Here is a 95,812-nt window from a genome sequence, read left to right as displayed (position 1 = left end):
CAGGGCGACGCGAACGACGTCGTCGCGGAACTCGCGGGGATAGCGCTTGGACATGGGGACATCCTCTCAGCGGTGCTGGTCAGCACCACGGGTGGGTGTCACCTATCCGTGCAGCAGTCCCACACCATCCTGGACGCCGAGGCCTACCTGCTCGCCCGCACCCAGACCGCGACCGCCGCCCATCTGACCGACGTCGACGCCGCCCGTCTGGTCGCTGCCGCGTCCTCTGCGCAGCTGACCGAGAAGGGCTTCGCTCTGGCCGAGGATCAGGAGCGCGTCGCACGCGCCGTGCTCGCCGACCCGGCCGGCCTCTCGGCGATCGTGGGGCCTGCCGGCACGGGCAAGACCACGACGATGCGCGCAGTGCGATCAGCGTGGGAGGCGATTCACGGCCCGGGCTCGGTCGTCGGCGTGACCACCTCCGCGCAGGCTGCCGCCGTGCTCGCGGCCGAGACCGGCGTGGAGACCACCACGATCGCCAAGCGCCTGCACGAGACCGCCGGGCCCGGCGCCGAGCAGCGCGCGACGTTCATCGCCGAGATGCACCAGGTCCTCGCCGACGAGACCCGCCCCCACCTGCACGCCGGCGCCCGGCGCGGGCTGGCTAAGGCCCTGGCCCGTGCCGAGTCCTGGCAGCTGACCCGCGGCCAGCTCCTCATCGTGGATGAGGCGTCCATGTCCGGCACGCACGCACTGGCCGAGCTCGCACGGCAAGCCGAGAACGCGGGAGCCAAGGTGCTGCTCGTCGGTGACCCCGCCCAGCTCGACGCCGTCGACGCCGGCGGCGTCCTGGGCTGGCTCGAACGCCGCGGGGCGACCGTTGCGCTGGACTCGGTGTGGCGCTTCGACGGGGCCGACAACAAGGACTGGGAACCCACCTCCTCCCTCGCACTGCGCGCCGGGAACATCGACGTCATCGACACCTACCTCGCACACGACCGCATCAAGGCCGGCAGCGACGAGAACATTCTGGAGGCCGCCTACGCCGCCGCCCGCGACGACCAGGCCGCTGGACGCTCCACGATCCTCATCGCCGCAACCAACGCCGCCGTCTCAGACCTCAACCAGTGCTTCACCCTCGACCGACGCGCCACAGGCGAGGTCGACATCACCCAGCTCGCTACCCTGCGCGCCGGCGCCGACGGCGGCGTGGGCGACCAGGTCCTCTACCGCAAGGTCGACCGCACCCTGCTCGACTCCCGCGGCGACTTCATCCGCAACGGCACCCCGCTACGCATCACCCGCATCACCCGCACCAAGGTCCACGCCCAGCGCACCGACACCGAAGACGGCACCAGCTTCGTCATCCCCCGCGCGAACCTCGCCGAGCACGGCGAGCTCGGCTACGCCATCACCGCCCACCGCGCCCAAGGCACCACCGTCGACGTCGGCCACGTCGTCGTGCCCTCCGACACCTCCATGACCCGCGAGACGTACTACGTCGCCATGACTCGAGGCCGCAAGGCCAACACCACCTGGGTCGGCCAGCAAGACCCCGAGCCCGACCGCGAACGCCTCCTCGCCGCTGCCGACCTCGACACCTGGCGCTCCACGCTGGAACGCATCATCGCCACCTCGGGGGCCGAGCTCACCGCCCACGAGACCTCAGAGCGCTGGACCAGCGAGCACCACTCCCTCTCGCGCCTGCACGCCGAACGAGACCTCCTGCTGTCCCTAGCCGCCGACGAACGCGTCGAACGGGGACGTGCGGCGCTCATCGAGCGCATCGCGGCCGCGATGCCCGCCACCGACGCGGCTGCGGTCACCTCTTCACCGAGACTGGGTGCTCTCAGGGTCGTCGTCGACCGGCTCACCGACGCTGGCGTCGACGTCGAGGCGCTTCTGTCCCAGTTCGGGGCCGACGGACTCGAGCACATGCGCGACGCCGCCGCCGTCCTGGCCGCGCGCCTGCGCAAGTACGCCCACGTCGCCGGCATAGACCTCACGACCGACGTCGCGCTCGAGGATCTCGTACGGCCAGTTCGCGCTCAGGACCAGGGCCTCGACGAGGTCCTGACGATCAACGCCGAACACATCGCCGAACGCACCCGCGTCCTGGTCGAAGCCGCGGCGACGACACCGTGGGCGCGCTACGTCGACCCGAACCTGCCGGGCCGCGAGCAGCTGCTCGCGGGAATCGCCGTCTACCGCGACCGCTATGACGTCGAGCACCCCTCACCGCTCGGACCTCGGCCAGTCAGTGAGGGGCTCGTCGACTGGCGGCGTGGAGCCACCTCGCGGACACGGTGTCCGTGAACGAAGCCTTGACACTAGGCGCCACGACCGATGGACCCGAGTCCTCACCAGGCGCACTTACCACGAACAGCATTATCTATTCCGAGTTGAGTGACGCACAACAATAGAGCCCGCCACGAGGCGACCATCGATATGGGGCCTCGACCCCTGATAGTCGAGGCACCGGTGGTTTCATGTCTCCCGCGTCAACCAGCTGGCAGGGTCTCTGTACTTTCGAAGTTGACGAAGGCCAGGCCAGTTCGGGAGGCGCCAACATGGGCAAGTCAGTTCCAGGCGAGCGCTTCGCGTTGAAAGACGTGACTGTCGTCGTGCCAGTAGCCGTCTACGCTCTTTACGAACTGGAAGCCGTCCGGCTCGTCGCCAGCGCTAACCGGGCAGCGCACGCTGCTGAGCCAGGACTACGCCTCCGTCAAACAGTTCTCCGATCTGCTCAAAAGAGCCACCGTAGAACACATGCCACCGCCCGGAATCCGTCGCGGACCGCCTTCGGATGGCATACTCACCGACCCTTAAGGCAACACGCCCAACCGACGGCGAAATATCGAGGACGTGGTCAGAGTGAGTCGGCTCAAAAACCTCTTCCGGCATATCGTCAACATCCGAAAGCAAAACCCAATGTGCCACATCAAGTCGGGCAATCGCAATAACCTGCGCGTCGTTTAGGAGAACTCTTCGATCGACTTGAACAAGCTCGCCGGGCCGGATCGCCCGGCGACGGCGCCCTAGCGGGCCCCTGGGGGCCACTACCTCGCCCCCTTGATGTTGTTGCACCTCGCGCACAGCGGCCGGGCATTGAACGATGAGTTGTTACCCCCACGGGACTTCGCAACAATATGGTCCACCTCTAGCTGGGACATATCCTTTTTGACTCCCTTAACGCTTTTTGACGGCTTGGTCATGACGCGCCCGCACGAGGAGCACGACTTCCCCACCGACCTCTGAGCCCACTTCTTAGTTGCAGCACTGAAGCCACTCTTCGCATGGCGACCATATCTCGCGGACGTTCGGAGGGTGTTGGTGAAGGCAGCATGCCGCACCACCATGCTGCCAGCCCGCGCCACCCGCGCCGCGAGGAGCGCACCACCCGCCGCGGACACCACAACTGCGGCCACCGTGAGCGCAATGTCCCACTTGTACTTCCACAGGAACCGGCCTGCGCGCCGGCGCCGACGCCGGCGTGGGCGACCAGGTCCTCTACCGCAAGGTTGACCGCACTCTGCTCGACTCCCGCGGGGACTTCATCCGCAACGGCACCCCGCTACGCATCACCTCCATCACCCGCACCAAGGTCCACGCCCAACGCACCGACACCGAAGACGGCGCCACATTCGTCATCCCCCGCGCGAACCTCGCCGAGCACGGCGAACTCGGCTACGCCATCACCGCCCACCGCGCCCAGGGCACCACCGTCGACATCGGCCACGTCGTCGTACCCTCCGACACCTCCATGACCCGCGAGACCTACTACGTCGCCATAACCCGCGGCCGCAAGGCCAACACCACCTGGGTCGGTCAGCAAGACCCCGAGCCCGACCGCGAACGTCTCCTCGCTGCTGCCGACCTCGACACCTGGCGCTCCACGCTGGAACGCATCATCTCCACCTCGGGGGCCGAGCTCACCGCCCACGAGACCTCAGAGCGCTGGACGAGCGAGCACCACTCGCTCTCGCGCCTGCACGCCGAGCGGGACCTGCTGCTGTCCCTGGCCGCTGGCGAACGCGTCGAACGGGGACGCGCGGCGCTCATCGAGCGCATCACGGCCGCGATGCCAGCCACCGACGCGGCTGCCGTCACCTCTTCACCGAGACTGGGTGCTCTCGGGGTCGTCGTCGACCGGCTCACCGACGCTGACGTCGACGTCGACGAGCTCCTGACCCAGTTCGGCGCCGACGGACTCGAGCACATGCGAGACGCTGCCGCCGTCCTGGCCGCGCGCCTGCGCAAGTACGCCCACCTCACCGGCATCGACCTGACGACCGACGTCGAGCTCGAGGATCTCATCCGGCCTGTGCGCGCCCAGGACCAAGGTCTCGACGATGCCCTGGCGATCAACGCCGAACACATCACCGAACGAACCCGCGTCCTTGTCGAAGCCGCGGCGACGACCCCGTGGGCGGGTCACATCGACCCGCACCTGCCGGGCCGCGAGCAACTGCTCGCGGCGATCGCCGTCTACCGCGACCGCTACGACGTCGAGCACCCCTCTCCGCTCGCGCCTCGACCTGCCGAGGCCGAAGCGACACGCCTCGCGACCTGGACCGATCTGGCCCGCGCGCCGAGCGCTGAGCGCCCGTCCGCGACATCCGCGCCGTTCGGCGCCCTCCACAAGCAGGTCTCAGCAAGCGACGTCGGACCGCATGAGCCCGGCTCCCAGGGCCTGTAGGTAGGTCAACGCGTGGCCGTTCCCTCGGACCTCCAACCGTGTCCGCGGCGGTGTCAAGGCGTCGAGGGAACGCCGGCCCGCAGGAGCTCGGGGAACTTCTGCCGCGGCGTGAAGAGCCCCAACGACGCCCGCGGCCGGTCGCCCCGCTCGTCAGCGATCATCGTCAGGTAGGCCTGGTTGCTGGTGATGTACGTTCCCTTGGGCAGGCACTCGCGAATTAAGCCGTTACTGTTCTCATTCGTCCCCCGGTCCCACGGCGAGTGTGGATGGGCGAAGTCAAACGGCAGGTTCGCCGCGACCGTCAGCCGCGCATGCTCGGCCATCTCCGAGCCCTGATCCCACGTCAGCGACGTGCGCATCACCTCGGGGAAGACGCCCAGTTGCTCGCTGAGCACATCGGCTAGTGCGGGTGCCTTCTTGCCCTCGGACAGGCCGCAGATGATCGTGAATCGCGTGGTGCGCTCCACCAGCGTCGCCGCCGCGGACGTGCCGTGCGCGCCGATGATGAGGTCACCCTCCCAAGCCCCTGGGGTACGCCGGTCGGCAACGTCGGCGGGGCGGTCGTCGATGGAGATCATCCCCACGATCGGCGCACCGCGCTCACCCACCTGCTTGCGCGGGGCGCGGCGGGTGCGCTTGGAGCGCAACATAACCCCGTGGCGGGCGAGCTCGCCCTGGGCAGGGCGTAGATGAAGCGGTAGATCGTCTCGGCCGAGACCTGCCCACCGCCGGCAGGTGTGGAGTGAGCCATGGTGGCCACAGTGGGCTCGGACGCTTCCAGACGCAAGCGACCCGCGATCTGCCGCGGGTGCGGGAACGCTTGAGGCCCCCAGGGATCCGGGCGCGCAGGACGGGGTCGGACTCGATCTTGCCGTCCTGAGCGCGCCCACGTCGCTGCTCGGCTTGGGCGTCGGCATAGACCATCTTGTAGAGGCCGGCCTTGGTGCGGTTGCGCTTGATCTCCCGGGAGGTGACCGACGGGGAACGGTCCAGGTGCGCAGCGATGTGCCGCACGCCCCAGCCAGCCTTGAGGCCGGTCGAGATCTCAGCGCGGTCCGAGGCTCTAATCTGGCGTCGTGGTCTCACATCGGATCCTGTCGGAGACCTGCAGTGTTGCTACGACGACATGACACTGCCGCCATCAAGCTCAGAGAGCTTCACTGTCGGGGTCGCAGACATCGAAGATCTTCCCCAGTTCATGTTTTAGCTCCTGCCCGCTGAACACCCTTCCCTCGAGCGACGCCAGACGTCGAACGGCCTCGACAAACACCTCCTCGTCGCTGAGTTCCCGACAGGAGAGAGCATTTCTGGAAGGACTTGGGTGGCCCTCGGAACAGACTTCGAAAGAAGTCCCTAGCCAGAGTGGAATAGGGTGCCGACGTCGGGGCATTCGCCAGACACCTAGGCCAGCCCCCCACCCGCGACCACGGCCCGTAATCGTGCGGTCTACAATCGTGATACCGAAGCGGGTCTTCCACCGAGCGCCAGCTTTGCCGAAGGACTCTGCATCCGGTTCTCGGAACTCCTCCATCTCTGCTACCGAAACCACCGCAAGGTCAGCTCCACGAAACATCGACTTGCGATCAGCGGACATCTAGGTGCCCGTTGTATGTTCGATTTGGATAGTTCCAACGCCCAGAGGGCTTGCTTCTGGTCTCAAAGTTCGCCACCTTTCGCCCCGACTCCTTCACCATTGGCGGCCGGTACCGGCGCAGCCCGTCTCGACTGACAGTTCCAACTTTACCCGACTTTGCCCCACTCCCGACGAACTTCGCCCCGGCGCGATTCGCTACCTTCGCAGAAACAGGCTGGAACCTTCGCAAGCTTTGGCCTCGTCGTGCCACGTTCGAGATCCTCGTGGCAGGAGCGGCTCTGGCGGCGACCTTCGATCCAACAGCAACCGCGACGCGTGCAACGCCAACAGCAACGGCCCCGCACGATGCAGGGAACGAGATGCACGCAGCCGCACCAACCAGTACGACCGCTGACGTAATCGCGATTGCTTTCCAGTTCCACGCATTGCCGTCGAGGTCGAGCTTGTTGATCGGATCGTTCGGATACCCATACACGCTCTCGTTGCCACCGACCACTGGGTCGACAGAGGTGAACAAGCCCGTGACCGAGTTGAACAGGCGCACCCCCATAAGCAAAAGGCCCGAGGGATCCGAGGCCCGTTCCTTTCCACCCAGCCATCCGTAGTCCAGCGCCCCGGCCTTCACCCCAGCGCCAGCGCGGTTGCCGTACTCGTCATAGACCGCCAGGCCCGAACCGTCCCCCGGCAGAGCGGTCCGCACACCGCCGACGTCGCTCAGCGTGAGCGTGGCCACGACCGAGCCGATCGGGTCGGCGATCCCCACCGACGTCAGCGTCGCTTCCTCGGAGTCTACCTGCGTGTAAAGCATGTCGCCGGCGATCGCACCCGCATACGAGCTCGTGCGCGTCACCCCATCAGACATCTCACGGGCCCCGGTCGGGTTGTCAGAGGTGTCGGAGTACACCCGCGTCACCACGCTCGCAGCCCCGCCCGTGGTGGTGGTCACCGAGCGACGTGCCAGCGCGTCCAGGTCGAACGTCGTCGACGTTCCCCCTGTGGTGATCGACCTTGCGAGGTCGTCGTCGAAGTAGGCGATCTCGATGTCCGACCCACCCGGCGCATCCACCGCTGGCACCAGCGTCTGACGGCCCAGCGCGTCATACACGTAGGAGCCCTGGCCCGTCCCGGCGTTCTGGACGCGGTCGGCCTTGTCATAGCTCCACGACCGCACCACGTCGCTGCCGCCCGCGCACTTACCATCACCCACGTTCGTGCTGAGGTTCGTGCGGTGGCCCGCGGCGTCGAAGGTGTAATTCCGGCTCGTGCAGACGCCTGCGGCGGTGTCCTTGACCTGGGTGAGACGGCCCGGACGGTCATACCTGTAGGACTGCACGCGCCCGTTCCCGTCGGGCGAGGGACCGTTCATCTTCGAGATGCGCCCCTGCGAGTCACGGTCCAAGGTCCAGCTGTAGGCTTCCACGCCGTTGATCGCGTAGAACAGTGCGGTTTCCTGGCCGGTGCGGTCATACGTGCTCGTCTGCACGAGGCCGCCCGGCATCTTCTGGGTCAGCAGGTCCCCGACGTTCGAGTACGTCGCACTGAACGACCCCACGCCCGCCACGGTCTGACCCACCAGACGACCGGTGTAGGGCTCGTAGGTGTTGGTCGTCGCGCGGCCCAGCGTGTCGGTGAACGACGCCACACGCCCCGCGGCGTCATACGTCGTGCTCGCCGACGCCGAACCCGTCACCGAGTCCGCATAGGCGATCTGGCGACCCCACCCGTCGAAGGTCTCACTCACCTTCGCGATCACACTGGCGCCGTCGACTGTCGCGGTCTCCGTCTTCAGGCCCGTGGCCGGGTGGTAGGTGTACCGGGTCGCAGGCCGCGCCGTCGAGCCCGTCAGCCCTGACGCCGTCGTTGCGACCTGCGTCTCGCGACCAGCGTTGTCGAAGGTCGTCGTCGTGGTACGCGTGGCGCCCCCAGCCTTCTCGACCGTCTTCGCGCTCGCCATGTAGTGGCTGTACTCGGTGAGCGTCTCGGCCTTCTTCGCCGTTCCCGCAGCAGATCGCGTCAAGCACTCCATGCCCGCCCAGGCCGGCTTGGCCCCGCAGCGCGCGTCGGTGAAGTCCCCGGCGCTCTGAGCGTCGGCGGTGTAGTAGAGCGTGCGGGTCGTGCGGTCATCGGTGCCGTCCGAGGTGGGCTCACGCACCTCCAGCGTGCGACCGAGCGCGTCGAACCGCGTGCGGGTCACCAGGTCGGGCGCGTCAGGGTCCACCGTCGTCTGAGACGTGGCTGCCCCCAGCACCCAGCCCGAGGTCTCCCCTGTCACGCTCGCCCCGTCGATCGGGTCATACCCCGTCCGGGTCCGGGAGATCTCCACGGCGCCGGTCACATCGACCGTCCCGGCCGGGTCGGTCGTGCCGGCACTGGCAGGCACGAGGTAGGTGACTTGCTCGGTCGCAAGGTTCCACGCCAGCCCGGTCTTGTGGTTGATGCCGGAGTTCGGCGCGCCCGCGTCGAACGTCGTGCGCGTGTGCAACCGGCCCAGCTGCACCGTGCCGTCAGGACCCGTGTACTCGACCGCAGGCGCCCACGTGTCCGTGACACGTGCCCCCGCCGGCACCAGCACCGTGCCCGCAGGCACGACAGCGCCCACGGCCGGAGTGATCGCGGTGGCCGCCTTGATCTCCGCGTTGAACCGCGTCAGCGTCGCAAAGGAGTCGACCAGCGGAGTCCGCCCAGCGGCGCGCTCGGCAAGGATCGCTGCGATCCCGCGCTCGTCGAGCTCATGGATCACCCGGCCCCCGGAGTCGTACCGGGTCGCGGTGAGGTTCCAGGAGCTCCCACCCCAGTCGGCGGTGTTGAGGACGTAGCCGCTGGCGTCGGTGTACTGGTACGAGCCGTAGCGGCCATTCGTCCCGCTGAGGGCCTGGGCGTTGAGGCTCGCCGGGGCGTCCTGCCCCAGGACGACGAACGCCGCAGTGGGCGCGCCTGGCTGCTCCCAGCGCGCCACCGACGTCGCCGAGACATCCGCGCCTGTGCTGAGCGGCACGAAGTACCCGAACGATGCCAGCCGCGCCGCCGCCACGCCCGTCCCAGCGGCCCGGTCAACCTTTGTGAGAGCGTCCGTCAGGGCCATCCCGCCCGAGGTGAGGTTCGCGTAGGTGAACGTGTAGGGCGCGAGACCCGCCGGCGTCAGGGACGCCAGCTGCGGCACGCCCGCCTTGGTAAGGCCGCCGTAGGCATAGGACGTCGACAGACCCGCGCGCGGGTCGGTCACCTTGACCAGGCGCTTTGCCGAGTCGTACGCATAGGTCGCCACGACCGTCGTGCGCATCGCCGAGGTCTGCGGGTCGAAGGCGGTGTAGGAGACCTGGGAGACCTGACCGGCGACCTGCGTGCCCGTCGTGGTGGTCGCATAGGTGATCGTCAGCACCCGGCACCCGGGCTGCTCCGCACCAGCCGCGCACGTGATCGCCGACCCGCTGCGGGCTGGCACAGGCGCAACGATCCGGGTGATCCTGCCTGCGCCGTCGCGTCCGAACGTCGTCGCCGAGGCGTTGCCAGGCTCCTGGACGGACTCCACGACCCACGTCTCAACCGCTGTGCGCACCCACGTCGTCCGAGTCCCGTCAGCCTCGGTCAGCACCAGCCGGTAGGTCGTCCCCGAGACCGAGACGTCAAGGGTCGTCTCTGTGCCAGCCGTGTCCACGTCCAGCGGGACATAGCGGCCCGTGCGAGGAGCACCCGCCTGCTTGCCTGCGGGGTGAGCGAAGAGGAGCGCGTTGAACTCCTCGTCCACCAGCGCGAACGTGCCGTCAAAGGCCGTGGAGTCCTCCACGTCATAGGTCGCCGCGCCACCGGCCGCGCCGTCGAAGGACGCCGTCCACCCCGGTCCGAAGGGACTAGGGAGGCTGGCAGCGTTGTCGAAGGACGCATACGTGCGCGACACCGTCAGCTCCGACCCGAACCCCGGCACCGACACGTCGGTGGCCGAGGTGAGCATCTCCCCCGTCCACAGCGCCACCTGCCCCGGTCCCGCCTCCGCGACCGGGAAGCCGTTGCCGAAGGCGTGCGGCACGTAGAACAGCCGCCGCGCATCGGTGTACTTCGTACCTGCCCCCGCCTGGGAGTAGGTGAAGTACACCTGCATCTCGAGTGTCGTGTGCAGACGCTCACGACCCATCCAGACCGCCACCGCATGCGCGTCTACGTTCTGCGCGACGCGCACAGTGGTGCCCGAGACCGTCGAGGGCAGGACAGCCGGTGTCCCCCACGTCTGCGACCCGGCGTCGATATTGCGCCACCGGATGTAGGCGGTCACCGTCGTCCCGGGAGCCGGGGCCGGAGCCATGGCCTCCACCCGCACCGACGACGTCGCCTTGACACCCGCCGCGCCCGGCACCGTGATCGAGGGCTTGCCCGTACCGAACGTGAACGTCGCCGGCGCCGAGACCTTCCCTACACGATCCACCGAGGTCACCGTGACCGTGTGCCCGCCCACCGCAAGCGGGCTCCACGCATGGGTCACCGGGCCCGAGCTCGTCGAGGCCAGCGACGTCTCCGCACCACCGTCACGTCGGACGATGTACCGCACCACGTTGTTCGCCGTCCCACCGGTGTACGTGAACGTGCTCGAGGTCAGCGCCGCGTCGTTCCAGCCCCCGTTGCTCAGGCCCGTGGCGCTGATCGTCGGGGCGGGAGGTGCGACCGTGTCGAGCCCGAGCGCGCGCGTGCCTGACCAGCCAGACGCCTTGCCGTGCGCGTTGATCGTGCGCGCCCGCACCGTGTACGTCGTCCCACCGGTCGCAGGAAGCGAGGTCGTCGGCGTGCACGACGCCGCCGCCCCTGAGGCCACCTGCCCGGTCGTGCACGAGGCAGCGACGGTCGTCCCAGACAGGATCTGCATCTCATACTTCACGGCGTCGGTGTAGGCGTCCTTGCCCGAGGTCGTCAGCGTCGGACGCTGGTTGCTCGTCCATCCGGCCGTTCCCGTGCTCACGAACGTCGGAATACCTGGGGCGGGCGGCGTCTTGGTGTACGTGATCGCCAGCTTCGGCCCGCGCGAGTGCAGGTTGCACGCCGATGCGCTCGGGTCTTCGTTCCACGAGCAGTACCGCTTGGAGAACAGCTCGTTGCCGATGTTCTCCGTGGGCACGTTGAGGACGAGCCCGAAGTTCTTCGCAGGGTTGGCCTGCCAGTACTTCACCATCGCCGTCAGCGGCACGTTGACGAAGCCGTTGGAGGACGTGCATGTTCCCCCGCCTCGGTTGTCGGTGAAGTACGTCGAGGTCCCCGTGTCCGTCTTGGCCGTGGGACGGTTCGACCACGTGTCGCTCACGCTGAACGCAGTCCCCAGAGGGTGCACGTTCGTCCGGCGCGCGATGCAGGAGTTCGCCTCGAACTGGAACAGCTGCATCGTCGCCGAGAGGATCTCGGCTCCCGCAGGCAGCCGCGTGGTGTCACCGATCTCCCAGCCGATGTAGGTGCGGGCTTCCGCCGCCGTCGCGCTCGTGTTGCCGACAACGAGCTGGGAGTCAGTGGACTTCGAGCCGGTGCCCGAACGCATCCACGTGTCCCCACGACCCGTCATCGAGGAGATGTCCGGGTCGATGACCACCGGATACACCGTCGCCGGGTCGGTGAGGAACCCCTCGGGGACGCCCAGGCGCAGCTTATGGCTGCGCACTGCTCGCTTGGCTCCCGCCACGCGCTCGGTCCGCGTGGTCGCCTTCGACAGCTCCGGGCTCAGCTCGACGACCTCGGAGGCCTCCGTCCCCGCACCGCCAGCCTCACCTGCGTCGTCCCACGCCACCAGCTCAGCAGTCTGCCCCAGCACCTCACCAGCCTCGTCCAGCAGCGCCACGCCACCCTCGCGCTCGACGAGCGTCCCACCACGCGCCTCCAGACCCAGGACAACCTCGTCCACAGGCTCGGTCGGCGCCTCGTTAAGACGCAGGCGCACGTTCATCCCCGTGCGGGTGGCCGTCACCAGCAGGTCCGAGGTCTCGTCGACCTTGTAGACCGCAGTCGGCCCCTCCAGCACCGGCTCACCCAGGTCCCCGCCCGGCCACGTCACTGCCAGCAACGCGTCCTCGGCGACTTCGGTGCGACCCAGCTCACCGGGCGCCCCGCCACCGATCTCGACCGGGGTGGCGCTCACGCGTGGGGAGATCGTGCCGTCGCTGCCCGTCTCCAGGGTCAGGTCGATCTCCTGCCAGGTGCCGTCGCCGTCCTGGACCTGCACAGGCAGGCCGAAGTCCTCCACCGTCCAGGTGCCCTCAGGGTTCGCGAACCGCTTGGAGGACTCCGTCCGCGACGAGAGATCCTCCACACGCGAGCCCTGCAGCTTGGCCGCAAGCACCGCGGTCAGCGCGTCCGCAGCCTCGCTCGTCGCACCAGCCGAGGTCACCTTCACCGGGACAGCCGCGGCAGGCGCGGCCACCGCCACAGCCGGCACCAACTGACCGGCAACCGCGAGCGACCCGACCGCAGCCACCGCCGCACACGACGCCGACCAGCCACGACGACCCAGCACACCAGAAGAACGCACCATTGCGCCATCCCCGCTTCGCCGACCCCCGCCGGCCCCTGTGGACGCGCCCACATCGGACGCTGAGAGGAGAATAGGGCCTACCGCCAGATTCACAAAAACACATGAAAGACCCGGTGGCCACCAGTTCTATGACGGCGGCCCCGATCGCCTACGAACCGGCTGCGTTCCACGCCGATAGCGCTGCAAAGGTGCCAAGGGCTGCACGTCGAGCGCGCTATGAAGGCGTCAATTGTTGGCGTCCTTGTCCGCAGAAGCAGAGAACCCCCGCCCTCGAGGTGAGGGCGGGGGTTCTGACCTGCTCCCGCGACTGGACTTGAACCAGTGACCGTCCGATTAACAGTCGGATGCTCTGCCAACTGAGCTACGCGGGATCGCGTGGCCTGCCGCAGCGGGCCGAGAAAAACTATAGCAGCGTTACAGCGGGAGTCCGACCGCGCTTCGCACCCGCGCCTCCGTGGCCTGCACCACAGCTCTGGTCGCGGGGTCGGTCAGGTCGAGATACCCGTCGCCGAGCACTTCTGAGAACAGCTCGTCGTTCTCGTCTCGACGGATCGCGACCCGCACCGTTCCCCCGCCGGGGACCTCGGCGGTCTCGCGGTGGACGACGCTCGCCACCACTCGCTCGCGGAGCGTGCGCGCGAACGCCTGGGGCGCACGGTCGACGAGGTGCAGGCGCGTCGGCGTCGTGCCGTCCGCCCAGCTGATCGTCATGACGTTGGCCTGAGCGTCAACTGCCGCATGGTCGACGTCGCACCAGCGGCGGACGAGCGGCGCGTCCTCGCGCTCGATGATGACGTGGTGCGCGGTCGCGAGCGCCCATCGCACGGGAAGGTCCTCGATGCGCACGTTCTCGCGCGGCTCTGCACCGCCCAGGAGGAGCTCGACCCGCGTGCCGGCCACGGCCTTCTCCCCGACGGTACGGCGTGCAAGATCGAGCTGCGTTGCGGGGATCGAGGTGCGAAAGAGAGCCATGCCCCCACGGTAGCCCGCCTCACGCGACCGCATCGCACGCGGCGGCGGGCGGCCTCACCGTTCGTAACCCCGATCTCGGCCCGACGGGATGCGGCACGCGCACGCACGTGAGCATCGAGTGGGGCATCTGGGGCTTGAACCCAGGACCGACGGATTATGAGTCCGCTGCTCTGACCGACTGAGCTAATGCCCCCGGGCCGTTGGCCCCGTGACAATCTACAGCCGACACCGCGTTCGTCGAAGTTGCACCGGGCACTCGCAGGGCCCCCCGCACCGCTCGGCTACGTCACGCTGCCGGTCTCACCCGGCTGTGGTCTCACGCAGGAGACGCCGTTGCTGCTCGAGCCGTAGCAGCTCGGCGAAGGCCGCCTGGTAGGCCTCGGGCTCGCGTTCTGCGTCAGTGCGTTGCAGCACGGACCTTTGGTCTGCGATACGCCGAGTCACCTGCATGTCGACGAGCGCGTGCACGACACCACGCACGTAGTCCGCGACCGCGCTCTCACGGTCCTCAGGAAGCGGTGAGACGGCGAGTTCGCCGACGAGCCCCGCAACCGGGCCAGCAGACTCGTCGACGACGGTGGCGACCCACCGCGCAGGGTCAACCGCGCCGACAGAGCGGACTCCGCCAGCGGCTCGGATCGCCTCGTGGACGGCACGCCACGCGGGAACGGAGAAGGCATCGGATCCGAGGTCGTCAAAGACGTCAGGCGTTGACCCAGGGTGCTGCAGCACCGCTTCGAGCACCTGACGCTCAAGGCGCGCGACGGGGTCGCGTCGGTCCGGGACCGTGAAGCCGCCCGGGACGGCGTCAGCGACCACGGCGCCCTGCGGCACGTCGTCGGGCGCGGCGTGCCGGGCCTGGCCCTGGGCGCGTTCGGCCGAGGACACGGCGCGGCGCACGTCGTCAGCCTCCATGCCGAGCCACCCTGCAAGCTGCCGTGCGTACTCCGCCCGCAGCGCACGGTCGCGGATGCCTGCGACGACGGGCGCTGAGGCACGCAGCGCAGCGATGCGCCCCTCGGCGTGGCTGAGGTTGTGCGCGCGCAGCGTCGACCGTACGACGAACTCGAACAGGGGTTCGCGCGAGTCGATGAGCGCACGGACCGCCTCCGGACCGCGCGCGAGGCGCAGGTCGCACGGGTCCATGCCGTGAGGCTCGACCGCGACGAAGGTTTGCGCGTAGAAGCGCTGGTCCTCGTTGAAGGCACGCAGCGCCGCCTTCTGGCCGGCTGCGTCGCCGTCGAACGTGAAGATGATCTCGCCACCCGTGGACCCTCCCCCAGCCAGCTGGACGCCGGCGCCGGACGACGTGTCGCCGACGAGTCGGCGCACGACGCGCACGTGGTCCGTCCCGAAAGCCGTACCGCACGTCGCGATCGCCTGGCCGATGCCTGAGAGGTGGGCCGCCATGACGTCCGTGTACCCCTCGACGACGACGACGCGCTTGGTTCGCGCGATCTCACGCTTGGCGAGGTCGAGACCGTAGAGCACGTTCGACTTCTTGTAGAGAACCGTCTCGGGCGTGTTGAGGTACTTCGGGCCCTGGTCCTCCTCGAGCAGGCGCCGTGCACCGAACCCGATGACCTCGCCCGTGACATCGCGGATGGGCCAGATGAGGCGGCCGCGAAAGCGGTCGTACACGCCGCGGTTGCCCTGGGAGACCAGGCCTGCCGCAAGGAGCTCGGCCTCGGTGAAGCCGCGTCCGCGCAGGTGGGTGAGGAGCGTGCTCCACCCCTCGGGGGCGAAGCCGACGCCGAACTGCTCGGCGATCGTCCGGTCGAAGGACCGCTGGGCGAGGAAGTCGCGTGCCGGGCCTGCCCCGGGGGTGAAGAGCTGTTCGGCGAAGAACTGAGCCGCCGTGCGGTTGGCCTCGACGAGCCGCTGGCGCCGGCCGCTCTCCTCGGGACGCCGCTGCGCGCCGCCCTCTTCGTAGCGGAGCGTGATGCCCGCGCGTCCCGCGAGGTACTCGACCGCTTCGGTGAAGCCGAGCCCGTCGATCTTCTGGACGAAGCTGATGACGTCCCCGCCCTCGCCGCAACCGAAGCAGTGCCAGCGCCCCACCTGGGGTCGCACGTGGAACGACGGGGTGCGCTCGTCGTGGAAGGGGCACAAGCCCTTCTGAGAGCCGACGCCAGCGGGTTTGAGGGTGACGTACGAGCCGACGACCTCTTCGATCCGTGCGCGGTCGCGAACGGCGTCGACGTCCTCGCGCTTGATCAACCCGGCCACATACGGAGTCTAGTGCTCGCGCGTCAGCCGCCGTGGCCGTGCCGGTCGCGTTCGCCTCAGAAGGACGGCCCGACGAGCCGCGCGTGCCACTTGGCTGCCGAGACATCGGTGAGCGATGCGACCTGGTCAATGACGACGCGCAGCCGCGCACCGTCGTCGGCCGCATCGTGCCAGTCGAGCGCGAACGTCGGCTCGAGCGCTGTCGGTGCCCGGTCGACGAGCACGTCGACGAGCTGGCGCAGCACCTGGCGCTGAGCCATGTAGAGCGGCTCCGACTCGCGGGGCGCCATGACGTAGGCGACGGCCACACCCTTGAGCACCTGGATCTCGGCCGCGGTCGCCTCGGGCACCACGAGGCTCGCCGCATACCGCGTGAGCGGTCCGTCCCCGTAGCGTTCGCGCGTGGCGTCGTGCGCCGCCCCACAGAAGCGCCCGATGAGCTGGCTCGTGGAGTCCTTGAGCCGGGCGAGCGAGCGACGCGATCCGTCAAAGTCGCTCGGCCAGAGGCCGTCCTTGGCGAGACGCCCCATCGCGGCGTCGAGCTCGTCGGCGGCAAAGCGGTCGCCGTACCAGGTGGTGACCGCGTCGATGACGCGGCCGCGCTCGGCGTCCTGGGTCATGAGGGTGAGGTCAAGCTTGCCGCCGACGATCGCGTCCTCGACGTCGTGAACCGAGTAGCTGATGTCGTCAGCCAGGTCCATGACCTGCGCTTCGAGGCACTTGACGCCGGCGGGGGCACCCTCGCGCAACCAGTCGAACACCGGCTGGTCGTCGGGGTAGACGCCAAACTTGTGCGTGAGCCGGCCCTGCGGCCCCTCCCAGAGACGCCAGGGGTACTTGACGGACGCATCGAGGCTCGCGCGTGTGAGGTTGAGACCCACGGACGAGCCGTCGGCGTCGGCCGCCTTGGGCTCGAGGCGGGTGAGCAGCCGCAGCGTCTGCGCGTTGCCCTCGAAACCACCGATGTCCTTGGCGACCTCGGCGAGCTCGCGCTCACCGTTGTGGCCGAAGGGCGGGTGCCCGAGGTCGTGCGCGAGGCACGCCGAGTCGACGACGTCCGGGTCGCAGCCCAGCTGCTTGCCAATCTCGCGTCCGACCTGCGCGACCTCGAGCGTGTGCGTGAGCCGCGTGCGGATGAAGTCGTCGCTCGACGGGCCGAGGACCTGTGTCTTGGCGCCGAGCCTGCGCAACGCAGAGGAATGCACGAGGCGCGCCCGGTCCCGCTCGAACGGGGTGCGGGCCTTCGACTTGGGGGGCTCGGCGGCGCGCCGCGCAACGTCAGCGACGCCGTAACCGGGGATCTCGGGGTCGAAGGGCACGAGCCCCACCTTAGTCGAGGGTCCGCGGCATCCCCCACGAGTGCCCGCCCTCAGCTCCCGGCACGACCGATCCGCCAGATGCCGATGTGTGGGCCGTCGCCCGTCACCCAGGCTCCCTCGGGACTAGACGTGAGGTCATGCCCGCCGTAGAGCGTCACAGCGTCCGTCGCGTCGAGCGGGAGGGCCCCGCCCTCCCACGGCGCGCGCGCAGCAACGACGAGGATCGTCTCGTCGCGCGTCTCACGCACGTAGCCGAGGGCATCGCCTGCGACGAGCACCCAGCGCAGCGAACCCTCACGCAGCGCACGGTGCGTGTGGCGCAGCGCCGCGAGCCGCCGGTAGACGTCGTGCGTGTGCTCGTCGCGTCGTTCCGGCTCGTCCCACGGCATCGCCACACGGCCGTGCTCACCGTTCGTTCCCGTGAGCCCGAGCTCGTCACCCGCGTAGACGACGGGCACGCCGAGGTAGGTGAAGAGCACGCCTGCGGCAACCTCGTGGAGCTCACGCGAGCCGACGAGCGTGCGGATGCGCGGCGTGTCGTGCGAGCCGAGCATGTTCCACTGCCGTTCGAGGACCCCCCACGGCACGCCGCCGTCGAAGTCGCGCATCTCAGCAACGACGTCGACCCCGGACCGGCGAGGCACGGGCACACCGCGCATCCCCTGGTAGGAGACATCGTGGCCCTGAGCCGACAGCCACGACCACAGCGGGTTCGAGAATGCTGTGTAGTTCATGTTCGCGTGCCACGTGTCGCCCGCGAGGTCGCCGCGGGCGTCGTGGAAGTGTTCCGCGATGAGCGCACCGTCGGGGTTGACCTGCTCGATCGTGGCGCGCACCGTCTGCGCCACGTCGTGGTTGAGGTCGAGCGTCCCGTAGCGGCCGGTCATGTTGGCGACGTCGATGCGCCAGCCGTCGAGCGCATACGGCGCCTGGAGCCATCTGCCGACGACGGAGTCTGGCCCCTCGATCATGCGGGCACGCAACTCGTCCGAGCGGAAGTCGAGCTTCGGCAGGTGTGAGTGCCCGATCCAACCGACGTATCCCGCACCCGCGTCCGGAGCGCCAGGCGGGGTCCACAGGTAGAAGTCGCGCTCGGCGGAGGACTCCTCGGCCTGGGCGGTGCGGAACCACTCGTGGCTGGCGCCGGTGTGGTTGGTCGTCAGGTCTCCCATGAGACGCAAGCCCTGCCCGTGCACGGCCGCCGAGAGACGCGCGTAGGCCTCGTTCCCTCCGAGGAGAGGGTCGACATGGTCGAAGGTCGCAGCGTCGTAGCGGTGGCACGTGCGCCCCGGGAAGACGGGCGTGAGGTAGACCGTCGTCACACCGAGGTCGCGCACGTGATCGAGATGCTCGACGATTCCGTCGAGGTCGCCACCGTAGTACTGCAACCCGGTCTCGCGGCCCTCGCGGATGGGCTCTGCGCCCCACTGCGCAGCGATGGCCCACTCGGGCAGCTCGCGCTCATCGGCGCGGGCCGAGCGCGCGAAGCGGTCGGGGAAGATCTGGTAGACGACGGCGTCCCGCAGCCACGTCGGGCCGGGCGCGTGCGTCGAGATCCGGAAGTCGTGGGCGTCCATGACGCCACGGTCATGGACGCCGGCTGCGTTGAGCCATGCCACCGCGCCCGGTCGCACGAGGGCGAACCGGTAGTGGGTGACCTCGTGATGGACGAGGACGTCGGCCTCGTACCACGCGTCGCGCGCGTCCTCGTCGACGAGGACGGCCTGCCGCGTCCGTGGCTCCGCGTCCTGAACCGTGCGCAGCCACACCTCGGTGACCCCGGACGTGCGAGGGACCCGCACCCGTACGGGGACCGAGTCCCCGATGCGGTACGGGCCCTGCGCGGTGTAGAGCTCTGAGCCGTCGTGGTGAGGCAGGGCGCGCACGGCGCGCCCTGCCTGGCCGACGGACCCGTGGGGTCCGACACTCATCCCTTGACCGACCCCGCAGTGAGTCCGGAGACGATGTACTTCTGCAGGAACATGAAGAGGATGATCACCGGGACTGCCGCCACGACTGCGCCAGCGGCGAACTGTGCCCAGGGCGTGACGAGCGGGCGCGTCGCCCACTGGTAGAGGCCGACCGCGATCGTGTAGTTCTCTTCCTTCGTCATGAGGACCTTGGCGATGATGAAGTCGCCGTAGGTGCCGACGAACGACAGCAGGCCGACGACCGTGAGGATCGGGGCGACGAGCCGCAGGATGATCGTCCAGAAGATCTGTGCGTGGCTGGCGCCGTCGATCTTGGCGGCCTCGTCGAGCTCGCGGGGCACCGTGTTGAAGAACCCGTACATGAGGAACGCGTTCGAGCCGAGCGCGCCACCGAGGTAGATCGCGATGAGCCCGAGGTGGCTGTTCTCGCCGAGGAACGGGTAGACCTCGCCGAGCGACCGGATGAGCAGGAAGATCGCGACGAACGCGAGCATCTGCGGGAACATCTGGACGATGAGCAGGGCGGTCAGTCCGCCGCGACGCCCCGCGAAGCGGAAGCGCGAGAACGCATACGCGGCGGCCGATCCCATGAGGACCGTCCCGATCGCGGTGACGCCACAGATGATGATCGAGTTCAGCGCCCAGCGCGGGAACTGCGACTCGGAGAACAGGAAGCTGTACGTGCTCACGTCGAACGCGGTGAACAGCCCCTGATCACCGACGCCGTTGATCGACGCGCGCGGGCCCTTGAGAGACATCGACGCGGCGAAGAGGATCGGCAGCAGGCAGATCGGGATCATGAGGATGCCGACGAGGTGCCGCCAGCCGAACTCGCGCATCCATCGGACGAACTGTTCGCCCCGTGAGAGCGTCGCCACGGGCGCGAGGCCCGACCCGGGCTCGGAGGTCATGGGGAACTGCTGTGTGGTGGCCATGTCAGTTGATCTCCTCGAGCTGACGGGTCCGGCGGAATCCGATGTAGGAGATGACGCCGACGATGAGGAAGATGACGATCGACATCGCCGAAGCGAGGCCGTAGTCCTTCGTGCCTCCGGCCTCGACGGCGATCTTGTAGACCATCGAGATGAGAATGTCGGTGTGGCCGAGGTTGAACTCGTTGCCGACGAACTTCGGACCACCCGCTGTGAGCATGTAGATGAGCGAGAAGTTGTTGAAGTTGAAGGCGAAGCTCGCGATGAGCAGCGGCGTCACAGCGACGAGGAGCAAGGGAAGCGTGAGGCTGCGGAATGAACGGACGGGGCCAGCGCCATCAATCGTCGCGGCCTCGTAGATGTCCGAGGGGATCGCCTGGAGCGCGCCCGTCGAGATGAGGAACATGTACGGGAAGCCGAGCCACAGGTTGACGAGGATGATCGAGATCTTCGCAAGCCATGGATCGCCCAGCCACTCGATCCCCGCTCCCCCGAGGAGCACCTGGTTGATGTAGCCAAAGCTCGTGTTGAGCATGCCGGCCCAGATGAGTGCGGACAGGAAGCCCGGGAACGCATACGGGAGGATGAGCACCGCGCGGTACCAGCCGCGGGAGCGCATCTTCATGTTGTTGAAGGTGACGGCGAGCAGGAGACCCGCCGCGAACGTCGTGAGCACCGAGAGGAAGCCGAAGGCGAACGTCCACACGAACGTGCGCAGGAACGGTCCGGCGAGCTTGCCGTCGGTGACCATGCGCACGAAGTTCTCGCCGCCGACGGTCACCCGCCAGCCAGGCTGCAGCTCGGTTCCGTCGGGCGCGACGAAGGAGCCGCGGTCGCTCTCGGTGTAGACGACCCCGGTCTCGACGTTGGTCATCGTGCGCGCGGCGTCGTCGTAGTCGAGAGCTGAGATGTTCCGCAGCGCGGTCGAACCGTTCTGGGTCCGCAGCGAGCCGTCGGCCGCGTCCTCAGACCACGGGACGCGGATCTTCGTGACGTCCTCGCTCAGGCCGAGGAGCTCGGCGAACGAGAGTGCCTTGTAGCCAGGGAGCGACTCGATCCGGGCGCCCGCACCCTCGCCGACGACGACAGCGTCGTCAGCAGGAGCCATCGCTGACTCGGCGGAGCCGACCTTGGCGACGCCACCATCGACAATGCCGAGGTAGATGGAGCCGTCACGCTCGAGGACCGTGAGCGGGTACGTCGGAGAGTCGGGCATCTGCCGCTCGTTGTACTCCTGGATTCGCTCGATCGCCTGGTCACGCGTGATCGAGTGCGCCGTGCCGTAGTTCGTGAAGGCCACGTAGGCGGTGTACGCCATGACGAAGACCTGGAAGACGAGCAGGAAGATGAGGCCGGGCACCAAGTACTTGCCCGGGACAGTGCGGCGCGAGAAGTAGACCCAGTTGACGACGACGAGGATCGCGATCGTCCCCGCGAGGACGCCCCACGACTGCGCCGAGACCGCATTCATGATGCCGAACACGCAGAACGCGTTGACGAGCATCATGAGGAGGAGCTTGATGAAGAAGCCCGCGGACAGGTCGCGCGCATGGTGTGGCGCCGCGGGGAGCACGGTGGGCTCCGCGGGGCTCGTCCCTGTTGCCTCTGTGGGTGAGGCCAGGTTCCGATCGGACATCTCTTCCTCCATGGGTGCCCACTGCGTCGCGGGCGCGGTTCTCATGCTTGCGCAGACACCGCCGACGCACCACCTTGGAGGCAGTGCGTCGACTCAGCCTGACTGCGGCCCGCCGGCACAAGGTGCCGACGGGCCGCAGGTTGGGTCAGAAGAGACCGTTGACCGTCTCAGCGAGGTCGGCCCAGAGCTTTGCGGGCTCCTTCGCCTTACCGTCGATGATCTGGATCTGCGTCGAGCCCATGGAGCCCCACACCGCGTCCATCTCCTTGAAGCCAGGCTGCGGGACGGCGTTGACGCCGGCAGCCGCGAAGCCCTTGAGGACCTCGTTGTCAACCGCACCGGCGGAGACCGTGTTCACGGGGATACGGCCACCCTCCTTGTAAAGCTGCGTCTGCACGTCGCTCGTGGCGAGGTAGGACGCGAAGGCGTTGGCCGCAAGCGCGTTCTTCGACGTCGCGTTGACGAAGAAGCCCTGGAAGCCAGCGAACGGACGCGAGATGTCGCCGCCAGCGGACGGGACGGGGAGGACCGAGACGTCCATGCCGGACTCGACGAAGCGGCCTTCGCCGCCCACGACGTTCCACGGACCGGTGATGATGTACGGCGTCTTGCCCTCGCGGAACGCGGACGCCGCAACCTCACCGTTGATGTCGCCGGAGAGCCAGCCAGCGCCGTTCTTGCCCTGGGCGGAGAGCCACTCGACGAACGCGGTGCCCTTCTCGCCGCCGAAGCCGGCCTCGGTCTTGTACGTGCCGTCAGCGTTCTGGGCGAAGAACGAGATGCCGAACGACGTCATGAGCGGGTACAGGTGGTAGGAGTCACCGTTCTTCGCGTCCTGCTGGACGACGATCGGGTAGTCCTTCTTGAGCTCGTCGTTCTGCTTGAGGAGCTCCGCGAACGTCTCGGGCGTCTCCTTGACGATCTCGTTGTTGCGGATGAGCGCAATGTTCTCGACCGCGTACGGCACGCCGTAGAGGGCGCCGGAGTCGGTGAAGGCGGCCTTGCCACCGTCGGACAGCTCTGCAGCTGCGTCACCGAGCTGGATCGGAGCGACGAGGCCGTTGGCCACGAGCTCGCCGGTCCAGTCGTTCGCGCCGACGACGACGTCCGGGCCACCCTCCTGGGAGCCCTGGGCGATGAAGTCCGTCTTGATGTCGCCGAAGGCCTTCTGCGTGAGGTTGACCTTGACGCCGAACTCGGCCTCGAAGTCCGCAGCAACACCCTTGAGGTCCTTGATGCGCTCTTCGTCAACCCAGAGCGAAAGCTCGCCGGAGAGCTTCGGGGCCTCGGTCGTGGTGGCCTTCGGCGCGGGGGTCGTGGGCGTCTCCGCAGCCTTGTCGCCAGCGCAAGCGGTGAGGGTCAGTCCGAGGCCGAGGGCCGCGGCAACCATGGGGATGCTCCGTCGCATCTGATTATTCTCCCGTTTCTGTGCATCTTTGCGGCCACCTGCGTGAGCAAGTTCCGCCCTGATGGGACTGACGCTAGACGCCAGGGTGTACGGGATGCAAGCCGTTGCGGTAACTTTCATGCAACGGTTGCCGCGTTCACCCATCCTGGGGGACCTCCGGACGGCCGGAGGTCCTAGAAGCGTCCCGTACGGCAGCCGCAGAAGAGCGCGCGTGGGACGACACGGACGAGGACATGGCAAGGAGGCCCTCTTGTCCCGTACCCTGCACACCGTGCGCACCCGACTCACTGACCTCGCCCAGCAGGCAGGCGTGAGCACCGCCACGGTCTCCCGCGTCCTCAACGGGAAGGCCGGCGTCTCGAGCGAGACGCGTCAAGCGGTGCTCGCGGCTCTCGACCTGCTCGGCTACGAGCGCCCCGAGAAGCTCCGTGGTCATTCCGCGGGACTCGTCGGACTCATCGTCCCCGAGCTCACCAACCCGATCTTCCCCGCGTTCGCGCAAGCGATCGAGTCGCGACTCTCGGAGCACGGGTACACGCCACTCCTGTGCACCCAGTCCCCCGGCGGCACGACCGAGGACGAGTACATCGAGATGCTCCTCGAGCACGGCGTCGCGGGCATCGTGTTCGTCTCTGGCCTCCACGCCGACACGTCGGCAAGTCGTGAGCGCTACCACCGTCTGCGCGAGCGCGGCGTTCCCCTCGTCATGGTCAACGGCTTCGCCGAGGGCGTCGACGCGTCGTTCATCTCGAACGACGACGTCACGTCCATGGAGCTGGCCGTCCGCCATCTCGTCTCGCTCGGCCACCGCTCGATCGGCCTGGCCATCGGCCAGGAGCGTTACGTGCCGGTGCATCGCAAGCGCGAGGGCTTCGCCGCCGCGCTCGAGCGTCACCTCGGTATCGAAGAGGTGACCCCCCATGTCGCCACCTCGCTCTTCACTGTCGAGGGTGGCGCGGCCGCTGCAGGCGAGCTCATCGACTCAGGCCACACGGGCATCGTGTGCGGCTCGGACCTCATGGCGCTCGGGGCCACACGCGCCGTGCGTGCACGCGGTCTGCGGACGCCGCGGGACGTCTCGGTCATCGGCTTCGACGACTCCCCCCTCATCGCCTTCACCGAGCCGCCGCTCACGACGATCCGGCAGCCGGTCACGGCCATGGGTGCGGCCGCCGTCACCTCGCTCATCGCTCAGATCACGGGAGAGACGGTGTCTCGCTCGGAGATCCTCTTCCACCCCGAGCTCGTCGTCCGGGAGTCCACCGGCGTCGCACCCCAAGGCGAGTGACGCAGGGCGTCCGCGGCGCACGCCGCGGGCAACTCCTCCCAGCGACGTGTCTCGTGCGCGTGGGACGTGACGGGAGCCGAGCGGTTCATCTGGGACTTGCAGCAACTCCCGGCACGCGGGTTAGTCTCTAAGTCCGTTCGAATCGATTCGAACCGGCCCGCCGAGCCCCGGAGCGTCCACCCGTGACCCTTTCAGCTTCGTCGCCCACGTGCGCGACGACCCTTGTTCACGCCGCCCGACCCCACGGAGAGTGGTGGCGTCAGGCCGTCATCTACCAGGTCTATCCCCGGTCGTTCGCCGACAGCAACGGCGACGGCATGGGTGACCTCGCCGGCATCACGCGTCGCCTCGACCACCTCGCGGCGCTCGGCGTCGATGCCCTGTGGCTCTCGCCCTTCTACCGCTCACCACAGGCCGACGGCGGCTACGACGTCACCGACTACCGCGACGTCGACCCGCTCTTCGGAACCCTGGACGACTTCGACGCCCTCCGCACCCGCGCGACCGAGCTCGGGCTGCGCCTCATCGTCGACCTCGTGCCCAACCACACCTCCGACCAGCACGTCTGGTTCCAGGAAGCACTGCGCGCCGGAGCCGGCTCCGCCGCACGCGACCGCTACCTCTTCCGCGAGGGCCGCGACGGCGGCGAGACGCCGCCCAACAACTGGACCTCGATCTTCGGCGGTCCCGCCTGGACGCGCGTCGACCAGCGCCCCGACGCGTCCGAGCTCGGCCTCACCGGCGACCGCCAGTGGTACCTCCACCTCTTCGACACGAGCCAGCCCGACCTCGACTGGACGCGCCAAGAGGTCCACGACGAGCTCCGCTCGGTGCTGCGCTTCTGGCTCGACCGTGGAGTCGACGGCTTCCGCGTCGACGTCGCCCACGGGCTCGTCAAGAAGCCCGGCCTTCCCGACTGGGACTGGTCGACCGCGATGGTCACGGGATCTGACGGGGCGGCGGCGCAGCAGACGAGCCTCTCACCGATGTTCGACCAGCCCGGCGTGCACGACATCTACCGCGAGTGGAACGCCGTCCTCGCCGAGTACGACGGTGACCGCGCCCTCGTCGCCGAGGCCTGGGTCGAGCCCCTGTCCTCGCTCGCCGACTACGTTCGTCCCGACGAGATGCAGCAGGCGTTCAACTTCCCCTACCTCACGACCGAGTGGGACGCCACGGCTCTGCGCGCGACGATCACCGAGTCGTTCCAGGTCTACGACGCTGTGGGCGCCCCGTGCACGTGGGTGCTCTCGAACCACGACGTCATCCGTCACGCCTCCCGGCTCGCGCTGCCCGCAGGGCACCGCCCCAACGGCATTCGCGCGCACGACGCGCAGCCCGACGCGGAGCTCGGGCTTCGTCGCGCTCGCGCTGCGACGCTGCAGATGCTCGCCCTGCCCGGGTCGGCATACCTCTACCAGGGCGAGGAGCTCGGGCTCCCCGAGCACACGACCCTCGAGGACACGCTGCGTCAGGACCCGACGTGGTTCCGCACGGGTCAGCAGGAGGCAGGTCGCGACGGCTGCCGCATCCCGCTGCCGTGGGAGGCCGACGCGCCCGGGCTCGGCTTCGGCCCATCGGGCGCGACGTGGCTGCCGCAGCCCGAGTCCTACCGCGCCCTGGCCGCCGACGCCCAAGCGGGCGTGGCCGGCTCGACGCTCGAGCTGTACCACTCGGCGCTCGCGATCCGTGCCGAGCGACACCTCGGCGACGGTGCGTTCGCCTGGGTCGACGCCCATGCCGACGACGCGAACGTCCTCGCGTTCTGCACCGACGACCTCCTCGTCATCACGAACTTCGGGGCCGAGCCCGTGGCTCTTCCCCGCGGCTACGAGGTCGTCGTCGCGAGCGGACCGCTCGCCGCAGGCGGCGTGCCCGTCGACACAACGGTGTGGGCGGTGCCCGCGGCGTAGGGACTGGCGTACCACGCCGGCTCAGACATGAACGGAGGGCGGTGGCCACCGGCCACCGCCCTCTCGCCCTGCCGCGCGAGCGCGCGTGTCCGTCCACGACACGCGCGCAACCCACGCGGCGGATCTTGGGCCTCAGGTCACCCTGCGTGACCTTCAGCATGCACAGCCACAAAACCCCTGGCAGGAACCGTAGCAGTCACTGTGCCCCCTGCTGCGACCTCGATCGTAGCGCCTCCGCACCCCTTCGTGCTGACCGGACCTGCGGACACATCGCAATATGTCCCCGGTGCGAGGGTCGTGGTCCACGTGCCGACGACAGCCTCGTCGTCCCGGTTGACGATGATCATCCCGAGCTTCCCTCGCGAGAACGCCAGGACGTCCGAGGCCGAGTCGTCGACCGCCGTGAGCCCGGCTCCGTCCGTGACGGAACGCCATTGGAGCATGCCCTGGACGCCCGGCCAGCGCTGCTCGCACGTCCATGCGCCGACCTCGAGCTCTGAACCCGGGCCGACGCCCTCGGTGCACGAGGCGTCGAGGACGCGACCGTCCGGGTCCTGCGCCGGGCCCGCGTCACGGTCCTCGAACGTGTAGCCCGAGTAGAGCACGGGCGTGCCGTAGGCCCCAGCGAGCATGAGCACGTTGGCCAGGAGGTACTCGTCGTCCTGCGCCATGAGGGTCTCGCCGTTGCGTTCCGTGTCGTGGTTGGTCACGAAGACCACCGCCGACTCCGACTCGAGCATGCCCCGCTCCCCGAGCGTGAGCGCCTGCCGGAATGTCGATCCTCCGAGGAGCCCGACGAGCTCGCGTCCGTAGCCGAACTCGAAGACCGCACCGTTGTCGACATACTGCTCGGGCGTCACGGGCTCGCCACCACCTCGGATGACCTCCTGCCAGACGACCGCGTCAGCCGGAAGATCCGCGAGGATGGCCGCGATGTCGGCCGGAGGCATGTGCTTGGCTGCGTCGACGCGCACGCCTGCCACACCGAGGTCGACGAGGTCGGCGAGGTAGGCGGCGAGCGCCGTGCGCACGCGCTCGGTCTCGGTCGCGAGGTCCGCGAGGTTGACGAGCTCGCACCCTTGGACCTCGTCGGCGTTCTTGTAGTTCTGGATGTCGCCGTCGAGGGCGTCGCAGTGGTGGAAGTCGCCCTCGGCGTCCGAGAAGAGGCCCGGGTATTCGTAGTGCTCGTAGTCCGAGCCGGCCCAGCCTGTCCCGGGGTCGTTCTGACCCGCCATGTGGTTGAGGACCGCGTCGGCGACGATGCCGACGCCCGCGTCGTCGCACGTCGCCACCATGTCGGCGAACTGCTCACGCGTGCCGAGCCGCGACTCGATCTCATGGCTGACGGGCTGGTAGGAGGTCCACCACTGCGCTCCGACGATGTGCTCCTGGGGCGGCGAGGTGAGCACCCAGCTGATGCCGCGGGGGCCGAGGACGTCGGTGCACTCGCGCGCGATCGAGTCCCACGTCCACTGGAACATCTGGATGCCGACGCCCGGGAGCGGGCCGGCGTCCGGGCCGGCTGACGTCGCCACGGAGGTGTCAGGCGCCGCGGCATCCGTGAGCGAGGCCGTTCCGTCGGGGGCCGCGGTGCCGCCTGAGCACGCCGCGAGCATGGCTGCGACGGCTGCTACACCGGCGAGACGGAAGGTCGTGCGTGCGGTTCTCATGGGGCTCCCTCGTCGACAATGACGTCGCAAGCATACAGAAACTTGCAGAGCCTCGCGGGACCGCCACGACGTCGCGTCAGCCTCCCGAGACCGCGAGCTCCGCCTCGAGAAGACGGGCGCGGAAGTCGTCATCGAGCTCGCGCGAGTCAAGCCAGCCCTCGGGCAGGTGCGGGGTCTTCGGGGTGCCCTGACGCCCCCGCGTGCCCTCCGCGGCCTCGCCCGGGTAGGGCGCGTCAAGATCAAGCGCGTCGAGCAGCGTCCGCAGCTCAGCGAGCGACGACACCATCGCGAGCGCGCGGCGCGCGTCGCCACCGACCGCATAGCCCTTGAGGTACCACGCCATGTGCTTGCGCAGCTCCCGCGTGCCACGGCCCTCGTCACCGAACTCCTCGACCATGAGCTCGCCGTGCCGCATGATCGTCTCGGCGACCATGGCCAGCCCCGGACGCAGGCGGTCCGGACGGCCCGCGAAGGCTGCCGCGAGGTCGTGGAAGAGCCACGGCCGCCCCTGACATCCCCGTCCGACGACGACCCCGTCGCAGCCCGTCGTCCGCACCATCTCCAGGGCGTCCTCGGCCGACCAGATGTCCCCGTTGCCCAGCACCGGGATGCTCCGCACCGTGCGCTTGAGCTCGGCGATCGCGGACCAGTCCGCGCGGCCCGAGTAGTGCTCTGCGGCCGTACGCGCGTGCAACGCGACCGACGCGACGCCGAGGCCCTCGGCGAGAAGCCCCGCCTCAAGGTACGTCTCGTGATCGGCGTCGATCCCCTTGCGCATCTTGATCGTCACCGGAACGCCATAGGGAGCGGCGGCCTCGACGGCCGCGCCGACGATGCTCGTGAACAGCTCGCGCTTCCACGGGAGCGCAGCCCCGCCACCCTTGCGCGTCACCTTGGGGACGGGACACCCGAAGTTGAGGTCGACGTGATCGGCACGGTCCTCGCCGGCGATGATGCGCACGGCTGCAGCGACGGTCGCCGGGTCGACACCGTAGACCTGCGCCGAGCGCACCGCCTCGTCGGGCTCGAACGTGACGATCCGCAGCGACTCCTCGTTGCGCGCGACGAGCGCGCGCGACGTCACCATCTCCGCGACGTACAGCCCCGCGCCATGCTCGCGGCACAGGCGTCGGAACGCGCTGTTCGTCACGCCCGCCATGGGCGCCAGGACGACGGGCGTCTCAACCGTGTGAGGCCCGATCTGCAAAGGCGGCAGGACGGCGCCACCCGGCCCGGCGGTCACGGCCGCGCCCTCGGCGCGGAGGGGCGGCGCGGTGGTCGAGGTCGTCGCGGTCATGGCATCCATCATCCCATCGTGCCTCGCGGGCCTCGACGTGGCGTCCGCCACGCGGGGAACGGTGACGTCCGGGAGCGCTCGCGCACCCCGGAACGGCCGAGGGGCCGACGGTATGTCGCCGTCGGCCCCTCGGTCCGTGTCTCAGGCGCCGAGAAGACGCGCCGCGAGGAACGCTTCGACCTGGTCGAGCGCGACGCGCTCCTGCTCCATCGAGTCACGGTGGCGGATCGTCACGGCGTGGTCCTCGAGCGTGTCGAAGTCGACCGTGATGCAGAAGGGCGTGCCGATCTCGTCCTGGCGACGGTAGCGACGGCCGATCGCACCCGCGTCGTCGAAGTCGACGTTCCAGTGCTTGCGCAAGCGGGTCGCGAGGTCACGCGCCTTGGGCGAGAGGTCCGCGTTGCGCGAGAGCGGCAGAACCGCAGCCTTGACTGGCGCGAGACGGTGGTCGAGGCGCAGCACCGTCCGCACGTCGACACCGCCCTTCGCGTTGGGAGCCTCGTCCTCGGCATAGGCCTCGACGAGGAACGCCATGAGCGACCGGGTGAGGCCCGCCGCCGGCTCGATGACGTACGGGAAGTAGCGCTCGTTCTTGGCCTGGTCGAAGTACGACAGGTCCTTGCCCGAGATCTCCGAGTGCGTCCGCAGGTCGTAGTCGGTGCGGTTCGCGATGCCCTCGAGCTCGCCCCACTCCGAACCGGTGAACCCGAAGCGGTACTCGATGTCGACCGTGCGCTTGGAGTAGTGCGAGAGCTTCTCCTGCGGGTGCTCGTACAGACGCAGGTTGTCAGCGTCGACGCCGAGGTCCGTGTACCAGGCCATGCGCGTGTCGATCCACGTCTGGTGCCATTCCTCGTCCGTTCCGGGCTCGACGAAGAACTCCATCTCCATCTGCTCGAACTCACGCGTCCGGAAGATGAAGTTGCCCGGTGTGATCTCGTTGCGGAACGACTTACCGATCTGGCCGATTCCGAAGGGGGGCTTCATGCGGGAGGCAGTCTGGACGTTGGCGAAGTTCACGAAGATGCCCTGAGCCGTCTCGGGACGCAGGTAGTGCATGCCCTCTTCGTTGTCGACAGCGCCGAGGTACGTCTTGAGGAGGCCCGAGAAGTTCTGGGGCTCGGTCCACGCCTCACGCGTGCCGCAGTTGGGGCAGGCGACGTCGGCGAGGCCGTTCTCAGCTGCGCGCCCCTTCTTCTCCTCGAACTCCTCAAGGAGCGTGTCGGCACGAAAGCGCTTGTGGCAGCTCGTGCACTCGATGAGCGGGTCGGTGAAGACGGCGACGTGACCCGACGCCTCCCACACCTTGCGTGGCAGGATGACCGAGGAGTCGATCCCGACGACGTCCTCGCGGCCGCGGACCATCGACTGCCACCACTGGCGCTTGATGTTCTCCTTGAGCTCGGCGCCCAGGGGCCCGTAGTCCCAGGCCGAGCGCGAGCCTCCGTAGATCTCACCTGCCTGGAAGACGAAGCCCCGGCGCTTGGCGAGGGAGATGACGGCGTCGAGACGCTTGGAGGTTGAAGCCACTGGTGATCACTCCGTCTGGAAGGTCGTCGCCACGCATGGCGTGCGGGGCGGGGAACAGCGCTCCCAGCGTAGCGGGCCGCGTGCTGAGGGGCCGCCACCCGGCGCCCGCGGTGTGACGACCACCACGTTCCCGTGAATTGACAATCATTCTCATCATTCTTGAGAATGGAACTCATGAGCTTCTCCGTGCCGTCGCACGCCCGCCGCACCGCACTCGTCGTGACCGCCCTCGTCCCCGCCGCCGCGCTCGCCCTCGCGGCCTGCACCGCCGCCCCCGCCGACGACGGCCGCATCTCTGTGCTCTCCTCGTTCTACCCCCTCCACTACGTCGCGCAGCAGGTCGGCGGTGACCGCGTCCACGTCACCAACCTCACGCCGCCCGGCGGGGAGCCCCACGACCTCGAGCTCGCACCGGCCGTCGTCCGCGACATCCGGGCCGCCGACCTCGTCGTCTACCAGAGCGGATTCCAGCCCGCGGTCGACCAGGCCGTAGCCGACGGCGCGCCACAGCGCACGCTCGACGCAACCGCCGTCCTCGAGGCTGCGCCCCCCGCCACGCCGGCCCTCCCCCGCGACGCGGCAGACGACCACGCGGCGGACGATCACGAGGCTGACGACCACGCGGCGCACGACGAGACGGCCGACGACGACCACGCACCGCACGACGAGACGACCGACGACGGGCACGGTCACGACGGACCCGACCCCCACTTCTGGCTCGACCCCACGCGCCTCGCGCTCCTCGCTCCGGCCATGGCCGACGCACTCTCGGCCGCCGACCCCGCCGGGGCCGAGGCCTACCGCACGAGGGCCGACGCGCTCGTCACACACCTGACCGAGCTCGACGACGCCTTCACCGACGGTCTCGCGTCGTGCACGCACCGCACGATCGTCACGAGCCACGCCGCGTTCGGCCACCTCGCGGCACGCTACGACCTCGCGCAGGTCTCCGTCTCAGGGCTCGACCCCGAGTCCGAGCCCACGCCCGCTCGCCTGCGCGACGTCGCCGCGACGATCCGCGAGGCAGGAGTTCCGACGATCTTCTTCGAGTCGTCCGCGAGCGCCAAGGTCGCCACGGTCCTGGCCGAGGAGGTCGGCGTGAGCACCGCGGCACTCAGCCCGCTCGAGACGCTGACGAACGACGAGGTCGCCGCGGGGGCCGACTACGTCTCGGTCATGACCGCCAACCTCGACACCCTCATGACGGGGCTCGCTTGTGAGTGACGCGACGCAGCCACAGACCTCGCTGCCCATGCCCGCGCAGGCGGCCACCCTCGCCGAGAGTCCAGGGCGCACGGTCCTCGACGTCCGCGGACTCACGACCCACCTGGGTGGGCAACAGATCCTCGGTGGGGTCGACCTCCGCATCACCCAGGGTGAGGTCGTCGCCCTCCTGGGGACGAACGGCTCGGGCAAGTCGACGCTCGTGCGGACGCTCGTCAGAGCCGTCCCGGCGAGCGGCGGTTCCGTCGAGGTGCTGGGCGCCCCGCTCGGGCCGAGCGTGCCGTGGAAGCGCGTCGGATACGTTCCTCAGCGGGTCGCCGTGACGGGCGGCGTCCCTGCAACCGTGCGGGAGATCGTCACGTCGGGCCTGCTCGGTCCGCGCACCCTGCGCAAGCCGAGCGGGTGGCGCGAGCGCGTCGACCGCGCGCTCGAGGCCGTCGGCATGCTCCATCGGCGCGACGAGGCCGTGGCCGAGCTCTCGGGCGGCCAGCAGCGCCGCGTCCTCATCGCTCGGGCACTCGTGCGTGAGCCCGAGCTGCTCATCCTCGACGAACCCGTCGCCGGCGTCGACCAGCCGAGCCAGGAGGCCTTCGCACGTACGCTCACGCAGCTCGTGGCACGGGGTGTCACCGTGCTCGTCGTCCTCCACGAGCTCGGAGAGCTCGACGGTCTCATCACGCGCACTGTGGTCCTCAAGCACGGTCGCGTCGTTCACGACGGCCCCGCCCTGCGGGCCGCGCAGGGGCACGACGACCCGGCACACGACCACCTCCACCCCCACGGCGACCCCGAGCTCGCCGCGTCCGCCGTGGTCCTCACCGACCACCCGTTCTGCGAGGCCGACTGACATGGACCAGGTCATCGACATGCTCTCGACCCCGCTCATGCAGCGTGGTCTGCTCGCGGCCCTGCTCGTCGGGATCGTCGCGCCTGTCATGGGGACGTTCCTCGTCCAACGTCGGCTCTCGCTGCTCGGGGACGGGATCGGCCACGTCGCGCTCACGGGCGTCGCTCTGGGCTGGCTCGTCGGCGCCGCGGTCGGCGCGAGCCCGTCGGACGCGCTCGCCGTCCCCGGCGCGGTCGTCGCCGCGGTCGCTGGCGCAGTCGGCATCGAGATCGTCCGCGAACGTGGCCGGACGAGCGCCGACGTCGCGCTCGCCCTGCTCTTCTACGGCGGCATCGCGGGCGGCGTCATCATCATCCAGCTCGCGGGTGGTCAGAGCTCCAACCTCATGGCCTACCTCTTCGGCTCGATCTCGGTCGTGACGACATGGGACCTCGTCCTCACCGCGACGCTCGCTCTCGTCGTGCTCACGCTCGGTGTGGGTCTGCGCCCCGCGCTCTTCACCGTCTCGCACGACGAGGAGTTTGCGCGCGCGAGCGGCCTGCCCGTCCGCGTGCTCAACATCGCGATCGCGGTCATGGCGGCTCTCACCGTCACCGTCGCGATGCGCGTCGTCGGGCTGCTGCTGGTCTCCGCGCTCATGATCGTCCCCGTCGCGGTCGCGCAGCTGCTCACGCGGTCCTTCGTCACGACGATGCGTCTCGCGATCGGCATCGGCGTCCTGGCGTGCCTCAGCGGCCTCTCAGTGACGTACTGGTGGAACGTCTCCCCCGGGGCCATGATCGTCGTCATCACGATCGGCGCCTACGTGCTCACCGCCCTCGTCCACCCGTTCCTGCGGCGCGGACGCACGCGCCGCGACCCCCACCCTGATCTTCCCGCCGACGTCGTGATGGAGGACTGACGTGCAACGCATGACCCGGCAGCGCCAGGCCGTCTCGGAGGCCCTCGCCGAGATCCCCGAGTTTCTCTCGGCCCAGCAGCTGCACGAAGAGCTCACGTCGCGCGGCGAGGCGATCGGTCTCGCGACGGTCTACCGGACGCTGCAGTCGCTCGCGACCGCGGGCGAGGTCGACGTCCTGCGCCTCACCGACGGCGAGACCGCCTACCGGCGCTGCGCCCGCCGTGAGCACCACCACCACCTCGTGTGCCGCACCTGCGGCACGACCGTCGAGATCGACGGCCCCACGGTCGAGGCCTGGGCTGCGCTCGTCGGTGACTCCCACGGCTTCACCGACATCGAGCACACGATCGAGCTCTTCGGGCTGTGCACCGACTGCTCGCACGGGACCACCCCCGTCGGGCAGGGCTCGTGAGCGGACTCGCGCTCGGCCTCGTCCCCGACGCGTCGACGACACCGTTCATCGGGATGTTCGCGTTCTTCCTCTTCATCGTCGTCGTCCGCACGCAGCTCACCTACTGGCTCGCGCGCGTCCTCACGGAACGCGCTGTCACCCGCGGCACACCACGCAGCAGTGCGCTGCGACGATTCAACGCGTGGCTCACCAACGGCGGCGTCGACTCGGGGATCGCTGCCATCCACCGGTGGGGCATCATCGTCGTCCCGTTGAGCTTTCTGTTCACCGGGACCAAGACCGTCATCAACGCGGCCGCGGGCGTCACCCGCATGCCGTTTGGCCGCTACACCGCAGCCATGCTCGTCGGTTGTCTCACGCATGCGACGATCTACGCGACCGTGGGCTGGGCGGCATGGACCGCCGTCGTCCACGCGGCCGCAGGATCCCCCTGGGCGTTCCTCATCTTCGTCGCCGCCCTCGCGGCGCTCCTCGCCGCCGTCGTCGTCCACCGCCGTGGGCGTCGCGCACGACGCGCACAGCACGACGGCACGGCCGTGAGCGGCGCGCTCGGCGCCGTCCTCGGCATTCACGAGCACGGGGACGCCGCACCCACCCAGCGCCCCGACACCACCGGGGACGAGCGCTCGGCGTCCACCGGGGACGAGCGCTAGGAGCGCGGCTCCCCGTCCGGGGCGCCGCCACCGGGTGCATCGATCGCAGCCCCGTACCGGCGGTCACGGCGCGCATATTCCTCGATCGCGCGCCACAGGACGCGGCGGTCGACGTCAGGCCACGGCTCGGGGAGGAACACGAGCTCGGCGTACGCGGACTGCCAGATCATGAAGTTCGACGTGCGCTGCTCGCCCGAGCTCCTCACGAAGAGGTCGACGTCGGGCAGGTCGGGCTCGTCGAGGTAGCGCTGCACGGTCTTCTCCGTGACCTTCTCAGGGTCGAGGCGGCCCGCTGCGACATCGCGTGCGATGTCGCGCGCCGCGTCGGCGATCTCGGCGCGGCCCCCGTAGTTGACGCACATCGTCAGCGTGCACACCGTGTTGTCACGCGTGCGACGCTCGGCTTCCTCAAGCTCGTTGATGACCGACTTCCACAGGCGCGGCCGGCGCCCCGCCCAGCGCACGCGCACGCCCCACGAGTCGAGGGTGTCGCGCTGCCGGCGCAGCACGTCGCGCGAGAAGCCCATGAGGAAGCGCACCTCCTCGGGGCTGCGCTTCCAGTTCTCGGTGGAGAACGCGTACGCGGAGACGTGCGTCACCCCGATCTCGATCGCCCCGGCGACGACGTCGAGAAGCGCGGCCTCCCCCGCCGCGTGCCCCTCGGTGCGCGGCAGGCCGCGCGCGTTGGCCCACCGGCCGTTGCCATCCATGACGACCGCGACGTGTCGCGGCACGAGGTCGCGCGGCACGGCGGGGACGACGGCGCCCGACGGGTGCGGGGCGGGCCGCTGGGGTGTGCGGACGGCGGGCTCGGGCGTGCGTGCCATCGGGAGAGGTCCTCCGGTCGGGTGCGGCGAGGTGGGGATCCTCGCGAGGGAACGCTACCGCGTGGGGGCGGCCCCGTTGGGGCGCGACGCGGACGCATCACGCTCGACCATGCGCATCGACCGTAGCGAACGTTCGAGGTGGTACTGGCTGTAGGCCGCGACAAGCCCGGCCGCCTCACGACGCGTCCGGGCGTCGGCGCGACCTGCGACCACCCAGTCGCCCTCGAGCAACGCGGCGAGCAGCTCGAACGTCTCAGGGGCGGGCGCGGGTGATCCCGGCGGCCGGCACGCGGGGCACACGGCGCCGCCGTGCGCGACCGAGAACGCGCGGTGCGGACCGGGTTCGCCGCAGCGACCGCAACGGGTGAAGCTCGGTGCCCACCCGGCCACCGCGAGAGCCCGCACGAGGTAGGAGTCGAGGAGCAGACCGGGCTCCTGGCGATGCTCGCTCAACGCGCGCAGGGCGCCGACGAGGAGCCAGAACTGCTGGACCGACGGCTCACGCTCGTGAGCGACGATCCGGTCGGCTGTCTCGAGCATGACGGCGCCCGCCGTGTACAGCCCGTAGTCGTCGCAGATGGGCCGGGCGAACGCACCGATCGTCTCGGCCTGCGTGACGACGTCGAGGCTGCGCCCCTCGTGGAGCTGGAGGTCGACGTACATGAACGGCTCGAGCCGGGCACCGAAGCGCGAGGACGTACGGCGTACGCCCTTGCCGACCGCGCGCACCTTGCCGTTCTCGCGGGTGAGCAGCGTGATGATGCGGTCCGCCTCACCCAGCTTCTGGGCGCGCAGGACCACTCCTTCATCGCGGTAGAGAGGCACAGTGCCATCCTCCCCCATGCCACCGACACGCCCGGGCCCGGTCCGCTCGAACCGGACCGGGCCCGGGCGGACGCCTCACGCGACGGTGCGTCCCGCGCGGTTGAGTGCCGAGATGATGGCCTTGAGCGACGCCGTCGTGATCGACGGGTCGATCCCGACGCCCCAGAAGACCTCCTCGTCGACCTCGCACTCGACGTACGCGGCGGCCGTCGCATCGCCGCCCTCGGACAGAGCGTGCTCGGCGTAGTCGAGGACTGCGACCTGCACGTCGATCTGCGCGAGCGCGTCGACGAACGCCGCGATGGGACCGTTGCCGTGGCCCTCGAGCGTGCGCTCGACCCCGTCGTCGACGAGATCGACCGCAATCGTGTCGGGTCCGTCCTCGACACTCGTCGCACGCGTGCCACGCAGCGCGAAGCGGCCCCACTGCTCGTGCGGCCCGTCGGGCGTCGCGGGAAGGTACTCGTCAGCGAAGATCGACCAGATGTCGTCGCCCGACACCTCGCGGCCCTCGCCGTCAGTCACACCCTGGACGACGCGTGAGAACTCGATCTGGAGCCGACGGGGCAGGTCGAGATGCCGCTCCGACTTGAGGAGGTACGAGATGCCCCCCTTCCCGGACTGGGAGTTCACGCGGATGACGGCCTCGTACGAGCGTCCGAGATCCTTGGGGTCGATCGGCAGGTACGGAACCGCCCACACGAGATCATCGATAGCCACCCCCTGCGCCTCAGCGCGCGCCGCCATGTCGTCGAGACCCTTCTTGATCGCGTCCTGGTGCGAGCCCGAGAACGCGGTGAAGACGAGGTCGCCCGCATAGGGGTGCCGTTCGTGGACGCCGATCTGGTTGCAGTGCTCGACGGTCCGGCGAATCGTGTCGATGTCGGAGAAGTCGATCTGCGGGTCAACACCCTGGCTCAGCATGTTCATGCCGAGCGTGACGAGGTCGACGTTGCCCGTGCGCTCGCCGTTGCCGAAGAGGCAGCCCTCGATACGGTCCGCTCCCGCGAGGTAGCCGAGCTCGGCTGCCGCGACGGCCGTCCCCCGGTCGTTGTGGGGGTGGAGCGAGAGGATGACGTTCTCACGGTGGGCCAGGTGACGGCTCATCCACTCGATCGAGTCGGCGTAGATGTTCGGGGTCGCCATCTCGACCGTCGCGGGGAGGTTGATGATGACCTTGCGCTCGGGTCGCGGCTCGAGAACCTCGAGGACCGCATTGCACACCCGGACCGCAACCTCGAGCTCAGTGCCCGTGTAGGACTCGGGAGAGTACTCGTAGAACACGGCCGTGTCGGGGATCGTGTGCTCGTACTTGCGGCAGAGCTTGGCACCGTCGACCGCGAGCTCGGTCACCCCCGCCTCGTCGGTGCGGAAGACGACCTCACGCTGGAGGATGGACGTCGAGTTGTAGAGGTGGACGATCGCCTGCTTGGCGCCCACGAGCGACTCGTACGTCCGCGCGATGAGGTGCTCACGTGCCTGGGTGAGCACCTGGATGACGACGTCGTCGGGGATGTGCCCGCCCTCGATGAGCAGCCGCACGAAGTCGAAGTCGGTCTGCGAGGCCGACGGGAAGCCGACCTCGATCTCTTTGTAGCCCATCTCGACGAGGAGCGTGAACATCGCGAGCTTGCGCTCAGGGTTCATGGGCTCGATGAGCGCCTGGTTACCGTCGCGCAGGTCGACGGCGCACCAGCGTGGTGCCTTCGTGATGGTCCGAGACGGCCATGTGCGGTCCGGGAGGTCGACCGCGATGTGCTGCGCGAAGGGCACGTACTTGTGGACCGGCATTCCTGAGGACTGCTGGGTGCCGCCGGGGAATCCGTCGTGCGAGGGGACGTGGGTGTTCATCGTTGGTCCTTCGTCTGGTGCTGCTCAGCGGGGGTTGCCGGTCGGCACACCAACCACCGCGACGAGGAACCGACCGGTCAGGCCTCGTCGCGGCAGCGAAGGAGCAGCAGATGCTGCGCAGCACGGCGCACCTCGCCACTGTACTCCGCGACCCGCGGGCGTTCGCAAGGTCGTCCGAGAATCGGGACGCAGGCCCGCACGCCACAGCCCGCCGCAGCGACCCAGTGGTCGGTGCGGCGGGCTGTGAGGAGGGTGACGCCGGGCTCAGCGCGTCACGGACACGTGAGCGACTCGTAGCGCACGCCATCCTGGTCGATCGACTCAGGTGCGTTCTCCCCTGCGTTGTCCATCGCGGCGATGCAGAAGGTGCCCTTGGGTGCGTCGAGCGCCACGATCATGACCGTGACCTTCGGGGACACGACGTAGCCACCCTCCGCGAGAACCTGTGCGCCCGCGTCCTCGATCGAGGGCTCAGCGCCCGCGTTCTCCACGAGGTAGGTGGCGACGCTTATGCGTGCTCGCGCGAGGTCCTGGGCGAGACTCACGGGCGCCTCGGGCTCGTCGCGCGGGCCCTCGTCCGTGACGACGTCGCCCAGATCGGTGCCGATGTCGCCCAGGTCGGTGCCGAGGTCACTGAGATCGCTGAGATCGCCGAGGTCGGGCGCAACTCCGGCGGAGCCGAGATCGGGAATCGCGAGCCCCGGCGTGCCCATGCCCGGAAGACCGCCGAGCAGGCCGAGCCCGCCTCCGCGTGAGAGCTGCTCGGTGAGCGCGACCGCCGCGTCGGCAAAGAGCGGCTGCGCCGCGAGGTACTCGGACAGCGCCTTCGTCTGGGACTCGAGCCATGCGGGGTCGTTGATCTTGCCCGACTTCGTGAGCGCCTGCGTCGCCTCCGAGACCGCACCGGCGGCCTCGACGATCGTCTCGGTCGGGCTGACGAACCACCGACCGTCCTCCTCGACCGCCACGAGGTGCGCGTCAGCCAGGCCAAAGTCTCGCGCGAGCGGGGCTTCGTCGAGGCAGAACGTGCCGCTTCGATCACTGCTCGGCTCGTGCCCCGTCAAGCACACGCCGTCGAACGTCACCGAGGTGCCTTCAGTTGGCTCAGTGATCTTCAGTCCCTTGGGAGCGAGGGCAGCACGGCCGTCCGCGCTCTCGATCTCGGTGAACGTCCCCTCAACCGTGACGCTCGCCGGGAAGGTCTCTCCCTGCGGGGCATACACCGAGAGCACTCGTCGCTCAGGGAGCGGAAGTGCGCTGATGACCTGGTCGACCTTGCCCGACAGCGCCGCCTGGACGAGCCCGTCGGCTGCTGCCACGGGCGAGTCGAACGAGGCCCCGAGGCCGTCGCCCAGCATCGTCCCGCGTGGTGTCGTCGTGCCGCTCGAGACGTAGGCCGCCTCGCCCACCGACAGGTAGGGGCTCACGTACCACGCGTCGTTCTCCTCGACGGTGACGACGAAGACGGGCTGGCCCTCACGGGCGAGGTCGGCGAAGTTGCCCGTCGCGGGAAGCGCCTCATCGATCTGCGCCAGCATCTCGGGACGAAGCGTCGCCGGGTCGAACTCTTCGCCCTCCAGACCGCTCGAGAGCAGTCCGCTCAACTCGGGGTTCTGCGCGAGCATCTGCTCGAAGAGCGCGATGAGGCTGTCGGCGATCTGTGCGGGGTCGCCGTCAACCGTGATCGTTCCCGCGGTGACCTCAACCTTCGCGAGCCCCTTCTGGAGGTCGGTCGAGGTCGTCGTCACACCCTCGGTCGTGAACGTCAGCGTGTCGAGGATGTCGGTGTACGCCTTGATCCCCGTCGCGGACGAGTCGCTCTCAGCGAGCGACTCGTCGAGAAGGCTCTTGAACGAAGACACCTCGGCGGGGGACATCGCCCCGAGCATCGCGAGGGCATCCTTCTTCTCGAGACCCGCGACGAGCTGCTCGAACGCCGCCGCAGGGGTCTCGGACCCGTTGACCTTGTCGAGGACAAGCTCGTTGACGGCGAACGCCGCGCCAGCGAGGACGACAGCCGCACCCGCGACAGCGCCCGCCACGACGAGCCCCTTGCGGCGACGGCGCGGCGTCACAGGAATCTCGTCACCAAAGGTCGCCGACCCATAGGCCGCAGCCCCAGGGCTGGAGAAACCGAAGGCGGTTCCCGACGGGTCGGTGAAGCTGCCACCGCCCGCGACGGGTGCACTCGCTTGCGGCGTCGTCCCCCACTGCTGCACGGGCCCGGGCGACGCGTCCTGCGGCGCCCAGCCCATCTGCTGACCCGACGACTGCTGCGAGGTCACGGCACCGGGTCCGGGCTGCCCGTACCCGGCCACGCCCCCGTATGCGGGGGGCGGCGACTGGTACGCAGCAGCCTGCGACACGTCGGTTCCCTGCCCGCGCCCGTCGATGGCCGCGACAACAGCGGGGTCGCCGAGGCCGCGGAGCCAGTCGAGCAGAGCCGGGTAGGCCTGCGGGTGCCCCGCCACGTGAACCCGCAGGTCCGGACGGTACGTCGCGATCTCAGCGAGCTCGGCCGGAGGGGTCGACGGGTCAAGGGCGCGATCGCGCGCAGGGTCCAGATTCACAGCGTGTTCCCCCTGTTGAGTGTGCGCGTCCGCGTCACACGATCTCGTTGGACGACTTCAGACTGCTCGCGAGCGTAGCGCCTCGTTGACCTCGGCGTCACCCAGCTGCCCCAGCCAGTCGACGAGCGCCGGGTACGTCGACGGATTGAGCGCCAGGGCGGCGCGCAGCGTCGGCGCGTCCTGTGCGATCTGGGCAAGCGTCGTCGCAGGCGTCTGCGGGTCGACGGCGGTTGCCCAGGTGAAACCCGCCTCGGTGCGCGTGGAACGGTCCGGGACCGGCGCGCTCCCCTGCTCGGCCGAGGCCTCGGCCGAGTCGAGACGAAGCACCTCGGTCACCTGGTCCCCGGCAGGCACCCCACCGCTCGCCGACGCAGCGGGCTGCGGAGCCACCGCAACCTCGGGAGCGACCGCCTGCGGAGCCACCGCAACTTCGGGAGCGACAGGCTGCGCGGCGATGGGCTCAGAGTGGACCGGCTCAGCGTGGACCGGCTCGGAGTGGACTGGCTGGACCCCCGCGGGAGCAGGGGCGGGAGCAGACTGCTCGGGCGACGGGTCAGAGAACTCAGACGCGGGGAACTCAGGCGCGGGGGCATGCTGCGGGTACCCGTGAGGTGCGGACGGTGCGGACGCCGCCGACGGTGCGGGGCGCGACGCGGCAAGCGCTCGTGCGCGCGGCTGCCAGACGAACGCCGCCGTGCTGCCGTCGGGACGCGGGGTCGCGGGATTCGCTGCCAGGTGCTCGCGCACCGCGGCCGGGACCGTGAGGGAGACAAGGACGGCGACGGGAAGGCCGACGCCGACGACGAGCGCGAGGAGCGATGCGTGCCACGACGGGATGATCGACCCGGCCTCGTCGAGGCGAGAGACGACCACGAGGACGATGCCCAGCCCCAGCAGTGCGATCGTCGCCGCGAGCGCGGGGCGACGAGCGTCGGCCGGACGGCCCACAAGCATCGAGCGCACCTTGAGCGCCAGGCCGCCGAGGACGAGCGCGATGACGGCGCCCGGAAGCAGCGCGCCGAGACCGAGGGAGTTCTCGTCAAGAGCCACGAGGACCGTCGCGACCGCGAACAACGCGGAGAAGAGACCGAGCAGACCGAGCAGGCCACGGGCAGTGACGAACCAGCCGATCGCAGCGTCACCCTCGGACCGAGCGCCACGGACGACCGCGGGCGAGGTCGCAAGAACTGCAACCGCTCCGAGGAGCCAGAGGCCATAGCCCAGGCTCGCAGCCGCCATGATGACGTGCGTGTCACCGCGCTCAGCGGTCACCAGGGTGCGCACGGACTCGATCGCGGCGCCGCTCGAGTCCGAGGCCGCGAACAGCGCTGCAGCCCACGTGGCCGCGACGACGACGGACGCGCGCCGCCACAGGGCCGACCGCTTGAGCCCCGCACCGATGGCCGGCACGACGAGCGCGGCCACGACAAGCACGGTCGCCAGCGCCATGACAAGGATCGGGCCGTCGAGCTGGTCGAGATCGCGCATCTTCCCCGAGACGGAGAGCCGCTGGACGACGATGAGCGCGAGCCACGCAACAGGAGCAAGCACCGCGAGGACACCGGCGAGCGTCGTCACGTTGCGCCACGAGGCGGTGACAGCACCGTCGAGCTCACGCGGACCAAGCTCAGAGGAGCGGGGAACCGCGGCGAGCGCAGCAGCCGTCAGTGCCATACCGACACCGGCACCGACACCGGACTGCCCGTCGACGCTCAAGGCGTCGAGGACAACCTGAGCGAGCGCCGCGGCAACAGCGGGGAGGGCGAGCAGCACGCGCGCGCGGCGCGTCGTGTGCACGGTCCACGACGACGGGATCGCACCCAGGCGCGTGATGTACGGAAGGACGAGCGCCACGACGAGAAGGAGGATCGACGCGAGCGCCCACGGCACGGCCGAGGCTCCGCCCGCGACGCTCCACGGGAGCTGCAAGGAGACGATGACGGCGAGGACCCCGAGGAGGTCGCGCGCGTAGTCGGCGCCCGTCATGTTGCTGAACCGCTCCCGGATCCCGGTCGCGGCCGTCGGGCCCGCCTCAGCAGAGCCGTCCAGCGGCATGCTGCCCACGTTCTCGTCCATGTGGAAGTCCTCCTCTGTCTGCCACGCCCGCACGGCGTGCACGACCAGACGTGCCCCAAGCACGTCCGGGCCAGAATCTACCGTGACCCAACCTTGACCGCCCGCCGAACCGTGGGTTGTCAGATTCCGAGCTGGTAGACACCCCAGTACGCGAGCAGGAGCACGACGACCGCGGTCCCCACGAGCGTCATCACTGCTGCGGCGCGATCCCACCTGCCATGCACGAGCGCAGGAGGAACGGCCACGCCGTCGTCCATCGCGGCGCGGCGCGCTGCTCGGTGGTCGACCGCGCGTTCGATGAGCACGGCCGCAGCGACGAGAGCTGCGACCCCCACGAGCCGGACCGCGAACCAGCCGCCCCAGACGACCCACGCATCACGCTCGTACTCGACCGCGAGGCGTGCGATCGCCACGAGGTAGGCGACGAGGCCCCCGAGCGTGCCGAGCGCGAGGACCGGCAGCACGACAAGCTGCCGCGCGACGACCCGGTCGGTCACACCTCCGCCCAGTCGCTGCGGTCCCCCGCGTCGTCGCACGAGACGCACGACGCTCCCCAGGAGCCCGCCCGCGCACACCAGCCCGATCCCGACGAAGAAGATGACGAGCACCGTGTCGCCCGACCCGAACCAGTGCGGCGCAGGGACGTCGAGCGCGAGATACCGCTGGGTCGGCTGCGCCCCGGCGACACGTGGTGCCTGCCCGCCCGTCCCGGGCAGCCCGAGCACCCATCCGGTGAGATCGTCGACGAACCCTGGTGCGAGCTCACCGTCAACCTTGATGCCGTGGTTGGCGCCGCCGTAGAACCGGACGAGCACGTCACCGTTCCCGGCGGTCGTCAGAGCCGCGAGGATGTCGCGCGTGCCCTGCACGACGGGCATGGAGAAGTCGTCCGTCCCGTAGACGACGAGAACAGGCATGTGCAGGGCAGGGAGGTAGGGGTCGACGTCGAAGTCCGCATAGTCGATCCCGCCGCCGGGCAGCTCCATGCCGACGGCACGCGGAATCGCACGGAACACCGACTCGGGCACCCCGGTGTTGCGCAGATACGTGTCGACCGCGAACGCGGCCTGCGCGCGCGGCGGCACGACGGGTGCCGAGACGAGGACGACGAACGCGAGCGTCGGGTCGTCGCGAGCCATGATGGGGGCGATCCACGTGCCCTCGGACTCCGCATAGACCCCGACGCGGTCGGGGTCCACCGACGGCATGGCTCTCAGGTAGGCGACCCCGGCCTCGTAGTCGCGCGCCATCTCTGTGTAGTCGCGGTGACGCAACGACGAGAACTCGGGACGTTTCGCGGGGATGAGCGTCGTGACCCCCGCGCTCGCGAGCGCGACCGACTGAGCGACGAACGACTCGTCGGCCTCCTTCGTGCCAGCACCGTGCACGAACGCGACCCCCGGCGTGGCTCGGACACCTGCGGGGCTCCGGATCGTCGCGTCGACCTCGTCGCCGCCGATCAGGAGCACGACGTTCGTCACCGCGACGTCGTACGTCCCGACTGGTGCGACGTCCTGCGCGCCCGTGATCGCGGTGTCCGCGACACCTACCCGCAGCTGGTCAGGGAGCGGAACCGGGTCCCACGACGGGCCTGCGACCGCGCCGATGAGCGCGAAGAGCACGACGAGAGCGGCCGTCGTCGTCGCCGTCCGACCCCAGCCTCTGCGCTCCCGAGCCACCGTCAGAAGCCCAGTCGACCCAACTGCTTGGGATCGCGCTGCCAGTCCTTGGCCACCTTGACGTGCAGGTCGAGGAAGACCTTCTGACCGAGAAGACGCTCGATGCCCGTGCGGGCCTGCGTACCGACCTCGCGCAACCGTGAGCCGCCGCGGCCGATGATGATGCCCTTCTGGGAGTCGCGCTCGACGAAGAGGTTGACGCGCACGTCGACGACGCGGCCGTCGGGACGCGGCGTGATCTCGTCGACGACCACCGCGAGCGAGTGCGGCAGCTCGTCACGGACCCCCTCGAGCGCAGCCTCACGCACGAGCTCGGCGACCATGACGGCCTCGGGCTCGTCGGTGAGCTCACCGTCCGGGTAGAGCACGGGGCCCTCGGGGAGGTGCCCCACGAGAACCTCGGTGAGCTCGGCGACCTGGAACCCGTCGCGTGCCGAGACGGGCACGACGTCGTCCCACTCCCCGAGCGCAGCGACCGCGAGGAGCTGCTCGGCGAGCTGCGCGCGGCTCACGGTGTCCGCCTTCGTCACCGCGAGCACGACGGGCGTGCGTCGTCGCCCCGTCATGAGCGGGGCGAGCTCGTTCGCGATGAACCTGTCACCTGGCCCGACGGTCTGGTCGGCCGGGATGCAGAACACGACGACGTCGACCTCGGAGAGCGTGTCGCGCACGAGCGCGTTGAGCCGCTCGCCGAGGAGCGTCCGCGGGCGGTGGAGCCCGGGAGTGTCGACGAGGATGAGCTGCGCGTCGTCGCGGTGGACGATGCCACGGATCGTGTGACGCGTCGTCTGCGGTCGGCCCGACGTGATCGCGACCTTCTCGCCGACGAGCGCATTGGTCAACGTCGACTTGCCGGCGTTCGGACGTCCGACGAGGCAGGCGAAGCCGGAGCGGTGGTCGGAGGCAGTCATGCGTCGGTCCTTCTGTCTGTGGGTGCAGGCCGGTCGGCGTCAGGCGCCTCCGGGGCGAGCTCGAGCCGGTTGACGAGAATCGAGGAGACACGCTTTCGACGCCCCTCGACCCGCTCGGCGACAAGGTGGAGTCCCGCGACGTCAGCACGCGACCCGAGCAGAGGAACCCTGCCCAGCGCCTTGGCGAGGAGTCCGGCGACCGTGTCGACGTCGTCGTCGGTCACCTCGATCCCGAGGAGCTCCGAGAGGTCCCACAGGCTCGTCCGTGCGGGAACGCGGAAGAGCCCGGGCGAGACCTCGACGCACTCGGCCGCCGCGCGGTCGTGCTCGTCCGTCAGCTCCCCGACGATCTCCTCGATCGCGTCCTCGATCGTCACGAGGCCCGCCGTCCCGCCGTACTCGTCGATGACGAGGGCCATGTGCGATCCCGCCGTCTGCAAGTCACGCATGAGGTCGTCGGCAGGCTTGGACTCGGGAACGAAGTGAGCCGGCCGCATGATGTCGGCGACCACACCGTCCTCCTCGGCGCCCTCAACCTGAAGCCGCGCGACGACGTCCTTGAAGTAGACGACCCCGCGCACGTCGTCCTCGGACTCGCCCACGACGGGGATGCGCGAGAAGCCTGAGCGCAGGAACAGCCGCAGGCCCGCCCGCAACGGCGTCCCGGCGGGGGTCGTCACCATGTCGGTGCGAGGAACCATGACCTCGCGCGTGAGCGTCGAGCCGAGTCCGAACACCGAACGGATGAGCTCGCGCTCCTCGGCCTCGATGACCTCGGACTCGTTGACGCGGTCGACCATCTCACGCAGCTCGTGCTCAGAGTGCTCGACGTTCGCCACGGGGGTGCGGTCGGTCCCGACGGCCCAGCCCGCGAGCGTGCGCGAGACAGCGAGGAGCCACGACAGCGAGGTGAGGACGCGCGCCGGGTGGTGGCGGCCGAACGAGCGCGGGCTCAGCCGGACGAGAAGGAGCGCCACGAGGGTCGAGACGACGACCGCGAGCGCGAGCACCTGCCACGACACGTCGAGCATCTCTTCGAGGAGGAGCGTGATGCACGCCGTCGCGGCCATCTCGGCGAAGATCCGCAGGAACGACGCCGCGGACGCCGTGCGGCGCGGGTCGTCCATGAGGCGTTCGACGCGTCCCGCGCGCGGACCGCCGTCCGCGACGATGTGCGCGATCGACGCACGCGTGACACGCAGGACCGCGGTCTCGCCGGCGCTCAGCAGAGCCGCGACGACGATGCCGAGGACTGCGAGGACGAGGAGGAGACCCGTCATCGGGAGGCGAGGAAGGTCAGCAGGAGGTGCCGCTGGAGCGCGAACATCTCCTTCTCTTCCTCGGGCTCGGCGTGGTCGTAGCCGAGCAGGTGGAGGATCCCGTGCGTCGTGAGGAGGAGCATCTCCTCCTCGGTCGAGTGTCCGGCGGTCGTGGCCTGCTCGGCCGCGACCACGGGGCACAGGACGACGTCTCCGAGCAGCCCCGCGGGCGTCGGCTCGTCCTCCGTCCCGGGACGCAGCTCGTCCATGGGGAACGAGAGGACGTCGGTCGGTCCCGGCTCGTCCATCCACTGCACGTGGAGGTCGGTCATGACGTCGGTGTCGACCATGAGGATCGAGAGCTCGGTCTGCGGGTGGACATGCATCGCGTCAAGCACGAAACGTCCGATCGCGGCGAACTCGGCCTCGTCGACCTCGACCCCGGACTCGTTGTTGACCTCGATCGTCATGATCGCCTCTCGGTGCGCCCCGGACCTTGCCGGGAGGTGGCGGACCCGCGCGTCGCGGGTCCGGGCTGGGTGACGTCCCAGCGTGCGTAAGCCTCGATGATCTCACCCACGAGCCGGTGCCGGACGACGTCCTGGCTCGTGAGGTGGCAGAACTCGACGTCGTCGACACCGACAAGGACGTCCTCGACGACCTTGAGCCCGGAACGCACGCCGCCAGGCAGGTCAACCTGCGTCGTGTCTCCGGTCACGACCATCGTCGAACCGAAGCCGAGCCGCGTGAGGAACATCTTCATCTGCTCGGGCGTCGTGTTCTGCGCCTCGTCGAGGATGACGAACGCGTCATTGAGCGTTCGCCCGCGCATGTAGGCGAGGGGCGCAACCTCGATCGTCCCGGCCTCGAGCAGCCGCGGGATCGAGTCAGGCTCGAGCATGTCGTGCAACGCGTCGTAGAGCGGGCGCACGTAGGGGTCGATCTTGTCGTTGAGCGAGCCGGGCAGGAATCCGAGGCGCTCACCCGCCTCGACCGCAGGCCGGGTAAGGACGACGCGCGAGACCTTGTGGTCCTGCAGCGCCTGGACCGCCTTGGCGACTGCCAGGTAGGTCTTGCCCGTTCCGGCCGGGCCGATCCCGAACGTGATGGTCGACGCGTCGATCGCGTCGACATAGCGCTTCTGTCCGACGGTCTTGGGCCGCACCGTCCGGCCGCGCGAGGAGACGATGTCGACCGTGAGGACGTCCGCGGGCCGGGCGCCGCCCGGCTCCGTGAGCATCGCGATCGACCGCGCAACGACGTCGGGCCCGAGCGGCGTTCCCGTCGCGATGACCTCGACGAGCTCGTCGACGAGCCGGACCGCGAGCCCCACGTCACCTGCGGGCCCCGACACCGTGATCTCGTTGCCGCGCACGAAGAAGTCGACCCGTGCGAAGCCGGCCTCGAGCGCACGCAGAACCGTGTCGCTCGAGCCGAGCAGGGCGACCATGGAGACCTGGGCGGGTACGACGATGCGATGCTCGAGGCGCGCCTGGCCTCGCGTCCGAGGAGCGTCGTCGGCCGGGGTCGGAGGCGTGCCGGGGGTGTGCCTGCCGCGGCGGGCAGCGGGGGTATGTGTGCGATCGTCCATGAGACGCGGGTGCGATTGACCTTCCGGGAGCTCGCGGCGCCGAGAGGCACCGCCCGACAAGTCTACCGAGATGCCGCGCGACGCACGTCGTGTCTCGTCCACGTCTCGCCGAGGTCTCGGCTCGGCCACGATGTCCGGCTCGATGCGCGAGGCGCACGGCCCGCGGGCGACGATGGAAAGGATCCCATCGACCGACCCCGAAAGGCTCCACCTGATGCGCCGCCGTACCCCTGTGATCCTCACCCTCGTCGCGGCCGCCGCGCTCGCGACAGGCTGTTCGTCAGGGGACGCGCAGGCACCGGCTCCGGCCGTGCAGTCGTCACGGGTCTCGAGCGCAGCGCCCACGTCGGCCTCCCCCAGGACTCCGCTCGTCACCGTGACCCCCGCGGTCAACGACACGACCGTCGTGGCCACACCGCTCGAGGACTCGGTCGTCGCAGGCCCGTCGATCGAGGTGACGGGCGAGGCCACCGCCTTCGAGGGCAATCTCTCGTGGCTCGTCTACCCCGCGGACGGCAGCGCCGACAACCCGGCCCAGCGCGGCGCGACGATGACGGGCGCCAACGGCGTCATCGGGCCCTTCTCGTTCGTCGTCGAGCTCGAGCCCGGGACGTGGGTCGTCCAGGTCTTCGAGGAGAGCGCGAAGGACGGCACCCCGCTGCGCCCCGTCGCCGTGACGTTCACGGTGTCCTGACGACGCTCCGCCCCAGGGTGCTCAGCCCCAGCGCCCCAGACGCTGCGCGAGCAGCGCAAGTGCCACCGGGCCGGCGGTCGACGTCCGCAGGACGTGAGGACCAAGCAGAACCGTCTGCGCCCCGGCGTCCTCAAGCTCCGTGAGCTCGTCGGACGCGATGCCGCCCTCAGGCCCGACGACGACAAGAACCTCCGCGCCCACACCCTCAGCCGGAAGGCTCGCCCCCGCGAGCGGCCGCTCGGCCGACTCGTGGAGAACCAGAACCGCACCCCCGGCCGCGACGACCGCGCGAGCGCGCGCGACGAGACCGGTCGTCGTCACCGACTCCTCAACGGGCGGGACGTGCGCGCGACGCGACTGCTTCGACGCCGTCCGCACCGTCGCGACCCAGCGGGCACGAGACTTGGCGGCACGGTCGCCACGCCACACGACGATCGACCGCGACGCCTGCCACGGGATCATCGCATCCGCACCGACCTCGGTCGCCGCCTCGACAGCCATCTCGTCGCGGTCGCCCTTGGCGAGCGCCTGGACGAGCACGAGCGCCGGGCACGCCACAGGCTCGCGGACGACCTCGTCGACCACGAGCCGCACCTGCGACTCGTGCACCGACTCGATCGTGCAGCGCGCTCGCACGCCCGCTCCGTCGACGACGTCGACCGCCTCGCCCGCGCGGCGCCGCTGGACGACACCCGCGTGACGCCCCTCAGGGCCGTCGAGCACGTAGTGGTCGCCCGCAACGAGACGATCGATTCCGGACGCCTCAGCGAGAAAGACGGGTGCGCTCATGGGCCCTGACCCTAGCCTCTTCCCGACGACGGCGACGCAGTCGCTCAGCGTCCGGCGAGCTTGTCCTTGAGCCGGCTCAGGACACTCGGGTGCGCGGCCGCAACCTTCGCCTCGGGACGTTCCTCACCGCGCAGCGACGCGAGCGCGCGCAGCAGCTCCGCCTGCTCCTCGTCGAGGTCGTGAGGAACCCGCACGTCGATGTGGACCGCGAGGTCGCCGCGGCCCCCGACGTGGAGGTGACCGATGCCGAGACCGTCGAGCGAGACGACATCACCCGGCTGCGTCCCGCGCGGAAGCGTGACATCACGCATGCCGTCGAGCGTCTCGAGCTCGATCGTCGTCCCCAGCGCAGCCGCCGTCATCGGGATCTCGAGCGTGCAGTGCAGGTCGTCACCGCGGCGGATGAAGACCGCGTGCTTGCGCTCCCGGATCTCGACGTACAGGTCGCCCGCGGGGCCACCGGCCGGACCGACCTCGCCCTGACCCGACATCTTGATGCGGGTGCCCGTGTCGACGCCCGCAGGGATGTCGATCGTCAGCGTCTGGCGCGTCCGCACACGACCTTCGCCCGCGCAGTCGACGCACGGCTCAGGGATCGTCGTGCCGTGCCCCTGGCACGCGGCGCACGGCTGGGTCGTCATGACCTGACCGAGGAACGAGCGGGCAACCCGCTGGACCGAACCACGGCCCTGGCACACGACACACGTCTGGACCGACGTTCCCGGGCGCGTGCACGCGCCACCGCACGTCGTGCAGACGCGCGCGGTGTCGACCGTGACCTCCTTGCGGGCCCCGAACGCGGCCTCCGCAAGGTCGATGTCGATGCGCAGGAGCGCATCTTGGCCGCGGCGCGTGCGCGGCACAGGCCCGCGCTGGGCCTGACCGCCGCCGAAGAACGTCTCGAAGATGTCCTGGAAGCCGAAGCCGCCCGCCTGGCCGCCTCCGGGTGACGATGGGTCGGTGCCCATGTCGTAGGACTGGCGCTTCTCGGTCGTGCCGAGCACCTCATAGGCGCGCGTGACGTCCTTGAAGCGATCGGCGCCCTCCTCACCGGCAACATCCGGGTGGAGCTCACGCGCCAGCTTGCGGTACGCCTTCTTGATCTGGTCCTGCGTCGCGTCGCGCGGCACACCGAGAATCTCGTAGTAGTCCGTCACAGGGGTTCTTCCTGATGGTGGGTGGAACGGTCAGGGGCGGCGGCTCGCGCCGACCCGGTCACGTCGTGATGATGCGGGTGAGGTAGCGCGCGACCGCACGCACCGCGGCGATCGTCTGCGGATAGTCCATGCGCGTCGGGCCGATCGAGCCAAGGAGCGCGACCGAGTCGCCCTCGGCGCCGTACCCCGTCGTCACGACCGACGTCTCGCTGAGCCCGACGTGCGGCATCTCATGGCCGATGCGCACGGCGACCCCCGAGGCGTCCTCGGTCATCTCCGTGAGGAGGCCGAGAAGCATGACCTCCTCCTCGAGCGCCTCGAGAACCGGCCGGAGCGCGTGCTCGAAGCGCATCCCGGTGCGGGCAAGGTTCGACGTGCCCGCGAGGACGATGCGCTCATCCGATTCCTGGCCGAGCGTGTGCACGAGAAGCTCTGAGATCTCGCGCAGCAAGGGCCGCTCGGACGCGACGAACTGCTCGGGAAGGGCCGCGAGCGCCGAAGTGACCTCGGGGAGCCGCCTGCCGAGGCAGGCCGCGTTGAGGCGGGCGCGCAACGTCGCGAGAGCGCCCTCGTCGACATCCGCGGCCAACTCGAGCGTGCGTTGGACGACGCGACCCGTGTCCGTGATGACGACGACGAGCAGCCGCGCCGGACCGGCGGGCACGAGCTCGATGTGGCGCAGACCCGAACGGCTGAGCGACGGGTACTGGACGACGGCGACCTGCTGCGTCAGGTGAGCGAGCAGCCGCGAGGCACGGATGATGACGTCGTCGAGGTCGACGGCGCCGTCGAGGAACGTCGTGATCGCACGACGCTCGGGCTGCGACAGCGGCTTGACCTCGGCGAGACGGTCGACGAAGAGGCGGTAGCCCTTGTCCGTCGGGACACGCCCGGCCGACGTGTGCGGCTGCGCGATGAGCCCCTCTTCCTCGAGAACCGCCATGTCGTTGCGGATCGTCGCGGGTGAGACGCCGAGGCGGTGCCGCTCAGCGAGGACCCGGGAACCCACTGGCTCGCGGGTCACGACGTAGTCCTCGACGATGGCCCGGAGCACGTCGAGGCGGCGGTCAGCTGCCGTTCCGTACGTCGACATCGTGCGCCTCCCCTCTCCTGGCTCCACCCCGGAGCGATTCGCACTCTCGGGCTTCGAGTGCCAATCCTACCCGCGACCACCGACAGTCCGTCAGCGACCCGCGCCACACACGCCGCTCCCCGCCTCCCCCGCGCGTCCGCCGTAGGGTGTCGGGGTGCACGACCGCTACGGATCCAATGTCCTCGGGGGCGACCCGACCGCCCACCACCGCCGTCGACCCGTGTCCCGACCTGTCGCCGCCGAGCGCGGCCTCGTCGTCGAGGAGGTGACGACCGGCTGGGTGGGCGCGGTCGTGCGAGTCGAGAAGTCCGGCGGCATGCACGTCGTCGAGCTCGAGGACTCCCGCGGACGGACCCGAACGTTCCCGCTCGGGCCCGGGTTCTGGATCGACGGGCAGCCCGTCCGGCTCGAAGCACCCGTGACCTCACGCGCCCCGCAGGCGCCCGCGCGGACGGCCTCGGGCTCGGTCGCCGTCCACGGCGGCCGCGCACGCGTCGCACGCGGCGCCCGGATCCTCGTCGAGGGTCGCCACGACGCCGAGCTCGTCGAGCGCGTGTGGGGCGACGACCTGCGCGTCGAGGGCGTCGTCGTCGAGCTGCTCGACGGGGTCGACAACCTCGCGGACTACCTCGCCGACTTCGCGCCGGACCGGTCACGTCGCATCGGCGTGCTCGTCGACCACCTCGTCCCCGGGTCCAAGGAGCAGCGCATCGCCGACGCGGTGCAGGCGCGCGCTCCGCGCGGAACCGTCAAGATCGTCGGGCACCCCTACGTCGACGTGTGGCAAGCGGTGAAGCCGGCCCGCGTCGGCCTCGACGCCTGGCCCCAGATTGACCGGTCGGTCGAGTGGAAGGTGGGGATCCTGCGGCATCTCGGCTGGCCGCACGCCGAGCAGGCTGACGTCGCGCAGGGCTGGAAGCGCATTCTGGGAACCGTGCGTTCCTGGACCGATCTCGAGCCCGAGCTCATCGGACGAGTCGAGGAGCTCATCGACTTCGTCACCGAGCCCGAGAGCTGACACACGCTGCTCGCGGTCCCACGACGACGCCGGCCCGGCACCCTCATGGGGTGCCGGGCCGACAGGGTCGTTCGACGTGTCAGGCGGGCTGCTCGCCCACGACACGGCGGTAGCAGAACGCCGTCGCGATGAGCGCGACCGGGAGCGCCACGAGCATGCCCACGCCGAGCGCGATCGCGCCGACGAGCATCGCGACGTACACCGCGAGCACGAGCATGATGACAGGACCGACGTTCTTCATCGCGACGTCGATGCTCGCCTTGATCGCGTCGATCGCGCCCATGCGCTTGTCGATCGCGAAGTGGAGAGCGAACACACCGAAGAACCCGACGACGAGCGGGCCCACGCCGGTGAACGAGACGAGGCCGGAGGCAAGGCCGACGAGCACGGCGGTGAGCAGCACCTGCGCGAGGTTGGGCACCTTGAAGAAGTCGGCGATCGAGGCACGTCCGCCGCGCGTGACGACGAGGGCCGCGTTCGTCATGCCCGCCTGGGCGACGAGTCCGAGCACGAGCACGATCCCCACGACGAGGAAGAAGCTCATGCCGAGGCCCGCGGCGAACACACCGGAGCCGGTGAGGTCGGAGGACGCGGCAGCGCCCGCTCCGCCCAGGACGATCCCGGAGATGACCACCGAGACGATCGTGAGACCAAAGCCCCACAGGAGCAGGCCTCCGATGAAGACGCCCGCGTTCTCCTTGAAGCGCTCCCACCCGTAGGAGAAGGCGGAACCGACGTCGATCGGTCCCTGACCCTGGCCGAAGGACTGCTGGCCGCCGTACTGCGGCTGGCCGCCATACGGCTGCTGTCCCCCGTAGGGCTGCTGCGGCTGCTGTCCCCCGTAGGGCTGCTGCGCGCCGTACGGGTCGGCGGGAGACGCCGCCCCGAAGCCGGGCTGCCCCGCGGGCGGAGGGGGTGTCGCACCGTACGGCGAAGCACCGCCAGGCTGAGCGGACCCGTCGGCAGGCTGCTGGCCGTCGGGACCGGGCGTCGGACCCGGGTAGGGCGGGAGGTTGCTGTCGGACATCGGATGCTCCTCGAATCGGGGCAGAGCTCGCCGGGCTCCCCATGGGCCCGCACGAACGCGCGCTTGTGCGCGTCAGACACCCACAGTAGTGACCTAAGTCGCATGACTGCCACCTGTCCGGCAGCAAAGATGCAGCCCAGCCCGGTGACGGAGAGGTCGTGGCCTAGTCGGTGAGGTCGCGCACGACCGCGTCGGCGAGCAGCCGACCCCGGCGCGTGAGCAGTGCACGCCCAGCGATCGCGGCGCGACCGTCGAGCAGGCCCGCGGCCACCTGCGACGCGACAGCCCGACGCCCCGCGGCGGACAGCTCAGCAAGGTCGAGTCCCTCTGAAAGACGCACCCCGAGCATCACGCGCTCGAGCGCAGCCGTCGGCGCGTCCAGGAGCTCACGCCCCGCAGCCGGGCTCACCCCCTCGGCGAGCATCGTCGCGTAACGCCTCGGGTGCTTGACGTTCCACCAGCGCACCCCAGCGACGGCGTCGCCGTCGTCGTCGGCGAGCGGACCGCCGACATACGAGTGCGCGCCCGGCCCCACGCCCCACCAGTCGTCCCCGCGCCAGTACGCGAGGTTGTGGCGACACGCCAGCGGAGTGCCGTCAGCCCGACGACGGGCCCAGTTCGAGACCTCGTACCAGCCGAGGCCCGCCGCCGCCAGGAGATCGTCAGCCAGCTCATACTTGGCCGCCTGGTCGTCCTCGTCGGGCAACGTGAGCTCGCCCCGGCGCACCTGAACTGCCATCTTCGTCCCCGGCTCGACGACGAGCGCGTACGCGGAGACATGATCGACCCCCGTGGCGAGAGCAGCCTCGACGCTTGCGCGCCAGTCGTCGAGCGACTCCCCCGGAGTTCCGTAGATGAGGTCGAGCGACACCTCGAGCCCCGCGTCCCGGGCCCATGCGACGACATCGGGGATGCGCGCCGGGTCGTGCGTGCGCTCGAGAGTCTCGAGCACATGGGGCACGGCTGACTGCATGCCGAACGACACGCGCGTGAAGCCCGCGTCGGCGAGCGTCTGGAGGTAGTGAGGACTCACCGAGTCCGGGTTGGCCTCCGTCGTGACCTCAGCGCCGTCGGCGATCCCCCACGCGTCCCTGATGCCGCCGAGAATCCGCGCGAGGTCGCTCGCCGGCAGGATCGTCGGGGTTCCACCACCGAAGAAGACCGTCGCGACCTCCCGCTTCGGCAACCCGGCCCGCTCGAGGACCTGCGCGCCGAGCACGATCTCGGCGAGCGCCGTCGACGCGTACGAGTCCTGGCTCGCACCGCCGCCGAGCTCGGTCGCCGTGTAGGTGTTGAAGTCGCAGTACCCGCACCGCACCGTGCAGAACGGCACGTGGACGTACACGCCGAAGCCACGCTCGGGGCCGCCAGCGGGCCCCACCCAGCGGGGAAGCGCGCCGTCGGCCGGCGCCGGATCCCCGTCGGGCAACGCGGGACTCACTTCTTCGCCTTGTCCTTCGGGTCGGCGGCGTCGGACGAGAGCGCCGCGATGAACGCCTCCTGAGGCACGTCGACGCGACCGATCGTCTTCATGCGCTTCTTGCCTTCCTTCTGCTTCTCAAGCAGCTTGCGCTTACGGGAGATGTCGCCGCCGTAGCACTTGGCAAGAACGTCCTTACGGATCGCACGGATCGTCTCGCGCGCGATCACGCGCGCGCCGATCGCCGCCTGGATCGGCACCTCGAACTGCTGCCTGGGGATGAGCTCCTTGAGCTTGCCCGTCATCATGACGCCGTACGCGTACGCCTTGTCCTTGTGGACGATCGCACTGAACGCATCGACCTGCTCACCCTGGAGCAGGATGTCGACCTTGACGAGCTCGGCTGCCTGCTCACCGATGACGTCGTAGTCGAGCGAGGCGTAGCCCCGCGTCTTGGACTTCAGCTGGTCGAAGAAGTCGAAGACGATCTCAGCCAGCGGGAGGAAGTAGCGCAGCTCAACGCGGTCCGCGGACAGGTAGTCCATGCCCTGCAGGTCCCCACGCTTCGTCTGGCACAGCTCCATGATCGCGCCGATGAACTCCGCGGGCGCGAGGATCGTCGCCTTGACGACCGGCTCGCGGACCTCGCCGATCTTGCCGCCCGGGAACTCGCTCGGGTTCGTCACCGTGATGATCGACTTGTCTTCCATCGTCACGTCGTAGATGACGTTGGGAGCTGTCGAGATGAGCGAGAGGTCAAACTCCCGCTCGAGCCGCTCGCGCACGATCTCGAGGTGGAGCAGGCCGAGGTAGCCGACGCGGAAGCCGAAGCCGAGCGCAACCGACGTCTCAGGCTCATAGACGAGTGCGGCGTCGTTGAGCTTGAGCTTGTCGAGCGCATCGCGAAGGATCGGGTAGTCCGAGCCGTCGATCGGGTACAGACCCGAGAAGACCATCGGCTTGGGGTCGCTGTACCCACCCAGGGCCTCCGTCGCGGGCTTGGCCGAGTTCGTCACGGTGTCGCCGACCTTCGACTGGCGCACATCCTTGACGCCCGTGATGAGGTAGCCGACCTCGCCGACGCCCAGACCGTCCGTCGGGTGCGGCTCAGGGGCCGAGACACCGATCTCGAGGAGGTCATGCGTCGCGCGCGTCGACATCATCGAGATGCGCTCGCGCGGGTTGAGCTTGCCGTCGACGACACGCACGTACGTGACGACGCCCCGGTAGGTGTCGTACACCGAGTCGAAGATCATGGCGCGGGCGGGCGCGTCCGCGTCGCCGACGGGCGGCGGCACGGTCTCGACGATGCGGTCGAGCAGCTCGACAACGCCGACGCCCGTCTTGCCCGACACCTTGAGGACCGTCTCAGGGTCGACGCCCACGAGACCCGCGATCTCTTCCGCGTACTTCTCAGGCTGAGCCGCCGGAAGATCGATCTTGTTGAGCACGGGGATGATCGCGAGCTCGTTCTCCATCGCGAGGTAGAGGTTCGCGAGAGTCTGAGCCTCGATGCCCTGCGCAGCGTCGACGAGGAGGACGGCGCCCTCGCACGCGGCGAGCGAGCGGGAGACCTCGTACGTGAAGTCGACGTGCCCCGGGGTGTCGATCATGTTGAGCGCGTACGGCGTGCTCACCCCGTCCTCGGCGACGTGGGCCCACGGCATACGCACCGCCTGGGACTTGATCGTGATGCCGCGCTCGCGCTCGATGTCCATGCGGTCGAGGTACTGCGCGCGCATGGCACGCTGCTCGACGACGCCGGTGAGCTGGAGCATGCGGTCCGCCAGCGTCGACTTGCCGTGGTCGATGTGGGCGATGATGCAGAAGTTGCGCAGGAGCTCCGGCGCGGTCGCGGCGGGCCTGATACGTGCCGTCTCGGCTGCGGAGGGGATCGGAGTCACGGACCCCATTCTCCCACGGATACGGGCGACATGATCGCCGCCCTGCCGGGTGCGCCGGGCGCCACGTCCCGACCTCGCTACCCTGAGGCCATGCCTACGAGCCCCTGGTCGGACGTCCTTGCCCGCGCGGCGCGCGTCGCCGTCTCGCTCCTCACGTCACGCAGGTCGACGTCACGCCCGGCTGACGCTCCCGGTCCCGCACGCAGCCCCCGGCCGACGCCGTCCGCGCCGCGCCCGCACGCACCCGGCCCGGCGGGCACACGCAGCGGCACACCGAGCAGCGGCGACGGAGCCGCGCACGACCACGCAGGCTACCCGGGGGACTTCACGGGACGCGTCGTCCCCGTCTACAACCCCGAGCTCGACGGCGACGCAGACCCCGGTGAGATCGTGTGGACGTGGGTCCCCTACGAGGAGGACTTCACCCAGGGCAAGGATCGGCCCGTCCTCGTCGTCGGGCACGACGGCGACTGGCTGCTCGGGCTCATGCTCACGAGCAAGGACCACAGCCGCAGACAGCGCGGAGACGGCCCGCGCTGGATGGACATCGGGTCAGGTCCGTGGGACCCGCGCGGTCGCGACTCCGAGGTCCGGCTCGACCGCGTGGTGCGCCTCGACCCCGCCGCGGTGCGGCGCGAGGGCGCGATCATGGACCGGGCGCTCTTCAATGACGTCGTCGGCCTGCTCTGACGCGCAGGCGTCAGCCCCGTTCCCAGACCGGCGGCGCGACGTTCGTCGACGTGCCGCGCGCCACGTGATGTCAACCTCGACCGCGGGCCCATTCCACTGGTAATGTCGACCTTTGCGTGTCCGCCCAGGTCGGCGGGCACCGTTCTGGCGCCTCACCACGGGTTCCCCACCCCAGTCCCGGCGTCGGAGCCGCTCTCTACGACCTATCCGCTCGCCCTCGGGCGAACACACCAGAAAGTCCACACGTGGCGAACATCAAGTCCCAGATCAAGCGCATCCGCACCAACGAAAAGGCGCGCCTGCGTAACAAGGCTGTCAAGGCTGAGCTCCGTACCTTCACCCGCAAGGTTCGCGAGGCTGTGGCGGCTGGCGACAAGGAGGCCGCTGTGGCCGCCCTCGTCGCTGCGTCGAAGAAGCTGGACAAGGCTGTCTCGAAGGGTGTCATCCACCTCAACCAGGCTGCCAACCGCAAGTCGGCTCTTGCCAAGGCGGTCAACGCTCTCTGACGCGTCTGCGGTGCCTCGGCACCGACACGTGAACGTCGAAGGCGCCGCATCCCTCACGGGGTGCGGCGCTTTCGTCATGCTCCGACGACGCGCGCGGTCAGGCGCCGACGGCGCGCGGCCCGTCGAGCGTCGGGAGCGCGTCGCGGCGCCGACGCGGACGGATCAGGCGCGCGTCGCGGCGCAGATGCGCAAGACGGCCCGCTCGACCGCGAAGACGGGGTCGCGGCCCTGCCCCTTGACCTCGGCGTCGGCGTCAGCGACCGCGGTGATGGCCGCCGCGAGGCCGTCAGGGGTCCATCGTTGGAGATCCTTGCGTGCGCGGTCGACCTGCCAGGGGGCGAGCCCGAGCTCGGAGGCGCTCACGCCACCGCGGCCACGCATGGCCGCGACCTTGGCGAGCTGGCGCAGCTTGAGCGCGAGGACCGCCACGATCGGGACCGGGTCGACGCCCGTCGCGATCGCGTGCCGTAGCAGGGCGACGGCCTGAGCGCGCTGACCAGCGACCGCGGCGTCGGCGACGCGGAAGCCCGTGGCCTCGACGCGGCCACCGTAGTACGTCCCCACCGTGGCCTCGGTAATCGTTCCCGTCGTGTCAGCCATGAGCTGCTCGCACGCGGACGCGAGCTCGCGCAGGTCGGCCCCGAGCGCCTCGACCAAGGCCCGTACTGCTCCAGCCTCGACCCGGCGGCCGCCGCGCCGGAACTCGCTGCTGACGAACGATGCCTTCTCGGAGTCCTTCTTGACGGGCTCGCACGCGACGACAGGGACGCCCGCCGCGCGCAGGCCGTCGAGCAGCTTCTTGCCGCGCTGGCCGCCACGATGCTCGATCACGAGCCAGACGTCCGACGCGGGTGCCGCAAGGTACGCGAGCACGTCCGTCATGAGCGCGTCTGTGAGGGACTCGGCCCCCCGCACGACGACAAGGCGGTGCTCCGCGAAGAGCGACGGGCTCGTCTCGACCGCGAGGAAGCCCGACTGGTACGTCGACGCCTCGATCTCGACGACCTCGACCTCGGGCTGGGCCTCCCGCGCGAGGCCGCGTAGACGCTGCACCGCACGCTCCACGAGCACGTGCTCGGCCCCGTGCACGAGGACGACGGGAGCAAGCTCAACCTCGTCCCACGACATGCCAGCGGCGGGGCGGGAGCTGCGGGACGTCGTACGTGCGGCCATGCCTCAAGGGTCCCACGAGCCACCGACACCGGTGACCCGGCGCACCACCACCACGACCGCCGCCACCAGCACCGCCTCGGCAAGAAGGAGCACCACGACCCCGACCGCGCCCGGGATCCACGGCAGCGCCGCCCCGGGCCACTGAGCGAGCGCCCGCGCGACTCCCGCGATCCAGGACGCGCCGTACCCCGCGCACGACGCGAGCCATGCGGCGCCGTCGGCCGAGAACGGGGCGCACAGGGCCGCAGCGATGCCGAGGATCGTCGTCGGAGCGACGACGGGGGCCGCCACGATGTTCGCCGGCAACGACCACGTCGGGAGCGTCGGTGTCAGCAGGACGAGCACGGGCGCGCACGCGAGCTGCGCGAGCGCAGGGGCCGCGACGGCCGCGACGAGCCAGCGCCGCGCCCCGTGCAACCCACCGAGCACGAGCGGACCACCGACGACGAGCCCCACCGTCGCAGCAACCGAGAGCGCAAGACCCGCCGACCGAGCGAGCCACGGGTCGAGCAGGAGCAGCACGACGACACCCGCCGCGAGCGCCGGGATCGCCGCGCCACGCCGTCCCATCGCGAGCGCGAGAAGACCGATCGCCCCCGTGCCAGCGGCCCGCAGGACAGAAGGTTCAGGGCCAACGACCGCGACGAGGCCTCCCAGCACGACGACCGTGGCCGCGATGCGCGGACCGCGCGGCACACGCAGCGCCGTCGCGAGTGCGAGGACAAGAGCGCCGATGAGCGAGAAGTGCGCGCCGGAGACCGCAGTGAGGTGGGTGAGCCCGGTCGTGCGCATCGCCTCGGCGAGGTCGTCGGCGAGCGCTGACGTGTCCCCCACCGCGAGCCCGGGCACGAGTCCAGCCGCGTCGGGCGGGAGGCCGTCGACCGCCTCGCGCAGCCCCGCACGCAGGTGGTGGGCCCAGCGGCGCACGGGACCTGCCTCGGCGATCGGTCGGGGTGTCGTGGCGCCGCGCAGCTCGTACCGGGCCCGGCGACCGTCCCGCCCGCTCGCCCGGACCGTCGCCGTCGCCGAGAGCCGCTCACCCACGCGCACATCGCCCCATCGGGTCCCGTCGAGGGTCGCCGGGATCTTCGTCACCTCCTCGCGGACGGCTGCCTCTCCGGACGCGTGCACGCGCACCCGCTCGACGCGCACCTCGACGCCGTAGCGCGGCGGACCGCCCCACCGGCTCGGGAGCCGACGCGGCTGCCCTGCGACGAGGACGTCGGCGGTCACCCGCACCCCGTCGTGCGCGGCCTCCGCGAGCAGGACCGAACGGGCCGAGCCCGCATCGACCGCGACGACACCCGCGGCCACTGCTGCCCCGGCGAGGCACAGCGCGACTCCGGGCAGACCCGTCCGAGCCGCCCGCCGCGCCCGGCGCGCACGTGCGCGCACGACCACGGCCAGCGCCGCAGCCACAGCGAGCGCCGAGACGAGAGCGGCGCCGGTCACGTGCCCCACAAGCAGACCCGTCACGAGCCACACCGTGAGGGCGAGCGGCACGAGCCGGACGTCGGTTCGCCTCAACCCGCACGCACCAGATCGGCGAGACGCTTCTCGAGAGCCGGCCCGATCCCGGACACGTCGGAGAGCGCCGCGACGTCCGGGAACGGGCCGTGCTGCTCCCTGTGGTCGACGATGCGCTGCGCAAGGACAGGGCCGATTCCCGGCAGGGCGTCGAGAGCTGCGGCGTCGGCGGAGTTGATGTCGACGTGGCTCGCTCCCCCGGCGGGCTGCGGCGCGCCGGGCTCGGCCTGCGCGTCTGGTCTGCGGGTCAGCTCGTCGCCCGTGCGGGGCACGACGATCTGCTCGCCGTCGGTCACGAGCCTCGCGAGATTGACGGAACTCACGTCAGCGTCCTTGCGCAGGCCGCCGGCGGCGTCGACCGCGTCAGCCACGCGGGCCCCTGGCCCGAGCGTGACGACGCCGGGACGACGAACGCGGCCGACGACGTGGACGACCGGCCCCACCACCGCCGTCTCGGTTCCTGCATGAGAGGACGGCTCACCGCCGGCCGGAGCGAGGGGCCCACCCCGTGCCGGGGACGCGGCCACCGCGGGCAGGTGCACCACGTCACCCGGCTCGGACCCGAGGGCACGAACGATGAGTGCGGCAGCGAGCGCGACGATGACGACGACGCCCATGACGACCGAGCGCGTCGTCACAGCCCACGCCGTGCGACCGCGGGCGGGCGGTTCTCCGGGGTCGAGGTGGTCGGCCGGATGGGCGCGGACGATGCGGTCGGAGCGACCTGCGAGGAGGCGGGCGCGCAGGGCAGCGACATCGTCGGGGTCTGGGTCGGCCGCGGCGGCCTGGCCCGGAACGCGTGGCTGCATGGGGCAACCGTGCCGCCCGGAGCCCTCGTGCGCCCGGGCGTGCGTCGCCACAGGGGACGACGTCAGCCCAGCGCGCTCGTGTGGTCAGGGCGAACCGGACGCGGGTCGGCGTCGACGACGACGGCTGCGAGCAGGCCGGGACCGACGTGCGCTCCGAGCACCGCGCCGATCGGGCCGACGAGAACCGGCTCGGAGGAGACGTCCGCGAGGCGCTCCCCCAACGCGGTGGCATCGTCCGTCGTGTCGAGGTGGTGAACCGCCACGAGCGGCCGAGACATCGTCTGCGCGGCCTCACGCACCACCTCGGCCATGCGATCGATCGCAGCCGCCCGCGTCCGCACCTTGGCGAAGACCTCGATGCGCCCGTCGCGCACCGTGAGCAGTGGCCGCATGCCGAGCACGGTGCCGACAGCCGCGCTCGCGCGCGAGAGACGTCCACCGCGGCGCAGGTGATCGAGCGAGCCCACGAGGAAGAGGATCGTGGCCGACGCCGCGACCCCCCGCGCAACGTCCTCAACCTGGTCGCCGGCCGCCCCCGCCGCGGCCGCCCGCGCGGCGACGAGCGCCGCAAGGCCAAGGCCTGACGCCGCGCTCCGTGAGTCGATGACGCGCACGGGCACGGCGGCCGTCCGGGCAGCGACCGCTGCTGAATCGACGGTTCCAGAGAGCTCGCCCGACAGGTGCAGGGACACGATCTCGGTCGCGCCCTCGTCCGCGAGCCGGGCGAAGGTGTCCGTGAACGCGGCCGGGGCTGGTTGCGTCGTCGTCACCCGCTGTCCCGCCGCGATCGCGTGCGCGAGCGCGGCGTCGTCAACGTCGATTCCCTCGCGGTGCTCGACGCCGTCGACCGTGACGCCCAACGGCACGGTGAGGATGCCCGCCTGCTGCGCCCACGCGTGAGGCAGGGCGCACGTCGAGTCCGTGACGACGCGAACACCGGGCAGCGAGGGCATGGGGGCACACTACTAGCCGACACGGGACCAGGTCCGTCGGGTGCTGAGCTCCCACGATCACGCGCGGGCACCTAGGATCCACGTCATGAACGATGCTGCCGCGTCCACACCCGATCTGGCGGCCTTGCGTGCCGCCGCCGCCCAAGCCGCTGCGGATGCTGCCGACGCCCGCGCCGCCGCCGCTCAGGCGGCGCTCGAGGCGGCCGAGGCCGCTCTCGCGGGTGCTGCGGCACCCGAAGCGCCGCTCGCCAGCTGGGCCCTCACGGTGCGCGACGGCTACGCGTTCGACGGCCCGACGCTCCCGCTCGGTGCACTCCTCGAGACCGGCCCGGACGGCGAGCCCGTCCCCAACCCTGAGGTGCAGGTCGGGCTCCCTCTCGCGATGCTCAACCGGCACGGGCTCGTCGCCGGCGCAACGGGGACGGGCAAGACCCGCACCCTGCAGGGCATGGCCGAGTCGCTCTCGGCCGCCGGAGTCCCCGTCTTCCTCGCGGACGTCAAGGGCGATCTCTCAGGCCTCGTCGTGCCCGGAACCGGCTCGGACAAGCTGCTCGCACGGACCTCAGGCCTGGGCCAGGACTGGTCGCCGACGACGTTCCCCACCGAGTTCTACACGCTCGGCGGGCTCGGGACCGGCGTGCCCATCCGCACGACGATCACCGATTTCGGCCCCCTGCTCCTCTCGAAGGTCATGGGGCTCAACGAGACGCAGGAGTCCTCGCTCGGGCTCGTCTTCCACTGGGCCGACACGCAAGGGCTCGCGCTTCTCGACCTCAAGGACCTGCGTGCAGTCATCGCGCACCTCGTCTCGGACGAGGGCAAGGCCGAGCTCAAGGGGATCGGCGGGCTCTCCGCCGCGACCGCGGGCGTCCTGCTGCGCGAGCTGGTGAGCCTCGAGGCACAGGGCGCGACCGCATTCTTTGGCGAGCCCGCGTTCGAGACCGCCGACCTGCTGCGCCTCGCGCCGGATGGTCGCGGTCTCATCAGTGCTCTCGAGCTGCCCGCGGTCCAGGACCGACCACAGCTCTTCTCAACCTTCCTCATGTGGCTGCTCGCCGACCTCTTCAGCGAGCTGCCCGAGGTCGGCGACGTCGACAAGCCGCGCCTCGTGTTCTTCTTCGACGAGGCGCACCTACTGTTCAACGGCGCGTCGAAGGACTTCCTCGCACAGATCGTCCAGACGGTGCGGCTCATCAGGTCCAAGGGAGTCGGCATCTTCTTCGTTACCCAGAGTCCCAAGGACGTTCCCGCCGACGTGCTCGCACAGCTCGGGAATCGGGTGCAGCACGCGCTGCGGGCGTTCACTCCCGACGACGCGGCAGCCCTGCGCGCGGCCGCCCGCACGTACCCGACGAGCGACTACGATCTCGAGCGCCTGCTCCAGGAGCTCGGCACAGGCGAGGCCGTCGTCACGGTCCTCAGCGAGAAGGGTGCCCCGACGCCCGTCGCATGGACGCGCCTGCGTGCTCCGCAAGCGGCCATGGACACGGCGCCCGCCACGACGGTCGAGGCTCTCGTGGCCGCGTCGCCGTCGAACTCGCGGTACGCCACGGCGATCGACAACGAGTCCGCCTACGAGCTGCTCGAGGCGCGCGTCGCGGCGGATCGAGCGCAGGCGGAGGCCGACCGGATCGCCCAGGAGCACGCGGAGGCCGCTGAGAAGTTCGCGGCCGAACAGGCCAAGGCGGAGGCCAAGGCCGTCGCGGAGGCTGAGCGTGAGGCCAAGAAGCGGGCGGCTGAGCTCGAGAAGATGCGCGCCCGCCTGGAGAAGGATGCCGCGCGCGGTTCGACGGGCTCGCGCGGACGCGGCACCGCACAGAAGAGCTCACTCGAGAAGGGCCTCGAGTCGCTCGTCCGCTCGGCTGGTTCACAGCTGGGCCGCGAGATCACCCGCACGATCTTCGGCACCCGCAAACGCCGCTAAAGGCGCGCCACGCGCCCAGCCATGTGCCCTACCCGCACGTCTGTGCCCTACCCGCGGGGCTGTCCTTGCGGGTAGGGCACAGACCTGCGGGTAGGCGGGGCGGACCCGCCGGGCCGGGCCGGCCGGGCCGGGCCAGGCGGGCCGGCCGGGCCGGGGCGGGGCGGGCTAGCCTGCGTCGACCGTCTCTGCGCCCGCGACCCAGCGGATCCGTGAACGTCCCGACGCATCCTTGACCGCCTGGAGGACGAGGTCGACGTGGGGCTCGAGCGCCGCGACCTTGTCGAGCGGCGCGCCGATGATCAGCTGGAAGCCCAGTCCGCGCCACGCACCCACCGCGCGTCCCGCAAAGCGGGAGTCAGCCTTGATGAACGCCTCATCGAGGAACACGGGCGCATAGCGCGGCCGCGCCGAGTCTGCGTCACCGAGCTGGTACCGCAGCGCGGCACCCACGATGAACGCGACGAGCTCCTGCGACTCACCACCCGACTTGCCTGCGATGTGGTCGTAGACGGAGACGTGGTTGCCGTCGAGGTCGATGCACTCCGCAGAGATGCGCACGTGCTCGCGCACGTCGACGAGACGTCGTCGCTCGGGGCTCTCGGGACGGATCCGTGCGAGCAGGCGCGCCATGCGCGCATAGCGCCGCTCGCGCTCCTGCGGCGTCCCGTCGGCCGACGCCTCCTTGGCGAGCGCCCGCAGGTCACGGCGGAACGACGTGACATCCGCCGCCTCCGTCACGCGCGCGGTGATCCGCAGACGATGGCCGTCGTCATGGAACGGAAGCTGGGCGAGGATGTCGTTGACCGGCTCCATGCGCGTGCGGATCTCGGCGACGGCCTGCTCGATCGCCGTGTTGAGCATCGTGAGGTCGCGGCCCGAGAGCCGTGAGATCGCGCGGCTCCAGCGGTCCTGCAACAAGTACATGCGCTCGCGCGCGATGTCGTCGTGGATGCGACGGAAGTCGTCGAACGACGAGTCCGGGTCCGTCCCGAGGTTCGGGTTGGGCCACTGCTCCTGGAACCGCAGGAAGATCGCGGCCAGGCCCTCCCGTGCGGCCGCCAGGTCATGGGTCGCGAGCTCACGGCGGTGGACGAGGTCACGCTGGAGCCCGGCCACAGCGGCAGTGAAGGCCCGCAGGTCAGCACCCTTGTGCGGCGAGGCCGCGAGGGCCTCGTCGAGGAGGGCCACCTGCTCGTCGCTCGCGACCACACCCGCGTCCTCGAGCTCTGCGAGCGAGTCACCGAGCGCGTCGACGTCGTCGGTGAGATCGCTCCACCGACGCTCGAGGTTCTCGACCTCGACGCCTGCACGCGCATGCTCCTCACGCAGGGACCTCAGCCGCGTCTGGACCCGGTGCTCGTCCTCACGCAGCGAACGCAGCACATCGCTGCCTGCGACGACGCCGTCGAGCCGTGCCCGACGCTCCTCGAGCCTGCGGGCCGCGCCGTGGACGTCGATCTCGTCCCACGTGAACTCGCCGACACCCCGCGAGGCCGCGTAGCGGTCCGTGAAGCCCGACTCGAGCGCGAGCGCCTCCTCGACCGCGCGCCGGGCACGCGCCCGGTCGACCTCAGCCTCGCGGCGGGCCTCGTCAAGCTCCGCAACGCGGCGGTCGGAGGAGAAACCGAGGACGGAACGAACGGCGCGGCCGCCGTGCGCGCCGCGCTTGCCGTCGCTCGTCTGGCCCGTGCGCGTGAGGGCACGGCGATGACGGTCAAGCTCGGACGCGTCGTCGACGCACACGTATGAGAAGCGCTGCGCGAGCGTCTCGGCCAGCCACCCCGTCAACGGACCGTGTCGCAGCTCGAGCCGCCCGTCGAGCAACGTCCGGTCGGTCTGCTCGTGAACCGTCAGACCGGTCGGAACACCCTCGAAGCGCACGCGACGCTCGGTGCGCACGTCGTTGATGGCCCGACGGAAGGCCGGCAGGTCCTCGGAGTCGACGAGGAGCGTGAGCGCGAAGCCACCGAGCGCCTGCCCGATCGCGGCCCGCCACGGCTCATACTCGGCGCGCACGTCCATGAGCTCGGCAACGAACGGCAGGTCGCTCGGGTCGAGGCCCGCGGCCCGGGCGAGCGCTCGCCGCGCCTGGTCCTCGGCCTCGGGGACGTTCGACCGACGTCCCGCGAGGAAGGTCCGCTCACGCTCGACGTCGGCAAGAGCCTTCTCGGCCGCAGCCAGCCTGGTGCGCGCGTCGAAGACCGACTCGCCGAGTGCCCGCTGCTGCGTCTCGCGATCCGCGACGAACGCGCCAGCGTCGCGGCGGAGCTTCTCGAACGCGCCCTTGCCGTCGACCTCGATGTCGAGGACCCTGCGGTGCCGGTCGAACGCCGCGTGCCGCGCCTCGACAGCGTGCAAGCCGTCCTCGAGCGCGACGACCTCACGCTCGAGACGGTTGATCTCGTCGCCGCCGTTGCGACGCTGGGAGTCGCGCACCTCCTCGAGCTCGCGCTCGGCGATGAGGATCTGCGAGTCGAGCGACGCCCGGTTCGCCTCGACGACCGCGTGGTCCTCACGGTTGGCGCGTTCCTGGGCCCGGGCAAGCGCCAGCCGACGCGTGTCGTGCCAATGCTGGAATGGCGTCCCGCCCTCGGCGGTCGCCTCGAGACCCAGGCCGTCGACGGCCGCCAGGTCCGAGCGCGCCGACTCGACGCGCGAGCGCAGCTCGGTCATCGGCGCGAGCAGCTCGAGCTGGCGCTGGGCGGTGAGCATCTCCTCACGCACCTCGCTCAGCTCGTCGAAGTGCTCGACGGCCTCGGTCGCACGGGCAAGAGTCTCTGGCTCCTCGAGCACCATCGCCTTGTAGAGCGCGTCGACCGTCGTGATCTGCTGGCCCGCCTGGATGCGCGCGAGGAGCGCCATCGCCTTGCCGCCATCGCCCGCTGCGCCGATGCCAAGGGCCGAGTGAAGGCGCGTCGTGAACGCGATATCCGTGTCGTAGAGATCGAGGCCGAGCGCGGTGAGGCTCGGACGCGAGAGTCGCGTTGCCGCGGCCGGCTCGAGGGTCCGCAGATCGAGCTCGCCCTCATAGGTCGCGCGCACGAGCACACACTCGTCATTGCGCGTCGCGCCCCGCGGCACGTAGTACGCGCGCACGGCCGTGAACGTGCGGCCACCCTGGTCAGCCCACGTCATGGCGAGCGCCGACCACGTGTCGGAGGAGTCGCCGCGCAGAACCGCGTCACGCGACGCGTCCGTCCCCGCGACTCGTGCCTCATCGAGCTTGCCACGCGCGTACGAGATGACGTTGCGCTGCTCGGGACCGCGCGCGCGCCCGCTCGAGGCGGCGTTCGACGCGCCGTTGAACGGCGTCGTGTGCGTCATCGTCAACGCGATGTAGGCGTCGAGAAGCGTCGACTTGCCTGTTCCCGAGCCACCCGAGAGCAGCGTCGCGGTCGAGGCGAGGGCCACGTCGTGGTACCCGTCGTAACCGCCCCAGTTGATCAGCTGCATCGACCGGGCGACCCACTGCTGGCCCGTCGAGGCCGTCGGGACCAGGCCGAAGAGCGTCTGGCTCATCGTGCTCATGCGCGCGTCTCCTCTGCGTCGTCGTCGGTCGCGGTGTCGTTCTCGTCGTCGGCCGCGGTGTCAGCATCCTCGCCGCTCGAGTCGTCCTCGCCGCTCAAGGCGTCGTCGGCGGCCCCCGCACCCTCACCGCGCGCCTCGGTCCCGCCCGCGCGAAGCCAGCGCGTCAGCTCCTTGATGCGATCGACGGGCAGCAGCACCTCGATGATCGGAAGGACGCGGAAGCGACCCTCGGACTCCTCGACGAGCACGCGCTCGCGCACGAGCGTGGCGAGCGCGTTCTCGGCCTCCTTGCGGCGGGCCGCAAGGTTGGTCTCGCCATGGGCGAGGAAGCTGAGCGCGTACTCGATGAGGTCGTCCGCATCGACGTACGCAGCGCGCTCACCGGCGTTGCGCTGCTGCCGGTAGGCGCCGCGCAGGAAGACCATCATGAGCGTCTCGACGCGCCGGTACGGCTCCTCCTTGAGAAGCACGGGAATCGACAGGCCGTCCGTGCGGACCTGGGTCTTGTACGCGATCTCGTCGTCACGATTGACGACGAGCTGGAGGAAGAGGTCGTGCAGGCGCGACTCGAGCACGTCCTGGTCGGAGAGGATCGCACGCCACTCGCCGGGGTGGTCCGCGGCGGCGACGTAGCGCGAGCGCAGCACGAGCGCGAGCGCGCGGCGCGTCATGAGCGGAAGCTGGCCGGTGTCACCGTCGAAGAGGACCGGCGCGTCCTCCTCCATCGCCACCTGGTCGACGAAACCTTCGTCAGACGTCATGAGGACTCTCCGTCAGTTGTCGAGAGGGGTGCCGAGGGACTTGCCGGGCTGGTCGCCGCAAGCAGGACACGTGGCACAAGGAAGTCTCGGGTCGAGCCGTCGGCCCGCACCGCGCTCACGCGTTCGACAGGAGCGCTGTCGTGACTGTGAGGATCACCGTCGTGCGGCGTCGGAGCACCGAGGTCGTCGGCCGCGAGCTCGTAGTACCCGAGCAGCTCGACGGGGCGACGCAGCGCGGCGTCGCCGCGCGCGAACGCGTCCGCGATCGAGACCGCGCTCCCGTCCGAGGTGAGCCGCGTGACGTGCTCCGCGAGGCGCCCCGTCTGCGGACCACCCATCGCCCGGATCTCCGAGAGCTCCGTCGCGGGCAGCGCGTCGGGTCCCTGGGGCTCGAGGGCCGCTGGCGGCGCGTCGGGACGCAGGTCGTGCAAGCCCGTGCGGAGCCGGCCCAGGCGGGCCCGGCCGAGCCACGTGAACGGCTCGACGCGCGCCCCACGGCCGGCGGTCGGGAACCACTGGGTCAGTGCGTTGACCGCGTCCCGGATCGCATGGTCGAGCTCGCGGTCGCGCAGCGGATCGCGCTGACGCACCTGCGCGGTGAGCGTTCGGGTCGCGCGTGCCTGTTCGGTCTGGACGATCTCGAGTGCTTCGACGATCTGCGAGCGGATCGACCGGAAGGCCGTGCGCTGGCCGCGCTCGACGTGCTGCGCGAAAGGGTGGCGCAAGACGGTCGCGAGGTGCGCGTCGAGCGAGGAGACCAGCTCGGGGTCGCTCAGCAGATGCATCGCCCCGAGGAACGCGCGGCCCTCGGGCGTGTTCTCCATGAGGTTCTCAGACGCCGTGAGGTACTCCTCGAGCACCTCGCCCGTCGGCCGCTCGTCGGCGCGCAGCTGCCCGATGATCGAGCGCTGCAGCATCTTCATCGACTCTGCGACGCGCGCAAAGTCGCTCGGGAGCTCGCGCACGAGCATGAGGACGTGGTCGAGCTGCTCCTCCATGCGCTCGTCGGGCGTCGCGGCCAGCGTCCCGCCGGACGCAAGACGATCACGCTCCGCGACGAGACGCTCGATCTGCTGGTCGAGCGCCTCGACGCGCGCTCCCCGGTCGGGGTTCGCGTCGTTGGCGGCCCGCTCGACCGCGTCGAGAAGCGTGCGGATGCGCGACTCCGAGACGAGCGCGCGGGCACCGCCTGCGCGTCGCACGAACTCGAGCGCCTCTTGCGCGCTCGACGTCAGCCGGTACTGCTCCCCCACCGCGTCGTCGACGTCACGGATGAGCCAGCGCTCCCGCACCCACCGCGAGCACAGCACACGCGGGGCCTCGCTCGGCACACCCTCGACGCCGGCCGCGCGCAGGTCCGCGAGGAGCTGGCCGACCTCGAGGCGCATCGCGTCGGCGCCCACCGCTGAGCGGCCCGCGACGAACACGGACTCGAACACGGCGACGACGAACGGCGCGCTCTGCTTGTGCAGAAGCGCGAGTGTCGGGCTCGCGAACGTCCGCTGGACCGCGGTGAGCGTGCCGACGACGCGTGCGACGGACTGGTCGTTCACCGTGCTCAGACGACGAGGTTGACGAGCTTTGGCGCGCGCACGACTGCCTTGCGGACGGGACGTCCGTCGAGGAAGCGCACGACGGCCGGGTCCGCGAGTGCCAAGGCTTCGAGGTCCGCCTCAGAGATCGTCGGCGCAACCTCGAGGCGCGCACGTACCTTGCCCTGCACCTGCACGACGCACGTCACCGTCTCCTCAACGAGGTAGGCCTCGTCTGCCGAAGGGTAAGCCTCGTGCGCGAGCGAGCCCTCGTGACCGAGCCGCTCCCAGAGCTCTTCGGCCAGGTGCGGGGCGAGCGGCGCGACCATGAGGACGATCGCCTCTGCGGCCACGCGCGGAACGCGCTCGAGCGTCGTGAGGTGGTTGTTCAACGTGATGAGCTTGGCGATGGCCGTGTTGGGGCGCATGGCCGACATCTCGGCGCGGACGTCGGCGATCGCTCGGTGCACCGCGCGCAGCGTCTCCTCGCTCGGCGCCTCGTCCGTCACGGTGACGTCACCGGTCGTCTCGTCGACGACGTTGCGCCACAGGCGCTGGAGGAAGCGCTGGGAGCCGACGACGTCGCGTGTGTTCCAGGGGCGCGAGAGGTCGAGCGGACCCATCGCCATCTCGTAGACGCGGAACGTGTCGGCGCCGTAGGCCTCGTACATCTCGTCGGGCGTCACGACGTTCTTGAGCGACTTGCCCATCTTGCCGTACTCGCGGTTGACCGCGACACCGTCGAGCAGGTACCGCGTCGTGCCGTCCGCCGCGGTCTCCTCGACCACCTGCGACGCGTCGACGTAGGCGCCACGGTCGTCCGTGTACGCATAGGCCTGGATGTAGCCCTGGTTGAAGAGCGTGTGGAACGGCTCCGCACCCGTCACGTGGCCGAGGTCGAAGAGGACCTTGTGCCAGAAGCGCGCGTAGAGCAGGTGGAGGACCGCGTGCTCGACGCCGCCGACGTAGAGGTCGACGCCGCCCGCGGCACCGGCCGTCTCGTTGTACTCCGGGCCGAGCCAGTAACGCTCGAGCTCCGCCGACACCATGGCGTCGGCGTTCGTCGGGTCGAGGTAGCGCAGGTAGTACCAGCAGGACCCGGCCCAGTTGGGCATCGTGTTCGTGTCGCGGCGGTAGGCGCGCGGCCCGTCACCGAGATCGAGGGTCACCGTGACCCAGTCGTCGTTGCGCCCGAGCGGAGGCTCGGGCGAGGAACCCGCGTCGTCGGCCGCGTACGTGCGCGGCGCGTAGTCAGGAACCTCGGGCAGGTCGACGGGCAGCATCGACTCGGGCAGCGCGATCGGCTGGTCGTCGTCGCCATAGACGACCGGGAACGGCTCGCCCCAGTAGCGCTGACGGCTGAAGAGCCAGTCCCGCAGGCGGTAGGTCGTCGTTCCCTCACCCAGGCCGCGCTCGACGAGCCACGCCGTCATCGCGGACTTCGCCTCGCCGACGGAGAGCCCGTCGAGCGAGATCGTGTCGTTCGACGAGTTGATGATGGCGCCGTCGCCCGTGCGCGCGCCCTCGGGCGCACCCTCGGGAGCGTCGACCGTGTAGATGACGGGGACGTCGAACGCCTGCGCGAACGCGAAGTCGCGCTCGTCGCCGCCAGGCACGGCCATGATCGCGCCCGTGCCGTAGCCCATGAGGACGTAGTCGGCCGTGAACACGGGCAGGAGCGCGCCGTTGACGGGGTTGACCGCGAAGTGGCCCGTGAAGACGCCCGTCTTACGACCCGCGTCGGCCTGACGCTCGACGGCGGTCTTCGCGGCCGACTCCGCACGGTAGGCGGCGACGGCGGCCACGGGGCTCGCGTGGCCACCCGTCCACGCGTCACGCGTGCCATCGGGCCACTCCGCCGCGACCTCGTCGAGCAGCGGGTGCTCGGGGGCGACGACCATGAAGGTCGCACCGAAGAGCGTGTCGGGACGCGTCGTGAAGACCTCGACCTCGCGGCCGCCCTCCACCGCGAAACGCACCTTCGCACCGTGCGAGCGGCCGATCCAGTTGCGCTGCATCGAGCGGACCTTCTCAGGCCAGTCGATGAGGTCGAGGTCGTCCGCGAGGCGGTCGGCATACGCCGTGATGCGCATGTTCCACTGGCGCAGGTTGCGCTGGAACACGGGGAAGTTGCCGCGCTCCGAGCGGCCGTCGGCGGTGACCTCTTCGTTCGCGAGAACCGTGCCGAGCCCCGGGCACCAGTTGACGGGCGAGTCCGAGACGTAGGCGAGGCGGTGCTCGTTGAGAGCGGCGCGCTGCTCGGCCGCGCTCAGGTCGGACCAGGCGCGACCGTCGGCGAGCGTGCGGGTGCCGGCCCGGAACTCGGCCTCGAGCTCGGCGATGGGGCGCGCCATGCCGGTGCCACCGTCGGGGCGCACCGCGTCGACGTCGTACCACGAGCTGAAGATCTGCAGGAAGATCCACTGCGTCCAGCGGACGTAGTCGGAGTCCGTCGTCGCGAACGAGCGGCGCGAGTCGTGCCCCAGACCGAGCCGGCGCAGCTGCCGGCGCATGTTCGCGATGTTGGCCTCGGTCGTCACGCGCGGGTGCTGGCCCGTCTGGACGGCGTACTGCTCAGCGGGGAGGCCGAACGCGTCGAAGCCGAGCGCGTGCAGGACGTTGTCGCCGCACATCCGGCGGAAGCGCCCGGTGACGTCCGTCGCGATGTAGCCGAGGGGGTGGCCGACGTGCAGGCCCGCGCCCGAGGGGTAGGGGAACATGTCCATGACGAAGAACGACGACGACGACGGGTCCGCGAAGCGGCCCTCACCGTCGGGAAGGCCCCCGGCCGGGTCGGCTGCGAAGAACGTGCCCCGTTCCTCCCATCGCTCCTGCCAGCGGAGCTCGATCTCCTGGGCGAGAGCCGGGGTGTAGCGGAACGACGGCTCAGCGGCCGTGCGAGCAGTGACATCAGGCGTCGTGGGGTTCTCAGGCACGCCCCGATCTTACCCGCGTGCGCGCGCCCGCCAGCCCCGCGAGGGCGGCTCAGCCCTCGGCGACCCAGACCGCGCGTGCGGCGGGAATGCCGAGCGCGGCCTCGCCCGTGGTGCCGTCGGGCATGGTCCACGCAACCGTGACGGTTCCCGCGAAGTCACGGACCGCGAGGACGTTGACGCGGGCGTCGAGGCCGAGGCCCAGCTCGGCGAACCAGCGCAGGAGCGCCGGGTCAGAATCAGAGATCCGGACGACGACGCCCGTGACCCCGCTGGCGAGGTCCGCGAGGGTGCACGCGTCAGCCGCCTGCAGCTCGCCCTCGGGCGTCGGGATGGGGTCGCCGTGCGGGTCGCGCGTCGGGTGGCCGAGGGCCGAGTCCATGCGCGCGAGCATGAGGTCGGAGACCGCGTGCTCGAGCACCTCGGCCTCGTCGTGGACCTCGTCCCAGGAGTAGCCGAGGCGTTCGACGAGGTAGGTCTCGATGAGGCGGTGCCGCCGGACCATCGCGACCGCGAGCCGCTCCCCCTCGTCGGTGAGTCCGATCGCGCCGTAGGGCTCGTGATCGAGCAGGCCCATGCCCACCATGCGCCGGACGTTCTCCGAGACGGTCGAGGGTCCGACACCGAGGCGTTCTGCGAGAAGCTTCGTCGTCACACGTGTCTCGGCCCACTCCCCTGCCGACCACACAACCTTGAGATAGTCCTCGACGACCGGGGTGATGTCGTTGTCTCGTGCCGCCACGCGCTCAGCCTACCGAGCGGCCTGAGCCCGGGGTGTCAGCGGCCCAGGACCAGGAGGAGCTCGAGCGTGCCCGCGTCCTCGACCTCGACGAAGCCGAGGCTCGGCGCCTCGAGGCCGAGGTCCGAGAACGTCACGGGGGCGGAGCCGGCTGCGCGCAGCCCGTCGCCGTCGCGCACGACGTCGAGCGTGAACGTCAGAGGGTGCTCGGTCCCGCGCAGCGTGAGGACTCCGGGGACCTCGATGCTCCCCCCGGTCTCGAGGCTCGGCAGGGTGACGGGTGCGTCGATGCGGAACGTGGCGGTCGGGTGCGTCTCGGTCTCGAGGAGCTCGCGCATGAAGGAGTCGCGCGGGCCGACACCCGTCGCGATCGAGGCGACGTCGACCGTCGCGTCGACCGCTGTGAGACTGCCGTCGGCGACGGTGACGGTGCCCGTCACCGACTCGGTCCGCCCGACGACGGTGACGTCCTCGCCCCGCAGCACCTCGTCGACGCGGTAGCCCGCCGTCGTGCCCGCACGGAGGGTCCACGTGCCGTCGGTCTCGATCGGCCCCGCAGGCGACGCGGGTGCGGTCCCGGGCGCCGACGTGACGGAGAGCTCGGGAGGCGTGTTGCGATCCCCCCACCATGCGTAGATCCGAGGTCCGGCGAGCACGACGACGAGGACGAGCACGACGAGCGCTCCGAGGACGAGGAGGAAGCGCGATCCAGGTCGACGACGCGATGCGGTCGGGTCAGCGGTCATGAGGTCTCCTCGGTGGTGACGGACGGCGTCGGTGCCGTCGGCTCGATGGTGCCGGTGGTTCCCGTGGTGCCCGCGGTTCCGTCGGGCTCGACGGGGATGATCGGTTCGACGGGGGTCGTCGGACGCGGGACTCGGACGGCTGCGCCGACCTCGACGGAGCCGTCGGGTGCGATGGCGATGATGCGCGCGTCGAGCCAGGTACGGCGCGTGCGGTCGAAGCGCCACAGCGTCATCTGGGCGACCCCGCCGAGCGGGCCGATCGTCAGCTGCCCCTCGGCCGCACCCGCGGTCGTCCCCGAGACGTAGAGCGCGCCGAGCCCCGAGGGCACGGGTCCGGTGCGCCGATGGAGGTGACCTGAGATCTGCAGGGGGACGCACCCCGTGGCGAGGGCCGCGGTGCCGACACGCGGGGTGTGGATCATGAGAAGGTCCGGCTCGTCCTCGCACGCACGGCTAGCGAGACGCTCGGCCTGCGCGTCGGGAGCCTCCTCGCCGGCGAGAACGGTCCCGGAGCCCAGACGCGTCTCACGGGCGTCCCGGTCGCCAAGGATCTTCACGCCCGCGACGTCGGCCACGGCCCCCTCGAGCACGATCGCGCCCGCGGCACGGGCCTGGGCTGCGGTCTGCTCGGAGTCGTGATTACCGGTCGTGAGGACATAGTCCGTGCCCTCGGGCGCCGCGTCGGTGAACGCTTCGACGCAGACGCGCTCGACCGCGGTGCCGTTGATCGACGTGTCGCCCGTGTCAAGGATCGCTGACGCCCCCGCGAGCTGCGCCGCACGGTGGATGACGGGAGCCATGCCGATGTTGCAGTGCAGGTCGCTCACGTGCAAGAAGGTGACGATGTCGGCGTCGGCTGCGTCAGCCTCGGAGTCGTCGGGCTCCGCCGTGGACGCGCCGGGGCCCGGCGCCCCGTCCGTCGCGCTCGGCGCCGCCGCCCCCGGCGGCGTGGCCGGAGCGGCCCCGTCAGGTCCTGTGCTCTGCGTGCCGGGTGCCCGACCCTCGCCCGTCGGCATCGCCGACATGCCCGCGCCGGGCGTCGTGAGGTCGCCGGCCGCACCGCCCGCCGCCTCACCCGCCGCGCGCACCTCGGCCATCGTCGTGAGCAACGCAAAGCTGGCCGTCTGCTCGTCGGCCGCAGCCCGCGCGAGCCACGCCTCGTCGAGCTGCGTGACGACGCCCGCGTAATAGGCCTCGTTCTTGTCGTACATCGTGACGAGCTGGCCGCCGTACTCCTCGATGATTCCTGAGAGGCGCCCCGTGATCCGCGCACCCTCGAGCGAGGTCCCGGCAAAGACGGTGCTCGCCGGCAACGCCTCGAGCCGGGAACGCGACGCGGCCCCGTTCGACACCGTCGCAGCGACGAGCGCCAGCACGACGGCCGCGGCCAGGGTGACGGTGTGCGGGGCGAAGCGCGCAAGGAGCTCGGTGCGTCGCGGACGTCCCAGCAGCGCGCCCAGCCCGACGAGCGCGGCGAGCGACAGCGCACCCACAGCGAGCGCCCGACGCGCCGCATCCTCGACGAGGGCCTCGGTCGCGTGCCGGACCGTCGCCTGCGGACCCGTGAAGAACTGCAGGTAGGCCGCGACGTCGTCGTCGAGAGCCTCGAGCGTCGTCCGGGCTCCGACCGCCTGGAGGTCCGTCGGGATCTCCTTGATCGTCACGCGCACACCCAGCCCGACGGGCGCGGGCGACTCGAGCTCGATCGTCCCGAGGGGACCGAGGTCGACCGTGACGATGCCGTCTGTCGTCACCTCGTACCGCGCTTCGTGGGGACCGAGAGTGAGGTCAGCGCGTGCCGTCACGACCCCGACGACGAGCGAGATGAGGATGACCGCGAGCGCGACGAGCGAGCGTCGCAGCCACACGGGCGGTAGGGCGCGCCCAGGGCGGGGGTGCACTTGCGCGCTCTGCATCGCTCCCGCCTTTCTCCACCGCGGCTCCGGCGGCCTGCGGCCCCGGTTCACGTCCGCGTCTTACGAGCCTAGGCAGGGTGCGGGGCCTCGTGCACACCGGTATCGCGGAGAGGACTCCTCACGCGCGGGCGACGGATGCCCTCTGCGTCACGGGCTCGCGAGCACGAGAGCAGAGTGGGATTTCTCACGGCACACATGCTGAGAACCGGGACTCAGGTCCTAGTCATCCTACCTACACTCGGTCCGTGGACCGGACGAAGAAGAACACAGTGGACGTCGTCCTCGTCGGCGGCGGAATCATGAGCGCAACCCTCGGAACGCTCATCTCGTTGCTCGAGCCGACGTGGACGATCGAGATTCTCGAACGCCTCGACGAGGTTGCGCTGGAGTCGTCGAACCCGTGGAATAACGCGGGCACGGGACATGCCGCGCTGTGCGAGCTCAACTACACGCCAGAACGCCCCGACGGCTCGATCGACACGAGCAAGGCCGTGAAGGTCAACGAGCAGTTCCAGGTCTCTCGCGAGTTCTGGCACCACCTCACCGCTGCGGGCATGCTCCCCGAGCAGTCGAGCTACATGAGCCGCACCCCGCACATGACGTTCGTGCGCGGCGAGGCCAACGTCGACTACCTGCGCCGCCGCCACGCCGCCCTCAGCGCGCACCCCCTCTTCTCCGATCTCGAGTTCACCACGGATCCCGCGGTCATCGCCGAGTGGGCCCCTCTCCTCGTCGCCGACCGCGACGGCGACGAGCCCATCGCGGCGACGCGCGCCACGTCGGGCACCGACGTCGACTTCGGATCGCTCACGCGCTCCATGCTCACCCACCTCGTGGGGCGCGGGGCAAAGCTCTCGACGCAGCACGAGGTCCGCGGTCTGCGCCGCCGGTCCGAGGGCACGTGGGACGTCAAGGTGCGCGACACCTCGTGGAACGCCAAGGACCCGGTCCGCACGATCAATGCCCGCTTCGTCTTCGTCGGGGCCGGCGGCGGGGCCCTGCCCCTCCTGCAGAAGTCCGGGATCCCCGAGATCAAGGGCTACGGCGGCTTCCCCATCTCGGGACAGTTCCTCAGGACGACCAACCCCGAGATCGTCGCCCAGCACCACGCCAAGGTCTACGGCAAGGCCGACGTCGGCGCGCCGCCGATGTCGGTTCCGCACCTCGACACACGCGTCGTCGACGGTCAGACCTCCCTCATGTTCGGCCCGTACGCGGGCTTCTCGACGAAGTACCTCAAGCGCGGCTCGCTCCTCGACCTGTTCGCCTCGATCCGCCTCGGCAACATCGTGACGATGGCGGGCGCCGGCCTCGACAACATGGACCTCACGGCCTACCTCGTCTCCGAGGTGACCAAGTCGAAGGATGCCAAGTTCCGCTCGCTGCGGCAGTTCATGCCGACGGCCCGCCCCGAGGACTGGGAGCTCATCACCGCTGGCCAGCGTGTGCAGGTGATGAAGCGCGACTCCGCCAAGGGCGGTCGCCTCGAGTTCGGGACCGACGTCGTCACGGGCGCCGACGGCACGATCGCCGGCCTTCTCGGTGCCTCGCCGGGTGCGTCGACCGCCGCGTGGGCGATGGTCGACGTCCTCGAGCGGTGCTTCCCGGACCGCCTCGCCGACTGGCGCCCGCGCCTAGGCGCGATCGCACCCTCGCTCTCGGCCGAGAGCTGGGACACGCCCGCCGAGCGCGACACGCTCACCGCGCTCGCCGAGCTCGACGAGGTCGGGGCGAACGACGCCTGAGACGCGTCACGGCGCCTCGCAGGGCGACGCCTGAGACGGGTCGCGACGCCTAGCGGCGGACCTCGTCGACGCCGCGGTTGGCGAGCTGGTCAGCCCGCTCGTTGCCGGGGTCCCCCGCATGTCCCTTGACCCACGCCCACGTGACGTCGTGGCGCGCCACCTGGGCTTCGAGCAGCTGCCACAGGTCCGCGTTCTTCACGGGCTTCTTGTCAGCCGTACGCCACCCGTTGCGGCGCCAGCCGTGAATCCACTGCGACATGCCCTTCATCACGTACGTCGAGTCGACGTGGAGCGTGACGGAGCAGCGGCGGTTGAGCGCACGCAGGCCCTCGACCGCTGCGAACAGCTCCATGCGGTTGTTGGTCGTCGCCGCCTCACCGCCCCACAGCTCGCGCTCGTGCCCGTTCGACCGCATGAGCACGCCCCACCCGCCGACCCCGGGGTTGCCCTTGCAGGCTCCGTCCGTCCACATGTCGACGACGGGAAGGGGCTCGCTCGCGTCCGGACGGACGTCCGGGAGAGCATCGACGACGGGTTCGAGAGGGGCGGCAGGCATGGGAGCCATCGTAGTCGTGTCACAGTGAGGTCACGGTGGTTACGCTTCCACCTCCGCAGGCCCTACGGTATGGGCATGAGAGCCGAAGACGTCTCCTCCCGTGCCGCAGCCCCTCGGTCGTCCGAGCTCGATTCCGTGCGCGCCGACCTTCTCTACGAGTTCGAGCTCGAGCTCAGGCGCACCGCCAAGGCGATCGCGCGCACGATCCCGCCCGGTCGCATCCTCATCACCCGTGACAACAGCCAGGGCAAGGCCGTCGTCACCCGATACACCGACACCGGCCTGCGTGGCTGGATGGTGGGCTCGCGCCTCGCGCTGCTCGAGGACGGCGGGTGGGTTCCGTACACGCAAGGTCGCAGCCACAAGCTCGACAAGCCGCGGCACTCGAAGTTCTTCGGGGACGCGACGACGCGCGAGTACGCGGAGCACTGGCAGAACCTCACGGACGTCGGGGTCAAGCCTGGTGAGTCCTACATCACCCTGTCCGCGAGCCACGAGGGCTTCCTCGCGACGTGCCGCGACCCGCGGCGCGCAGAGATCTTCGAGGTCCAGGTCATCGCGGGTGCGCCCCACCTCGTCTTCACCTACTCACGAGGCACGGCGGGCTCGCTCACGTCCGTGCTCCGCGACGACCTGCAGAAGTGGATGCAGGACTACGTCTGACCCACCCCGTTGAGAACGACGCGGGCCCCTCACCCTGTGGTGAGGGGCCCGCGTCGTGCGCTGCGAGGGACCGGGACGGGCGCCGACGGTCGTCAGCGTGCCGTGCGACCCGACGACACCGTCACGCTCGTGAGCCGCTGACCAGCAGATCGGGACGGCTTGTAGACGAGCTTCACCTTGCCGCGAGGAAGCGCGGTGGTCCGCACCTTCGCGATCCACCTGGAGCCCGAGCGGATGACCTTGGCGGGCGCGGACACGTACCGCGACCCGACCTTGGCCCGCACGGTCCCTCGCGGCGCGGTCCCCGCGACGGTTGCGAGGCGCACGGTCATCGTGGCCTTGGCGCCGCGACGGACCTTGGAGGACTTCGACACCGTGAGGCTCGTCCTACCCTTGGCGACCTTGATGGTCCGCTTGCCGCGAGAGACCTTGAGCATGACGTCGCCCTCGTACCGCGCAGTGATGACCTGCCGACCCGGGCGGATGTTCGCGGGCAGGGTCGCTGAGACCCGTCCGTCGGCGGCGACCGCGCCCGTCGCCACATGGCGCTTGCCCGCGAAGAACTTCACGACGCCCTGCGGGGCCGAGCCGCCCGTCACCTTGGCCGTGACCCTGGTCTTCTTCCCGTAGCGCACCGAGAGCTTCGAGAGGCCCGCGCGTGACGCGGTCGGAGCCGAGAACGCGATGACGGCGGACCCTGCCGACATCGATGTCACGGAGACGACGCGATCGACGACGCCAAGGCGGACGTTCTCTCCTGGGCGCACGGTCGACCACTCGATGCCGTCGGCGATGCCGCCGAGCGTGTAGAGCGCGGGGGTCTCCTGCGAGTCGAGCTGAACGGTCGAGAACCGCACGCCCGTCCCGTGGTCGTAGCCCGGGCCGTAGGCCTCGTCCGAGGCATAGAACGTCCTCGCATCGCGGCCGGAGCCATCGCGGAGCTCCGCGTAGAAGAGACCGCCCTCACCGTCGGCGAAGCGGAGCGTCCGAGCGTTCGTGCCCGAGACCGTCCGCAGCACGGTCGGCGCACCCGGCTTGCCGACGGTCACCCGGTGAGCGGGCAGGATGTTGAGAGCAGCCTGGAACCCAGGGTCGAGTGCGGGCGGCGCATAGTGGGTCCCACTCATCGTGCCCGCGCCCATCACGGAGTGCACCCCGCCGTACTCGTGCACACCCTCGCTCGTCACGAGGTTCGCGTGGCCGAGGCCCAAGTTGTGGCCGAGCTCGTGCGCGACGGTGTGCGCATCGTCCTCCGCGAGGAAGACCAGCCCTCCCGAGCTCAGCCCTGCGCCGACCGTGGCGAGGCCGGTCCAGCGGATCCAGCCATCGGTGAAGCACGAGCGCGGAAGCATGACGATGATGTGCATGCGTGCCGCGGTCGAGGGCAGGGAGTCCCCGAAGAGCTCCTGCGCGCGGGTCCACACGTCGAAGTACCCACCGTCGGACATCTCGGAGCAGACGTCGGCCGTCACCATCGTTCTCTCGCCGCGGATCGTGAGTCCCGAGACGATGCCGCCGGACTCGGTGCGCCAGTACGCACCGCCACGCGCGACCGCCGCACGCCCCTCGGCCATCGTGAACTCGCCCGTCGCGGCCGCGTCGTCGACGCGCACGAGATAGGCGGAGTGGACGCCCTTCTTCGGGGCCGCCGCGGCCGTGGGTGCGTTCTCGAGGACGCGGACCGTGTGCGCGCGCAGCTCCCCGTGCCCGGTGAGGGCACGGCCGGGCTCGTCGGCGCTCGAGGCTCGCAGCTCAGCGACTGACGCGCCCGCCGGTGCCCCGACACGGACCGCGACGAGGTCACCCGGACGGGCCCCGTCGAGAACCGCCGACGACGTGCCCGGTTCGAGACGGACGACGTCACCGCCGCGGGTCCGGACCCCGAGCGTGCGCGTCTCGACGGGGCGACCCTCGGAGTCGCGGCCCGAGCCCAGGGTCGCGACGAGCGTCCCGCGCACGAGCGCCGACGTGTGCGGCGTCGCGGTCGCGGCCGACCGGGCCGGAGACGTGACGGCAGGCGCCGCCGCCGCCGTGAGCGCGGGAACCCCCGCAAGAGTGAGTGCGAGCGCGCACGTGGCGGCCCAAGTCCGACGATGCATGTGATCCCCCTGTTGACGCTCCCCAGAGTCCGCGACCGGACGACCCGGGTGCGCTGGCACCGGTATGAGTGGTCACACACTAGTGCGTCTGAGCCGCACATGGGCAGCGGTGCCACCCCCGTGGTGAGCGGAGGGCGGCACCGCTGCCATCGCGCAGTCAGGTCAGCGCAGGTATGGACCTGCCTGCCCGATCTTGCCGGGCGCGGGCGTCGTCGCCGTGTCGAGCACATAGGCGCGCATGTTGCCCTTGCCCGAGAGGCTCGCGGTGAGCGTCCCGTCCGTGACGACCTTGCGGTCACCGGTCACAGCGTCGACGTACGTGCCGTTCGGGATCGAGCGGAACGTGGCCGAGCCGGAGACGGTGACGAGCACGAAGCTGTCGACGCCCGGAGCCGTGTAGCGGCGCTTGTACGCCATCCCGCCGTCAACGTTCTGCGTCGAGTACTGCCCCTTCTGGAGCGCAGGAACCGCACGCCTGACGAGGTTGAGTCGCTGGACGTGCTTGACGAGCGGCTGCTGCAGCGTCGTAGCGACCGCACCCGACGCCGCAGAGACGACGCCGAAGTCCGAGGCCTTGACCGAGCCTTCGAGGTGGTCGCCGAAGTACGCACGTCCGGTCGACGCAAGCGGGCAGGACGGGCCGCAGTCGATCTGCTTGCCGGCCTGGAACTCGATCTCGGACCCGTAGTAGAGCGTCGGGATTCCGCGGAACGTCCACATGAGCGACATGTTCTCGGCCCAGGCATCGGTCCCACCGTCGTAGCGGACGCTCGACTTGTTGGGTCCGTAGTCGTGGGAGTCGACGTAGACCGTGTTGTACGTTGCGTCGTTGTACGCGTCGTCCGAGTCCTTGCCGTTCCAGAAGGCGGAGCTCGCCTCACCGAAGTTCATGTGCATGCGCATGTCGATGACGTTCATGCCTGAGAACTTCGAGTGGTCGGGCGCGTGATACGTGTTGCCGTCGGCTCCCGCGAGGACCGCGTTGGTCGATGTCGGTTGACCGGCGGGCCCCTGGAGGTTCTCCCACGCGAACTGCTCCGCCGCGGCGACCACGTCATCGAGGGAGTACTCCTTGCGCTCCTTCCACGTGTAGAAGGGCGCCGAGTGGTTGACGGAGCCGCGGTTCCACTTGTCGTGAACGAACTGGGCGACCTCGCCGAAGACGTAGAAGTCCTTGCCCTTCTCGCCGTGGACCGAGGTTGCGTGCTCCTGGATCGCTGGCAGGAAGTAGCGGTTCCACATGACGCGCGGGATGTGGACGGCGGTGTCGATGCGGAAGCCGTCGACGCCCATGTCGATGTAGCTGTTGTAGGCGTCGATGAGGTACTGGCGAGTCTCTGCGTCCTCCGTGTTGAAGTCCGCGAGATCCTCGTGGATCCAGCAGTCCTGGGCGTCCTTTCCTTCCCAGTTGCCGATCCAGCACTGGTGGAAGTTCTTGGCGGGGAACATGCCGGCCGTCGGCGACGGCCACTGGCACTCATGGAGCGCGAACCCCTCCTTGGAGAACTTGCCTGTGGGCTGCCCGAACCGTGGGCAGCTCGTGCCTGAAGGTGCCACTGCTGACCACAGGTCGCCGTTGTACGTGCGTCCCTTGGCGAGCGCGTTCTGCGCAGGCGTCAGTGCCGGGTCGTCGCCCTGGTGCTCGTCGAGCGGGTCGTACTCTCGTCCCGGCTCCTTCTTCGAGTAGAACCAGTTCCACTCGCTGTTCGAGTCGCCCCACACCGTGGGTGTGAACAGTCCCTTGGCACCCCAGCGCGAGGAGTGGTTGTAGACCACGTCCTGGTAGATCTTGATGCCCTTGGCGTGCGCGGCGTCGATGAGGTCCTGGTAGCTGGCGCCCGCCGACTCCAGGCGCGGGTCGACTCGGTAGAAGTCCCAGCCGTGGTAGCCGTGGAAGTCGTAGTCTGACCGGTTGAGGACGACAGGTGTGATCCAGATGGCGGAGAAGCCGAGGCCCTTGATGTAGTCGAGCTTCTCGACGAGCCCGAGGAAGTCGCCTCGGAACATGGGGTCGTCGTTCGCCGCGTTGCCCGAGCTCACATGCTGGGAACCGCCACGGTTGTTTGTCACGTCACCGTCGTTGAACCGGGCGGTCATGACGAAGTAGATCGAGTCCTCGCGCGGGTCACCGCCGAGCGGCGTGCCCCCCTTAGGAGCGGTGGGCGCGGCGCCGGTCGTGACAGCGGCGGGCGCGCTTGCCGCCGAGACATTGCCCGCGGCGTCGAACGCCGCGACCGTGTAGCTGTAGCGAGTCTCGGCCAACAGGCCGGTGTCGGTTGCCGAGAGCGACGTGACATCACGCGTCACGGCCCCGGCGCCGCCGGTACGGACGACGCGGTAGCCGGCGACCTCGACGTCGTCGTTCGACGCCCGCCACGAGACAGTGGTGCGTGTGCCGTCGGCAACTGCGACGACTCCCTGCGGCACGCTCGGGGCCAGGGTGTCTGGCTCCGGCTCCGGGACGTCGACGCACGGGTCGGCTCCGACGGCGAGGGCGCCGTCGTGGACGAGCTGCGTGCCCGCGGCGTACGTGTAGTTCCGGCCCCCGTTGTTGTCCCAGGTGCCGGATCCGTCGTTGAAGACGAGCGTCCCACCCGTCGCGGTTCCGAGGTCGATCGTCGTGCTGAACCAGCCCTCGCACGCCGGCGTCATGTCGACCCCGGGCACGGCGGTCCATGCGCCGGAGCCGACGCGGAAGTGGATTTTGGGCTTCGTCCACGTCGTCGCGTAGAAGACCGTGGCGGCGGCGGGCTGAGCGGTGGGCTCGTCCGTGGGCTCGTCCGTGGGCTCGGCGGTCGGCGTGGGCGTCGGGTCCGGCTCAGGTCCGCACGGATCGGCTCCGACGGCGAGTGCGCCGTCGTGGACGAGCTGCGTGCCTGCGGCGTACGTGTAGTTCCGGCCCCCGTTGTTGTCCCAGGTGCCGGATCCGTCGTTGAAGACGAGCGTCCCACCCGTCGCGGTTCCGAGGTCGATCGTCGTGCTGAACCAGCCCTCGCACGCCGGCGTCATGTCGACCCCGGGCACGGCGGTCCATGCGCCGGAGCCGACGCGGAAGTGGATCTTCGGCTTGGCCCAGGTGGTCTTGTAGAACAAGGTCGCGGTGTTCTTCGTCGCGTTCTTGCAGGGGTCGGCGCCGGGCGCAAGGACGCCGTCGTGCCAGACATAGGTGCCGGAGGCCGTCCGGTAGTTCTTCCCGGCGTTGTTGTCCCAGGTGCCAGATCCGTTGTTGAACGTGACCTGGGCGCCCGCTCCCACGCCGAGCGGAATCTCCTTCTTGCTCCAGCCCGCGCATGCGCGGTCCATGGGTGTGCCGGGGACGCTCGTCCACTGCTGCCCGTCGACTCCGTAGTGGACGTTGGTCTGCGCCCATCCGGCCCGGTCCGGGTAGTAGACAGTGCTCGTCTCGGCGGGGGCCGCAGCAACGAGGCCCGCACCCAGGAGCGGGACAGCAAGGCTGAGCGCCGTCACTGACACGAGGAGATGCAGCCTCGGGGATCTGCTTCGTCGCATTGCTTCTCTCATTTCGACGAGCCGCGTCCTCGCGGCCTCGACCTGTCCGGCGTCATCGCCGGCGGAGCCTCGTCGCAACTTGCTGCACGCTTGCTGCAAGAGTCTGTAACGCAACCTAGCGCGCCGCCCTCATGTGCGCTACCTCACACATGCCGACAATATGGGATGTATCCGCAGGTCACCTCGCCCCCTCGCACAAGCGCGACGACGGCCCCGGTCAGAGGACCGGGGCCGTCGATGCGCGGCAGGCGCCGCATCCAGCGCGTGGGTCGGGGGCGTCCACGCTCTGGACGTCAGGTCACCGTGCCCATGTGCCACGGCACGAACTCCTCGACGCCGATGCCGAGGTCTTCGCTCACGGTCCGCTCCCCCGAGGCCACAGCGAGCACAAGGTCGAACAGCTCCCTGCCGACCTCCTCGAGGGTCGCGGTGCCCTCGACGATGCGCCCAGCATCGAGGTCCATGTCCTCGCGCATGCGCTCGTACATCTCGGTGTTCGTCGCGACCTTGATCGATGGCGCGGGGCGACACCCAAAGACCGAGCCGCGCCCGGTCGTGAAGACGACGACGTTCGCGCCCCCCGCGACGAGGCCGGTGACCGAGACCGGGTCGTAGCCCGGGGTGTCCATGAAGACGAAGCCCGCGTGGGGCGCCATCGACTCGGCGTAGTCGTACACCTCGGAGAGATCGGCCTGGCCGCCCTTGGCGACGGCGCCGAGCGACTTCTCGAGGATCGTGGTGAGGCCGCCGGCCTTGTTGCCTGGCGAGGGGTTGTTGTCGAGCGACCCGCCCCCGGCGGCCGCGTACCCCTTCCACCACTCGATCTGGTCGAGGAGCTTCTGCGCGACCTCGGGCGTGCGGGCACGCCGGGTGAGGAGGTGCTCAGCACCGAAGACCTCAGGGGTCTCGGCGAGCGCGGACGTCGCGCCGTAGGCGACGAGCCTGTCGGAGACCCAGCCGAGCGCGGGGTTGGCCGTGATGCCGGAGTAGCCGTCCGACCCGCCGCAGTTGAGCGCGAGGACGAGCTCGGAGACGTCGACGTCCTCGCGCTGACGCGCGGCGACCGCCGGCAGCATGCGCGTGATCGCCTCGACGCCCGCGCGAACGCTTGCGCGCACGCCTCCGGTCTCCTGGATCGTCATCGTCTCGACGAGCGTGTCCGACGGGATGTCGGCGAGCAGCTCGTTGCCGTGGCGGGGTGCGCCGATCGTCGGCATGCCGAGCATGAGCGCGGGGCCGGCGTCGGAGCCGGAGCGCGAGCTCAGCTGGCTCGTGAGGATCATCTCGCAGCCGAGGCCGAGCACGAGGACGGCGGCGATGTTGGGGTGTGCCGCGTAGCCCCGCAGCGTGCGCAGCAGGATCGAGCCGCCCTCGGACTCGGGGACGAGCCCGCAGCCCGACTGGTGGGTGAGGGCGACGACTCCGTCGACGCCGGGGTACTGCTCGAGCAGGCTGTCAGGGAACTGCGCGGCGATCATCTTCGCTGTTGACGCGGAGCAGTTGACGCTCGTGAGGATCGCGATGTAGTTGCGCGTCCCGACGCGTCCGTCGGCGCGGCGGTAGCCACGGAAGGTCGGGCGAGGGCCGTCGGGGACCTCGAGCTCGGTGTGCGTCCCTCCGAGCTCGTGCGCGCGCTCACCGTCCTCGAAGACGAGGTTGTGCGAGTGGACGTGGGCACCTGCCGCGACATCCTCGGTCGTCACACCGATGACCTGGCCGTACTTGCGCACGGGCGCCCCGGCAGGCAGGTCGCGCAGGGCGACCTTGTGGCTGCGCGGGACGGCTGTCGTGACGGTGACGGGCACGCCGTCGGGTGCGATCGTCTCGCCTGGCGCGAGAGCGCGGGTCGCGACGGCGACGTCATCACCCGCTCGCAGGAGCAGGACGCCGGCGGTGCGGGCGTCAGTGCGCTGGTCCGTCATGGGTGTCCTTTCGTCGGCAAGGGAGCAACCGGTTGCCGTCGGCGCGTCATCGAGCCAAGAGAAGTGAGGATGTTCAACCACGGTACCGTAGAAACCGGTTCCGCACCACGGCTCTGCGCCTAACCCTCCGCGAGCAGGCGCGCTCCGAAGGGGTACCAGCGCTCAGCGACCGCCGACGGGCTGTGCAAGCCGTCGAGCACGATCGCAGCGAGCCGCACCGAGAGCGCCTCCCCCGCAGCAAGATCGATCGGACGGCCCGACGCAACCGCCGGCCCTGCCCCCAGATACGGCGTCGTCCGCACGAACCACGGCCGCCCACGGTCCTGGACGAGCACGACCGTCGTCCACGCACTGCCGAGCCGCGCCGCCACCATGAGCCACGGCGACCGCGACCCATGGACGATCCCGCCCGTGCCGAGGCTCGAAGCCACCCGGCTCTCGTCCGACGGCGCGAAGCGCCAGAACAAACCGCCATAGCCGGGAAGAGAGCCCGACTGCTCGGACGGGTTCGAGATGCGCAACCCCCGTCGCGCCGTCAGCTCGCTCGACCAGCGCAGCACCCAGCCAGCCCCGCCCTCGAGGAGCTCGCCGTCGAGCGAGCGCGCCTCGTCGAGGAGCACCTCACCGTCGCGGCCGCGCCACTCGAGCCGCTCGCGCAGCCACCCGGGCCGCCCGTCGACCTCGTCGAGCCCGACGCGCACCTGCTGGCCTTGGTCGCCCAGGACGCGCATCCCCTCGCCCGCCACATACGTGCGCCCGCCCCAGAAGTTCGAGCCAGCGACGTCAGGGAGCGCGAGCGAGAGCCCGTGATGGTGACGCCGGTCCGCGGGCGACGCCGCCGTGATCCGCGTCCCCGCAAGGGAGCGCACGGGGTGCAGGTGCGGACGCGGCGCGTGCGCGTCCGCCATCGAAGTCCCGTCCCGGTACCGCGCAAGGCGCGCAACCCCGGTGCTGAGAACCGTGTCGGCGCCATCCGGAACCCAGCCGAGCCCCGCGGGGCTCGGCAGACGTCGCGCGACCGTGGCCCCACCGCCAGCCGCGAGAGGTGCGGGACCTGAGGACGCGCGCACGACGAGCTGCGTCGGCAGGATCTGCGTGAGCGTGTCCGCCTCGTGGTCCTCGGCCATGGCAGCCGTTCCGGCCACCTGGGCACTCAACCGCTCCCATGCGTGCGCGCCCAGCTGGTCGTGCGGCACGCGCACGGTCGTGAGCGAGGGCGCCGCGTACCGTGCCAGCTCGATGTCATCGAAACCGACGACCGAGATGTCCTCGGGAACCGAGACCCCCACCTCGCTCAAGTGAGCGAGCAGCCCGAACGCCACCTGGTCGTTGTACGCGACGACCGCGGTCGCGCGCGTTGCGAGCACCGCCTCCGCGGCGGCATAGCCGTCGGCGACCGTCGGACCGCACGAAAGAGTGACGAGGCTCGTGCCACCGAACGACACCTGCGCAGCGTCGACTCCCTCGAGCCGCGCGCGGTTCGAGGGGCTCGTCACAGGCCCCTGGAGGTACGCGATCGACTCGTGCCCGAGGTCGACGAGATGTTCGAGAACCGAGTACATCGCCTCCGCGTAGTCGACGTTGACCGACGCAAGGCGGGAGCCGGGGAGCGACCGGTTGACGAGGACGAGCGGACCCAACTCGTCAGCCGCGGCCTCGAGCACCGCCTCCGACATCTGCGGCGACACGAGGACGAGCGCGTCGCAGCGCGCACGCGTCGCCCGCACGACGTCGACCTCACGTTCGTCACGCCCCGCGGTCTCCGCGATGACGACGCCGTAGCCGTTGCGGTACGCACCGTCGGTCACGGCGCGCAGAACCGCCTGGAACATGGGGTTGGCGAGGTCAGGGACGACGACGCCGACCGCGAGCGTACGGCCGAGCGAGAGCGAACGGGCGGTTGCGGACGGGCGGTAGGAGAGTCGCTCGGCGACCTCGCGGACCCGACGGGTGAGCTCGTCCTCGCCACGCAGACCGTTCATCACGCGGGAGACAGTGGCGCGCGAGACGCCCGCGGCCTCGGCGACGTCGCTGATCGTCGCGCCACCACTCGCTGCTCTGCCAGTTCGCACGTCGTCATCCTAGGTGTCGGGGCTCAAGAGTTCAGGGACCCGCGGCGCGCTCGGTTCCACGCGCCGCGGGGTGGGTCATCGGCTGAGGTCGATGCCGAGGTCCAGGTCCTCGACGCGCACCGCCTGCCCGGTCTCGAGCGACCGGTTCGCCGCGATGCCCACCGCGATGGCGCGCATCCCGTCAATCACGCCCGCGGCGCGCCCGAGCGGGTCCTCGCTGAGGCGCAGGTCGCGCCGGAAGACGTCCATGAGCAGGATCGCGTCGCCACCGCCGTGGCCGCCCTGACCGGCGGGGATCGGAACCTCACGCGCCCCTTCCCAGTGACGCTGGAGCATGATCCGCTCCCCCTCGGGCCGCGAGTCCGCGACCGGCACGGCGTCGGGCGTCGCCGACGGATCGAGGACGACGCGTCCGTCCGCGTCCACGCGGATCGCCCCACGTTCGACGACGCTCAGTTCGACGCGTCCCTCGGTCCCGTTGACCGAGACCGTGTAGCCCTCCCACGGGCTGTGGGCGTTGAGCGAGTACGTCATGGTCGCGCCCCGCGCGTAGTCGACGACGACCGCGATGTTGTCGTCGATGTCGATGCCCTCGGCGAAGACGTCGCGGTCGCGGATGTAGCCGTCGTGGGCCTCGGAGTCGAGGTAGAGCTCGCGCAGGCGGCGGTCGCGGCGCAGGTCGAGCGACCAGGGGTCGTTCTCCGCGACTGAGCCGCGCGCGGGGCGCGCGCCGCGGCCCGCGGCGTTCTCTGCTCCGTAGACGTCACGGTGCGCCGACGCGTACACGCGCGCGGGGGTGTCGTCGAGCCACCAGCCGACGAGGTCGAAGTGGTGCGAGGACTTGTGGATGAGCAGGCTTCCGGAGTTCTCACGCTCGCGGTGCCAGCGGCGGAAGTAGTCGGCGCCGTGGACGGTGTCGAGGACCCACTCGAAGTGCACGGAGGTGGGACGGCCGATCGCGCCGGAGGCGATGATCTCGCGCAGTGTCGAGTTCCGCGGTGCGTAGCGATAGTTGAACGTCATGACGATGTCGCGGCCGGTGGCCCGCACCGAGTCCGCGATCGTGCGCGCCCCCTCGGCCGTCGTCGTGAGGGGCTTCTCGACGACGACGTCCGCGCCCGCAGCCTGCGCCCGTGCGACGTGCTCCGCGTGGAGGTGGTCGGGGGTCGTGATGATGACGACGTCGACGCGCTGCTCGGTGATCATGCGCTCGAGGCCGTCGGGACCGTACGCCGGAAGGCCGGCGGGGCCGTCCAGGCCGAGGGCTGCGCCGACCTCGCGGTCGTAGAACGCCGCGCGGCCCGGGTTCGTGTCGCACCAGGCGACGATCTGGGCGACGTCGGCGTGGTCGCCCGTGATCGCGCCGACGTACATGCCGGCCCGGTGCCCCGTCCCGAGAACCGCGTACCGGCGTCGCGGACGACCGTCGGGGACGGGCGCCATGGCGGGAACGACGGCGGCATCTGCAAGAGTCGAGGCGGAGGCGCCGCGCCGAGGTGCCGTCGGGTTCTGGTCAAGGTTGCTCATCGTTGAGCCCTCCCGTGGAGAAATGGGTTTCAGAGAACACCCTATCTCCCGTGAACGGCACGCGCTGCCCTGGGCCGTTCGTCCCACCCAGGCGCGCGCATCGATAGTTCACTAGCCCCTAGATCTCGCGATTGCGAGACACCGAACCGCCACGTGTTGCAGATCACGAATCGTCGTGTATCTTCGTAGCAACCGGTTCCCGGGAACCATCGGACACTGACGTCCCAATCCACACGAGGGAGTGTGCATGTCAGCTCTAGGCGAGCTCCGCGCGCTGGGCAAGAAGCGCAGCGGCACCACGCCGAAGACCACCACCCACCTGCGCAAAGGTGATGGACGCGCCGCACTGGTGTTCCTCGGACCGTGGTTTGTCGGCCTGTTCGCGATCACGCTCTTCCCGCTGATCGCGTCCCTGTACCTGTCGATGACGGACTACAACCTCCTCCAGGCCCCGAACTTCATCGGGTTCGAGAACTTCATCGACATGCTGAGCGACCCGCGCCTGGCCAAGTCGCTCCAGGTGACCGCCATCTACACCGCCGTCGGCGTTCCCCTCCAGCTCTCCGTCGCCCTCGGCCTCGCCCTCGTGCTCAACCGAGGCATGCGTGGCATGTCGCTCTACCGCTCGATCTTCTACCTGCCCTCCCTCATGGGCGGGTCGGTCGCGATCGCGATCCTGTGGCGCCAGGTCTTCGGCAAGGACGGCATCTTCAACGCCTTCCTCGGCTGGTTCGGGATCGAAGGCATGGGATGGATCTCCCACCCCGACACCGCACTGTGGACCATCGTGCTCCTGCACGTGTGGACCTTCGGGTCGCCCATGATCATCTTCCTCGCCGGCCTGCGCCAGATCCCCGAGATGTACTACGAGGCAGCCTCGCTCGACGGCGCGTCCAAGCGACGCCAGTTCCTCACCGTCACGCTCCCCCTGCTCAGCCCCATCATCTTCTTCAACGTCGTCATGCAGGTGATCGGCTCGTTCCAAGCCTTCACCCAGGCGTACGTCGTCTCCGGCGGAACCGGTGGGCCCTCAGACTCGACCCTCTTCTACACGCTCTACCTGTACCAAGAGGGATTCAAGAACCTCAACATGGGCTACGCCTCCGCGATGGCGTGGGTCCTCGTCCTCATCGTGCTCGCCCTCACCGCTCTGAACTTCTGGGTATCGAAGTTCTGGGTCTTCTACGAGGACTGAAAGGAACCCGTCGATGTCGGTCACCATGACTCCCCCACCCGACCAGGCCAGCCGCCTCACGGAGCTCGCCGCCGAACGCGGCCCCGTCGCGTCGCCCGTCCTGTGGCGAACCCGTACCCGCTCCGTCACGCGCCACATCGTCATGATCGCCGCGGCAGCACTCATGATCTACCCGCTGCTGTGGATGCTCGGCGCCTCGTTCAAGCCCACCGAAGAGATCTTCCGCAACCTCTCGATCATTCCCGAGCAGTGGCACCCCGAGAACTACCCCGACGGGTGGAACGCCTTCCAGACGTCGTTCTCGCGCTACATGCTCAACTCGCTGACGATCGTCGCCGGCGCCCTCGTCGGCAACCTCGTCTCGTGCTCCATGGCGGCCTACGCGTTCGCACGGCTCCAGTTCAGGGGCCGCAACCTGTGGTTCATGATCATGCTCGTCACGATCATGCTGCCCGTGCACGTGCTCATCGTGCCGCAGTACATCATGTTCAACCAGCTCGACTGGATCAACACGTTCTGGCCGCTCATCGTGCCCAAGCTGCTCGCCACGGACGCGTTCTTCATCTTCCTCATGGTCCAGTTCTTCCGCGGCATTCCCAAGGAGCTCGAAGAGGCAGCACGCCTCGACGGCTGCGGCCACGGCCGGATCTTCGGCCAGGTCATGCTCCCCCTCGCGACCCCCGCGCTCGCCACCACCGCCATCTTCACGTTCATCTGGACGTGGAACGACTTCTTCAGCCAGCTGATCTTCCTCACGACGGACGAGATGAAGACCGCGCCGCTCGCGCTGCGGAACTTCCTCGACTCCTCGTCAGGTAGCTCGTGGGGACCGATGTTCGCGATGTCCATCGTCACGATCATCCCGATCTTCATCGTGTTCCTCCTCGGGCAGAAGTACCTCGTCAAGGGCATCGCCACGACGGGCATCAAGTGACGGAACGGCCCGTCGGGCCGCGCCGCAAGTACCAGGCCATGTCACGTATCAAAGGAGAGACGTCCATGAAGGCCACCACCCAGGCAGCCAGCCGACGCCGCCGCATCGCCGCGGCCGCGATGGCGTCCGCCCTCGTCCTCGGGCTCGCTGCATGCAGCTCAGACGACGAGACCCCGGGCACAGGCGGTGACGACAAGGTCAACATCACGTTCGCGTGGTGGGGTTCCGACACGCGTCACGAGGTGACCCAGAAGGTCATCGCCGAGTTCGAGAAGCAGCACCCGAACATCAAGATCACCCCGGACTACACGAGCTGGGACTCCTACTTCGAGAAGCTCAACGTCGCGGCTGCCGGTGGCAACCTTCCGGACGTCATCACGCAGGAAGAGCGGTTCCTCACGGAGTACGCGACGCGCGACCTGCTCCTCGACCTCAAGGGTCTGGGCCTCGACACCGCGAAGATCGACACCTCGATCCTCGACTCCGGATCGATCGACGGCAAGCTCTACGGCGTCGCCACCGGCATCAACGTGCACGGCGTCGTCGCAGACCCCGAGATCTTCAAGGAGCTCGGCATGGAGCTCCCTGACGACACGACCTGGACGTGGGCCGACTACGTCGCGACCGCCAAGGAGGTCTCCGAGAAGTCGGGCGGCAAGTACGCAGGCGTCCAGAACTACAGCTTCAACGAGGTCGTCCTCAAGATCCTGGCGCGCCAGAAGGGCGAGGAGGTCTTCACGGCTGACGGCAAGATCGGCGTCTCCGAAGCGACCGTGACCGAGTGGTTCCAGCGTTCCGTCGACCTGCTCGGCAAGGGTTCGCCCGACGCCTCGGCCTCGACCGAGATCCAGGGTGCGGGCGTCGAAGGCTCCCTGCCCGCCGCGGGCAAGGGCGCCATGGCCTGGTTCTGGTCGAACCAGCTCCCGGCGATCTCCAAGGCCGCAGGCCGCCCGCTGACGATCCTGCGTGCCCCCGGTGAGTCCGAGGGCGCCCGCGGTGGCCAGTTCTTCAAGCCGTCGATGTTCTACTCGGCGTCGGCCAAGACGAAGCACCCGGAGGAAGCCAAGCAGTTCATCGACTTCCTCATCAACTCCGAGGAGGCCGGCAAGCTCATCCTCACGGACCGCGGTCTGCCGGGCAACACCGACGTTCGTGCCTCGGTCCTGCCGCTCCTCGGCGAGGCCGACACGGTCGGCGCCACCTTTGTCTCGGGTCTCGAGGGCGTCATCAAGGACGGCACCCCCGTCCCGCCCGTCGGCTCGGGCAAGGCCACCGAGATCACAGGACGCGTGAACTCCGACGTCCTCTTCGGCACCATCACACCCGCCGAGGGCGCCAAGCGCTGGATCGAGGAGATGAACGCAGCGATCTCCTGATCGCAGCCGAGCACGTCGACCGCGCGGTCCGGGCCCCTCAGCCTCACGGCCCGGACCGCGCGGTNCCCCCCCCACCCCCCCCCCCCCCCCCCCCCCCCCCCCCCCCCCCCCCCCCCCCGGTCCCCAGCACCATCCGCACCACCCGCACACCCGTGCCCGGCCGCCCTCGCCCGAGGCCCCTTCCCTTCCCTCTCGAAGGCGTGCGCCTTCATCGTCCCCAGGAGGACCGTTGCGACTCGTCACCCACGTCCACGAGAGCTCCGAGCGCCCCGGCGCGCTCGTCGAGCACGACGGCACCACGCGCGTCGTCGACCTCGCCGGCGTCGCGGCCACGACCCTCGACCTCCTCACGGACCCCGCCCTCGCCGACGCGGCACGCGCCGCGATCGCAGCCGCAGACCTCGCCACCTGCCCGTCGCTCGACGACGTGCGGCTCGCACCGCCCGTCCGTCCCGGCCAGGTCCTTGCGATCGGCTACAACTACGAGGGCCACCGCGGCCCCGCGCGCGACGGCGCGCTGCCCACGACGCCCAACGTCTTCGTCAAGACGCGCAACGCGCTGAGCGGCCCGCACGACGACGTCGTCCTGCCCCGCATCCCCGCCGCGGTCGACTACGAGGGCGAGATCGCGATCGTCGTCGGCCGCCGCATGCAGGACGTCGCCGAGGCCGACGCCATGGCGCACGTCGCCGGGTACACGCTCTACGACGACGTCACGGCGCGCGACTGGCAGCACGCGACGAGCCAGTGGACCCTCGGCAAGAACTTCGACGGGTTCGGCCAGCTCGGACCTGCCGTCGTCACGGTCGACGAGGCCGGCGAGCTCGAGGACGTCGAGCTCGAGGTCGAACGCGACGGCGTCATCGTCGCCCGCGCGACGACCTCCCAGAT

At 70.0% G+C, this 95,812-nt stretch carries 65 protein-coding genes, 2 tRNA genes and 1 pseudogene (1 of these 68 only partly in view); 20 read left to right on the top strand and 48 right to left on the bottom strand.

Going from position 1 to position 95,812, the window contains the following annotated elements; translation table 11 throughout:
* Nucleotides 1-108: 108 nt before the first annotated feature.
* Entirely contained in the window at nucleotides 109-2,256 is a 2,148-nt protein-coding gene (locus tag ACTVCO_RS11025; RefSeq protein ID WP_443728474.1) for an ATP-dependent DNA helicase, read from the top strand.
* A gap of 743 nt (nucleotides 2,257-2,999) precedes the next feature.
* Here the strand turns inward: ACTVCO_RS11025 and ACTVCO_RS11020 are convergent.
* Entirely contained in the window at nucleotides 3,000-3,113 is a 114-nt protein-coding gene (locus tag ACTVCO_RS11020; RefSeq protein ID WP_443728478.1) for an HNH endonuclease, read from the bottom strand.
* 320 nt (nucleotides 3,114-3,433) lie between these two features.
* Here ACTVCO_RS11020 and ACTVCO_RS11015 point away from each other — a divergent pair, with 320 nt between their 5' ends.
* A complete protein-coding gene (locus ACTVCO_RS11015; RefSeq protein ID WP_443728473.1) occupies nucleotides 3,434-4,639 on the top strand; it encodes a hypothetical protein in 1,206 nt (401 codons plus the stop codon).
* Between the two features lie 53 nt (nucleotides 4,640-4,692).
* On the opposite strand, the pseudogene ACTVCO_RS11010 reads toward ACTVCO_RS11015, so the two are convergent.
* From ACTVCO_RS11010 to ACTVCO_RS10960, 11 genes and pseudogenes are all read right to left on the bottom strand, one after another.
* Nucleotides 4,693-5,725, bottom strand: a pseudogene (locus ACTVCO_RS11010) (IS30 family transposase).
* A 497-nt stretch (nucleotides 5,726-6,222) separates the two neighbouring features.
* Nucleotides 6,223-12,732, bottom strand: coding sequence for a DNRLRE domain-containing protein (locus ACTVCO_RS11005; protein ID WP_443728472.1), 6,510 nt, complete (start codon nucleotides 12,730-12,732; stop codon nucleotides 6,223-6,225).
* A gap of 298 nt (nucleotides 12,733-13,030) precedes the next feature.
* Nucleotides 13,031-13,103, bottom strand: a tRNA-Asn gene (locus ACTVCO_RS11000).
* Nucleotides 13,104-13,146: 43 nt separating this feature from the next.
* Nucleotides 13,147-13,704 carry a hypothetical protein gene (locus ACTVCO_RS10995; protein ID WP_443728471.1) on the bottom strand — a complete coding sequence of 186 codons (558 nt, stop codon included), beginning with the start codon at nucleotides 13,702-13,704 and terminating at the stop codon, nucleotides 13,147-13,149.
* Nucleotides 13,705-13,823: 119 nt separating this feature from the next.
* Nucleotides 13,824-13,897: transfer RNA gene (locus ACTVCO_RS10990), tRNA-Ile, on the bottom strand.
* A 107-nt stretch (nucleotides 13,898-14,004) separates the two neighbouring features.
* A complete protein-coding gene (dnaG, locus tag ACTVCO_RS10985; protein WP_443728470.1) occupies nucleotides 14,005-15,933 on the bottom strand; it encodes a DNA primase in 1,929 nt (642 codons plus the stop codon).
* Nucleotides 15,934-15,989: 56 nt separating this feature from the next.
* Nucleotides 15,990-17,252 (bottom strand): deoxyguanosinetriphosphate triphosphohydrolase, encoded by a 1,263-nt coding sequence (locus ACTVCO_RS10980; RefSeq protein WP_443728469.1) that lies wholly within the window; start codon nucleotides 17,250-17,252, stop codon nucleotides 15,990-15,992.
* Nucleotides 17,253-17,302: 50 nt separating this feature from the next.
* A complete protein-coding gene (locus ACTVCO_RS10975; RefSeq protein ID WP_443728468.1) occupies nucleotides 17,303-19,183 on the bottom strand; it encodes a glycoside hydrolase family 13 protein in 1,881 nt (626 codons plus the stop codon).
* A complete protein-coding gene (locus ACTVCO_RS10970; RefSeq protein WP_443728467.1) occupies nucleotides 19,180-20,118 on the bottom strand; it encodes a sugar ABC transporter permease in 939 nt (312 codons plus the stop codon). Before ACTVCO_RS10970 ends, ACTVCO_RS10975 begins: the two co-directional genes overlap by 4 nt.
* Before the next feature lies 1 nt (nucleotide 20,119).
* The gene (locus ACTVCO_RS10965) at nucleotides 20,120-21,751 is read right to left on the bottom strand and encodes an ABC transporter permease subunit (RefSeq protein ID WP_443728466.1); all 1,632 of its coding nucleotides are present in this window, start codon (nucleotides 21,749-21,751) and stop codon (nucleotides 20,120-20,122) included.
* Nucleotides 21,752-21,896: 145 nt separating this feature from the next.
* A complete protein-coding gene (locus tag ACTVCO_RS10960) occupies nucleotides 21,897-23,159 on the bottom strand; it encodes a sugar ABC transporter substrate-binding protein (protein ID WP_443728465.1) in 1,263 nt (420 codons plus the stop codon).
* Between the two features lie 271 nt (nucleotides 23,160-23,430).
* Between ACTVCO_RS10960 and ACTVCO_RS10955 the strand changes: the two genes are divergently transcribed.
* A complete protein-coding gene (locus tag ACTVCO_RS10955; protein WP_443728464.1) occupies nucleotides 23,431-24,447 on the top strand; it encodes a LacI family DNA-binding transcriptional regulator in 1,017 nt (338 codons plus the stop codon).
* A 182-nt stretch (nucleotides 24,448-24,629) separates the two neighbouring features.
* A complete protein-coding gene (locus ACTVCO_RS10950) occupies nucleotides 24,630-26,360 on the top strand; it encodes a glycoside hydrolase family 13 protein (protein WP_443728463.1) in 1,731 nt (576 codons plus the stop codon).
* 137 nt (nucleotides 26,361-26,497) lie between these two features.
* On the opposite strand, the gene ACTVCO_RS10945 is transcribed toward ACTVCO_RS10950, so the two are convergent.
* From ACTVCO_RS10945 to ACTVCO_RS10935, 3 genes are all read right to left on the bottom strand, one after another.
* Complete coding sequence (locus tag ACTVCO_RS10945; protein ID WP_443728462.1) at nucleotides 26,498-28,030, bottom strand: alpha-amylase; 1,533 nt, start codon at nucleotides 28,028-28,030, stop codon at nucleotides 26,498-26,500.
* Between the two features lie 76 nt (nucleotides 28,031-28,106).
* Entirely contained in the window at nucleotides 28,107-29,336 is a 1,230-nt protein-coding gene (gene dusB / locus ACTVCO_RS10940; protein ID WP_443728461.1) for a tRNA dihydrouridine synthase DusB, read from the bottom strand.
* A gap of 132 nt (nucleotides 29,337-29,468) precedes the next feature.
* A complete protein-coding gene (locus tag ACTVCO_RS10935) occupies nucleotides 29,469-30,857 on the bottom strand; it encodes a glycine--tRNA ligase (protein WP_443728460.1) in 1,389 nt (462 codons plus the stop codon).
* 174 nt (nucleotides 30,858-31,031) lie between these two features.
* On the opposite strand from ACTVCO_RS10935, the gene ACTVCO_RS10930 reads away from it, so the two are divergent.
* Genes ACTVCO_RS10930 through ACTVCO_RS10910 form a run of 5 tightly spaced genes read left to right on the top strand, consistent with a single transcriptional unit; the run spans nucleotide 31,032 to nucleotide 34,894 of the window.
* On the top strand, nucleotides 31,032-32,081 hold the full coding sequence (locus ACTVCO_RS10930; protein ID WP_443728459.1) for a metal ABC transporter substrate-binding protein: 1,050 nt from the start codon (nucleotides 31,032-31,034) through the stop codon (nucleotides 32,079-32,081).
* A complete protein-coding gene (locus ACTVCO_RS10925; protein WP_443728458.1) occupies nucleotides 32,074-32,928 on the top strand; it encodes a metal ABC transporter ATP-binding protein in 855 nt (284 codons plus the stop codon). Before ACTVCO_RS10930 ends, ACTVCO_RS10925 begins: the two co-directional genes overlap by 8 nt.
* A 1-nt stretch (nucleotide 32,929) precedes the next feature.
* Nucleotides 32,930-33,829 (top strand): metal ABC transporter permease, encoded by a 900-nt coding sequence (locus ACTVCO_RS10920; RefSeq protein WP_443728457.1) that lies wholly within the window; start codon nucleotides 32,930-32,932, stop codon nucleotides 33,827-33,829.
* Nucleotides 33,830-33,839: 10 nt separating this feature from the next.
* Nucleotides 33,840-34,241 carry a Fur family transcriptional regulator gene (locus ACTVCO_RS10915; protein WP_443728456.1) on the top strand — a complete coding sequence of 134 codons (402 nt, stop codon included), beginning with the start codon at nucleotides 33,840-33,842 and terminating at the stop codon, nucleotides 34,239-34,241.
* Complete coding sequence (locus tag ACTVCO_RS10910) at nucleotides 34,238-34,894, top strand: DedA family protein (protein ID WP_443728455.1); 657 nt, start codon at nucleotides 34,238-34,240, stop codon at nucleotides 34,892-34,894. Before ACTVCO_RS10915 ends, ACTVCO_RS10910 begins: the two co-directional genes overlap by 4 nt.
* Here ACTVCO_RS10910 and ACTVCO_RS10905 read toward each other — a convergent pair.
* From ACTVCO_RS10905 to ACTVCO_RS10860, 10 genes are all read right to left on the bottom strand, one after another.
* Nucleotides 34,891-35,721 (bottom strand): isoprenyl transferase, encoded by an 831-nt coding sequence (locus tag ACTVCO_RS10905; protein ID WP_443728454.1) that lies wholly within the window; start codon nucleotides 35,719-35,721, stop codon nucleotides 34,891-34,893. The two genes, ACTVCO_RS10910 and ACTVCO_RS10905, sit on opposite strands and share 4 nt — an antisense overlap.
* A 54-nt stretch (nucleotides 35,722-35,775) precedes the next feature.
* Nucleotides 35,776-36,546: a DNA repair protein RecO gene (gene recO, locus ACTVCO_RS10900; RefSeq protein ID WP_443728453.1), complete on the bottom strand. Its 771-nt coding sequence runs from the start codon at nucleotides 36,544-36,546 to the stop codon at nucleotides 35,776-35,778.
* A 75-nt stretch (nucleotides 36,547-36,621) separates the two neighbouring features.
* Nucleotides 36,622-38,397, bottom strand: coding sequence for a 2-isopropylmalate synthase (gene leuA, locus ACTVCO_RS10895; protein WP_443728452.1), 1,776 nt, complete (start codon nucleotides 38,395-38,397; stop codon nucleotides 36,622-36,624).
* A 272-nt stretch (nucleotides 38,398-38,669) separates the two neighbouring features.
* Entirely contained in the window at nucleotides 38,670-40,967 is a 2,298-nt protein-coding gene (locus tag ACTVCO_RS10890; RefSeq protein WP_443728451.1) for a variant leucine-rich repeat-containing protein, read from the bottom strand.
* Between the two features lie 57 nt (nucleotides 40,968-41,024).
* A complete protein-coding gene (locus ACTVCO_RS10885; protein ID WP_443728450.1) occupies nucleotides 41,025-43,043 on the bottom strand; it encodes a DUF7937 domain-containing protein in 2,019 nt (672 codons plus the stop codon).
* Between the two features lie 119 nt (nucleotides 43,044-43,162).
* Complete coding sequence (locus tag ACTVCO_RS10880) at nucleotides 43,163-44,722, bottom strand: alpha/beta hydrolase family protein (RefSeq protein WP_443728449.1); 1,560 nt, start codon at nucleotides 44,720-44,722, stop codon at nucleotides 43,163-43,165.
* 2 nt (nucleotides 44,723-44,724) lie between these two features.
* A complete protein-coding gene (era, locus tag ACTVCO_RS10875; protein WP_443728448.1) occupies nucleotides 44,725-45,633 on the bottom strand; it encodes a GTPase Era in 909 nt (302 codons plus the stop codon).
* Nucleotides 45,630-46,913, bottom strand: coding sequence for a hemolysin family protein (locus ACTVCO_RS10870; RefSeq protein WP_443728447.1), 1,284 nt, complete (start codon nucleotides 46,911-46,913; stop codon nucleotides 45,630-45,632). The genes era and ACTVCO_RS10870 overlap by 4 nt, the downstream gene beginning before the upstream one ends.
* Nucleotides 46,910-47,362 (bottom strand): rRNA maturation RNase YbeY, encoded by a 453-nt coding sequence (gene ybeY, locus ACTVCO_RS10865; RefSeq protein ID WP_443728446.1) that lies wholly within the window; start codon nucleotides 47,360-47,362, stop codon nucleotides 46,910-46,912. Before ybeY ends, ACTVCO_RS10870 begins: the two co-directional genes overlap by 4 nt.
* Nucleotides 47,359-48,483 carry a PhoH family protein gene (locus ACTVCO_RS10860; protein WP_443728445.1) on the bottom strand — a complete coding sequence of 375 codons (1,125 nt, stop codon included), beginning with the start codon at nucleotides 48,481-48,483 and terminating at the stop codon, nucleotides 47,359-47,361. Before ACTVCO_RS10860 ends, ybeY begins: the two co-directional genes overlap by 4 nt.
* Nucleotides 48,484-48,697: 214 nt before the next feature.
* Between ACTVCO_RS10860 and ACTVCO_RS10855 the strand changes: the two genes are divergently transcribed.
* Nucleotides 48,698-49,177: a Gmad2 immunoglobulin-like domain-containing protein gene (locus tag ACTVCO_RS10855; RefSeq protein ID WP_443728444.1), complete on the top strand. Its 480-nt coding sequence runs from the start codon at nucleotides 48,698-48,700 to the stop codon at nucleotides 49,175-49,177.
* Nucleotides 49,178-49,198: 21 nt separating this feature from the next.
* Here the strand turns inward: ACTVCO_RS10855 and ACTVCO_RS10850 are convergent, their stop codons facing one another.
* The 3 genes from ACTVCO_RS10850 to hrcA are packed head-to-tail and all read right to left on the bottom strand — an operon-like array spanning nucleotide 49,199 to nucleotide 52,216.
* Nucleotides 49,199-49,966 carry a 16S rRNA (uracil(1498)-N(3))-methyltransferase gene (locus tag ACTVCO_RS10850; protein ID WP_443728443.1) on the bottom strand — a complete coding sequence of 256 codons (768 nt, stop codon included), beginning with the start codon at nucleotides 49,964-49,966 and terminating at the stop codon, nucleotides 49,199-49,201.
* A 44-nt stretch (nucleotides 49,967-50,010) separates the two neighbouring features.
* Nucleotides 50,011-51,123: a molecular chaperone DnaJ gene (dnaJ, locus tag ACTVCO_RS10845; RefSeq protein WP_443728442.1), complete on the bottom strand. Its 1,113-nt coding sequence runs from the start codon at nucleotides 51,121-51,123 to the stop codon at nucleotides 50,011-50,013.
* A 58-nt stretch (nucleotides 51,124-51,181) separates the two neighbouring features.
* Nucleotides 51,182-52,216: a heat-inducible transcriptional repressor HrcA gene (gene hrcA / locus ACTVCO_RS10840; protein WP_443728441.1), complete on the bottom strand. Its 1,035-nt coding sequence runs from the start codon at nucleotides 52,214-52,216 to the stop codon at nucleotides 51,182-51,184.
* Between the two features lie 154 nt (nucleotides 52,217-52,370).
* Here hrcA and ACTVCO_RS10835 point away from each other — a divergent pair, with 154 nt between their 5' ends.
* Nucleotides 52,371-53,234, top strand: a complete 864-nt coding sequence (locus tag ACTVCO_RS10835) for a DUF3097 domain-containing protein (RefSeq protein ID WP_443728440.1) — start codon at nucleotides 52,371-52,373, stop codon at nucleotides 53,232-53,234.
* A gap of 79 nt (nucleotides 53,235-53,313) precedes the next feature.
* Here ACTVCO_RS10835 and ACTVCO_RS10830 read toward each other — a convergent pair whose 3' ends face one another.
* The 3 genes from ACTVCO_RS10830 to lepA all read right to left on the bottom strand — a co-directional run bounded on the left by ACTVCO_RS10830 (nucleotide 53,314) and on the right by lepA (nucleotide 57,594).
* Nucleotides 53,314-54,261, bottom strand: a complete 948-nt coding sequence (locus ACTVCO_RS10830) for a hypothetical protein (RefSeq protein WP_443728439.1) — start codon at nucleotides 54,259-54,261, stop codon at nucleotides 53,314-53,316.
* Between the two features lie 163 nt (nucleotides 54,262-54,424).
* Nucleotides 54,425-55,702 (bottom strand): radical SAM family heme chaperone HemW, encoded by a 1,278-nt coding sequence (gene hemW / locus ACTVCO_RS10825; RefSeq protein ID WP_443728438.1) that lies wholly within the window; start codon nucleotides 55,700-55,702, stop codon nucleotides 54,425-54,427.
* Nucleotides 55,699-57,594 carry a translation elongation factor 4 gene (gene lepA / locus ACTVCO_RS10820; RefSeq protein ID WP_443728437.1) on the bottom strand — a complete coding sequence of 632 codons (1,896 nt, stop codon included), beginning with the start codon at nucleotides 57,592-57,594 and terminating at the stop codon, nucleotides 55,699-55,701. Before lepA ends, hemW begins: the two co-directional genes overlap by 4 nt.
* Nucleotides 57,595-57,675: 81 nt before the next feature.
* Here lepA and ACTVCO_RS10815 point away from each other — a divergent pair, with 81 nt between their 5' ends.
* Both ACTVCO_RS10815 and rpsT read left to right on the top strand, forming a co-directional pair.
* The gene (locus ACTVCO_RS10815; protein ID WP_443728436.1) at nucleotides 57,676-58,275 is read left to right on the top strand and encodes a type II toxin-antitoxin system PemK/MazF family toxin; all 600 of its coding nucleotides are present in this window, start codon (nucleotides 57,676-57,678) and stop codon (nucleotides 58,273-58,275) included.
* A gap of 245 nt (nucleotides 58,276-58,520) precedes the next feature.
* Nucleotides 58,521-58,781: a 30S ribosomal protein S20 gene (rpsT, locus tag ACTVCO_RS10810; RefSeq protein WP_443728435.1), complete on the top strand. Its 261-nt coding sequence runs from the start codon at nucleotides 58,521-58,523 to the stop codon at nucleotides 58,779-58,781.
* A gap of 162 nt (nucleotides 58,782-58,943) precedes the next feature.
* On the opposite strand, the gene holA is transcribed toward rpsT, so the two are convergent.
* From holA to ACTVCO_RS10790, 4 genes are all read right to left on the bottom strand, one after another.
* Complete coding sequence (gene holA, locus ACTVCO_RS10805) at nucleotides 58,944-59,954, bottom strand: DNA polymerase III subunit delta (protein ID WP_443728434.1); 1,011 nt, start codon at nucleotides 59,952-59,954, stop codon at nucleotides 58,944-58,946.
* Nucleotides 59,955-59,957: 3 nt separating this feature from the next.
* On the bottom strand, nucleotides 59,958-61,481 hold the full coding sequence (locus ACTVCO_RS10800) for a ComEC/Rec2 family competence protein (RefSeq protein ID WP_443728433.1): 1,524 nt from the start codon (nucleotides 61,479-61,481) through the stop codon (nucleotides 59,958-59,960).
* Nucleotides 61,478-62,290: a helix-hairpin-helix domain-containing protein gene (locus tag ACTVCO_RS10795; protein WP_443728432.1), complete on the bottom strand. Its 813-nt coding sequence runs from the start codon at nucleotides 62,288-62,290 to the stop codon at nucleotides 61,478-61,480. The genes ACTVCO_RS10800 and ACTVCO_RS10795 overlap by 4 nt, the downstream gene beginning before the upstream one ends.
* A gap of 62 nt (nucleotides 62,291-62,352) precedes the next feature.
* Complete coding sequence (locus tag ACTVCO_RS10790) at nucleotides 62,353-63,243, bottom strand: DegV family protein (RefSeq protein WP_443728431.1); 891 nt, start codon at nucleotides 63,241-63,243, stop codon at nucleotides 62,353-62,355.
* Nucleotides 63,244-63,328: 85 nt separating this feature from the next.
* Between ACTVCO_RS10790 and ACTVCO_RS10785 the strand changes: the two genes are divergently transcribed.
* On the top strand, nucleotides 63,329-65,167 hold the full coding sequence (locus tag ACTVCO_RS10785) for a helicase HerA-like domain-containing protein (protein WP_443728430.1): 1,839 nt from the start codon (nucleotides 63,329-63,331) through the stop codon (nucleotides 65,165-65,167).
* A 165-nt stretch (nucleotides 65,168-65,332) separates the two neighbouring features.
* On the opposite strand, the gene ACTVCO_RS10780 is transcribed toward ACTVCO_RS10785, so the two are convergent.
* From ACTVCO_RS10780 to ACTVCO_RS10750, 7 genes are read right to left on the bottom strand one after another with little or no spacing between them, the layout of a single operon-like run.
* The gene (locus ACTVCO_RS10780) at nucleotides 65,333-68,695 is read right to left on the bottom strand and encodes an ATP-binding protein (RefSeq protein WP_443728429.1); all 3,363 of its coding nucleotides are present in this window, start codon (nucleotides 68,693-68,695) and stop codon (nucleotides 65,333-65,335) included.
* Nucleotides 68,692-69,456, bottom strand: a complete 765-nt coding sequence (locus tag ACTVCO_RS10775; RefSeq protein WP_443728428.1) for a DUF4194 domain-containing protein — start codon at nucleotides 69,454-69,456, stop codon at nucleotides 68,692-68,694. The genes ACTVCO_RS10780 and ACTVCO_RS10775 overlap by 4 nt, the downstream gene beginning before the upstream one ends.
* Entirely contained in the window at nucleotides 69,453-71,009 is a 1,557-nt protein-coding gene (locus tag ACTVCO_RS10770; RefSeq protein WP_443728427.1) for a DUF3375 domain-containing protein, read from the bottom strand. The genes ACTVCO_RS10775 and ACTVCO_RS10770 overlap by 4 nt, the downstream gene beginning before the upstream one ends.
* 5 nt (nucleotides 71,010-71,014) lie before the next feature.
* Nucleotides 71,015-73,924 (bottom strand): leucine--tRNA ligase, encoded by a 2,910-nt coding sequence (leuS, locus tag ACTVCO_RS10765; protein WP_443728426.1) that lies wholly within the window; start codon nucleotides 73,922-73,924, stop codon nucleotides 71,015-71,017.
* Nucleotides 73,925-73,973: 49 nt separating this feature from the next.
* On the bottom strand, nucleotides 73,974-74,663 hold the full coding sequence (locus ACTVCO_RS10760) for a metal-dependent transcriptional regulator (protein ID WP_443728425.1): 690 nt from the start codon (nucleotides 74,661-74,663) through the stop codon (nucleotides 73,974-73,976).
* Nucleotides 74,664-74,698: 35 nt separating this feature from the next.
* Entirely contained in the window at nucleotides 74,699-75,406 is a 708-nt protein-coding gene (locus ACTVCO_RS10755; RefSeq protein WP_443728424.1) for a YceI family protein, read from the bottom strand.
* Complete coding sequence (locus ACTVCO_RS10750; RefSeq protein ID WP_443728423.1) at nucleotides 75,403-77,322, bottom strand: metallophosphoesterase family protein; 1,920 nt, start codon at nucleotides 77,320-77,322, stop codon at nucleotides 75,403-75,405. Before ACTVCO_RS10750 ends, ACTVCO_RS10755 begins: the two co-directional genes overlap by 4 nt.
* Before the next feature lie 245 nt (nucleotides 77,323-77,567).
* Between ACTVCO_RS10750 and mqo the strand changes: the two genes are divergently transcribed.
* A complete protein-coding gene (gene mqo, locus ACTVCO_RS10745; RefSeq protein ID WP_443728422.1) occupies nucleotides 77,568-79,067 on the top strand; it encodes a malate dehydrogenase (quinone) in 1,500 nt (499 codons plus the stop codon).
* 49 nt (nucleotides 79,068-79,116) lie between these two features.
* Here the strand turns inward: mqo and rnhA are convergent, their stop codons facing one another.
* Nucleotides 79,117-79,539, bottom strand: coding sequence for a ribonuclease HI (rnhA, locus tag ACTVCO_RS10740; RefSeq protein ID WP_443728477.1), 423 nt, complete (start codon nucleotides 79,537-79,539; stop codon nucleotides 79,117-79,119).
* Nucleotides 79,540-79,698: 159 nt separating this feature from the next.
* On the opposite strand from rnhA, the gene ACTVCO_RS10735 reads away from it, so the two are divergent.
* Nucleotides 79,699-80,286 carry a hypothetical protein gene (locus tag ACTVCO_RS10735; RefSeq protein ID WP_443728421.1) on the top strand — a complete coding sequence of 196 codons (588 nt, stop codon included), beginning with the start codon at nucleotides 79,699-79,701 and terminating at the stop codon, nucleotides 80,284-80,286.
* A 92-nt stretch (nucleotides 80,287-80,378) separates the two neighbouring features.
* Here the strand turns inward: ACTVCO_RS10735 and ACTVCO_RS10730 are convergent, their stop codons facing one another.
* The 5 genes from ACTVCO_RS10730 to ACTVCO_RS10710 all read right to left on the bottom strand — a co-directional run bounded on the left by ACTVCO_RS10730 (nucleotide 80,379) and on the right by ACTVCO_RS10710 (nucleotide 91,416).
* On the bottom strand, nucleotides 80,379-82,385 hold the full coding sequence (locus ACTVCO_RS10730) for an Ig-like domain repeat protein (RefSeq protein WP_443728420.1): 2,007 nt from the start codon (nucleotides 82,383-82,385) through the stop codon (nucleotides 80,379-80,381).
* A gap of 162 nt (nucleotides 82,386-82,547) precedes the next feature.
* Complete coding sequence (locus ACTVCO_RS10725; RefSeq protein ID WP_443728419.1) at nucleotides 82,548-85,853, bottom strand: carbohydrate binding domain-containing protein; 3,306 nt, start codon at nucleotides 85,851-85,853, stop codon at nucleotides 82,548-82,550.
* Nucleotides 85,854-86,188: 335 nt separating this feature from the next.
* The gene (locus ACTVCO_RS10720; protein ID WP_443728418.1) at nucleotides 86,189-87,817 is read right to left on the bottom strand and encodes a UxaA family hydrolase; all 1,629 of its coding nucleotides are present in this window, start codon (nucleotides 87,815-87,817) and stop codon (nucleotides 86,189-86,191) included.
* Nucleotides 87,818-87,936: 119 nt separating this feature from the next.
* Nucleotides 87,937-89,889 (bottom strand): DUF6807 family protein, encoded by a 1,953-nt coding sequence (locus ACTVCO_RS10715; RefSeq protein ID WP_443728417.1) that lies wholly within the window; start codon nucleotides 89,887-89,889, stop codon nucleotides 87,937-87,939.
* 75 nt (nucleotides 89,890-89,964) lie between these two features.
* On the bottom strand, nucleotides 89,965-91,416 hold the full coding sequence (locus tag ACTVCO_RS10710; RefSeq protein WP_443728416.1) for a Gfo/Idh/MocA family protein: 1,452 nt from the start codon (nucleotides 91,414-91,416) through the stop codon (nucleotides 89,965-89,967).
* A gap of 247 nt (nucleotides 91,417-91,663) precedes the next feature.
* Between ACTVCO_RS10710 and ACTVCO_RS10705 the strand changes: the two genes are divergently transcribed.
* From ACTVCO_RS10705 to ACTVCO_RS10690, 4 genes are all read left to right on the top strand, one after another.
* Nucleotides 91,664-92,611 (top strand): carbohydrate ABC transporter permease, encoded by a 948-nt coding sequence (locus ACTVCO_RS10705; RefSeq protein ID WP_443728415.1) that lies wholly within the window; start codon nucleotides 91,664-91,666, stop codon nucleotides 92,609-92,611.
* A 13-nt stretch (nucleotides 92,612-92,624) separates the two neighbouring features.
* Nucleotides 92,625-93,545: a carbohydrate ABC transporter permease gene (locus ACTVCO_RS10700; protein WP_443728414.1), complete on the top strand. Its 921-nt coding sequence runs from the start codon at nucleotides 92,625-92,627 to the stop codon at nucleotides 93,543-93,545.
* Between the two features lie 65 nt (nucleotides 93,546-93,610).
* Nucleotides 93,611-94,921, top strand: a complete 1,311-nt coding sequence (locus tag ACTVCO_RS10695; RefSeq protein ID WP_443728413.1) for an ABC transporter substrate-binding protein — start codon at nucleotides 93,611-93,613, stop codon at nucleotides 94,919-94,921.
* 229 nt (nucleotides 94,922-95,150) lie between these two features.
* Nucleotides 95,151-95,812 carry the 5' portion of a fumarylacetoacetate hydrolase family protein gene (locus ACTVCO_RS10690; RefSeq protein WP_443728412.1) on the top strand. 217 nt of this gene lie beyond the right edge of the window, so only the first 662 of its 879 coding nucleotides appear in the window; it begins with the start codon at nucleotides 95,151-95,153; its stop codon lies off the right edge, out of view.

Source organism: Sanguibacter sp. A247, from assembly GCF_052324925.1.
GTDB lineage: Bacteria > Actinomycetota > Actinomycetes > Actinomycetales > Cellulomonadaceae > Flavimobilis.
The sequence above is the reverse complement of the archived record's forward strand: the minus strand, read 5'-3'. Positions and strand labels throughout refer to the sequence as shown.

Bases quoted from the DNA above. Each gene is read 5' to 3' on its own strand.
- ACTVCO_RS10905 (WP_443728454.1), bottom strand. From the start codon at position 35,721: ATGGCACGCACGCCCGAGCCCGCCGTCCGCACACCCCAGCGGCCCGCC.
- ACTVCO_RS10695 (WP_443728413.1), top strand. From the start codon at position 93,611: ATGAAGGCCACCACCCAGGCAGCCAGCCGACGCCGCCGCATCGCCGCG.
- ACTVCO_RS10750 (WP_443728423.1), bottom strand. From the start codon at position 77,322: ATGCAGAGCGCGCAAGTGCACCCCCGCCCTGGGCGCGCCCTACCGCCC.
- ACTVCO_RS10975 (WP_443728468.1), bottom strand. From the start codon at position 19,183: ATGAGTGTCGGACCCCACGGGTCCGTCGGCCAGGCAGGGCGCGCCGTG.
- ACTVCO_RS10785 (WP_443728430.1), top strand. From the start codon at position 63,329: ATGAACGATGCTGCCGCGTCCACACCCGATCTGGCGGCCTTGCGTGCC.
- ACTVCO_RS10720 (WP_443728418.1), bottom strand. From the start codon at position 87,817: ATGACGGACCAGCGCACTGACGCCCGCACCGCCGGCGTCCTGCTCCTG.
- ACTVCO_RS10855 (WP_443728444.1), top strand. From the start codon at position 48,698: ATGCGCCGCCGTACCCCTGTGATCCTCACCCTCGTCGCGGCCGCCGCG.
- dusB (WP_443728461.1), bottom strand. From the start codon at position 29,336: ATGGATGCCATGACCGCGACGACCTCGACCACCGCGCCGCCCCTCCGC.
- ACTVCO_RS10870 (WP_443728447.1), bottom strand. From the start codon at position 46,913: ATGACGGGTCTCCTCCTCGTCCTCGCAGTCCTCGGCATCGTCGTCGCG.
- ACTVCO_RS10945 (WP_443728462.1), bottom strand. From the start codon at position 28,030: ATGAGAACCGCACGCACGACCTTCCGTCTCGCCGGTGTAGCAGCCGTC.
- ACTVCO_RS10795 (WP_443728432.1), bottom strand. From the start codon at position 62,290: ATGCAGCCACGCGTTCCGGGCCAGGCCGCCGCGGCCGACCCAGACCCC.
- ACTVCO_RS10705 (WP_443728415.1), top strand. From the start codon at position 91,664: ATGTCAGCTCTAGGCGAGCTCCGCGCGCTGGGCAAGAAGCGCAGCGGC.
- ACTVCO_RS10790 (WP_443728431.1), bottom strand. From the start codon at position 63,243: ATGCCCTCGCTGCCCGGTGTTCGCGTCGTCACGGACTCGACGTGCGCC.
- era (WP_443728448.1), bottom strand. From the start codon at position 45,633: ATGACTGCCTCCGACCACCGCTCCGGCTTCGCCTGCCTCGTCGGACGT.
- ACTVCO_RS10735 (WP_443728421.1), top strand. From the start codon at position 79,699: ATGAGAGCCGAAGACGTCTCCTCCCGTGCCGCAGCCCCTCGGTCGTCC.
- ACTVCO_RS11020 (WP_443728478.1), bottom strand. From the start codon at position 3,113: ATGTCCCAGCTAGAGGTGGACCATATTGTTGCGAAGTCCCGTGGGGGT.
- leuA (WP_443728452.1), bottom strand. From the start codon at position 38,397: ATGAACACCCACGTCCCCTCGCACGACGGATTCCCCGGCGGCACCCAG.
- ACTVCO_RS10780 (WP_443728429.1), bottom strand. From the start codon at position 68,695: ATGAGCACGATGAGCCAGACGCTCTTCGGCCTGGTCCCGACGGCCTCG.
- ACTVCO_RS11005 (WP_443728472.1), bottom strand. From the start codon at position 12,732: ATGGTGCGTTCTTCTGGTGTGCTGGGTCGTCGTGGCTGGTCGGCGTCG.
- ACTVCO_RS10700 (WP_443728414.1), top strand. From the start codon at position 92,625: ATGTCGGTCACCATGACTCCCCCACCCGACCAGGCCAGCCGCCTCACG.
- ACTVCO_RS10930 (WP_443728459.1), top strand. From the start codon at position 31,032: ATGAGCTTCTCCGTGCCGTCGCACGCCCGCCGCACCGCACTCGTCGTG.
- ACTVCO_RS10815 (WP_443728436.1), top strand. From the start codon at position 57,676: ATGCCTACGAGCCCCTGGTCGGACGTCCTTGCCCGCGCGGCGCGCGTC.
- ACTVCO_RS10830 (WP_443728439.1), bottom strand. From the start codon at position 54,261: ATGTCCGACAGCAACCTCCCGCCCTACCCGGGTCCGACGCCCGGTCCC.
- ACTVCO_RS10970 (WP_443728467.1), bottom strand. From the start codon at position 20,118: ATGGCCACCACACAGCAGTTCCCCATGACCTCCGAGCCCGGGTCGGGC.
- ACTVCO_RS10885 (WP_443728450.1), bottom strand. From the start codon at position 43,043: ATGGACGAGAACGTGGGCAGCATGCCGCTGGACGGCTCTGCTGAGGCG.
- holA (WP_443728434.1), bottom strand. From the start codon at position 59,954: ATGGCCGCACGTACGACGTCCCGCAGCTCCCGCCCCGCCGCTGGCATG.
- rnhA (WP_443728477.1), bottom strand. From the start codon at position 79,539: ATGTGGACGGACGGAGCCTGCAAGGGCAACCCCGGGGTCGGCGGGTGG.
- ACTVCO_RS10995 (WP_443728471.1), bottom strand. From the start codon at position 13,704: ATGGCTCTCTTTCGCACCTCGATCCCCGCAACGCAGCTCGATCTTGCA.
- ACTVCO_RS10730 (WP_443728420.1), bottom strand. From the start codon at position 82,385: ATGCATCGTCGGACTTGGGCCGCCACGTGCGCGCTCGCACTCACTCTT.
- ACTVCO_RS10965 (WP_443728466.1), bottom strand. From the start codon at position 21,751: ATGTCCGATCGGAACCTGGCCTCACCCACAGAGGCAACAGGGACGAGC.
- ybeY (WP_443728446.1), bottom strand. From the start codon at position 47,362: ATGACGATCGAGGTCAACAACGAGTCCGGGGTCGAGGTCGACGAGGCC.
- hrcA (WP_443728441.1), bottom strand. From the start codon at position 52,216: ATGTCGACGTACGGAACGGCAGCTGACCGCCGCCTCGACGTGCTCCGG.
- ACTVCO_RS10850 (WP_443728443.1), bottom strand. From the start codon at position 49,966: ATGAGCGCACCCGTCTTTCTCGCTGAGGCGTCCGGAATCGATCGTCTC.
- ACTVCO_RS10775 (WP_443728428.1), bottom strand. From the start codon at position 69,456: ATGACGTCTGACGAAGGTTTCGTCGACCAGGTGGCGATGGAGGAGGAC.
- ACTVCO_RS10915 (WP_443728456.1), top strand. From the start codon at position 33,840: ATGACCCGGCAGCGCCAGGCCGTCTCGGAGGCCCTCGCCGAGATCCCC.
- ACTVCO_RS10755 (WP_443728424.1), bottom strand. From the start codon at position 75,406: ATGACCGCTGACCCGACCGCATCGCGTCGTCGACCTGGATCGCGCTTC.
- ACTVCO_RS10920 (WP_443728457.1), top strand. From the start codon at position 32,930: ATGGACCAGGTCATCGACATGCTCTCGACCCCGCTCATGCAGCGTGGT.
- lepA (WP_443728437.1), bottom strand. From the start codon at position 57,594: ATGGGGTCCGTGACTCCGATCCCCTCCGCAGCCGAGACGGCACGTATC.
- ACTVCO_RS10710 (WP_443728416.1), bottom strand. From the start codon at position 91,416: ATGAGCAACCTTGACCAGAACCCGACGGCACCTCGGCGCGGCGCCTCC.
- ACTVCO_RS10960 (WP_443728465.1), bottom strand. From the start codon at position 23,159: ATGCGACGGAGCATCCCCATGGTTGCCGCGGCCCTCGGCCTCGGACTG.
- ACTVCO_RS10860 (WP_443728445.1), bottom strand. From the start codon at position 48,483: ATGGACGATCGCACACATACCCCCGCTGCCCGCCGCGGCAGGCACACC.